This window comes from Actinomyces sp. Marseille-P3109, assembly GCF_900323545.1.
Classification (GTDB): Bacteria; Actinomycetota; Actinomycetes; order Actinomycetales; family Actinomycetaceae; genus Actinomyces.
In genome coordinates this window covers 1,267,020-1,382,362 of record NZ_OOHN01000008.1, presented here as the reverse complement: position 1 = coordinate 1,382,362, position 115,343 = coordinate 1,267,020, and the positions used below count along the sequence as shown (strand labels likewise).

Below are 115,343 nucleotides of genomic sequence, written 5' to 3'. Positions count from 1 at the left end.
GCCGGTGAAGACCTGGGGGCCACGAGCCAGCAGCTCGCCGACCTCACCGGGCGCCACCTCGCGCTCGACGTTCTCGGGGTCCACCAGCCGCACCTGCGTGGAGGGGTAGGGCACCCCCAGGGTGCCGGGCCTGCGTGCCGGCGAGATCGGGTTGCCCAGGATGATGGGGGAGGACTCGGTCATGCCGTAGCCCTCGATGATGGTGCCGCCGGTGGCCTCCTCCCAGGCCTGGGCAACGGCCAGCGGGTTGGGGGCCGCCCCGCACACGGCGATCTTGCAGGAGGACAGGTCGGCGCCCGTGGCCCGAGCCCGGGTCACCAGGCGGTCGAACATGACCGGCACCCCGGGGAAGAAGGTGGCCGGGCGCCGCTTCCAGGCGGACAGCACCAGGTCCGTCCCGAACTTGGGCAGCACCACCTGGGTGGCGGCCAGCCCCACCGCGCACAGCAGCGACAGGGACATGCCGAAGGCGTGGAAGAAGGGCAGGACGGCGTAGAAGGTCTCCTTGCCCACGCTCGTGGTGCGCGAGGCCCAGGCCAGCGACATCTCGGCGTTGGAGCGCAGGTTCTCGTGGGTGAGGCACACCGCCTTGGGCGTGCCCGTCGTCCCGCCGGTGTACAGCAGCGCGGCCGTGTCGGAGACGCCCGGCAGAGGGAATCCCGTGGCCAGGGGCGCGGCCGAGGCGGCCAGGTCGTCCCACGAGCGCACGCCGGCCGGAACCTTGCCGCGCAGCTCGTGGCGCTGGGTGCGGGCGGCGGCCACCGGCAGCCTCAGGGCCAGACGACTGCGCAGCGGCAGGTGACGGGACAGGTCCACCGAGTACACGCTCAGGCCTCCCAGGCCCGCCGCCTCCAGGGAGCCCACCGCCGCCACGAGGCGCTCAAGGCTCTTCTCCCAGGCGATGATGACGCGCCCGCGGTGGATGTGGAACTGCTCGCGCAGCTGGGCGGCCGGCGCCAGCGGGTTGTGCTCGGCGATGATCGCCCCGATGCGCCAGGCCGCGTAGGCCAGGACCACGTGCTGAGGACAGTTGGGCAGGATGAGACCGACGACGTCTCCTCGCCCGACCCCCAGCCCCCGCAGCGCCTCGGCTGCCCGGGCCACCTGGGTCTCCAGCTGGGAGTAGGTGGTGGTGGCACCCAGGAAGTCCAGGGCAACCCGGTCCGGGAAGTCCTGGGCGGCGTCGCGCAGCATGCAGGACAGGGGCTCGCTCACCTCGGCAACCGTGTCGGGGACCCCTGCGGCCCGGTAGACGGCGGTGAGAACCGTGTCCCGTGAGACGTCCGGGCCGGTCGCCGTCGCGGCGTCGCCGCCCTGACCAGGCTCGCCGCTGCGGCCGACGAGGTCGTCGGCCTCCTGGGATGCCGACGTGCGTGGAGCACTCATGGGTCTTCCCCCCTTGTCTGCCGTAAGCCCTCCCCTGCCGGGAGGGTCCCGCCCGCCGCGGGTGTCGCACGGCGCGACGGCGAGAGGTCAGGAGCAACCGTAACCTACGGTGGCGTAACCTGCGTGGTCACTGCCTCCGGCGGTCGTGTGCGATCGCGCTCACCGGATCTTGGCGCGAGCCTCAAGGCCATGCGGCAGAGGAAGACGGCTGAGCACCCGAAGGCGGCGCGTGGGCCGGGTCATCGCCACGTACAGATCACCCGGGCTGTGATCCCCGATCCGAGCCGGATCCACGAGCACGACGACGTCGAACTCCAGGCCCTTGGACAGGACCGGACTGACCACCAGCAGTCGCGAGCGCAGCACGTCCCCGCCCGGAGCCTCCATCGCCGCGGTCAGGGCCGGGTCCTGGCGCAGCAGCGCCTCGGTGCGGCGAGGCGAGGGGGAGATGACCGCGATGCGCCCGACGCCGGCGCCCACCTCCTGGTCAAGACGGGCTGCCTCCTGGGTCACGGCCTCGCGCAGAGCCCGGCCCCAGGCGCCGGAGTCACCGGCGGCCGAGCCATCCGGTGCCCGCGCCGCCGTGGCCTGCTCTCTCGCCACCTCAGTGATCTCAGTGATGTCGAGGCAGTCGGGCAGGTCGCGCACCGAGCGCACCGGGTAGACCGGCGGGTGACCCAGCTGCGTCACCGTCTCCTCGGCCACCTCCATGATCGTGGCCGGTGTGCGGTAGCAGACGCTCAGCGCCTCCTCACGCAGCGGTGTCGACCCGCCGCGCGAGCGCCCCGACTGCCTGCCCCGGCGGGAGCGCGAACGGGCCCGATGGCGGGACTGGGACCGGGAGCGTCCACCATCCTCAGCCGGCGCAGTCCCCAGAGCGGAGAGCACCTCGCCCCAGCTGTCCGGAGCGTGGGGCCCGGAGTACTGGGCCAGGTCACCCACCACCGTGAAGGATCGCACCGGGCAGCGGCGCGCCAGCGCCCGCCAGGCCATGGTGCCGAGCTCCTGGGCCTCGTCGACGACGACGTGCCCGTAGGTCCACGTCCGATCCGCCCGCGCCCGCTCGGCCAGGGTGAGGGTGGGGCCGCCCTGGGAGACCCGGTCGGCGAGCATCTCGGCACTGACCATTCCGTCACCCAGGTCCTGGGACTCGATCGCCTGGGCCGCGTAGGCAACCAGGTCCTCACGGCGCCGGGCCTCCAGCCGGGCGCGCCGCGCCTGGGCGTCCTCACTGGGGCCCAGCAGCTCGGCCAGCTCGTCAATGAGCGGGATGTCCGCTGCCGTCAGAGCGGCTCCCGGATCCCGGCGCAGTAACGCGCGCTCCTGCTCGCTCAAGGACGGCGCCACCTGCTCCAGGAGGGCGGGACGGCTCCACAGGCGCTCCAGCAGCCCCTCGGGCGTCGTCGGCATCCAGCACAGGTTGATCTCCCGGCGGGCGTCGCGGGCGGTGCGAATGTCCTCACGGATCCAGGCGCGCGTGTCGGCGTCCGAGGCGTCCTGGTTCGTGGCCGCCGCGTACTGGTCGGTCAAACGCTCCAGCAGCCACAGCACGAAGGCCTCCCGGGCCAGGTTGTGGGGCTTGCCGCCCCGGCGGGCCCGCGAGGCCGCCTCACGCACATCGCCGGGCTCCAGAGACAGGCGCACCCCCTGGACCTCGATCTCGCGCGGGGACTCGGGGACCCGCTGCAGGCCCCGCACCGCGCGCTCGAGGGCCTTGATCCACAGGGGGTGCCCCTTGATCTCGGCGATGCGGGCGTCCTCCTGAGCCGTGGCCCGCACACCCGGAATCAGATCACCGATCGTCGTGGAGACCACGCCCGTCTCGCCCAGGGAGGGCAGTACCTGCTCCACGTAGCGCAGGAAGGTCCGCGACGGCCCCACCAGCAGCACGCCGGAGCGCTCCAGGCGCTCGCGCTCGGAGTAGAACAGGTAGGCCACCCGGTGCAGCGCCACCGCCGTCTTGCCCGTTCCCGGGCCACCCTGGACCACGAGCACGCCCCGGCCCGATGAGGTGACGATTCGGTCCTGCTCGGCCTGGATCGTGGCCACGATGTCGCCCATCCGGCCGTCGCGGGCCGTGGACATCGCGGCGATGAGGGCCCCCTCGCCCTGGAGCTCCCCAGCGGCCACGGTGGCCCCCGATGAGCTCACCGCAGCCTCGTCGGCCTCCAGGGCGGTGAGGTCCAGGACCTCGTCCTCCACCCCGAGCACCTGCCGGGCCCGGGTGTCGATGTGCCGACGGCGCACCAGCCCCATGGGCTGGGAGGCCGTGGCCTGGTAGAAGGCCCGGGCCAGGGGAGCGCGCCAGTCCAGGATCACCTCACGGTGCTGAGCGTCCTGCAGTCCGATACGACCCACGTAGTGGCGCCGACCCCCGTCGGTCACCGGCGACGAGCTGCCCGCGCCCCGACCCGATCCGGGGAAGGACATCGAGGCGGCTACGGCTGTGGAGGCCGCAGATACCGTGTCTGCGGGTCGCGCCGTACCGTCCGAGTCGCCGGGCGCGCGACTCATGTCCATCCTCCCGAAGACCAGGCGGTCCTCAACTCCCTCCAGGGAGGAGACCAGTGACGAGTAGTGCACGGCGTAGGCGTCGCGCTCACCGCGCGACTGGTGGGTGCCGCTGACGCCCTGGGCCTCGGTGCGCGCCAGGGATCGGCGGGCCTGGGCCAGCTGCCGGTCCAGCTCGCTGTAGGCGAGGTCGACGACCTGCTGCTCACCGCGCAGCTCGCGCTCGCGGACGCTGCCCGCATCGTCTCCCGCATCATCCTCTGCCCGCTGGTGTGCCTGGGACTGCGGCGGGGGAGAGGGGATCGTCTGACTCACAAAGCCTCGCATCGATTCGGGTTCTGGTCGGCTGCCGCGTGCTGGCAGGTGCTGACACTGACTGACACTGACGGGTACTGGGGTCGGTGATGGCTTCAGTACGGTCGACCCATTATTCTCCTGCTGAGGCCTCGGTGGGGACGCCGAGGGCGAACACGTCACCCCAACCCGGTGCGGGCGGGAACATCGACAATCCAGAAGGTGTTGGCAGGAGTGCTGAGGACGCTAGCGGCCGTTCCCAGGTACTAGCCCGTACGAATCCTGGTAAAACGCCGAACCGCGTACTGGGCCCACGTCGCAAGACCGGGCCACGACCGAGTTGAGCATCGAACTGAGACCATTGCACGACACCTACACGACCCCTCCCGGCGCCGTCGGCCTCACCTGTCCCCGCAACAGGGCGGCAGGCGCGCAACGGGATAGGGCCGATCAGACCAGACAGGAGGAGACGGGCTCGTGAGACCACTGTTCACCATCCAGCACCCCGCGGATCAGCCGATCTCCCCGAGGGTCCTCATCCACCACTTCGAGGGCGCCATGGATGCCGGAAACGCCGGCGCCCTGGCCGTCGACCAGCTGCTCATGACGCTGCCCAGCGAGCGTCTGGCCACCTTCGACATCGATGCCCTTGTGGACTACCGCGCCCGGCGTCCCACGATGACCTTCGTCCACAACACCTACTCCTCGGTGGTCATGCCCGAGCTGGTCCTGGACCTCCTCCATGACGACGACGGCGAGGACCTCCTGCTGCTCCACGGCAGTGAGCCGGACTACCGCTGGGACGAGTTCGTCGGGGCCGTGGCGCACCTGTCGGTCTCCATGGGCGTGAGCCAGGCGATCGGCATGAGCGGCATCCCCATGGCCGTGCCCCACACCCGTCCGACCTACGTGCACCAGCACGGCAGCCAGCCGGACCTGCTGCCCACTCAGCCCGAGCTCTTCGGCCACGTCGAGCTGCCCGGCTCGATGTCGGCCTACCTCGAGCTGCGGCTGGGCGAGCTGGGCCTGGACTCGCGGGGGGTCTCGGCCGCGATCCCGCACTACGTCGCCCGTGACGAGTTCCCGCAGGGCGCCTCGGCGCTGCTGACTGCCGTCGTGCAGGCCACGGGCCTGGCGCTTCCGGTGGGGGACCTGGAGGCGGCCGCCAACATCAACCGCGCCGAGATCAACGCCGAGGCCGCCCAGCAGCCGGAGGTCAGCGCCGTCGTCTCCGCCCTGGAGGCCCAGTACGACGCCATGGCTCCCCGGATCGCCACCGGCGAGGTCGACACCGCCGCGCCCGTCTTCGACCTTCCCAGCGCTGATGAGATCGGTGCCCGCCTGGAGGCCTTTCTGGAGGCCAACGACTCCGGCGACCTGGGGACCCAGGGCTGGAACTCCGGCCGCGGGGGCTGAGCGGGCGGATGGCTCGGCCGCCTGGCGCCTCTAGCTGGTCTGGCCGCTCTCCGGGCGCGGTACCGCGGCGTCATCGGGGGACCAGGTGCGCACCGGCAGCGGCAGGCGGCGCACCGCGCGCTCGATCTCCTCGTACTCCCCGGCCGTGAAAGGCTCCCGGCGGGCCACCAGCACCAGGTTGCCCCGGCGCCTGCCGCGCACCGCGGCCGGATCGGCGACGATCACCAGACCGGAGGCATCACCCTGAAGCGCCTCGGCGAGCGCCTCGATCTCGGCTCCTGCCTGGGCGCGAGGCGTGGAGGGGGTGTTGATCAGCAGGACGCCACCGGGTGTCAGCGCCTCCAGGCACGCGGTGAGGAACTCCCGGCTCCGGCAGGCGGCCGGCACGCTGCCGCCATTGAACACGTCCCGCACGACGACGTCCCACTGACCGGGCCGCAGCCCTGAGACCACCTCGGCCGCGTCACCGACCCGGATGCGCAGCCTGGGGGAGCGGGGCAGGTCGAACCAGGTACGTACCTGATGCGCCAGGATCTCGTCGATCTCGACGGCGAGCTGCTGGGATCCGGGGCGCGTCACGTCCCAGGCCCTGGCCAGGGCACAGCCCGCCCCGCCCAGGTGGAGCGCCTTGACGGGGCTGCTCTCACCGCGCTGCGCAGCCAGCACCGCATCCATCTGCTGGTGGTACTCGAAGTCCAGGTGGGCCGGATCACGCAGGTCCAGGAAGGATGACTCCGCGCCGTCCAGGAGCAGGAGAACACCGGTGTCGCGCGCCATGAGCTCGGCCGTGGCGAAGGACGTCCGCACCTGCCCGGTGGGCAGGCCGCTGAGCACCGGGGCATCGCGGGCCCTGCGTTTACGTGTCACAGGGTCACGGTAGCCTGGGAGGCACTGAGAGAGGCATAGCCGATCTCAGCCGGCCGTTGTCGGGCAGGACGTCGCCGTGCGTCCAGCAGGTCGGAGACGCCGGGATGCCGGCGGGAGAGCCCCGAGGAGGTGGAGATGAGCAGGGCGCCTCGTTCCCAGGCGGCGCGCCGCTCCTGGGGGGATGACGACTCCGCCGTGCCCATCATCCACGTCGACATGGACGCCTTCTTCGCCTCGGTCGAGCTCCTCGAGCACCCTGAGCTGGTCGGTCGTCCCGTCATCGTCGGTGGTAGAGACGGCCGGGGAGTCGTCTCGGCGGCCTCCTACGAGGCCCGTGCTTTCGGCGTCTCCTCGGCGATGTCCATGGCCGAGGCCTCCCGGCGCTGTCCCCAGGCGGTCGTGCTTCCTGTGCGCCACGGCCGTTACTCCCAGGTCTCGGCCCAGGTGATGTCCGTCCTGGCGGAGATCACCCCCGTCCTGGAGAAGGTGAGCATCGATGAGGCCTTCCTGGACGTGACCGGGGCCCGGCGCCGGATGGGCTCCCCGGTGACGATCGGCAGGTGGATCCGTTCGGAGATCCGCCGGCGCGTGGGTGTGCCGGCCTCGGTGGGAATCGCCTCCACCAAGTTCGTCGCCAAGCTGGCCTCGTCCCACGCCAAGCCCGACGGCCTGCTCCTCGTCCCGGCCCACACCACCCAGGACTTCCTCAACCTGCTGCCGGTCGGGGCGCTGTGGGGCGTGGGCGCCAGGACCCAGGAGGTCCTCACCCGGTGGGGCATCAACGACGTACGCACCCTGGCGGCCACCGACGTGCGCCACCTGGAGAAGATCCTCGGCCGGGCCGCCGGGCGCCACCTGCACGAGCTGTCGCACGGTATCGATCCCCGCAGGGTGGAGCCGGTGCGCGAGGAGAAGTCGGTGGGCACTGAGACGACCTTCTTCGACACCGTCACTGACAGGGAGCACGCCCGGCGGGTCCTGCTGGACCAGACCCACCAGTGCGCCGCCCGCCTGCGGGCGGGGGACCTGCGGTGCCGCGTCGTCGTCCTCAAGGCCAGAGGGGCCGACTTCACCACCGTCACCCGCTCGCGCACCCTGGCGGTTCCCACCGACCTCGCCCGCGACATCTGGGAGATCGTCGCCGCGCTCTTCTCCGCTCTGCCTTCGCCGGCAGGTGGCTTCCGGCTCCTGGGCGTGCGGGTCGAAGGGCTCCTGCGCCCCGACGACGGCGTCCAGCTCCTCCTGGACGAGGATCCCCGGCGCGGTGCCTCGGAGCGCGCCGCCGACGCCGTGCGCCGCAGATGGGGTAGTAACGCGCTGGCACCGGCCAGCCTCCTGGGAGACGGTGGCGGATCCGCCCGGGAAGCTCACCGTGAGGCTGAGGGGTAGTGAGTGCGACCGGTCAGCTCCCGAACGACTCGGTCGGTCCCAGCAGGCCCCGGCCAATCCGAGCCAATGCGGCCCACGAGTTTCTTCTGAGCCCCCACAACGCCTATCCTGGCAACCACGGCGCAGATCCCCGGCCCCGCCCGGAAGCAAGGAGCATGATGGCACTGTCAGAGCGAGAGCAGCAGGTCCTGCGGGACCTGGAGTCGCAGCTCCACGCGGACGACCCCGACCTGGCGCAGACGCTTCAGCGCGAGGAGCGTCGGCTCTCGCGTCCCTCCCCCCGCCATATCGGCGGAGGAGTGGCCCTGGTCCTCATCGGGCTGGCACTGCTGATCGCCGGGGTCTCGGTGCGCCACAACCTCGTGTCCATCCTGCTGGGTGTGGCGGGCTTCCTGGTGGCTGTCGGAGGGGTTGCCCTCGCCCTGACCCGGGTCGAGGCCTCCGGCTCGCGCGGGTCCGCAGCCGGCGCTGGCAGGCCTGGCCGGGACGGGAGGGGAAAGAAGAAGCGTTCCTCCTTCATGGACCGTCAGTCCGAGCGTTGGGAGCGGCGCCGCGACTCCGAGGACTGATCTCCTTCAGCCGCCCGCCCGTCTGTCCCTCGTCCTCCCCTTCCCAGCAGACGGCCTCGTCAAGCCGGATCCCCACTTCCCTCCACCTCCACCTTCCACCACTCTCTCGACAGGTCCTGGCCCCGGCGCTCACCAGCCCGGGACAGGACCTGAGTTCGTGCGGGCTTGAGCAGCACCCCGGTAGGGCGCAGAAGGGCTTCGCGGGTCTTCCCGCAGATCTCCGCTGGAGTCTCCTGGAGCCGTCAACCTGCGTGCAGGCCGAGTGGAGCCTGCTTTTTTCCTGTGGATCCACCACGCCGAGGAGGTCGTGGTGAACACCTCCCCCCACTCGTCCTCCACTCCCCTCCACCACGCCTGAGGCTGCTGGGAATTCCCGTCATTTCAACGAAGACTGGTGCTGGTGCCGGACTGTGGTCGGGTTGCTGATGCGCAGTTGTGATGCGCTCGCAGGTGAGGGGTGGGAGAAAAGGGAGGGAAGTGGAGTAGGGTGGGGTGCACGGGATCGCCGAGGGGAAGGAGGTGGCTCATGTTCCTGGGGACGCATGCACCCAAGCTGGACGAGAAGGGCCGTCTCATCCTCCCGGCGAAGTTCCGTGAGGAGCTTGCGGGCGGAGTGGTCCTGACCCGAGGTCAGGAGCACTGCCTGTACGCCTTCACCGCCGCCGAGTTCGAGCGCATGTACGCCCAGCTGCGCGAGGCCCCCCTCGCCCAGAAGCAGGCGCGCGACTACGTGCGCGTCATGCTCTCGGGGGCGGACTCCCAGATCCCGGACAAGCAGGGGCGCATCACGCTCCCTGCGCCTCTGAGGGCCTACGCGGGCCTGAAGAAGGACCTGGCCGTGATCGGGGCCGGGGCCCGGGTGGAGATCTGGGACGCCGAGGCCTGGAGCACCTACCTGACCGCCCAGGAACAGGTCTTCGCCGACACGGCCGAGGAGATCATCCCCGGCTTCTTCTGAGCGGGTCTCTCACCCGACCCCCACTAGAACTGAATACCGCGGACCGCACGTAGGCGCCATCACGGCGCTGGTGAGCCATCTCGTGAGGTCTCCGCCCGATGCCGCGTCCGACGCCTCTTCCCCGGCGCCGGAACCACGGGAGGAGTCCTGGCGAGATGGCCACCGCCCGGCCCGCGTACCGATGTCGAGGACGAGCGTCCGCCCCGTCATGGACCACGGGCGGCGACTTCTCGAAGGCTCTCGAGCCACCCAGAACCAGACATGTCAACCAGACAGGCCCAGGACGCAGTGCCGGGCAGGCTCCAGGAAGGAGGACGCCGCATGGCCAGTCCCCAGACGCAGTCGGCCGCTGCTGACGCCGCCGGCAGGCACGAGCCGGTACTCCTTCAGCGCTGCCTGGACCTGCTCGCCCCCGCTGTGGAGAGCGTTGCTGAGAGTATCAGTGGGGGAACCGCAGCGACGCCGGTCATGATCGACTGCACCCTGGGCATGGGGGGTCACACCGAGGCCGCGCTCGAGCGCTTCCCGGCTCTGCGCGTCGTGGGTATCGACCGCGACCCCGAGGCGATCGCGCTGGCCTCGGCGCGCCTGGAGCGCTTCGGTGACCGCTTCACCGCGGTCCAGTCCACCTACGACGCCGTGAACCGGGCGGCCCGCGAGCACTCCACCAACGCCGAGGGGACGGTGGACGCCATCCTCATGGACCTGGGAGTCTCCTCCCTCCAGCTCGATGAGGCCTCGCGGGGCTTCTCCTACGCCCGTCCCGCGCCCCTCGACATGCGCATGGACCAGGGCTCGGGGCGCACCGCCCAGGACCTGCTGGAGACCTCCAGCGCCACCGAGCTCACCCACATCCTGCGCACCTACGGCGAGGAGCGCTTCGCCTCGCGCATCGCCTCCGCCGTCGTGCGTCGCCGCGAGGCCGGTGAGCCGGTCACCAGCACGCAGGAGCTGGCCGAGCTCGTCCGCCAGGCCGTTCCGGCAGCGGCGCGGCGCAGCGGCGGACACCCCGCCAAACGGACCTTCCAGGCGCTGCGCGTCGCCGTCAACGCCGAGCTCGACGTCCTGGAGCGGACTGTGCCGCGGGCACTCAACAGCCTGCGGGTCGGAGGACGCCTCGTGGTGGAGTCCTACCAGTCGCTGGAGGACCGCATCGTCAAGCGGGCCCTGGCCCACGGGGCCACCTCCCGGGCCCCGCAGGACCTGCCGGTCGTGCCCGAGGCGGACCGCCCCTACCTCCAGCTGCTCACCAGCGGCGCGGAGAAGGCCGATGCCCGCGAGCTCGACCACAACCCCCGCTCCGCCCCGGTCCGGCTGCGCGCAGCCGTGCGTCTGCGCCCGGCCGACCAGGCCCCGGCACCGGAAGCGGCCCATACCGGACGACGTAGCCAGTCGCCTCACCGGCGGACGCGCCAGAACCCGTAGTCCTCCATCAGCACCCATCCTCCATCAGTTCAGATCAGTTCAACGACACCACAGGGAAGGAACATCGATGAGCGCCACCGCCACTGCTCGAGTCACCCGCCCGATCACGACGCGGCGCACCGCCCAGGCAAGTGGTTCCACCGGCACCCAGGGACGCACCGAGGCCGGTTCCGTCTCACGTCCCCAGCTGCGCGTCATCAGCGGCGCCTCCCGGGCGACGTCGTCCTCTCTGCCCTTCCTCACGCTCATCATCATGGTGCTGGCCGGCGCTCTCGTCGCCTCCATGCTCCTCAACGCCAAGATGGCTGATACCGCCTACCGGATGAAGGAGAAGCAGGTCCAGCTCAACGTCGCCGAGGACCACGTCGAGACTCTGCGCACCCAGGTCCAGGAGGCCTCGGCGCCCGACGCCCTGGCCGTCCGCGCCAAGGACCTGGGCATGGTTCCCGCGGCCGCCCCCGGAGTCATCGACGTCGAGAAGGGCCAGCTCACCGAGGGCACCCCCGCCCAGGCCCCCAAGGCTGGGAAGTAGGCGCTGGTGAACCCCTCGCGTCGTCAGATGCTCCGGGCCGGAGGGCTGCTGATGTTCACGGCCCTGGCCGGACGCACCGTCTACGTCCAGGCGGTCGAAGGGCCGGAGCTGGCCGCCAAGGCCAAGGCCGAGCGCACGGTCTCCTGGGTCAACCGGGCCCCCCGGGGAGACATCACCGGAAGAGACGGCACGGTCCTGGCCTCGTCGGCGGTCAGCTACGACGTCGGCGTCAACCAGCCCGTCATCGCCCAGTACGAGCACACCGAGATGCGGCCCAACGAGTCCACCGGAGTCAACGAGAAGGTCGTCGTCGGCTACGGGGCGGCGGCGGTCGCCGCTCAGCTCGCCCCGATCCTCGACGTCGATCCCCTCGAGCTCGGGGCCAAGCTCGTGGGCGAGCGGACCTACGAGGTCATCGCTCAGGAGGTCGCCCCCGACACCTGGCGCAAGATCAAGGCCCTGGACATCCCCGGGGTCGAGCCCGACCAGCGCACCCGACGCACCTACCCGGCCGGGACCGTGGCCGGCAACGTCCTGGGCTTCACCCATGAGGGCGAGCACAACCGCGAGCTCATCGGGGCCGCAGGGCTGGAGCTCACCCAGAACAAGGTCCTCGCCGGCGTCGACGGCAGGGGCAGCGAGGAGATCGGACGCAGCGGCGTCATCATCCCCACCGGCGAGCAGGAGGACAAGCCCGCCAGGCGGGGCGCCACGGTGCGCACCACCCTCAACCCGGACCTGCAGTCCATCGCTCAGGAGACCATCGACCGCACGGTCGCCGCCCAGCACGCCGACTGGGGCATCGTCATGGCCATGGAGCCGAGCACGGGCAAGGTCGTCGTCCTGGCCGACTCCAACTCCGTCGACCCCTCCAACCCGTCGGCGACCTCGGAGGAGAACCGCACCGCCCGCAGCGTCCAGGCCATCTTCGAGCCCGGAAGCGTCGGCAAGGTCGTCACCTTCGCCACCGCCCTGGAGGAGGGTGCGGTCAAGCCCGAGGACACGTGGACCATCCCCTACACCTGGACCTCGGCCAGCGGACAGACCTTCAAGGACGCCCACGAGCACGACACCCAGACGCTGAACACCGCCGGGGTCCTGGCCGAGTCCTCCAACGTCGGCACCGTCCAGATCGGGGAGAAGGTCTCCGACGACGTCCGCTACGACTACATGAAGCGCTTCGGCTGGGGTCAGGCCACGGGCATCGAGATGCCCGCCGAGTCCGACGGGATCATCTACCCGCCCAGCTCCTGGGACGACCGCACCCGCTACACCACGATGTTCGGTCAGGGCGTGGCCGGAACCACCCTCCAGTCCCTCCAGGTGCTGGCCACCGTCGCCAACAAGGGCGTGCGCGTGGCCCCGCGCATCATCGACGCCTGGATCGACGCCGACGGCAAGGAGACCCCCCAGACCCGCCCCGAGGGGGTGCGGGTGATCTCCGAGTCCACCGCCAAGACCCTCACCGAGATGCTCGTGGGCGTCACCCAGGAGGGCGGCACCGCCGAGTCCGCCTCCATCAACGGCTATCTGGTGGCAGGCAAGACCGGAACCACCGAGATCCTCACCGACGACTCCACCGTGGCCTCCTTCGTCGGCTTCCTGCCGGCACGCGACCCGGTCCTGGCCATCGCCGTCATCGTCCACCGGCCCGAGGGCATCTTCGGAGGCACCGTCGCCGCCCCCGTCTTCCGGGAGGTGGCGCTGGCCGCCATGCAGGCGCTCAACATCGCCCCGGACCCGAACGTCGTGGCCGCCCAGGCCGCGCGCAACGGAGCCGGTGGGGAGCGGGACGCGAGCCAGTGAGGTCCCCCATGAGATAGACGATCGTGACCACCAGCACCCCGGCGAAGTGACCCGTAGGGGTTCTTGTGGAAGATCGACAGTCGAAGGTCGCGATAGATTGAGGAACTATGAGCAACCACGCCTACGAGTCGGCCGCCGCCCTACGGCCGGGCTCCAATGGTCCCATCCCCGTCAGCACTCTGTGTGAGCGCTTCTCCCTGGTTCCCGCCTCAGCTGACGACGCCACCGTCCTGAAGGACCTGAGCATCCTGGGGGTCAGTGTCGACTCCGGTGACACCGCCCCGGGCGAGATCTTCGTGGGTCTGCCCGGCTTCACCGTCCACGGTGCCCGCTTCGCCGCCGAGGCCGTCGCCTCCGGTGCCGTCGTCGTCCTGACCGATGCCGACGGCGCCCGGATCGTCCATGAGACCGCCCCCGGCACCCCGGTCCTCATCTGCGAGGACCCCCGCGCCGTCGTCGGCCACCTGAGCGCCGAGGTCTACCACCACCCCGCACGCGGCCTCATCACCACCGCCGTCACCGGCACCAACGGCAAGACGACCACCTCCTACTTCCTCGACGCGATCCTGTCGGCCCACGTGGGCTCCTGCATGGTGGCCGGGACCGTCGAGCTGCGTGTGGGGGAGCGCTCCGTGGAGTCCCCGCGCACCACCGTCGAGGCCCCCGTCCTGCAGCGGATGATGGCCCTGGCCGTGGAGGACAGGGTCGGCGCCGCCTCCCTGGAGGCCTCCAGCCACGCCATCGTCCTGCACCGGCTCGACGGCGTCGTCTTCGACGTCGCCGGCTTCACCAACCTCCAGCGTGACCACCTCGACTTCCACAAGACCATGGAGGGGTACTTGGAGGCCAAGGCACAGCTGTTCACCCCCGAGCACGCCCGCCGCGGCGTTGTCTGCGTCGACGACCAGTGGGGCGCCGCTCTCGCCGCCGAGGCCCCCATCGAGATCGACCGCGTGCGCGCCTATCCCGGGGACGCCCCCGCGGACTGGTGGGTCAGCGACGCCGCCGTCTCCCTGACCGACTCCGCCACCACCTTCACCCTCCACGGGCCCGACGGCGAACAGATCGAGGCCTCCTGCCCCCTGCCCGGACTCGTCAACGTCCAGAACGCCGCCCTGGCCCTGGTGATGGCCATCCGCGCAGGCGTGCCCGCCGCCACGGCCACTGCCGCCCTGGCCGGGGCCCACAACATCCCGGGCCGTATGCAGCGCATCAGCCAGCGCGACGGCCGACGCGGCCTGTGCATCGTCGACTTCGCCCACACCCCCGACGCCATGGAGCTGGCCCTCAAGGCCGTGCGTCCCATCACCCCGGGCCGCCTCATCGTGGTCTTCGGCTCCGACGGCGATCGTGACCAGGGCAAGCGACCCATGCTGGGGGAGGTGTGCGCTCGTCTGGCGGATGTCCTGGTCGTCACCGACGAGAACCCCCGCAGTGAGTCCCCCCAGCTCATCCGCAACGCCATCCTGGACGGGGTGCGCACCGTGCGCCCGGACCTGGAGAACGTCGAGGAGGTCACCACCTGGCGCGGCGACGCCGTGCGCCGCGGCGTCGAGCTGTGCGGCCCCGACGACACCGTCATCGTCACCGGCAAGGGCCACGAGCCCTTCCTGGAGACGGCCGGGGACTTCATCCGTTACAACGACGCACCCGTCATGGCCGAGGCCGTCGAGGAGAAATGGGGACGGGGATGAACCTCAGCCTGAGTCAGATAGCAGTCGCCGTCGGCGGCAGACTCATCGGCCCGGACGCAACCGTGACCGGCCCCGTCGTGACCGACTCCCGCCTGGCCGCCACGAACTCCCTGTTCGTCGCCGTCCACGGCGAACGCACCGACGGCCACGCCCACCTGGGCTCCGCGGGCGCTCTGGGTGCCGTCGGCGCCATCGTCTCCGACCTCGCCACCGCCCTGGCCGGACTGAGCCCCGATGAGGGTGCGGGCCAGGCCGACGCTGTTGACTCAACGGCCGCGCAGTCCGAGGCGGACAGACTGTCCAGGACCGGGGACCTGCCCATGGGACTCGTCCTCGTGGAGGACACCGTCGTCGCCCTGGGTGCGCTGGCCCGCACCCACCTGGCCGGCCTGCGCCAGGCCGCCGCGGATCGAGGGCAGCGCCTCACCGTGGTCGCGATGACCGGCTCGGTGGGCAAGACCACCACCAAGGACCTCACCCGCCAGCTCCTGGCCGCCTCCGGACCCACGGTCGCCCCCAGGGCCAGCTTCAACAACGAGATCGGCCTGCCGCTGACCGTCCTCGAGGCCGACGAGCGCACCCGCTACCTCGTCCTGGAGATGGGCGCCTCAGGCCCCGGACACATCGCCTACCTCACCGACATCGCGCCCCTGGACGCGGCCGGGGTCCTCATGATCGGCCACGCCCACTTGGGCGGATTCGGCTCCGTCGAGGGCGTCGCAGCCGCCAAGGCGGAGATCATCGCCGGCCTGCTGCCCGGCGGCACCGCCATCCTCAACGCCGACGACTCCCGCGCCGCCGCCATGGCCGGACTCGCCCCCGCGCAGGTTCTCACCTTCTCCGCCCACGGCAATCGGGCCGACCTGTGGGCCGAGGACATCGTCCTGGACGAGGCCGCCCGCGCGGCCTTCGACCTCCACCTGCCCGGATTGGATAGGCCCCGGCGCGTCCGGCTCGCCGTGGCCGGCGCTCACAACGTGGCCAACGCCCTGGCCGCCGCCGGCCTGGCCCTGGCCGCTGGCCTGGCCCCCGAGCTCATCGCCGAGCGCCTCGGCTCGGTGCGCATCGAGAGCCCCCACCGCATGGACGTGCTGGAGCTCAGTGGTGATCTTCTCCTCATCGACGACTCCTACAACGCCAACATCGACTCCATGACGGCGGCGCTCGCCGCTCTGCCGGCTCTGGCCGGGAGCCGACGTCGCGTCGTCGTGGTTTCCGAGATGCTCGAGCTGGGGGAGTCCTCCGCCGCCGATCACGCCCGCACCGGCGAGCTAGTGGCCCAGGCCGGAGCGGCTATGCTCATCGGCATCGGCTCCACCCAGGAGGCACTCGATGCAGCCAGGGCGCGAGGGGTCGAGGTCGTCGGCTTCGACGATGCCGCGACCGCCATCTCCCAGATCGACGCCCTCCTGTCCGACGGCGACGCCGTCCTGGTCAAGGGCTCCAACGGATCAGGCGCCTGGCGCCTAGCCGACCACCTCAAGGAGGTTCGTCCCCGATGACCGCCATCCTCATCTCCGGCGTGGTCGGACTAGTGGGCACCCTGCTGGGAACCCCGCTGCTCATCCGCTACCTCCACGCCAAGGAGTACGGGCAGTTCATCCGCCAGGACGGCCCCCAGGGCCACTTCACCAAGCGCGGCACGCCCACCATGGGCGGCCTCGTCATCATCATCTCCACCGTCCTGGGCTACAGCCTGGCCAACCTCACCCAGCTGCGCACGCCGCGCGCCTCCGGGGTCCTGCTGCTCTTCCTCATCGTCGGGCTCGGGCTCATCGGCTTCCTGGACGACTTCGAGAAGATCTCCAAGCAGCGCTCACTGGGGCTGAGGGCTTGGCAGAAGATCGTGGGGCAGGCGCTCATCGGTATCGGCTTCTCGGCGGCGGCCCTGCACTTCGCCGACCGCAACGGACTCACCCCCGGCTCCACCCGGATCTCCTTCGCCCGGGACTCGGCCATCGACCTGGCCTTCGCCGGAAGCGTCGTCGGGCTCATCCTGTTCATCCTGTGGGCGAACTTCCTCATCACGGCCTGGTCCAACGCCGTCAACCTCACCGACGGCCTCGACGGTCTGGCCGCCGGCGCCTCGGCCATGGTGTTCGGCGCCTACACCCTCATCGGCGTGTGGCAGACCAACCAGTCCTGCAACTACGGCCACGAGACCATGGTTCCCACCACCTGCTACCTGGTCAGGGACCCACGAGACCTGGCGATGATCGCCGCCGCCCTCATGGGGGCCTGCTTCGGGTTCCTGTGGTGGAACGCCTCGCCGGCCAAGATCTTCATGGGCGACACCGGCTCCCTGGCCCTGGGCGGGGCCGTCGCGGGGCTGTCGATCCTGACCCGTACCGAGTTCCTCGCCGTCATCCTGGGCGGGCTCTTCCTGGCCGAGGTCATGAGCGACATCATCCAGATCGTCTCCTTCAAGTCGACTGGCCGACGCGTCTTCCGCATGGCTCCACTGCATCACCACTTCGAACTGGGAGGATGGACCGAGGTCAACGTGGTGATCCGTTTCTGGATCATCGCCGGCCTGTGCGTCATCGCGGGACTGGGACTGTTCTACGCCGAGTACCTGCGCCAGCTCATCTTCGGATGAACCGGGACGCCCGGGCCTGACAGGCCTGACGAACCATTGATGCAGATTCCCCTCTCCGGCGAGCCGGTGAGGAACAGTGAAGAACCAGGAGCGTGAACCCGCACCGTGACCAGCCTGACTGAAGTCCCCGGTGAGCCGACCAGCAGCACCGGCCCGGCGAGCGCGCCCGGTTCCGCCGTCGCCGGTCCTGCCGGGGCCCTGCGCGACCAGCTCGACGGCGCACACGTGGCCGTCGTCGGACTGGGGCGTACCGGGCGGGCAGTCGTTGACGCCTTGGCCACCCTGGGGGCCCGCATCCACGTCTTCGACAGCCGCGAGGCCTCCATCGAGGCGCTGCACGCCTCCGCGCACGCCGCGATGGTCACCTCGGTGGTCTCTGCCACCGCGGCCGACGGCGAGGAGACAGCGGCGGCCCTGGCGGACTCCCCGGCGCGTCTGCTCGTCGTCTCACCCGGGGTCCCGGCTACCGGTCCGGTCCTGCGCACCGCAGAGGCGGCCGGCATCGAGACCTGGAGTGAGGTCGAGCTGGCCTGGAGGCTCCAGCAGGACTCCTCCCGTATCAACGTCCCCTGGCTCACGCTCACCGGCACGGACGGCAAGACCACCACGGTCGGCATGCTCTCGGCCATCCTCGGGGCCCAGGGGCTCACGGCACCGGCTGTCGGCAACATCGGAACCCCCGTGATCGAGGCGGTGCTGGCCGGCAGCGCGGACGCTCTGGCCGTGGAGCTGTCCAGCTTCCAGCTCCACACTACCCGGACCCTCTCGCCCCTGGCCTCCGCCTGCCTCAACCTGGCCGCCGACCACCTGGACTGGCACGGGGGCCTGGAGGCCTACGCCGCGGACAAGGCCCGCGTCTACGACTGCACCCGGCTCGCCGCCGTCTACAACCTCGCCGACGCCGCCACCGAGGATATGGTCCGCCGGGCCGACGTCGTCGAGGGCTGCCGGGCCGTCGGCTTCACCCTGGCCACACCGGGGCTCGGGCAGGTCGGCATGGTTGAGGACCTGCTGGTGGACCGTGCCTTTCACGCCGAGCGCCGCTCCAGCGGCATCGAGCTCGCCACCACCGCCGACCTGGCGCATCTGGCCCCCGGAGGGCGCGCCGAGAACCTGCCCGCCCACTTGCTCGCCGACGCCCTGGCAGCAGCAGCCCTGGCCCGGGCCGCCGGGGCCGACCCCGAGGCCGTTGCAGCCGGACTGCGCGCCTACAGTCCCGGCGCCCACCGGATCGTCACCGTCGCCGAGGCTGGTGGCGTCACCTGGGTTGACGACTCCAAGGCCACCAACCCGCACTCCGCCGAGGCTGCGCTGACCTCCCTGCCACAGGGAACCGGCGTCTGGATCTGCGGCGGAGACACCAAGGGAGCCCATTTCTTCGACCTGGTTCGCACGGCACGGCCCCACCTGCGCGGCGTCGTCGTCGTCGGCAAGGACCAGCGCGACATCCTGGCCGCCCTGGAGCAGGAGGCCCCAGGGCTGCCGGTGACCCGCGTTGGCGACGGGACCGCCGAGCAAGTCAGTACCGCGGCGGTGGAGGCCGCCGGCGCCATGGCCCGCAGCGGTGACACCGTCATGCTGGCCCCGGCCTGCGCCTCCTGGGACCAGTTCACCTCCTACGCCCAGCGCGGCGACCTGTTCGCCGCCGCCGCCCAGGCCTACGCCGCCGGCCACGAGGATCGAGCGGGGGGCGTCTCAGGCCCTGCGGACGCCCCCGGTGTCCAGGAGCAGCCGTGAAGACCGGGCCCACCTCGGCCACCGCTCCCCGCTCGTCGAAATCCGCCTCATCCGGTTCCTCGACGTCGTCCGGACGCGCCTCCGGCAGGCCCGCCGCCGGAGGCGGGGCCAAGCCGTCAACCGGACGGTCCGGAGACCGGGCCAAGCAGCCCAGGCAGGCGAGGAAGCGGGACACGCACCCTCAGCGGCGCGAGCAGCCGGCACAACAGTCCGGCTCGCGCTCCGCGCAGGCTCCGAAGTCATCGCGCCCACCGGGACGGCGGACAGCCGCAGCCGGAGCCTCCCAGGCCGCAGGCAGGATCACTCGGCTACGCTCGGCCTGGGGGGAGCGCCTGGCGCGCTGGGGCGAGCGCCTGTCCCGTCCGTGGGATGGCGCCGGCACCTCACCGCAGGGGCGTCGCGGTGACCGCCCCGGTCCCGCCCGGGACTCCGAGCAGGCGACTCTGACCTACTACTGCCTCCTCATCTCCACCCTGGTGCTGGAGACCTTCGGACTCATCATGGTCTTCTCCGTGCAGTCGGTGACCGTTGCCGCCAACGGGGGCAACGCCTTCACCGACTTCGCCAAGTACCTCATCTTCGCGGTGGTGGGAACCTTGGGCATGGTCGGGATCTCCCGCATGCCCCTGTCCTGGTTCCCCCGGGTCTCCTGGGTGGTCCTGGGACTGACGATCGCGATGCAGTGCCTGGTCTTCACCCCCATCGGAGTCAACGTCTACGGAAACCGCAACTGGATCCAGGTGCCCGGGGTGGGGACGGCTCAGCCGTCGGAGTTCATCAAGGTTGCCCTCGCCCTCGTGCTGGGCACACTGGTGACCTGGTACACCGCCAAGCGCCGGGACCGGACCGTGGCAGCGGGCTGGGCCGGTGTCGTCATCGCGATCCTGACCGTCTTCGGCGGTCAGGACCTGGGGACCGTCATCGTCCTGGTCCTCATCGTCGCCGGTGCCCTGTGGGTGGGAGGCCTGAGGAAGCGATGGTTCGCTCTCCTGGGCGCGCTCGGCATGCTTCTGTTCGCAGGAGCCTCCATGCTCAGTGCCAACCGGCGCGCCCGCATCATCGCCTGGATCCATCCCGAGGGCGCAGACCCCACGGGCGTGGGATACCAGCCCAAGCACGGGATGTGGGCGCTGGGAACCGGCGGCTGGTTCGGTGTGGGACCGGGCTCATCGCGCCAGAAGTGGGGCTACCTCACCCAGGCCGACTCCGACTACATCTTCGCCGTGCTCGGTGAGGAGTTCGGACTGGTGGGAACCCTGGTCGTCATCGCCCTGTTCGCCGCCATCGGAGGCTGCTGCCTGCGCATCATGAGACGCCACACCTCCACCTACGTTGTCGCCACGACCTCGGCCATCGGCGCGTGGATCGTGGGGCAGGCGATCATCAACATGTGCGTCGTCACCGGCGCCCTGCCGGTGCTGGGCGTTCCGCTTCCCCTCGTCAGCCGTGGAGGAACCGCTCTGGTCTCGGTCCTTCTGGCCATCGGGGTGCTTCTCGCCTTCGCCCGCCACGAGCCCGGCGCGCAGGAGGCACTGTCCACGAGCCCCGGGGCGCTGCGTCGTTCCCTGGCAGTCATTGTCCCAAGGAGGAACCGTGCCCGAGACAAGTGAGAGCGCAGGCTCGCCCCAGGAGGCGCAGCCCAGCAAGCCGGTGAGGCCCCAGCCCTTGCGGGTGCTGCTGGCCGGCGGCGGAACCGCCGGCCATGTCAACCCGTTGCTGGCCACGGCCGCCGCGCTGCAGGACCCGGCCCTGGGCGGTGACCCCGACACGCGGATCCTCGTCCTGGGGACGTCCGAGGGGCTGGAGCAGCGCCTGGTCCCCGAGGCCGGTTTCGAGCTGGCCCTCGTTCCCCGCGTTCCGCTTCCCCGGCGCCCCAGCGGGGACCTGCTGCGTCTGCCGCACCGGCTGGGCAAGGCGATCAGTGCGGCCACCGAGGCCATTGAGACGGTCGGAGCCGACGTCGTCGTCGGCTTCGGCGGCTACGTCTCCACCCCCGCCTACCTCGCCGCGAGGAAGGCCGGTGTACCGGTGGTCATCCACGAGCAGAACGCCCGCCCCGGCCTGGCCAACCGGCTGGGCGCCTCCTGGGCCCACGCGGTCGCCCTGACCTTCGCCTCCACCCGTCTCAAGGCCTCCAAGGGACGCACCGAGGTCACCGGGCTGCCCCTGCGCCCGGCCATCGCGACCCTGGTGACGCAACGGGCCACCACCGAGGGCGCCCAGCGCGCCCGCGTCGAGGGCGCCCAGGCCCTGGGACTCGACCCCACGATGCCCACGCTTCTGGTGACGGGCGGGTCTCTGGGGGCTCAGCACCTCAACGAGGTCCTCAGCGAGTCGCTCGGCTCGCTGCCCACCGGCCTGCAGGTGCTGCACCTGACCGGGAAGGACAAGGACGCGCCCGTGCGCGCCGCCGTGGAGACGGCGGTGGCCGCCGGTGCGCCCGAGGACCTGAGCGAGCGCTATCACGTGCTGGACTACCTGACCACCATGGAGCAGGCCTACGCCTGCGCCGACGGGGTCCTGTGCCGTTCCGGTGCCGGCACGGTCGCGGAGATCACGGCCCTGGGGCTGCCGGCGCTCTACGTCCCCCTGCCCATCGGCAACGGCGAGCAGCGCCTCAACGCCGCCGATGTCCTGGCCTCGGGAGGCGGGCGCATGGTGCTCGACGCCAACCTCGAGCCCTCCGACATCCTCGATTTCACGGTGCTCATCTCCGATCCGGAGCGCCAGGCCGCCATGGCCCGGGCGGCGGCCTCCATCGGCGTCCAGGACGCCGCCGCCCGGCTGGCCGCCCTCATCCAGCAGTGCGCCTCCACGAACAACACACCCACCGACGAGGAGACCGCGGCATGACCGGCACCACCGCCACCCCCGCAACGACACCATCATCCCTGCCCGGCTCTTCTCAGACCGGGTCCCAGCAGGACGGTGCTCCCGGCCGCGCACTGACAGGCAGGTCGTTCCACCTCATCGGCATCGGGGGAGCGGGCATGAGCGTCGTCGCCCAGCTGCTGGCGGCCCGCGGTGCCCGGGTCTCGGGCTCCGACGCCCACGGCGGTCCCGCCTTTGACCACCTGGCCGACCTGGGTATAACGACTCATCTGGGTCACGACGCCGTACACCTGCCTGAAGACTCCACCGTCGTGGTCTCCACTGCGATCAAGGAGACCAACCCTGAGCTTGCCGAGGCTCGCCGGCGGGACCAGGAGGTCATCCACCGCTCCCAGGCCCTCGCTCTGGCGGCTCAGGGGCTGGACTTCGTCGCCGTGGCCGGTGCGCATGGCAAGACGACGACCTCTGGCATGCTCGCGGAGGCCCTCACGCAGGCCGGCGCCGCGCCATCGTTCGCCATCGGCGGGATCGTGCGGGCCCTGGGCACCGGCGCCCACCTGGGAAGCGGTCCGGCCCTGGTGGCCGAGGCCGACGAGTCCGACCGCTCCTTCCTCAACTACTCGCCCCGCGTGGAGATCGTCACCAACATCGAGCCCGACCACCTCGACAGCTACGGAACCGCCGAGGCCTTCGAGGCCGCCTTCGTGGACTTCGCACACCGCCTGGTCCCTGGTGGCCTGCTGATCGCCTGCGCCCAGGATCCCGGCTCGCTGCGCCTGGCCCGGTCGGCCGCCGCCGAGGGCCTGCGCGTGGTCACCTACTCCTTCGGCGGCCCCGATACCCTCCCCGGTGGGACCCTGGTGGGGGAGGGGCACGTCCAGCTGGAGATCAAGGAGCGAGGCGCCGCCTCCACCCGTGCGCTGCTGACCCTCACCAGGGTGACGGACCATGAGCCGACCGGCGCCGCGGAGGAGAGCCGGAACCCGGTCGAGCTGGTGCTGGCCGTGCCCGGAGACCATGTCGCCCTCGACGCCGCCGGAGCCTGGGCCGCGGGCATCGAGCTCGGCGTCGAGCCGGCCGCGATGGCTCTCGCCCTGGGAGCCTTCGGAGGCACCGGGCGGCGCTTCGAGGACCGGGGTCAGGCCGACGGCGTGCGCGTCATCGATGACTACGCCCACCACCCCACGGAGATCGAGGCGCTGCTCCATACCGCTCGCGAGGTCGCCCAAGAGCGCGGCGGCCGTGTTCTGGTGCTCTTCCAGCCGCATCTGTTCTCCCGCACCCGGGCCTTCGCCGACCGCTTCGGGCAGGCACTGTCCCTGGCCGACGGCGTCGTCGTCACAGACGTCTACCCCGCCAGGGAGACCCAGGCGGACTTCCCCGACATCACCGGAGACACGGTGGCCCAGCGGGTTCCCGGTGACAGAGCCACCTTCGTCGCCGAGCGCCAGGACGCTGCGCACGCGGTGGCCGCGCTGGCTCGTCCCGGAGACCTGCTGCTGACAGTCGGGGCCGGTGACGTCACCGAGCTCGCTACCACGGTCCTGGCCGATCTGACGGCCCGCGAGGGCGGTGCGGCGGGCTCCGGCCAGGAGCGAGGCGGACGGGCATGAGGAAGCCCTCGGCGCCCCGGCCCGAGCCGTCCAGCCGGTCTCAGGGAACCCCGGCGTCCATCCCTCCGCGCCGCTCCGGTGCCCGACGTGCGCGCTCCGCTGGCGGCTCGGGGCGCACACCGCGCTCCGAGCGCAGCGGGACCGGGCAGCACGGCACGAGGCAGTCCCCGTCGAGCCCGCAGAGCGAGAAGGCGGCCGAGCGGCAGTCCACCACCGGCACAGCCAGGCGACCCCGGGTTCCTGGCGCCGGCGCGACCACCAGGACAGCCCGGGACACGGCCCAGGACACTGCGAGGGGTACCTCCCCCTCTGCTGGCGGCTCGCGCTCGGTGTCCTCCAGGCAGCGGCACAGCGGTGGCTCACCCAAGGGACTCGAGGCGGCGGAGACGTCCTCCAGCCTAGAGAGTGCGTCGAGCACCGAGTCGAGTACTGAGTCGAGCACGGAACTGACCGTGTTCGGCCGTCGCCAGATGGCACTGCCCAGGGGGAACGACCGAGTCGTCTCCACTGGGCTCGCCGACCGCCTCAAGGAGCGCCGACATGCCCTGCGGCGCCTGCGCCTGCGCCGGATGGTGGCAGCCGTCGCCGTCGTGTTCGCCGTCGCCGTCGTGACCTGGGCGCTGGTCTTCTCGCCTCTGCTGGCCCTGCAGCGTCAGAGGATCTCCGTGGTCGGATCGGACGGCAGTGTCTCAGACCAGCAGGTCCGTGAGGTCCTGGCCTCTTACGAGGGCGACTCGCTCCTGCGGCTCGACACGGGCCGGCTCTCCACCCAGGTGAGAGACAATCTGGTCCGAGTCCGCCAGGCACAGGTGACCCGTGCCTGGCCCCGAGGACTGCGGGTGCAGCTGACGATGCGGGTACCGGTGGCAACCGTCCAGGGACCGGACGGCTACCAGGTCCTCGACAACGAGGCCGTCGTCCTCGAGCGGGTCCCCGAGGCTCCGTCAGGCCTGGTGAGCATCGTGCCCGACTCCGCCGACGGCGGGGCAGGTGAATCTCAGGCGATCTCCGCCAAGCAGGTCGCCGCCGTCACCCAGGTGGTGGGATCCCTGACGCCGGAGACCCTGGAGCAGGTCACCAGCGGAAGCGCCACCGAAGCCGGGCAGGTCACCCTCACTCTGAGTAACGGTGCCAGCGTGGTCTGGGGCGATACGCAGGACAACGCGCTCAAGGCGCGGGTCTTGGCGACCCTCATGACCACCAGCGCCTCCATCTACGACGTCTCCTCGCCCCACCGCCCCACGACGCGCTCCACCGGCGACCACCCTTCGGCGTCCTCGACGTCGTCACCAACATCCTGAACGGCGTTGACCGATCAACCTCACTCACCTCTGCTCACCCGTCGCTATGGGCGAGTCCGGTGGTCCGTACCTCTGTCAGCGCGGGCTGGTGCGGTTTCCTCGGGGGTCGCGTAACCGATGCTCAGGTCTATTGCAGACAAGTCGCAGAGTTATAGCAGGAAATCCGCAGGCAACTGCACACGAACACGCCGGGCTTCAATGCGTCTCGACGTCCGTGAAGTCTCATAGCGTTGAGCCAGTCATTCAAGGAATGACATAAGTATAGACCTTAACTTGAGGTTGAGGTTTGAGGGAGCCCTCGACAAGGGCTCATGACGAAACTCGCGGAGGGGACGCCAGTGGTCGAGAGCATGGCTGTGGACGACGCACAGCACTACCAGGCAGAGATCAAGGTCGTCGGGGTCGGCGGCGGTGGCGTCAACGCCGTCAACCGCATGATCGAGGCCGACCTGCGTGGCGTCGAGTTCATCGCCGTGAACACCGACGCCCAGGCGCTGCTCATGTCCGACGCGGACGTCAAGCTCGATGTCGGGCGCGACCTGACCCGGGGGCTGGGCGCGGGCGCCGATCCGGCCATCGGCCGCAAGGCCGCAGAGGACCACGAGTCGGAGATCCGCGAGGCCCTCGATGGGTCGGACATGGTCTTCGTCACCGCCGGTGAGGGTGGTGGCACCGGTACCGGAGCCGCCCCCGTGGTCGCCCGCCTGGCCAAGAGCATCGGGGCGCTGACCATCGGTGTGGTGACACGCCCCTTCTCCTTCGAGGGGCGTCGCCGCTCGGCCCAGGCCGAGGACGGCGTCCAGGCGCTGCGCGAGGAAGTCGACACCCTCATCGTCATCCCCAATGACCGCCTCCTGCAGATCGCCGACAAGAACATCTCCGTCGTGGACGCCTTCAAGCAGGCGGACCAGGTTCTTCTTCAGGGTGTTCAGGGCATCACCGAGCTCATCACCACCCCCGGCCTCATCAACGTCGACTTCAACGACGTCAAGTCCGTCATGCAGGGCGCCGGCAGCGCCCTCATGGGTATCGGCTCGGCCACCGGCGAGGGGCGTGCGATCACGGCCACCGAGGAGGCCATCGCGTCCCCGTTGCTGGAGACCTCGATCGACGGCGCCCACGGCGTGCTGCTCTTCTTCCAGGGCGGCTCCGACCTGGGCCTGTTCGAGATGAACGAGGCCGCCAACCTCGTGCGCGAGGCCGTACACCCCGAGGCGAACATCATCGTCGGAAACGTCGTCGACGGCGCCCTGGGCGACGAGGTCCGGGTGACGGTCATCGCTGCCGGCTTCGACTCCGAACCGGTGGTGGGCGGCCTGTCCGACCCGGTGACCCGCCTGTCGAGGGCCGCCGTCCCGCCGGTTCCCTCCTCCCCGGTCGAGGACCTGCCCCCCGCTCCGGCTCCTCGCGGCGGCGCCCATGCCGCGCAGAACCCGGTGACCCGCCCCGTCCCGCTGGCACCAGCGCCGTCATCGCCGGCAGCCGCCGCCCACCTGTCCGAGGTCAGTGCGGCCGAGGCCCTCTCATCGGGGAGCATGCCCGCCTACGTGGACGAGTCCTACAACTCGTACGGCTCCGTGCCCGCCCAGCAGCCGGTCTCCGAGCTTGAGGTCCCGCAGGTCATCGGGGTCGACGCCGACGACGACGGGATCGACCTGCCGGACTTCCTGCGCTGAGCGCGGCGGTCGGGAGCGGCCTGGGATACGGCGACGCCTCAGGGACAACGAGCCAGTGATGCATGAGACGAGTGCCGGCCAGGCAGCAGACCTGATCGAGGTGGATCTGGGCCCGGGGGCCCGCGGGTACTTCACCGCCCGCGGCCTGCGGGCCCGTCCCGTTGTCCATGGAGAAGGTGCTGATGCGGCAGTGCGGGGGAGTGATGAGGAGACCGGTGTCTACAGCGGTTGGAACCTCGCCCTCCACGTCGGCGACGACCCGCAGCGCGTCCGTGCGCACCGTCATCGGCTCGAGGAGCTGCTCGGGCTCGAGCCGGGTCGGCACCTGGCCTGGATGGATCAGGTTCACTCCAGCGTCGTCGCCGCCGCTCGGGTTGAGCAGACTCCCACGGCCGACGCGCTCGTCCTGGATGCCCGGGCGGCCGGAGCTCCTGCCGGCTGCTGCGTCCTCGTAGCCGACTGCGTTCCCCTCCTGCTGGCCTCCCAGGACGGTTCGCTGACGGCGGCCGTCCACGCCGGCCGCCGCGGCATGCTCGATGGTGTCGTTCCCGCCACGATCGAGGCCCTCCGGTGCGCGGGTGCGCTCCCCGCCGACCTGTGGGCAGCCGTCGGACCCTCGATCTGCGGCTCCTGCTACGAGGTCCCGGATCACATGCGCACGCTGTCCGCGCAACGCGAACCTGCCTGCGCCTCGCGCACATCGTGGGGCACGCCCGGTCTCGACGTGGCCGCCGGCGTCATCGCCCAGCTCGAACGAGCGGGAGTGGGGCGCATCAGCGCCAGTCAGTGGTGCACCTACGAGGACCCTCGCTTCTACTCCTTCCGCCGGGACGGGACGACCGGGAGGCTTGCGGGCGTTGTGGTCCCTCGATGACGCTCAGGTGACTGAATACTTCCTGAGCGTGACCTACCTGGAACCTGGGGTTGATGACACGCCGGGTTGAGGTCCCCGTGCGGTGTCGCGGGGCCGGATACCGTCGCAGCACATCCGGAACGCAGGGGACCGGACGAACCAAGGAGCGATAGATGGGCGCGCTGCGCAGTATGACCAGTTTCCTCGGCTACTCGGAGCCGGAGGAGGAGACCTACCAGGACAGCTATGAGGCTGCCGACACCGGTTACGCCGTGCAGGAGCACGAGCAGGACTTCGTCGACGAGGGCTATGAGGACTTCGCCGCCCCGGTGACTCCCGAGCCCGCAGCCGTCACCCCGGACCTCCGTCGTATCGTCACGGTGCACCCCTCGACCTACAACGAGGCCCGGATCATCGGCGAGTCGTTCCGTGACGGTGTGCCCGTCATCATCAACCTCACCGGCATGAGCGAGTCCGACGCGCGTCGCATGGTCGACTTCTCCGCCGGCCTGGTCTTCGGTCTGCATGGAGCCATCGAGCGGGTCACGCCGCGTGTGTTCCTGCTGACCCCCGCCAGCGTCGAGATCGACGGCGGCGAGGTCGCCGAGGCCCACGGCCGGTTCTTCAACCAGAGCTGAGCTGGCTGACACGTGACTCTTGTCTCTTCACTTGCCTGGATTCTGTCGAGCATTCTGAGCCTGTACTTCCTCATCCTCCTGGTCAGGGTCGTGCTCGACTGGGTTCAGGTCTTCGCCCGCCAGTGGCGCCCCCGTGGGCTGGTCCTGGTGCTGGCCAACCTTGTGTATGCACTGACGGACCCGCCTCTGCGACTGATCCGTCGGAGAGTTCCCATGGCACGCCTGGGAGGGGTCGGCATCGACCTGAGCTTCCTCGTCCTGGTCTTCGGGATCTGGATTCTCCAGTGGTTCCTCCGCTTCCTTCATTGAATGGGTGTGAAGTCGTGAATGAACCGCTAGAGTGCTGTCCTCACGTCAGCGTGAGATAGCGCGCTTGATGTGGCCTGAACCTCGAGTTCAGGTACTCTGTCCGCATGAGTGACCGGATGCCCGGTGCTCGTGACCTTATCCGTAACGACACCGAGGTGACGACCCATGACGCTGCTGACAGCAGACGACGTCCTCAACAAGAAGTTCCAGGCGACCAAGTTCCGCGAGGGCTACGAGCAGGACGAGGTCGACGAGTTCCTCGACGAGGTAGTCGAGGCAATGCGTCAGCTGGAGGCTGAGAACGCCGACCTCAAGGCCAAGCTCGAGGCCGCCAACCGCCGGGTGGCACAGCTCGGCGAGGGAGCTGCCATCTCCGCCGCCCCCGCATCCCCTGTCTCGCCGGTTCAGGCCGAGCCCGCCGTGTCCGTTCCATCTGTCCCCTCCGGCGAGTCCGGTGGCCAGGGCCCAGCAGCCGCTTCCGGCATGCTCGAGCTCGCCCAGCGTCTCCACGACGAGCACGTCGCCAACGGCAAGGCCGAGGGCGAGCGCATCGTCACCGAGGCCCGCTCCACCGGTGAGCAGATCGTGCGTGAGGCCGAGGACCAGCGCAACCGGACTCTGGCCCAGCTGGAGAAGGAGCGTTCCGCCCTCGAGCAGAAGATCGACGAGCTGCGGCGCTTCGAGTCCGACTACCGCACTCGCCTCAAGAGCTACCTGCAGAACCTGCTGGCCAACGTCGAGGACGGCGGCGAGAGCTCCATCTCCGGACTGTGACTTCCGGGGCTGTGATCGCCTTGCGACGCCACTCCGTGAGCATCTCAGGGACTGGTCCACGGAGCACCATCGCGTTGGTTCCCAACCACCAGGGGTACACCGGCTCCTCTGACTTTCTCTGACATGGCCTTCTACGAAGGGCGGCGACCCGCACGGGTCGTCGCCCTTCGTTCGGCACGGTCACGCCACCCGTTACTTGTCCTCCTGAGCGCAATGCGAGAAAGCCTCATGCCAGATCACGTGGACCCGGTCTCCTCTCCGGAGGAAACCGCAGACAACATCGTTTCACCGCCTGCAGACAGCCCGTCCAGCACCATGGAGAAGGCCTTGGGAGCGCAGGGCGGCCAGGACGTGAGCGGTCGTCGAGCCAGGCGCCTCCCGGTCGCCGTGCTGTGGGCGGTGGCGGTCGTCATCGTCGTCGTCGACCAGGTCACCAAGCAGTGGGCACTCTCCGCCCTGGCCGATGGAAGGCACACGGCCCTGCTCGGCCGGGCACTGGGGCTCGTGCTGGTGCGTAATCCCGGGGCCGCCTTCTCCTTCGCCACCGGGCAGACGTGGATCTTCGCCGTCATCGCCTCGTGCGTGGTGCTCGTCATCATTCGTGTCTCCCGGCGTCTGGCCTCCCGCTCGTGGGCGGTGGCCCTGGGGCTGGTGCTCGGCGGTGCGGTCGGCAACCTCATCGACCGTCTCCTGCGTGAGCCCGGGTTCCTGCGGGGGCACGTCATCGACTTCATCGACTACGGCGGCTACTTCGTGGGCAACGTCGCAGACATCGCGATCGTTCTCGCCGCCGGGGGCATCATCGTCCTGTCCCTGGGGGGCTGGGAGGTCGATGGGACGCGTGCCGGTTCGGACGACGCCCACGCCCCTGCCGGGGGCGAGGAGCCGACACGGAAGACGACGACAAAGGCCTCGAGGGCCTCACGAGCCCGGCGGCGCGCCGGCGGCGCTGAGCAGTCCTTGCCGGTCACACCCGGGGACCTGCAATGAGCCTGCGCCTCCTGCCCGTCCCCGACGGATGCAACGGTGACCGGGTTGACGCCGCACTGGCCCGCATGACCGGGCTCTCCCGAAGCCGGGTCGGTGAGCTGTGCGAGGCCGGTGATGTACGCAGGAACGGTGAGGTCCTCGCCAAGTCCGCTCGTCTGCACGCCGGCGACCTCCTCGAGGTCGACATGCCCGCACCCCGTCCCGCTGAGCCTGTCCCCACCCCGGTCGATGGTATGGAGCTGCTCTACGAGGATGAGGACATCGTCGTCGTCGACAAGCCGGCCGGTGTCGCCGCCCACCCCTCCATGGGCTGGGAAGGCCCCGACGTCCTGGGCGCCCTCAAGGCGATGCGGGTCCGGGTGGCGACCTCCGGGGCGGCCGAGCGCCAGGGCATCGTCTCGCGCCTGGACGTGGGCACCTCGGGCGTCATGATCGTGGCCAAGGGGGAGCGGGCCTACTCGGTCCTCAAGCGAGCCTTCCGGGAGCACGCCGTGGACAAGGTCTACCACGCCTTGGTCCAGGGTCATCTCGATCCCTCCCGCGGCACGATCGACGCCCCCATCGGCCGTCACCCCAGCCGGGAGTGGAAGATGGCCATCATCGAGGGTGGACGCGAGTCCATCACCCACTACGACGTCATCGAGGCGATGCCCGGGGCCTGCCTGGCCGAGGTCCATCTGGAGACCGGCCGCACCCACCAGATCCGTGTCCACATGGCGGCGGTCGGCCACCCCTGTGTCGGAGACGCCACCTATGGCGCCGACCCGGCCATGACAGCGCGCACCGGGTTGGTCCGCCAGTGGCTCCATGCGCGTGAGCTCGGCGTCACCCACCCCATCACCGGTGAGCGCATGGTCTTCACCTCCGCCTACCCCGCCGACCTCGTCCACGCCCTCGACGTCCTCCGCCTCCCGTGATCGGCATCATGACAGAGTCACCTGACGACTTGAGCTCCCGGCCCACGGCGCGGGTGTCCGCCGAAGGGGCCGCCTGGCCGTGCGCCGGATCGCCCGTGGCGCGGGCCTGGGGGCGCGCGTCGTCGCCGCCCTCGAGGAAGCCGTCCTGAGGTACCTTGGCGATCCCAGCGTGGAGGTGGTTCTCTCCGCTCAGGAGCAGGCCATGGGCTTCTACGAGCGCTGCGGATACCGGGTCCTGAACGGCCGCCGCTACCTCGACGCAGGCATCTGGCACCAGGACATGGCCCGCACCGTTAGCACCGTCAGCGCCGCGGACAGTGCTGGCAGCGCCACCTGTGGCCGGCCACTGAGGGCCGAGCCACGCGCAGGCAAAGAGACGAACACATAGAAGCAGAAGCGAGAGGAGACGCTGATGCGTATCGTCGTCATCGGTGCCGGAGGCATAGGCGGCTGGCTCGGTGCCCGGCTGGCAGCGAGCGGTCAGCAGATCGGGTTCCTCGTTCACGGAGGCACCCTGGAGGCACTGCGCTTGGAAGGACTGACGCTGCTCGACGGCTCCGGCGGCGAACCCGGTACCGTGACCGCCCGCATCGAGCAGCCGCTGGCCAGTGATGATCCGGACAGGCTCGTCGACGCCCTGGACGGTCGCCCGGACCTGGTCCTCGTGACCACCAAGGTCGACGCGCTGCCCGCGTTGGCGCCTGCGCTCAGGCGGCTGACCGGCCCCGGCACCGGTGTGGTCTCCACTCAGAACGGGATCAGCGCTCCCGGACTGCTCGCCGACGCCGTCGGAGAGGAGCACGTCCTGCCCGGAGTCGCCCGCGTCTACTCCGCCGTCGTCTCACGCGGTACTGTCCGCACCATCGGCAGCGTCGGCTCCCTGGCCCTGGGGGAGTGGGGCGGCGGCGCCTCCGCTCGCGCCACTGCCGCTGTCGAGGCCCTGGAGGCCGCCGGCATCCGCGCATGGGTCCCCGACTCCATCTGGGCAGAGCTGTGGCGCAAGGTCTCCTTCGTCGTCGTCCAGGGTGCTCTCGGCGCCGCCACCGACGCCTCCATCGGCGTGCTGCGCACGGATCTGCGGGACGCCTTCACCCAGGCCGCAGGAGAGGTCGTCGACGTCGCAGCAGCCCTCGGCCACCACCTGGCTACGGCCCGGGCCCCTGACCCGGTCGCCGCCGTGCTCGCCATGGCCGATGCCCAGCCGGCTGGCGCCACCACCTCGATGCAGCGCGATATCGCCGCCGGCCTGCCCAGCGAGTTCGACGCTCAGCTCGGTGCCCTGTGCCGAGCCGGAGACGAGGCGGGCGTGCCCACGCCCGTGCTCGACCTCGCCCACGCCGTCCTGGCCCCGCGCGAGGCCGCCGCCCGCTCCCGGGCCTGACGACGCCCCGCTGCCGAGCGCCATGCGCCCCGACCTCTTCCACGCGCGGCGGATTTCTCACACGCGGTTCCTCAGCCAGGCCGGGAATGTCCAGCTGGCACAATGGTTTTCGGTCGACACAGCCGCTGGCCGCCTCCCATGGACGAGGGGCCGCACGGGCCTAGGATGGGGCCATGGCGGAGATGAGCAGTCAGGAAGTTTCGGCCCCCAAGGACGACTTCGTCCACCTCCACGTCCACACCGACTACTCGATGCTGGACGGCGCCGGAAAGATCAAGGACTACGTGGCCGAGGCCAAGCGCCTGGGCCAGCCCGCCCTGGCGATCACCGACCACGGCTACATGTTCGGTGCCTACGAGTTCTACTCGGCCGCCAAGGCCGTCGGTATCAAGCCGATCATCGGGGTGGAGGCCTACATGACCCCGGGCACCTCCCGCTTCGACAAGACCCGTGTCTTCTGGGGCGAGGAGTCCCAGAGGAGCGACGACGTCTCCGCCCGCGGCTCCTACACGCACATGACCCTGCTGTCGCGCAACGACGAGGGGCTGCACAACCTCATGCGCATGGACTCCTTCGCCTCCCTGGAAGGTCAGTGGGGCAAGGCCCCGCGCATCGACCGAGAGCTGCTCTCCCGCTACGGATCCGGCCTCATCGGTACCACCGGCTGCCCGTCGTCGGAGGTTCAGACCCGACTGCGCCTGGGCCAGTGGGACGAGGCCCTGCGAGCCGCCGGGGAGCTCCAGGACATCTTCGGCAAGGAGTTCTTCTACGTCGAGCTCATGGACCACGGCCTGGAGATCGAGCGGCGCGTCACCAAGGACCTGCTGCGCCTGGCTCAGCAGATCGGCGCCCCGCTGCTGGCCACCAACGACTCCCACTACGTGCGTCCCGAGGACCGCACCATCCAGGACGCGATGCTGTGCATCAACTCCGGCTCGGTGCTCTCCGACCCCGACCGCTTCAGGTTCGACGGCGACACCTACTACCTGCGCCCCGGCGCCGAGATGCGCCGCCTCTTCTCCGAGATGCCCCAGGCCTGCGACAACACCCTGCTCGTGGCCGAGCAGTGCAACGTGCGCTTCCGCACCGTGGACGAGGGTGCCTCCTTCATGCCGGCCTTCCCCGTCCCCGAGGGCGAGACCGACGAGTCGTGGTTCATCAAGGAGTGCTGGCGCGGCATGGACCACCGCTTCAACGGAGACATCCCCGAGGACTGCCGCAAGCAGGCCGAGTACGAGATCAGCGTCATCACCCAGATGGGCTTCCCCGGCTACTTCCTCGTGGTGGCCGACTACATCAACTGGGCCAAGGCCCATGGCATCCGGGTGGGGCCGGGACGCGGCTCGGGCGCCGGGTCCATGGTGGCCTACGCGATGGGCATCACCGAGCTCAACCCGCTGCGCCACGGGCTCATCTTCGAACGCTTCCTCAACCCCGAGCGCATCTCCATGCCCGACATCGACGTCGACTTCGACGAGCGTCGGCGCGACGAGGTCATCGAGTACGTGCGTGAGAAGTACGGCGCCGACCGCATCAGCCAGGTCGTCACCTACGGCGTCATCAAGGCCAAGCAGTCCCTGAAGGACTCCAGCCGCGTCATGGGCTACCCCTACGCCGTCGGCGACCGCCTCACCAAGGCCATGCCCCCCTCGGTCCAGGGCAAGGACATCTCCATCAAGGGCATCTTCAACCCCGACGACGAGCGCTACGGGGAGGCCGAGGAGTTCCGCAAGCTGCATGCCGAGGACCCCGACGCCCAGAAGATCGTTGAGCTGGCCAAGGGGCTGGAGGGCATGACCCGCCAGTGGGGCGTCCACGCCTGCGCCGTCATCATGTCCTCGGCGGCGCTGACCGACATCATCCCCATGATGCAGCGTCTCCAGGACGGCGCCGTCATCACCCAGTTCGACTACCCCACCTGCGAGCACCTGGGCCTGCTCAAGATGGACTTCCTGGGGCTGCGCAACCTCACGGTCATCTCCGACGCCCTGGACAACATCGTCGCCAACGGCAAGCCCGCCCTGGACATCGACCATGTCGAGCTCGACGACCGCGGCACCTACGAGCTGCTCTCACGCGGCGAGACCCTGGGCGTCTTCCAGCTCGATGGCGGTGGGATGCGCACGCTGCTGCGCCTGATGAAACCCGACAACTTCGAGGACATCTCCGCCGTCGGCGCCCTCTACCGTCCCGGCCCCATGGGTGCGGAGTCGCACACCAACTACGCGCTGCGCAAGAACGGCCTGCAGGAGGTCGTTCCGATCCACCCCGAGCTCAAGGAGGCCCTCGAGCCGATCCTGGGAACCACCCACGGCCTCATCGTCTACCAGGAGCAGGTGATGAAGATCGCCACCGACCTGGCGGGCTTCTCCATGGGTAAGGCCGATGCGCTGCGCAAGGCCATGGGGAAGAAGAAGATGGACATCCTGGCCAAGATGTTCGTCGATTTCGAGGCCGGCATGGTCCAAGCCGGTTTCTCCAAGGAGAGCGTCAAGACCCTGTGGGACGTCGTGGTCCCCTTCGCCAAGTACGCCTTCAACAAGGCCCACTCGGCAGCCTACGGCGTTGTCTCCTACTGGACCGCCTATCTCAAGGCGCACTACCCCACCGAGTACATGGCGGCCCTGCTCACCAGCCAGAAGGACAACAAGGACAAGCTGGCCGTCTACCTGGGGGAGTGCCGTCACATGGGCATCACCGTGCTGCCCCCGGACGTCAACGCCTCACGGGCCCAGTTCTCCGCCGTCAATGAGGACGTGCGCTTCGGACTGTCCGCGGTGCGCAACGTGGGAATGAACGTCGTCGAGGCAATCGTGACGACCCGCGAGGACAAGGGGGAGTTCACCTCCTTCGAGGACTTCCTCGACAAGGTCCCCGCCGTCGTGTGCAACAAGCGCACCATCGACTCCCTCATCAAGGCCGGTGCCTTCGACTCGCTGGGACACACCCGGCGCTCCCTGCAGACCTGCCACGAGGACTTCGTCGACGAGGTCATCGGTGTCAAGCGCAACGAGGCAGCCGGCCAGTTCGACCTGTTCGCCTCCCTGACAGGCGGCTCCGACGGCGACGGCGCCTCCCCCTTCGGCAACGGCCCGGTCTTCTCCTCCGACGTCCCCGACCTTCCCGAGTGGGACAAGAAGGACAAGCTCGCCTACGAGCGCGACATGCTGGGGCTCTACGTCTCCGACCACCCCCTCATGGGCCTGGAGGGACTGCTCGGCAAGCTCGCAGACAAGGAGATCTCCGAGCTCCACGAGAACGACGAGCTGCCCGACGGCGCCATGGTCACCATCGCCGGCCTCATCACCTCACTGACCCGCAAGACCACCAAGCAGGGCAACCTGTGGGCCATCGCCCAGATCGAGGACCTGGCCGGGAGCATCGAGGTGCTCTTCTTCCCCCAGACCTATCAGACCGTCTCCACCATGCTCGCCCCCGACACCGTGGTGACGGTACGCGGGCGCCTCAACCGGCGCGACGGCCAGGTGGCTCTCTACGCCCAGGAGATGACGATCCCGGACATCTCCAGCGCCGCCCATGAGGCGGTCCTCATCACGCTGCCCACCAACCGCTGCACCGGGCCACTGGTGGAGCAGTTCAAGGACGTGCTCACCAAGCACCCGGGAGGATCCACGGTACGCCTGACGCTGACCAGTCCGGGGCGCGAGGTGCGCACTCAGCTGGACGCCTCGTTGCGGGTGGAGGCCTCACCGGCCTTCTACTCCGACATCAAGGCTCTGCTGGGGCCGGGCTGCCTGCGCCACTGATACGGCACTGACTGTGCGCCTGCCGTGGCGATAACCCCCGATGCAGCCGAACTCACACAATCTGGTTCGAGCATCGAGGGGGCGCGGTGGTCGTGATCGGACCGTGCCCTGAACGAGGCCCGACAAGTAGCAGGTCAGAGGCGTTCTGAGCCTACTCACAGGTTGGCCGATGCGAACTTTGGGGCGTCATTGCATCGTCCTCAGGGAGCCCTTTTAAGCCTGCTCACAGGTGGCAGCCCCTCGGCGTCTTGATACGCTCGTGATGTCCCTAGCAGTCATTGACTGTATTGTCTATGAGGTTATTTGATGAGTGACGAGGACCTGAACCCTCCAACGATGACGCGCAGACCGGAGCCGGAGGCTTTCCTACACGAAGAGGATCTGTCCCAGGCGGCAACCGCCACACCGGCCTTTCAGACGTCTCGGGCAACGGTGAAGCGGCGGCAGCGCCACCTGCTTGAGCGCCTGAGAAGATCGGTGTCCCGCCAGCCCCATGACACGGGTGAGGGAATGGACAAGGTGGTCTTCGGCGTCGCCGCGACCGCCACCCTTGCTTTCGTGGCATGGGGCTTCATCGATCGGCACGGGCTGGGGCGAGTCTCCAAGTGGGCCTTGAGCAGGACGATCAGCAACTTCGGGTGGCTGTTCGTCCTGTCGTCAACCCTGTTCGTCGTCTTCGTCATCTTCGTGGCCGCCTCCCGGTTCGGCAAGATCCCGCTGGGCGGGGACGCCGAGGAGCCCGAGTACAGCACCAGCTCATGGGTCTCCATGATGTTCGCGACCGGGATGGGTATCGGCCTGATTTTTTACGGAGTCGGTGAGCCGCTGTACTTCTACATGTCGCCTCCACCGGGCACTGTCGATCCGCAGACGGCGAAGGCCGCCAGCACCGCGATGGGAACCGCTTTGTTCCACTGGACCATCTACCCGTGGGCGATGTACGCCCTCGTGGGGCTCGGCATGGCTTACGGAACCTACCGCCTGGGACGGTCCCAGCTCTTCTCCGCGATGTTCACCTCCCTGTTCGGGCGCCAAGCCATCGATGGCATCGGAGGGCGCATCATCAACATCCTGGCGATTGTGGCCACCCTGTTCGGATCCGCCTGCTCCCTGGGTCTGGGGGCGCTGCAGATCGGTGGCGGGATGGAGTCGACCAACCTCGTCGACAAGTCGAGCTCCGGGATGCTGGTCGTGATCATCGCGGTCCTGACCGCCTGCTTCGTCGCCTCCGCCATCTCCGGCATCGAGAAGGGCATCCAGTGGCTGTCGAACATCAATATGGTGCTGGCCGTGCTCCTGGCGATCATCGTCTTCGTCGGTGGGCCCACACTGTTCATCCTCAATATCATTCCCTCGGCGATCGGTGACTTCATCGATGAGCTGCCCGCCATGGCCTCGCGCACCGCGGCGGTCGGAAACAAGGACATGTCCGACTGGCTGTCCTCCTGGACGATCTTCTACTGGGCCTGGTGGATCTCCTGGACCCCCTTCGTGGGCATGTTCATCGCCCGGATCTCGCGTGGCCGCACCATCCGTCAGTTTGTCAGCGGTGTCATGTTCGTCCCCTCGGTCGTCTCCCTCATCTGGTTCGCCATCTTCGGTGGTGGCGCCATCGGGCTCCAGGAACGCGCCGAGCAGGCCGGTAGGACGGCGGACGCCCTGGCCCACCTCAAGGGCGACGGCACCCCCGACCTGGATTTCGACACCATCCTGTTCGACCTGCTCAACGCCATGCCCGTGCACAGAGTGGTCCTCATCGTGCTCATGGTCCTGGCGGTCGTGCTGGTAGCGATCTTCTTCGTCACCGGTGCCGACTCCGCCTCCATCGTCATGGGGGGTCTGTCGGAAAGAGGGGCGATCGAGCCGAGCCGTTTCACGGTCGTCTTCTGGGGCGTGGCCACCGGCGCGGTGGCCTCGGCCATGCTGCTCGCCGGAGGTGATGATCCCGAGGAGGTGCTCACCGGCCTGCGCGACATCACGATCGTCTCGTCCCTGCCGTTCGTCATCGTCATGCTGCTGCTGTGCGTCTCGCTCTACAAGGATCTCAACAATGATCCGATGCTGCTGCGGCACTCGCTGGCCAACCAGGTCCTGATCGACTCGGTGACCACCGCGGTCACCACCGTCAGCGAGCGTCACGAGGTGGAGACCATCGAGCTGCACACCACGCTGTCCGCCGTCAGCGGCAGCGACATCGGCGACGACATCGATACGGCACCTGGCGACGATCAGGCGCGATAGCCGCCGTCGACGCCTGCCGGTGTCTGTCCGATCCTCCTGGGGTCCGGGGTCACTCCTCGGACCCCAGCTGCTCAACGACGGCGCAGAGCCGGCCGGTGGGGTGATCGACGACCACCACGTCGCCGTCGGAGAGATGGTGCCCGCGACGTGTCTCCGTGGACCCGTTGACCGTGACGTCGCCGGACTGGATGGCGATGCGTGCCTCTGCGCCGTCCTCCACCAGGCCGGCCAGCTTGAGGAACTGGCCGAGCTTGATGCTTCCAGACACTGAGACGGCCGAGTACCGGGATGCGTCTTGAGGTGTTGCGTACGTCATAGGTTGATCCTTGCAGAAAAGAGACAGAAAGCGCACATCGGTCCAGGTAGCACCTAGGACAAGTTTGTAAGGGCGCCATGGTTGAGAGAAGGGTCTCTCGGAAGTAAGCGGATATAACGGATGCTAAACGCGATTTATCACGGTAGGGTAACGGCGTTCTGATAACACTACGGAGACGGAGACACCATGAAGCGTCGAATCGTCGCCCAGATGGCGATACTCGCTCTATCGCTGTCGGCGCCTGTTTTGGCTGTGACTCATGCGCCAGAAGCGGCTGCTGCGGACGGCAACACCATCCATGTCTCAGCCGAGGGAGGGGCGGACTCGGGAGACGGAACCGCTGCCAAGCCCTTCCAGACCATCGGAGCCGCTCTCAAGGCAGCCGGCAACGGCGACACCATTGAGCTGGCTAACGGCACGTACCGCGAGGGTGAGCTCGCTGTGGACAAGGGCGTGACCATCAAGGCCGCCGAGGGCGCCAAGCCGGTACTCACTGGCGCCGAGGTCCCCACCAACTGGAGTGCAGGAGGTGACGGGAAGTGGTCCACCGGCCAGGACATGGTCCGCTTCTGCACGGTCTGCACCATCAATGCCGACCCCGCCAAGGAGGGGCTGGCCGCGCACCCCGAGCAGGTGTTCGTCGACGGCAAGCCCCTGACCCAGGTGCTCAGCCGTGAGGAGGTCACCGAGTCCACCTTCTTCGTCGATGACCCCGACCCGGTCACTCTCAAGAGCCCCAACAACAACCAGGCCGGTTACAACGTCAAGCCCCACCGGGGCACGTCCTACGTCGTCGGCGTCGACCCCAGCCAGCACCAGGTCGAGGTCGTCCAGCACTCCCGAGCCCTGTCCTTCAACACCGACAACATCGCCCTGTCCGGGCTGACGGTGGAGAAGTACTCCGCAGTCCAGCGCTGGGACTACCAGGACCCGGAGATCGGCACGATCTCCGGTGGCGGAACGGTTGTGGCCGCGCACGGCAGCCCCCGCATCGAGAACTCGACCTTCCGGTACTCCTCGACCGCCGGTGCGCTGCAGGTCATCGACTCCACCAACGCCGCGGTGACGAACAACCTGTTCGAGAACAACGGCTCCAACGCCTTCGGGATCAACGACTCCAGCGGTGCCAAGGTGGAGGGTAACCTGTGGAGGAACAACAACACCTCCGGCTTCATCACGAAGGACTGCGGCGCCTACTGCACTCTGGCCGACACCAAGATCACCCACTCGAAGAACATCCGCTTCGCCAACAACACCGTGGACTACTCGGCCACCGGCGTGGACATCTCAGACCCCACGGCCTACGACCAGAACCGCGGCGCGGGCATCTGGTTCGACGAGGGCGTGATGGACTCCGAGATCGTCGGTAACTACTTCGTCAACGTCCCGGTGGCCATCTTCAACGAGGTCTCCTCCAACAACCTCATTGCCTCCAACATCGTGGCCGGCGCCGGCGTGGGCATCCACATCTCCGGCTCCAACGACACCCGGGTGTGGAACAACACCGTCTCCCACGCGCTCACCAGCCTGTGGATCCAGGAGGACACCCGCTCTGACGGCTGCAACGCCCGCAATGCCCAGGGCGTGTGCACTCGGGTGCAGAAGTGGAGCGCCGAGCACGGAATGAGCTGGGACACCACCAACACCACCGTCATGAACAACATCTTCTCCTCCGAGCAGACCACCCCCAAGCCCGGGGACGAGTGGCGGTACTCGGCCATGGTCCAGGTCCTTGGCGGGGCCAACGATGATGGCTCCGGCGCGGTCTACGCCAACGAGATGGTCTCCACCATCGACTACGACGCCTACTACCGCCACGAGAACCCCGCGACCCTGTCGACCACGGTCCTGTGGAACTGGGGCGCCGACCGTTCGACCCAGTCGGTCAACGCCGAGAAGCTCGCCGACTTCACGGCCGACTCGAACGTGAAGGCCGCCGGCAAGGAGTCCAACGGACTGGACCTGCACGGCTCCCCGGAGAACAACCCGTTCTTCGTCAAGGAGTCCGCCAACCCGATGGACAAGACCTCCGACTTCCATCTCAAGGAGGGCAGTCCCGCCTCCGGCACCGGCCACGCGCTGCCGGAGGACATCGCCAAGACCCTCGGTGTGAGCGCCAACGTCGCCGTGGACCGTGGCGCGCTGGTCAACGTGGCCTGGGGCGGCGGCGCCACTCCCGGTGCCGGTGACAACGCCGGCGACAACGCTGGAAACGCCGGCAACAACAACGGGGGCAACGCCAACAACGGTGGAAACGCCGGCAACGCGGGCAACAACGGTGGAAACGGCGCCAGCCAGCCCTCCTCCAGCGCTGCGCCCCAGGACGGCAGCGGCTCCACCGGAGCCAGCACTGACGCCACCGGGGTGACGGGCAGCGGCTCCACCGGAGCCGGCACTGACGCCACCGGGGCGGCGGGCAGCGGCTCCGAGAGCACCAACCCCTCCAGCTCCAAGGCGGGTGCCGGCCAGAAGAACTCCAGTGTCGCCAAGCCCGGCACCGGTGCGGAGGCCGGCCAGGGACAGCAGGCTGCTGCAGCGGCGGCCGCCGGCGGAGGTCGGCTTCCGCTGACCGGCGCGAGCATGACCGCCATCGCGATGGCGGTTGCCGCCATCGCGGCGGGAGGCGGAATCACCCTGGTGCGTCGTCGCATGGCCGGCTGACCAGCGCCGACCTCGGGGCGCAGCGGCATGATCTTGTGAACGGGTCCGGACATCCCGGATCATCGCACTGTGCCACAGCCGCTTGCCATCGTCGTCGGTGACCGTTTTCCCGTGGGGGAAAGGATGTACCGGCTCACCCCGAGGCTGGCCCAGTCCACCAGCGCAGCACGCTCCGTCCTCATCGACGTCGCTCAGCACCGTGAAGTCATCACTTACGGAGAGCTCAGTGACGCGATCGGACGGAGCGTGCTGCCGCGTCATATGGGGCCCCTCCTCAGCATGATCGACCACGACTGCGCAGCTCGGGACGAGCCCGGCCTGGCGGCGCTCGTGGTCTCGGCGGCCACGGGCGAGGTAGGTACCAGTGATGACAGCTGGGCGGCGCCCCAGAGGCTCGCCTGCTGGGAGCGATGGGGCGGAGCTCCGCGCTAGTTCCGCGCTAGCCCCGCACCAGCCCTGTGCTTGCCCCGCGCGGGCACGGTGTGACAGAAGTCGGACCGAATGTTCTCATTATCTGGGACGTCGGTTGGGCGAGGGGACGGTCGTGGTTTGATACGCTCGACCATCCAGAGCGGCCGAGAGACCTGGTTCGATGACGCCGCAGCAACCCGGTGCGCGGGTGCTTCAGCCAGGATCGATGGAGACGACGTGCGAGACAACGAGCCCACCCCCTCAGGCGGGGGCCATGGCGGGCAGGCAGACAGCGCCGGTGCGGAAGCAACCCGGCCACTGCCAACCGTCAGTCTGGAGCTCTTCCCCCCGCGCCCGGGCAAGGCAGCCTCGGCCACCTGGGGGCGCATCGACAAGCTCCTGGCCACCGGCCCCGACTTCGTGTCAGTGACCTACCGGCCCACCTTCGTCACCGATCCAGCGCCGGAAGCCCACCAGGAGGAGCGCGGCACGGGTCGCATAGGGGCGGTGCGGCCACAGCGGGATGAGACCCCACGAGTACGAGTGGTCCAGGAGGAGACCAACCCCTCCGAGGGGGTGCTCGCTCACGTGCTCGAGTCCAGCACCATCCCCCTCATGGCCCACCTGACCTGCATCGGATACTGCAAGCAGGAGGCCGTCGACATCGTCACCCGTTTCCTGCGCATGGGGGTGCGACGCTTCCTGGCCCTGCGCGGCGACCCTCCTGCCGGTACTCGGGCCGACGACGTCGCCGGGGAGCTGCGCCACGCCGACGACCTCGTTCGGGTCATCCGGGAGGTCGAGGCCGACTTCTTCGGCGACGGCAAGCGCCACGTCACCATCGCGGTCGCCGCCTACCCGGCCACGAACGACCACATCAAGGCCATCGAGGTGCTGGCCGCCAAGCAGGCGGCCGGGGCTGATCTGGCCATCACCCAGGTCTTCTACGACCCGGCCGACTACGTGGCCCTGACCAATGCCGCCTCCTACGCGGGCGTGACCATCCCCATCCTGCCCGGGGTCATTCCGCTGACCGACCTGCGCCGGCTCACCCGCCTCGAGGCGCTCACCGGGGTCCGGGTGCCGGAGAGCCTGCACTCCTCGTTGGGCTCGGCCAGCGGTGCGACCCTCGTGGAACGAGGCATCGGCGCCACGCTGGACCTGGCCACGGCGCTGCTGCGCGCCGGGGCGCCCGGACTGCACCTGTACACCTTCAACCGGACCCGTCCGGCCCTCGATGTCATCAGCCACCTGCGTCTGGGCGGCATCCTGGCCGGAGCCGCCCCCGACCGCGAGGTGCGCGACGCTGTGGACCGCGGCTACCTCCAGGCGACGCCCGGCCGCGGTCCGTCCTTCCTGCGCTGCGGCTCCCCGGCGCAGCAGCCCTGTCCCATCACTCCGTCCAGCCCCACACCACCATCATCAAGGAGAACGCATGAGCGCAACCCCTGAGCCGGCCACCACCGCCTCACCGGCGGAGATCGCCCTGACCGAGTCGCAGGTCCCCGCGGTCGGTCTGCCGGGCGCCACTATCCTGGGCTACCCCCGTATCGGTAGGGACCGCGAGCTCAAGCGCGCCGTCGAGTCCTTCTGGAAGGGCAACCTGGACGTCGACGAGCTCCGTCACGCCGCCTCGGAGCTGCGTGCGGCGACCCGCACGCGCCTGGCCGACCTGGGCCTGACCCAGTCCTCCTCGGTTCCCGCGGACTTCACCCTTTACGACCAGGTCCTCCAGGTCACGGCCACCCTGGGTGCCGCCCCGGCCCGCTTCCGTGACCTGCTGGACGCCGACGGCGCCCTCGACGTGGAGGGCTACTTCACGCTGGCTCGCGGCGAGGGCGCGCGCCCCGCCCTGGAGATGACCAAGTGGCTCGACTCCAACTACCACTACCTGGTCCCCGAGATCGACGCCTCCACCCCCATCGGCTACGTGGACGCCGCCATCGCCGACCAGGTCCGTGAGGCCAAGGAGACCGGGGTGGAGGTCCGCCCCGTCGTCGTGGGACCGGTGAGCTACCTGCTCATGGCCAAGCCCTCCGACGAGGCGGCCGAGGGCTTCCACCCCCTGGACCGGCTCGGAGACGTCCTGCACGCCTACGGCCACCTGCTCATGGACCTGCACAAGGCCGGCGCCACCTGGGTCCAGCTCGACGAACCGGCTCTGGTCTCCGACTCCTGGAACATCGATCGCGGGCGCATCCTCGACGCCGTGCGCGACGCCTACACCTGGCTGGGCGCCATCGTGGAGCGCCCCCAGATCCTCGTGGCCGGCACCTACGGCTCCCTGGGCGACGCCCTGCCCGTGCTCGGGCAGGCCCCGATCGAGGCCGTGGGCCTCGACCTCGTGGCCGGCTCCCTGCCCGAGGCCGGTGACCTGGCCGCTCTCGAGGGCAAGGCCGTCGTCGCCGGCGTCGTCTCGGGACGCAACATCTGGCGCACCGACTTGGACAAGGCAATGAGCACGCTCGAGCGGTTGCGCGAGAGCCTGCCCGAGGGCACCCCCATCACTGTGGCGACCTCCACCTCCCTGCAGCACGTGCCCCACGACGTCGAGCGCGAGACCGCCATCGACCCGCAGATCCGCTCCTGGCTCGCCTTCGCCGACCAGAAGGTCGGCGAGGTCATCACCCTGGCCAGGGGGCTCGCCCAGGGCCGCGAGGCCATCGCCGCAGAACTCGCCCAGGACGCCGACCTGCGCCATCAGCGCGCCGCCCACCCCGGGGTGCACCGCGACGAGGTGCGCGCCGCCGTCGATGCCATCACGGAGGGCGACCGCACTCGCGCCCCCTATGCCGAGCGCAAGACCGCCCAGGACGAGCGCCTCGGCCTGCCTGAGCTGCCCACCACCACCATCGGCTCCTTCCCGCAGACCGCCGAGATCCGCAAGGCCCGCGCCGCCTGGCGCAGGGGAGAGATCGACGAGGCCGCCTACGACGCCGCCATGCGCACCGAGATCGCCAGCGTCGTCGCCCTCCAGGAGCGCCTCGGCCTGGACGTGCTGGTGCACGGCGAGGCCGAGCGCAACGACATGGTCCAGTACTTCGCCGAGCTTCTCGACGGCTTCGTGACCACCGAGCACGGCTGGGTCCAGTCCTACGGATCGCGCTGCACCCGCCCCTCCATCCTGTGGGGCGACGTCGCCCGCCCCGAGCCCATGACGGTGACCTGGTCGGCCTACGCCCAGTCACTGACCGACAAGCCCCTCAAGGGCATGCTCACCGGTCCGGTGACGATCATGGCCTGGTCCTTCGTGCGCGACGACATCCCGCGAGCCCAGGTCGCCGACCAGCTGGGCCTGGCCCTGCGCGAGGAGGTCGCAGACCTCGAGGCCGCCGGCATCGGTGTCATCCAGGTCGACGAGCCCGCCATCCGCGAGACACTGCCGCTGCGTCGAGCCGACCGCCCCGCCTACCTGGAATGGTCCGTCGGTTCCTTCCGCCTGGCCACCGGAGGGGCGGCCCCCGCCACCCAGGTCCACACCCACCTGTGCTACTCCGAGTTCGACGTCGTCATCGACGCGGTGGACCACCTCGACGCCGACGTCACCTCCATTGAGGCATCCCGCTCACGCATGGACATCCTGCCCGCCGTGGCCGAGCACGGCTTCGAGCGCCAGCTCGGCCCGGGCGTGTGGGACATCCACTCCCCGCGCGTGCCCAGCCAGGCCGAGTGCACCGACCTGCTCCAGCGGGCCGTGGACGCCCTGGGCGCCGAGAAGGTGTGGGTCAACCCCGACTGCGGCCTCAAGACCCGCGCCTACGCCGAGACCGAGGCCAGCCTGGCCAGTCTCGTGGGTGCCGCCCGCGCCGTGCGCGAGACCCTGTGAGCGCCTGGCGCGAGATCGCCCGACAACGCAGCAGCATCACCGCGCTGCGGTCATACCGTCGACCTGATCGGCGGACCGACGTGTGAGGCGGCCTGGGAGAGGACATCTCTCCCAGGCCGCTGCGCGTACGGCCGGTAGGCTTGCACGCATGCTCACCCGCACTGATCTGCGCAGCTCCCGACTCGGCCCCCGCGAGCTGGCACAGGCGCTTCCCCGGGCCGTACTCGACGTGACCGCCGCTCAGGCGGCAGTGCTCCCCCTGATCGAGGACGTCCGCTCCCGCGGCGCCGCCGCCCTGCGCGACGCCGCCGAGCGCTTCGACGGCGTACGCCCCGGTCACCTGCGCGTACCCGCCCAGGCCATCGACCAGGCCCTGAGCGACCTGGACCCGGCGGTGCGCGAGGCCCTCGAGCTGTCCATCGCCCACAACCGCGCCGGGCACGCCGCCCAGGTGCCCACCGAGCGCACCACTGAGGTGGTTCCCGGGGGCGCCGTCACCCAGCGCTGGATCCCGGTCAGGCGTGTCGGGCTCTACGTCCCCGGGGGACTGGCCGTCTACCCCTCCAGCGTGGTCATGAACGCGGTGGCCGCTCAGGTCGCCGGCGTCGAGCAGATCGCCCTGGCCAGTCCGCCTCAGGCCGAGTTCGGCGGCCTGCCCCACCCCACGATCCTGGCGGCCTGCGCCCTGCTGGGCCTGACCGAGGTCTACGCCGTGGGAGGCGCCCAGGCCATCGCGATGCTCGCCTACGGGGCCCACTCCCAGGATGACACCGACCGCGCCGACGCCGGGGGAGAGGCCCTGTGCCAGCCAGTTGATGTCATCACCGGCCCGGGCAACGTCTACGTGGTCGCCGCCAAGCGCGCGGTCATGGGGGCTGTGGGTATCGACGCCGAGGCCGGTCCCACCGAGATCGCCGTCCTGGCCGACGCCGGCGCCGACCCCGAGTACGTGGCCGCCGACCTGCTCTCCCAGGCCGAGCACGATCCCAACGCGGGCAGCGTCCTCATCACCGACTCCCCGGAGCTGGCCGACGCCGTCGATGCCGCGCTCGAGCGCAGGCTCAGCGCGACCCGGCACCGTGAGCGAGCCTCCAGCGCCCTGAACGGCCCGCAGTCGGGGACCGTCCTGGTGCGCGACCTCACCCAGGGCATCGAGGTCGCCAACGCCTACGCCGCCGAGCACCTGGAGATCCACACCGCCGACGCCCCGGGCGTCGCCCGTCGTATCCACAATGCCGGCGCCGTCTTCGTGGGCCCCTACAGCCCGGTGCCCCTGGGGGACTACCTGGCCGGTTCCAATCACGTCCTGCCCACTGGTGGCACCGCCCGCTTCGCCGCCGGACTCAGTGTCATGGCCTTCCTCAAACCGGTCCAGCTCATCGAGTACGACGCTCAGGCCCTGAAGGCCATGACACCTGCGCTGGAGGTCCTGGCCACGTGCGAGGACCTGCCCGCCCACGGTGAGGCCGCCCGCGCCCGACAGGGGTGAAAAATCCATCCACGGAGGTCGCTGAGATCAATCTGTGATCTTCTGTGACCTTCTTGCCAGTCCGTCAAGGAGGAGGCGCCGGTTCCGAGGCGCCTCCTCCTTGAGGTTTCAATCGTTGCTATTCCGCCATTCAAGGTTCTTGTGAGGCTTCCTCCAATAACCTGTTGATCGGATAGTTGATCGACACAGTGTTGCGAGGCGTTATTCTATTGTTATATTTGGTTCCGGCGCACGGTGTGCCGTGCCCGACGGGCTGAGTTCCCACATCCCGTCACCCCCGGGCACGCCGCACCGAGGCGTTGGCGCCGGCTGGCTCTGCCCGCTGCACCCGGCGATGCCGGTCGGTGTCGGCCCTACCCCTTGGATCCCAGATGGATGGCCTCATGCACTACTCCCCATTCGCCGCCGGGACCGGATTGTTCGTCGTGTGGTACGTCGCTCCGGCAGGCTCCCCTCCCGCTCTCATCGCCCGCTTCCTCATCGATTGCGCCGGGCTGGTCTTCGTCGCCATCCTGACCTTCTTCCTGCTGACCAACTTCTATGGCGCGGCGCGCGGCCTGCTTCCGCGCTCGCGGCGAACCGTGGGGAGTCATGCCCACCGACGCGGCGGCATGATGAGCCTGCGAGCCTGATGAGTACCCAGGCCCCGTTGACACGCATGGACCTCGGTCCCTCGAGCCCCCTGGGCATCCTCGACCGCATCGGTTGGTGGGGAGCCCTGGCAATGATCGCTGTCGCCCTCGTCTACACGCTCTTCATGCTGCTGGCCTCCCGAGGGGCTCCCAGGCACGGCGGACCCTCCTACCCGGACGCCCCTCTTCTCATCGTCATCCTCATGCCGTGCCTCAACGAGGCCGAGGTGATCGGTGCCAGCGTCAGGCGCCTGACCTCGATCCCCGACCCGGGACTGCGCATCATGGTGATCGACGACGGCTCCGACGACGACACCGCGCAGGTGGCTGCCCAGGCCGGGGACGAGCGCGTCGAGGTAGTTCGCCGTCGTCCCCCGCACGCCCGCCTGGGAAAGGGGGAGGCCCTCAACGACGCGCTGTCGATCGTGAGGTCCCGGTGCACCTCGGTGTCCTCCTCCAGGGTCGTCGTCGGGGTCATGGACGCCGACGGCCGGCTCGATCCCCACGCCATCGGCGAGGTCCGCAAGGCCTTCGCCCCCCAGGAGGTCGGCGCCGTCCAGATGGGCGTGCGCATCAACAACCGCTTCGGCTCCCTGCTCGCCCGCATGCAGGACATGGAGTTCGTCATCTTCACCGAGGTCTTCCAACGGGGAAGGCGCCGAGTGCGCAGCGTCGGCATGGGCGGCAACGCCCAGTTCGTCCGCCTCAGCGCGCTCGACGCCCTGGGCCCCAGGCCCTGGACCCGGTCCCTGACCGAGGACTTCGACCTGGGGATCCGGCTCAATGCCACCAGCTGGACCAACGAGTTCTGGCCCACCGCCTCCGTCCACCAGCAGGGCGTGACCAACATGCGCCGTCTCATGCGTCAACGCACCCGCTGGTTTCAGGGAAACCTCCAGGCGCTGCACCTTCTGCGCTCCGTCGCCCGGGAGCAGAGGGGCCTGGGACGAGCCGACACGCTCTGGCAGATCCTCACGCCCTACCTGCTTCTGACCGGGTCCCTGCTGACACTGTCCTTCCTCATCACGATGGTGACCGCCGGCGTGGCCGCGGTCCTGAGGTGGGAGCAGTCGTGGGCCTGGCTCGTGGGCGCCTACGTCATCGCCTTCGGGCCGGCGCTCGTCTATGCCTGGATCTACTGGCGCATCGAGCGCAACCAGGGCCTGAACCTGCTCAAGGCCGTGGGCTACTCCCACCTGTTCGTCCTCTACGGGCTTCTCCCCAGCATCTACGGCTGGCGAGCCGTCGCCAGGGAGCTGACCGGACGAACCGGGTGGGCCAAGACCGCCCGCGAGGCGGAGCCCGCGCAGGCCACCTACCCGACAACGCACCCGGCAACCTGACCGACGAGGAGATGAGATGACAGCCACCCCCGGCACTCAGCACGCAGGAGTTCTTGACGGTCCCCGTCGCAACAGGATCCTGCGCCGCTCACTACTGGCCGGCTGCGTCCTGGCACTGATCCTAGGAGTCACCGTGTACTGCCACGCCAGAGAGACCGACGCCCAGGCCTGCTCCCAGTGGGAGATCATCTTCGACGGCTACGGCGAGGCCTCCTGCACCGACGGCCTGCTGCGTCTGAAGCCGACGTCGGCCAACTCCCAGGACAAGACCCATGCCGGACTGGCCAAGTCCACCACCGTCGAGGTCGAGGCCGGAGGCGTCCAGACCATCCACACCACGATGACCACCGTCAGGCAGCTCCGCGAGGACGGCAGTCCCAACGCCTGGGAGGTCGCCTGGCTTCTGTGGAACTACTCCGACAACAACCACTTCTACGCCCTGGCCCTCAAGCCCAATGGCTGGGAGGTCTCCAAGCAGGACACCGCCTACGACGGCGCCCAGCGCTTCCTGTCCTCCGGCAACTCGCCCGCCTACCCGCCCGGAACGAGTCACGACGTCACCGTGACTATTGACACGACCAACCCCGCATCGATCACCTTCGTCATCACCGTCGACGGACAGGAGCTCGGCACGGTGACCGACACCGAGTCCCCTTATCGGTCCGGTGCCGTGGCGGCCTACTGCGAGGACTCCGACGTCACCTTCACCCCCATCACCGAGGACCAGTGACCGCCTCGCAGCGGCCGGCTGCGCCAGATCCCGAATCCATCGCCCTCAGGATCTGCAGAGATTCCTACACCTGAGCAGGAGAACCCATGACAACAGCCCCCACACAGCCGAGCCAGTCCCTGCAGGTCATGCTCGTCTACGGCACCCGCCCGGAGGCCATCAAGCTCGCCCCCCTGGTGGCGGCGATGCGTGACGACGAGCGCTTCAACCCCGTCGTCATCGTCACCGGACAGCACCGCGAGATGCTCGACCAGGTCCACGAGTTCTTCGGCATCGTCCCCGACGACGACCTCGACATCCATGCCCCGGGACAGACCCTCACCCAGATCACCAACCGCTCTTTGCGCGGGGTGGGTCGGGCGATCGAGGCTCACCGGCCCGACGCCGTCGTGGTCCAGGGCGACACCACCTCCGCCTTCGCCGCCGCGCTCGCGGCCTTCTACCACGAGGTCCCGGTCCTGCACGTCGAGGCCGGCCTGCGCACCGGAGACATCTCCTCACCGTTCCCCGAGGAGGCCAACCGGCGCCTCATCAGCCAGGTGACCACGCTGCACCTGTGCCCCACCGCCACCAGCCGGGACAACCTGCTGGGTGAGCGCACAGACCCGCAGCGCGTGCGCGTCACCGGCAACACGGTGATCGACGCCCTCCTGGTCGCCGTCGACCGCCGGGTCCCTCCACCGGACGAGAACCTGGCAGCAGCGCTGGAGGACGGCTCCCGACGGGTCGTGCTCGTGACCGCCCACCGCCGCGAGTCCTGGGGGGAGCCGATGCGGGCGATCGGACGCGCCGTCGCCCGCCTGGCCGAGCAGCACCCCGAGGTGCTCTTCGTGCTGCCGGTCCACCGCAACCCCAAGGTCCGCGAGGCCCTCCTGCCGCAGATCGAGGGCCACGGCAACGTCATCTGGTGCGACCCGCTTGAGTACGGCGCCTTCTGCGCACTCATCGACCGCTCCGACGTCGTCCTGACTGACTCCGGAGGCGTCCAGGAGGAGGCCCCGGCACTGTCCAAGCCGGTCCTGGTCATGCGGGACAACACCGAGCGTCCCGAGGCCGTCGCCTTCGGGGTGGCCGAGCTGGTCGGAACCGATGAGGACCGCATCGTCGAGAGGGTCTCCGCCCTGCTGACCGATGAGGCGGCGTACACGGCCATGGCTCAGGCCGCCAACCCCTACGGCGACGGACACGCCTGCAAACGCATTCTGGCCGCCACCGCCGCCCTGTTCGGGCGCGGTGTTCCCCTTCCCGAGTTCGAGCCCGTTCCCACCTCATCCAAGGAGGACTCATGATCGTCCCAATCATCCCGTCCGCCCGACGCCGCCGCTGCGCGCTGGCCGCCATCGCGTTGTGCCTGGGCACCTCCATAGCATCCGTCGGTCCTGCTCAGGCCGCTCCCGCCGCCGGCGGGCAGGCCCCGATCGCGGCGGTGGCCGCCGCGGCCCAGGGCAAGGGTGCCAATGGAGCCAACGACGCCGACCCGGCCAAGAAGGCCCTGCCGGCTCCGCCCGAGCCCGCCGCCGCGGCCAAGAAGGAGCTGCCCCTCAAGGGAGACAAGCAGGCCGACGTGGACCTGAACAAGGCCGCTCCCGCGGCGGGGCAGGTCCAGCTGCGCGACCTGACCCAGAACGCCCCGGAGGTGCCGGCCAGCGCCGTCAGCTTCTCCAACCAGGATGCGGGACCGGCCTCGACACTGGTCCTGTTCGACACGACCGGCGACTACGCCAAGCTGGGGGAGTACTACGCCCTGAGCATGGGCACTCTGGCCAGCCACTCGGGAGCCGTGACGACCCTTCCCGTCAAGGACTACGTGGCCGGCCTGGCCGGACGCTTCTCGAACGTGGTCTACGTCGGCTCCACCTACGACGAGCCCCTTCCCCGGGCCTTCATCGACGACACCCTCACCGGCAACATCCCGGTGATGTGGTCCGGCTTCAACATCTGGCAGCTGACCAAGTCCGACGCCGACCGCGCCGCCTTCACCCAGCGCTACGGCTGGGATCCCGCCACTTCCTACATCGACTCCACCGACCGGGTCACCAAGATCAGCTACAACGGAGCCTCCCTGAAGCGCAACGAGCTCAACACCGGTGGGATCGTCGCCCCGCACATCACCCGTGAGCAGGACGTCAAGGTCCTGGGGCGGGCGGAGTGCTCCAAGCCCGACGGCGCCGCCACCGCCTGCGCCTCCGTGGCCCAGTCCGGGACCAGTTCCTTCCCCTGGGCCGTCAGCTCCTCGGGCCTGACCTTCATCGGCGAGATCCCGCTGACCTATCTCGGGGAGCAGGACCGCTACATCGCCGCCGCGGACATCCTCCTGGATGTCCTCCAGCCCAGCGCCCAGCAGTACCGGCAGGCCGCCGTGCGCCTGGAGGACATCACACCGGACAGCGACCCCGAGGAGCTCCAGGCGATTGTCAACTACCTCCACAGCGAGAACGTGCCCTTCCAGATGGCGGTTGTGCCGATCTACACCGACCCCAAGGGCACCGAGAACAACGGCGCCCCCAAGGAGATCACCCTCGAGGACTCCCCGGAGCTGGTAGCCGTCCTGCAGGACGCCGTGGGCAAGGGCGGAACGATCATCCAGCACGGCACCACCCACCAGTTCGGCACCCTGGACAACCCCTACAACGCCGTCTCCGCGGACGACTTCGAGTTCATCCGCTCATGGTGCTCGGCCACGAACGACACGAAGGCGCCGGCCATTGACTGCCAGGACAACTCCTTCGTCCAGATCGGCGGCGCGCTGCCGGGCACCTCCAGGCAGTGGGCCTCCGCGCGCGTCGATCAGGGCCGACAGATCTTCGGCAAGGTCGGACTGCCCACACCGGAGATCTTCGAGACTCCGCACTACTCGGCCACCCGTGAGTCCTACGAGGGCATTGGTGAGCGCTACCAGGTGCGCTATGAGCGTGAGCTGCTCTACGCCGGGACGATCACCAGTACCCAGGCCGGTCCTCACGACTACTACGGCCAGTTCTTCCCCTACGCGGTCAACGACCCCTACGGGACCCACGTGCTGCCGGAGAACCTGGGCAACTACGAGCCCAACGAGATCAACCAGCACCCGCCGCGCCTGGCCCAGGAGGTCGTGGACGCCGCCAAGCTCAACCTCGTGAACACCCACGCCACCGCCAGCTTCTTCTTCCACCCCTACTACCCGCTGCCCGAGTTGAAGAAGATCGTCGCCGGGATTAAGGCCGAGGGGTACACCTTCGTCCCGGCCTCAGCGCTAAAGTGACGATGGCGGTGACCGCGACACCGAACCGCAAAGGCTCCACCCTGTGGAACCGTCCGGTCAGAAGGGTTCTCAAGAGACAGGAATAACGTCCCATGACTCTTGAGACGAACCGCAGAAGGGCGCTGGCGCTCCTGGGCGCCGGGGTTCTGGGAACGTCAGTGTCCTCCTGTGGTCACGGGCGCGTGGGCACCCCACCAGCCACGGGCGACGGGGCAACAACCACCCACCTGAGCCTCCACCTCACCGATGCCGAGGGCAACGCGCTCAGCCTCGAGGCGCTGCGACGCATCCAGTCCAACGGCAAGGGCGAGGTCGGCTACGACGACGCCCTGCTGGACGCCACGACCCTCGAGGCCATCGCCATCGGGCCGCTCTACCAGGACGAGGACGGCGCCATCGGCATCGACGTACCCACGGGGCGCGCCTGCACCCTGACGATGTCGTGGCCCACCAGTCACGGCTACTCGGCTCTGATGGCGGACCTGCCGGCCTCCGGTGAGCACGACCTCCTGGAGGTGGCGGCCAGGACCCTCCACAACCGCCAGGCCGAGCGCTACCAGCAGGCCGCCGCGCAGGGCATCAAGGGCGCCGACGAAGCGGCGACGCTGCGGGCCTCCGCCCAGCAGTTCTTGGACGCCTGCACCACGGCTCAGTCCTGGGCGGACCGGGGCCGCCTGGCGAACTCGGCCCTGGAGTCGGCCTCCGGGGCCCAGATTGCCTTGGACCGGGCGCTGGTGGCTCAGGCCCCGCAGGACGCCATCATCGGGGTGACGTTCACCCGCGTACCCACCACCGCGGAGATCACCGCCGCCCTGGCCCCGGGCGGACCGGGAGGCGGCAAGCGGAAGGTCTCGGCCCGCCTGGTGATCGGCGATCCCCACGATGCCCAGGAGATGGCCGGCTGGCGCACCGCGGTGGACTCGCTCCACGCACAGGGAGGCCTGGCCCTGGCCCAGATCTGCGACTCTCTTGACATGGCCGCCCTGGACGACACGGCCTGGGACACGCGGGTCGACACCCTCATCAGGGCGCTTCCCGATGTCGACACCTGGGAGATCGGCAACGAGATCGGCGGGGACTGGCTGGGTGCAGGAGCGGTGGCCAAGGCCCAGCGCGCAGCCAAGGCCGTGCGTGAGCGCACCAGCGCCACGACGGTCCTGACCCTCTACTACCAGCTCGGGCAGGCCGACCCCGCGTTCTCCCTGTTCAGCTACGTCACCAAGGAGGTCACGCGGCCGATCAAGGACCTGGTCGACGTCGTCGGACTGTCCGTCTACCCCCAGCTCCACCCGCTGGGTACAGCCGCCGACCGGGTGCTGTCCACCCTGGACGCCGCCTTCCTGACCTCGCGGATCGCCGTCACCGAGCTGGGCTACGGTGGCCAGGACCTGAACAGCGGCCCATGGTGGTTCGGATCGGCCTCCGACCCGGTCGTGGCCCGCACCGCCGTCGCCGAGCATGTCACCGGTGCGGCGCTGGGGCGGGCCGATGCCTGGGGAGCGCCCTTCTGGTGGTACTACCTCGAGGACCAGATCGGAACCCCCGGCGGTCAGGTGGCTCCGGCGCTGGCAGCCGCCTCCAACGGGTTCTGATGCGACGAGGCCGGATGAGGGGCCGTGGGTACTCGCCCGTCCCTACCGCTGGGCCAGCACGAAGGGATGGACCGACGCCGCGCCCGCCCGGCGCAGCAGGGACGCCGCCACAGTGAGCGTCCAGCCGGAATCGCTCCAGTCATCCACCAGGACCACCGCGGCGCCGCGCAGAGCCTCGAGCGCCTGCGTCTGCCACGCCTCGAGCGTCAGGCTGCGAGCCACCTCCGCCAGGCGGAACGCCGACCCCACGTCGTGGCGTGGCAGCTCCATGCTGGTGAGCCCCACGATCCCCAGCGGCCTGGCCCCGAGCCGGTTCGCCACGGCGCGACCCAGCTGGCGGACCAGACGGGGCCGAGCACGGGAGTCCACGATGACGACGGCGATGCGCCGCTCCGGGGCGCCGGCGCCTTCGGCGGCTCCGGAGCCGGGTTCAGAGCCGGCCTGGGAGTCGGTGTCGGACCGCCTGCCGTCTCGGATGGTCTCTCCGAGCCGGTCCACCACCTCCAGCACCAGCGCTCTCAAGGAGTCGGGAACCTCACCGTCCTGACCGGAGGCCACCAGCTCCCGCAGCGCGCCAGCGGCGCCCAGCCCGTCCAGACGACCCACGGCCAACCCGGTCCCCGCCTGCTCGTCGGCACCGATACGACCCTTGTACCGTCCCAGTCCCAGACGATCCATCCCGGTGGGCCACTGACGGCGCGGCCGCAACTCGACCCCGGCGCGGCTGAGCGCATGGTGAGCGGCACCGACCTGCTCCACACCGGGAGCCTCGGGCAGGACCAGGCCTCCGCACAGGTCGCAGGCCCCGCAGCGCCATCCCTGCCGAAGGTGCGGATCGTCGAGGCAGGATCTCAGGAACGCCATCCGACAGGGCGGGGGCGCCCCCGAGGAGTCGGGCACTTGCCCGAGCCGCTCATAGGAAACCATCGCCTCCTGCTCCCTCCGACGGGCGGCATCCACTCGTGCATAGCGCTCGGCGTCGTAGGACCAGGGCTCGCCGGTGGACTCCCAGCCGCCACGAACCCGGCGGACGGCGCCGTCGACGTCAAGGACCTTGAGCATGGACTCCAACCGGTTGCGCCGCAACGACGTGACCGTCTCCAGCGCCGCCGTCGACATCGGTCCGGCTCCCGCGGCCCGTTGCTCCTCCAGCCCCTCCAGGACCGCACGGACCTCCGCCTCGGGAGGGAAGCCCTGCGATCCGAACCACTCCCAGATGGCGCGGTCCTCAGCACCCGGGAGCAGAACCACCTCGGCCCGGTCCACGCCTCGACCGGCACGCCCCACCTGCTGGTAGTAGCTCACGGGTGAGGACGGTGCGCCCACGTGCACCACGAAGGCCAGGTCCGGCTTGTCGAAGCCCATCCCCAGGGCCGAGGTGGCCACCAGCGCCCTGACCCGGTTGGCCTTGAGATCCTCCTCCAGACTCTCCCGCTCGGCGGCGTCCGTCCGCCCCGTGTAGGCGGCCACCTCCACGCCGGTCCCGAGCAGGTACTCGGCGACCTCCAGCGCCGCCGAGACGGTCAGGCAGTAGACGATGCCGCTGCCGGGGGCGCTCCTGAGGTAAGCGGTCAGCCAGGCCAGGCGGGTGGCGGCGTCCGGCAGGGCCTTGACCCCCAGGTGAAGGGAGCTGCGTTCCAGGGGACCGCGCAGGACCAGGACTCCCAGGTCGCCGCTCCCGGCCGGGTGAGCCCCGAGCTGCTCGGCGACGTCGGCACTCACCCGGGCATTGGCGGTCGCCGTCGTCGCCAGGACCGGGGTGTGCGTCGGCAGTCCGGACAAGAGGGTGCGAATGCGCCGGTAGTCCGGGCGGAAGTCGTGCCCCCAGTCCGAGATGCAGTGGGCCTCATCGACGACGACCAGTCCGGCGCTGTCGGCCAGGTGCGGCAGGACCTCGTCCCGGAAGGTCGGGTTGTTGAGCCGTTCGGGAGACACCAGAAGGACATCCACCTCACCGGCGCGCACCTGGGCCTCGATCTCATCCCACTGGGTGACATTGGCCGAGTTCATGGTGACGGCCCGGATCCCGGCGCGCTCGGCGGCGGCGATCTGGTCCCGCATCAAGGCCAGAAGCGGTGAGATGATGACGCTCGCACCGGTGTTGCCGAGCCTGTCACCCGCATCGGGGGAGGGCTGCGGGGCACCCGGCTGCCAGCCGCCCCAACCCTCACGCAGCAGCACAGTCGCCACGAAGTACACGGCTGACTTGCCCCATCCCGTGCGCTGGACCACCAGGGCCCGGCGACGGTCCACGACGAGAGCCTTGATCGCCTGCCACTGGTCCTCGCGCAGACGCGCATCGCTCCGGCCCACGAGCTCGCGCAGGACGGCCTCGGCACGCTCACGAACGGGGGAACCGAGATGCTCGGAGTGCTCAGTGCCTGTGATCGCCATGGGCCCACGGTAACGCGGGTGATCCAAGCGGTCAGGCCTTGGTTACCCTTGGCCCATGGACCTCCTCATCATCGCCGTCCTGGGCATTTTGGCCATCGCGGCGGCCTCCCAGCTCAGTGACCGTATCGGTGTCGCTCCGGCGCTGATCCTTCTGGTGGGCGGCACTGTGGTCGGTTTCCTGCCCTTCATCCCGGCGGTCGAGCTGGATCCCCAGGTGGTCCTCGAAGGCATCCTGCCCCCGCTGCTGTACTCGACGGCGGTGAGCATCTCCACCATCAACTTCCGTCGAGAGCTCGTCCCGGTGGCGGTGCTGGCCATCCTGCTGGTGGCCCTGTCCGCTGCGGTCATCGGTGCGGTGCTCACCCTCCTGGTGCCTGGGCTCTCCCTGGCATGGGCGATCGCCATGGGGGCGATCCTCAGCCCCACCGACGCCGTGGCCATCTCCATCGCCCGCCGGCTGGGAGTCTCACAGCGCATCATCACCGTCCTGGAGGGAGAGGGGCTGCTCAACGACGCCACCGCCCTGGTGATCCTGTCTTCGGCCGTCTCGGCGGCCACCTCGGGCAAGGCCAGCGTCGGAGGCGTGCTGGGCGGTTTCGCCCTGGCGGTTCTCGTCGCCCTGGGTGTGGGGTGGCTCGTCGGCGAGGTGAGCCTGCGGATCCGCTCCCACGTCACCGACCCCACCGTGGACACGGTCCTGTCCTTCACCGTTCCCTTCCTCGCGGCGATCCCGGCCGAGCACATGCACGGGTCGGGCCTGGTGGCCGCCGTCGTCGCCGGGCTCATCACCGGTCACCGCGGCCCCCGGATGCTGCCTCCGGCCCACCGGGTGGCCTCACGCACCAACTGGCACACCGCGGAGCTCACCCTGGAGGGACTCATCTTCCTGGTGATGGGGCTGGAGTTCTTCGGCGTCGTGGAGAGGGTGGACAACTCGGACCTCGGGGTTCGACGAGCGGTGGCAGTCGCCGTCATCGCCGGGCTTGTCACCGTTGTCATCCGGGCTCTCGTCGTTGCGCCGATGCTCAAGCTCCTCAGCCACCGAACCGCCAGGTGGGCCGTCCACTGGGAGGAGAACGAGGAGGCCATCCACCAGTTCCAGAACCGCTGCTCGGCCATCGTACGCGGTGAGGCCGAGATGCCCCAGGTCCCCTGGGATCGACGCCGCCTCTCCCGGGTCCAGCGCAAGCTCCGGCGCGAGCCCAGTCACGAGAGCATTGCGCGGCGCGCCCGCAGGCTCTCCAGTCGGGTCCGACGCCGAGGCGCTGACCTGGACTACTTCGCGGCCAAACCTCTGCGCTCCCGTGAGGGGGCCGTCATCGTCTGGGCGGGCATGCGCGGCGCCGTCACCCTGGCAGCGGCCCAGACACTGCCGACCACGGCGCCTCACCGCCCCTTCCTCCTCATGGTGGCCATGCTCGTGGCCGCCGGCTCGCTGACGATCCAGGGCCTGACACTTCCGGCGCTGGTGCGTGTCGTCAGGCCCGCGATGGCCGGTCCCGCCGACGACGAGGAGAAGACAGCCGTCGTCTCGCTGCTGGTCAACGCCGCCCGGGACGCCGTGACCGAGGACCAGGAGCTTCCCAGCCGCAGCGTCCACGACGTCGTCAGTACCGCACCCGGGGACCCTCCCACCTCCGGAGCGACGGCGGAGATGGATAAGTCCCCGAGCCCCGCTCAGAGCGGTGATAACCTCAGTCCTACGCCAGAACAGCACATCCTGCTTCGACGCGAGAGGAGCGATGTCCTTCTCTCCCCGGCCGCTGTGGCCCGGGCCTGGACCGACCCCACCTGGCGGCACGACGAGCTCGCCCCGGTGCGAGAACACGCCCTGGACATGATCCGGGCTCAGCGCGAGGCCCTCCTGGACGCGGGCGACGAGGGCCTGTACTCGGCCGACTCCCTGGAGCACGCCCTGGACCGCCTCGACTTCCAGGAGATCATGCTGACCAGCGAACCGCACTGATGATCTGAGCGGTTCCCGCCTTCCAGTGGTGTCCCGTCTGGTGACGGATCCCGACCATGCCTGGAGACGGGGCCGTAGACTCCGACCCGTGAGCGCGAACCTGCCCCTGAGACCTGACCTGGAGGGCGAGGCGCCCTACGGCGCCCCGGAGATCGACGTCCCCGTGCGGCTGAACGTCAACGAGAATCCCTACCCGCCCTCGACGGCCGTCGTCGAGTCGATCGCCGCTGCCGTGGCCCAGGCCGCCCAGGGCCTCAACCGCTACCCGGAGCGCGACTTCCCACGGCTGCGGGCAGCGCTCGCGGACTACCTCGAGGCGGAGTCCGCAGTGTGCCTGCCCCCTGAGCAGATCTGGGCGGCCAACGGCTCCAACGAGGTCATGCTCCATGTCCTGCAGGCCTTCGGCGGTCCCGGACGCACCTGCCTGACCTTCACACCCACGTACTCGATGTACCCCGAGTATGCTCGCAACACCCTGACCGACTACGTCGCACGCCCGCGCCGTGACGACTTCACGCTCGACATCGAGGCCGCGGCCGCGGAGATCGAGGACCTGCGGCCGGCCGTCGTCATCCTGGCCAGCCCCAACAACCCCACCGGAGCAGCCCTGCCGCTGGAGGACGTCAGCCGGATCCTTGAGGCGGCCCGAGGCCACGGCCCCCTGCTCGGAGCCGAGATCGGCTCATCGGCCCGGGCCAGCGACTGCGTCGTCGTCATCGACGAGGCCTACGCCGAGTTTCGCCGTCCCGGCGTGCCCAGTGCCCTGGAGCTGTTGGGTGAGGACAACCCGCACCTGGCCGTCACCCGCACCATGTCCAAGGCCTTCGGGGCCGCCGGCCTGCGGCTGGGCTACCTGGCCGCCCACCGCGCCCTGGTCGACGCCCTGCGCGTCGTGCGCCTGCCCTACCACCTGTCCACGGTCACCCAGGCCGCCGCTCTGGCGGCCCTGTCCCACCGCGACGAGCTCATGGCTCAGGTCGCCTCCCTACGCGACGAGCGCGACGCCCTGGTGACCTGGCTGCGCGACCAGGGACTGACCGCGCACGAGTCGGACGCCAACTTCGTCCTGTTCGGCCCGTTCCCGGACCGCGACGCCGTCTGGCAGGGTCTGCTTGACGCCGGGGTCCTCATCCGGGTCGTCGGCCCCGAGGGGTTCCTGCGGGCCAGCATCGGCACACCCGAGGAGATGGGCCGACTGCGCGGCGCCCTGGCCGCAGCCACCGGGAGATGAGGCCGGCGCCTGGCGCGGACGGCGCTCCGGGCCGGTAGGGTTGCTACCGGTTGGGATACCTGAGAACCAGTACCGCTGAAAAGCACGAACACACGATGCTGAGGAAGCACACATGAGCCGCACCGCGCGTATCGAGCGAACCACGAGCGAGTCCAGCGTCGTCGTCGAGATCAACCTCGACGGCACCGGCCAGACCGACATCTCCACCACCGTCCCCTTCTACGACCACATGCTCACCGCCCTGGGGCGCCACTCACTCATCGACCTGACGGTGCGCGCCACGGGCGACACCGACATCGATGTGCACCACACGGTGGAGGACACCGCCATCTGCATCGGACAGGCCCTGTGCGTGGCACTGGGGGACAAGCGCGGTATCCGCCGCTTCGGCGAGGCCAGCGTCCCCCTGGACGAGGCCCTGGCCCACGTCGTCGTCGACATCTCCGGGCGCCCTTACCTGGTGCATGAGGGCGAGTCGGAGGCCTTCGTCCACCACCTCATCGGCGGGCACTTCACCGGCTCAATGGTGCGCCACGTCCTGGAGGCCGTCGCCTACCACGCCGGCATCTGCCTGCATGTGCGCGTCCTGTCCGGACGCGACCCCCACCACATCGCCGAGGCCGAGTTCAAGGCCCTGGCTCGTGCCCTGCGCGCCGCCGTGGAGGACGACCCCCGCGTCGAGACCATCCCGTCCACGAAGGGAAGCCTGTGATGGACCACAACCACCAGCCCGGCGAGAACGGCGACGACAGCCAGGACCACCAGCGCGACCTGGATGCCGAGTTCGCCGCCCTCATGGACGACGTCGATATCCCTGATGACCTCTCGGCAGTCGACAGCCTCGAGGCGCCGGAAGGCCCTCATCACGGGCGGGCCTCAGCGGATGCGGCGGATTCCTCGACCGTCCCGGTCACCGGACAGGACGAGACGACGCCCGCGGTGATCGACCCCGACGACGTCCCCCACAACACCTACCACCCCCTCAACGGCGGGGAAGAGCCCTCAGACGAAGCCGTCCGGCTCACTGACTCCCAGGAGGCGGAGATCGCGGCCGCGGCAGACTCGCTGAGCTCCTTCAGCCCCGGCGAGTCCGAGGAGCAGGCACCCAAGGCGGTCAAGGTCGCCGTTGTCATGACGCCACTGAACCGGGCCGACGCTCTGGCAGGGATGTGCTCGCTCATGGACCTGGACTGCACCGTGGTGCCCTCCTCCAGCGGTGCCTTCGCGGTCAAGCAGTTCGTCTCGGCCCACGCGGACTGGGATGTCGCCGAGCTCCTCGGAGGATCCGACTCCGAGCCCGCAGAGGCCGCCGAGCTGGCCGCTCAGCTCTCCCGCCTATCGCGAGCCGGCGCGATCCTCATGACCGCCGACCTGGCGACCGACGTCGGCATCGAGTCCGGACTGTCCGGGACGATCACCGCCCGTCACTTCACCAACGGGCAGCCCGGGGAGGAGGCATCGGCGGGACTCCTCCTGGCCTCCATGGACCAGGTCGTCGAGGACGTGCTCCTGGGTGCCATTGACGCCGACGACGTCCCTGGCGCCATGAGGTCCTCCGAGATCAAGGCGCCCCGGGCGATGCGCTGGTTCGGGAGGGGACTGCGCCGCCCCCCGCAGTGATGTCGCTCACGTCTCACGTCACGGTGTGACGCCACGATGACGTCACCGTTCGCGCCCGGCCCCGCAGCGTGGGCGGCCCCGGCCTCTAGCTGGCGTACGAGCTGGTGCGCTGCCCGCCCTTGAGGTCCGAGGCGATGCAGGAGAAGCCCCGCTCCCCGGCGCTCCAGCCGGCCTCGCCGGGGCCCAGCACCGATGTGCTCGGGTTCGCCGCCCCGTACTGCTGCGCCGCCTGCGAGGTGCAGGTCGCCTGTACGTTGGGGTCGGAGGCCAAGTCGTCATCGCTGGAGCCAGAAGTGCTCTCCGCCAGGGTCCCCACCTGGTAGACCTCCCAGGAGTGGGGCTCACTGCAGTCCACCTTCCTGGCGGTGGTCTGCCCTGACACGGAGGTGGTGCCGGCCAGGCAGGTTCCCACCGGGTGCGGTGGGGTGGAGGCGACGTCCTGACCCGACGGTGAGGACTGGGCCGACGTTCCGGTGGATGAGCCCGCTCTGGCCGTGGTGAGGGCGGGAGCCAGCCATGCCCCTGCTATCCAGCCTGCGCCCAGCCCGATGACGAGGCCGACGATCGCGCCCACAGCCCCGGCACGCAGACTGATCTGGCGACGCTCGCGGGTAGTGAGTCTGAGAGACTGGCCGGCGCCCACCTGTACCGATCCGCTCGGTGAGGCGTTCAGCGAATCGGGTGACGACATCGGCATCGGCGACTGGTCGTAGCGCTCCAGGTAGCCGGAGACCGCCGACGGCGCGGACTGCGCCGAGCGGGCTGAATCGGCCGATGATCCGGACAGTGCGCTGGAGGCGCCGGACAGGTACCCACTGGGCGGGCCGTCTGGGCTGCCCGGGCTCGCCGACCCGGCCGACCGGGCTGAGACGCCGCGGTTGGACAGCGGCACCAGACCTGCCTCGACCAGCTGCAAGGAGGTCACCGGGCCGCCGATGGCCAGGTTGCCGGTCCCCAGCTGCTCACGAACCTGTTCCAGGGCGCCGGTGAGCTCGGCGCCGTTGCGGTAGCGGTCCCGTGGTTCTGGAGCCATGGCCTTGCTCAGCAGCGGCAGCAGGATCTCGGGAACGTTCGGGTCGCTGAGGTTCAAGGGCTCGTCGAGGGAACGGACGATCGCCGGCAGGCTGCGCTGCACGCCGTCGGGACCGCGTCTGGGGCCGCGACCCGTCAGAAGAGCGAAGAGCACCGCACCCATGGACCACACGTCGCCCTCCGGACCGGGACTGGCCAGCATGAAGGCCTCTGGCGCAGCGAAGTCGGGGGTGAGGCACTCCAGGGTGACCGTGGGGTCCTGTCCCGCACGTTGGACGGAGGCGATGCCGAAGTCAGACAGGCGCGGCGAGCCGTAGGAGTCCAGAAGGATGTTGGCGGGTTTGACGTCCCGGTGCATGACACCGGCCGCGTGGGCCGCTCCCAGTGCCGAGGCCGCCGCCTCCGCCAGCGCCACGGCGTCCGAGGCGGGGGTCGGGCCGCGTGAGACGAGGTCGTACAGGCTGCCTCCTGCGCACAGCTCCATGACCAGGTAGGGACGCTGGTCGAGCAGCTTGCCGGTGTCGACCAGGGACACCACGTGGGGGTGCCCCGAGATCCGGGAGGCCGCCTGTACCTCGCGCATGAATCGCCGCTCATTGCGCGGATCATCCAGAGGACGGGAGTCGACCTTGACGGCGACCGGACGTTCCAGGGAGTCCTGCACGCCGGCATAGACCGTGGCGAAGCCCCCACGTCCCAGGACCGAGGTGATCCGGACCCCGGGGATGGAGAACGGTGCCGCACTGTGCGCGCCAGCGGACCCGCGCGGCCCTGAGCCCGCCGAAACCGGCGGCTGACTGGCGGAGTGCGGTACTGAGGGCGACGGTGGGTGCGGCTCGCCGGAAGAGGACTGCATGCTCACAGGTGAATCCTCGCCCATGTTGGAGGTTTGCGAAAGAAAACCGGGCGCTTGTGTCAGGACCGGCCCTCAGGAATGGCACCGCTGATCGGCGTGTCGGGGCCGGCTCGAAGGGCCCACGGCCTGCTGGAACTGTCGCACAAACGTTGTCAGTCTCGGATCCTTGCATGTCAGCGGTTGTTTCATAGTGTGGAGAACGCCCCGGACCGATCTACTGGGACGGTAGGGTATGTCACATGCAAGCGCCCTGCGTCACCGTCCTGTCCTACGGATCCGGCAACGTCCGTTCGGCTGTGCGTGCCCTGGAACGCGTGGGTGCGCAGGTGACACTGACCCACGACCCCGGGAGGGTGGCCGAGGCCGACGGCCTGGTCGTCCCCGGCGTGGGGGCCTTCGGTGCGGTGATGGACCAGCTGCGGGCGGTCGATGCGCCCCGTCTCATCGAGCAGCGCCTCGCCGGAGGCCGGCCGGTCCTGGGAATCTGCGTGGGCATGCAGGTCATGTTCGACCGCTCCGAGGAGCACGGGTCCGCCGAGGAGGGGCTGGGACAGTGGCCCGGCACCGTCAGGAGGCTGCAGGCCGACATCGTCCCGCACATGGGGTGGAGCCAGGTCCGTCCTCCGCGGGACTCCGTGCTGTTCGACGGCGTCGCCGAGGAGCGCTTCTACTTCGTCCACTCCTACGCGGCGACCGAGGACCCGGCCGAGCTGCTCGGTCCCGGTCCGACCCGGCTGCCCCGGGCCACCTGGGCGACCCACGGGCAGGACTTCATCGCCGCCGTGGAGAACGGCGCCCTGTGCGCCACCCAGTTCCATCCTGAGAAGTCCGGTGACGCGGGGGCGCAGCTCCTGCGCAACTGGTTGACGACCCTCTGAGCCCGCCCGAATCCACCCGAGCCAACCACAGACCACCCCAGGAGAACCGTATGCTCACCCTGCTTCCCGCCGTCGACGTCGCTGACGGCAAGGCTGTCCGCCTCCTCAAGGGGGAGGTCGGCTCCGAGACGGACTACGGCAGCCCCGTCGACGCCGCCCGCGACTGGGTGCGGGCCGGGGCCGAGTGGATCCACCTGGTGGACCTCGATGCCGCCTTCGGACGTGGCTCCAACTCCGAGCTGCTCTCGCGCATCGTCGGTGAGGTCGGCATCAAGGTGGAGCTCTCCGGGGGTATTCGCGACGACGCCTCGCTGGCCCGGGCACTGGCGGCAGGCGCCGCCCGGGTCAACCTGGGCACGGCCGCCCTGGAGGACCCCGAGTGGACCGAACGGGTGATCGCCGAGCACGGCGACAGGATCGCCGTCGGCCTCGACGTACGCGGCACCACCCTGGCGGCCCGTGGTTGGACCAAGGAGGGCGGAGACCTGTGGGAGACCCTTGAACGGCTCAACGCCGCCGGGTGCGCGCGCTACGTCGTCACCGATGTCACCCGCGACGGCACCCTGAGCGGCCCCAACACCACGCTGCTCACCGAGGTCTGCCAGCGCACCGCGGCGCCGGTGGTCGCCTCGGGCGGTATCGCCCACCTCGACGACCTGACCGCCCTGCGACGCCTGACCCCGCTGGGGCTGGAGGGGGCCATCGTCGGCAAGGCGCTCTACAACGGCAACTTCACCCTCCAGGAGGCGCTGGCCGTGGCCGGAGATGAGGAGGTGCGTCAACCGTCGAAGGTGCACGTCTGACTGAATGCCTGACCGCGCCCAACCGCGCCGTGCGATCTACCGGTGTCCGGGACGCTTCGGTCGCTGCCAGTGCTTGATGACGCCACGCAGCGCGGTGGCGAAGACAACGCCAGTGGCCGCCAGGTAGGGGCCGTAGTGCTGCCGGGTGATCGGCCCGAGCGGCTTGCCCAGCGCCTTGACGACGGCAGTGGAAACCGCCATACGAGCGGCCCGCTCCCCGGCCGCGTGGATGACGACCGCGGGCAGAGGCAGGTCACGGCTTCCGGACTCGGCGGCGAAGAGCTTCACCGGGATCCCGGTGAGCGCCTGCTTCCAGTACCCCGACGGGCCCCGGCTCAGGTAACGGGAGGTGGCAGTCCTCATCGCCGGCGTGGTCCACGGTGCAGGCGGGCGGTGCCCGGCCCGGGCGAGCAGGTGGGTGATCGCCACCCCGGTGACTGACCCCGCCACGACCAGCGCCGCGCGGCGCCACATCCGCTCAGGATGGGTCAGTCCCAGCCACACCTGGCTCATCTCCGCCATGATTGGGAAGGAGACAGCCTCGGCCATGCCCCAGACGAACATGACGGCGTCTCCTCGGCGGCCTTCCATCCCGGTGCGCAGCACGGTGAAGACGTCTGAGACCGGCTCTGGTCTGCGGGGGCGCTGGAGCATCTCCACGATCTGCGCACGAGCCTGCTCGCTGACGCCCTCGACGTCGTCGCTGGGGGCGATCGGTTCCCCTACGCGGACCTCGACGGGGGAGTAGTGGGGCAGGCCCCCCTTCTTAGGCATCATCTCGCGGGTCCCCACCAGCGCGACTGGAAGCACGGGAATGCCGAAGTCACGCGCGAGCCGGGCGGCTCCCGAGTGAAAACGGCTCATCTCGCCATCCGTGGAACGGGTGCCCTCGGGGAAGATGAGAACGCTCATGGACTCTGCCACCCGGTTGGCCAGTGTTCCCCGCAGCTCCTCGTAGGCGCCTTCGCCGTCACGTCGCACCGGGTAGGCGCCCAGCAGGCCCCTGGCCACCATGCGACGCGAGCGACGGGTGAACCAGTAGTCCTGAGCGGCGACCGTGACCACCCGCATCAGGGTGGGGGAGGCGCTCATCATGGCGATCGTGTCCGCATGGGAGCCGTGGTTGGCGACGACGACGTAGGGGCCGTCTGCCTCGAACTCGCCCTCAACCCGCACGCCCCCGAACGGGGCGATGATGACGGACCAGAAGCGCTGACGCAGCACCGCCCGCCAGGTGACCTTCTGTGGTACTTGCACGATTGATCGCAGTCGGTGTCCGGCTGAGGCGATCTCGGTGGGACCTGGCACTGAGGGCGTCTGAGGAGGCATGTCAGCTGTCTTTCTGTGGAGGTGCGGGCGATGGAAGGAGAGGGACAGGGGTCGTCGGAGCGGGACGTGGAGGTGGGGCAGGTGGCGGGTACAGCGGGAGCAGCGGAGGAGACGTGGTGCGCTCACCCGAGGACAGCGGCCAGGGGCAGGACCAGGAGCAGGGAGTCGATGCGGTCCAGGAGCCCTCCGAACCCGGGCAGCCAGGCACCGGCGTCCTTGACGCCTGCGGTGCGCTTGACAAGGGACTCCAGAAGATCGCCCAGGACCCCGCCCAGACCGACGGCGATCACCAGGCCAGGCGTGATGTGACCCAGCAGGGTAAGAATGAGCGCCGCTCCGACGACAGCTCCCACCAGCCCACCGAGTGTCTTGTTCGGCGACAAGGGGGACAACGGGCGGCGCGCCCACGCCATCGGGCGCAGGAAGGTGCCGCCGGCCCACGCGGCCACGTCGGCTGCCGCAGCCGCGAAGGCGATGAGGAAGGCGTCGTGCCACAGGACTACGAGGTGCGCCAAGGACCAGGGGATCCAGATCGAGGAGAAGCCGGCCACCGTCGCCCGCCTCAGACCGTGTTCGACGTCGCCGGCCAGGACCGCGGGCACGGCGCACACGAGCACCATGAGCGGGGCGAGCGCCATGAGGCCCGGGCGCAGCCAGGCGGCCAGCGGATAGGCCACCGCCAGTAACGCCAGCATCGTGGTCTCCATCCTGGGCAGCCGAGTGAGTCGGGAGAGCTCACGAACCGCCTGGAGCCCGAGGGCGGTGGCGAGCAGTGCCGTCGTCCCCCGTCCGACCCAGATCGGAATGCCGACCGCCGGGATGATGATGGCCCAGGTGGTCCAGCGGCGGCGCAGCTCCGCCTTGCGGGACAGGGCCACACCGATGCCGGCCAGGAGCAGGATGGTGACAGCCGTGGCCGCGAGGAACACGGCTCGACCGGTGAGGACCCACCCCACCCCGGGAACGGTCACGGTCCACGAGCGGCTGCCGCCCACGAGCCAGTCGATCACTCCGCCGGTCGCCTCATGACCTGCCCAGGCGCTGATCCCGGTGCTCATGACCGGGCTCCCGGGACGGCTTCGTCCTCAGGGGCGCTGCGGCCGATGCGGTTGATGTCCTGCGGCGGCGGTGGGGCCATGGCGTCGGCCATGGCCGGACCGGTGCGTCCGGCGAGCGCCTTGGCGGTGCGCGTCAGCCGGAGACAGGCCGTCAGCACGGAGCCCACGATGATGACCCAGGCGACGATCGCCAGGTACTGGGGCAGGGCTGCCGCCACGACCGCCGCCAGGCACCGTTCGGTCTTGCCGAACGGCCCGCCGTTGAGCCTGGTGGCGCCCGCACCTGCAGCGGCCAGGGAGATGAAGGTCGGCAGCGTCGCCGCTGCCAGGGCGATGAGGGTGAGGTGAACCGTGGTGGAGGAGGAGCCCGTACGCAGGGCGAGCCCCACCAGGCCGGCCATGATGAGGAGGTCGGATACCCGGTCCCCGATCTCGTTGAGGACGAATCCGAAGGGCCGCGACACGCCGCGGGCTCGGGCCACGGCTCCGTCCAGGTTCGCTCCGCCGAGCCTGGCTGCCAGCAGGATGAAGGCCAGTGGCCACCACCCCATGACCAGGGCCCCGCACCCCAGCGCCGCAGCGATGACGCCGACGGCGGTCCACACGTCGGGGGAGACGCCACGACGCACCGAGGTCTGGATGATGAATCCCAGGCGGCGGGTGTACCAGTACTTCAACGAGTAGAGCGACAGCACCGCTACAGGCTATCTTCGAAGACGCATGATTGGTTCGGAATGCCCCGGGTAGTAATACCCCTGCGCCCGGACGCGCTACCGTGAGCGCTATGAGCAGGTCTGCTGATAACCAGGTGTCGAACCCCCGGCTCGAGGATGCGCGAGGTCTCGGCCCCGAGGCGCCCCAGGTGGCCGCAGCCATGGCTGCCCGGGCCAAGCTGGAGCGTCTTCTCGCCGCCCCCTCACCCTTTGCCGGCGACGACGGGGCGATCCGCCCGGAGGTCGGTGCAGCACTGGAGGCCACCGACCTACCCCGCCACGAGTACATCGACCGGTTGTGGGGGGCCCTTGTGAACGGACGGCTGATCGTTCCTGTTGCCGCTCACGCCCTGCCCGGCCACCTGGAGAGGAGTGAGCCGCGGTCCATGAGCCTGTCGCGCGGTGGCGCACCGGAGGTTCCGGCTCACGAGGTGCACACCGCCGACGCCTGCCAGGACGCGGCGACTCTGGCGGTGAGCCTGCCCGACGGGCACATCGCCCTGCCGGTGTTCACCAGCGCCGAGGCCATGGGCCGGTGGCGCGCTGACGTGCGCCCCGTGCCGGTCTCGCCTGAGCGGGCGGCACAGGTGGCCTGCCTGTCCACCGACCAGCTGTGGGTGCTGGACCCGGGCAGTCGGGACCTGCGCCTGCCTCGGCCCGCCGTCGTGGCTGTGGCCGGGGGAGAGGAGTGGGTACCGTCGTGGCGCAACGAGCCGGTTCAGGCCGAGGTGCGCGCCCAGCTCGAGGAGGTCGACGGCGTCACCGGTGTGGCCTTCGGACCCGGCGAGGGCGCCGAGCTGCGGGTCTTCATCCGCATCGATGCCGCAAACGGTCGCTCCGGCGTGGCCCGGAGCCTGGAGGGCTGCCAGCACGTCATGGTCAACCCGGCCTGGGGTGACCTCATCGACACCGTGGAGCTGTGCCCGCTACCGGCCTGATCCGGTTCTGCTCGCAGCCTTCGCGGGCAGGACCGCAACGATGTCAGGAGCGCCCCAGAATCGTCGCGCTCCACCGAATGACCTGGCCGTAGTGGTCCTCCAGGGGACCGGCCACCTGGTCGAAGCGGGCGACGACCTCGCGCAGGGCCTGCGCATCCTGCTTTCGTCCATCGTCCTGCGCGATCCGGGCGGCCGCCTCGGCGATCGCGCGGACCTGGGCGAGGTCCCGCGTTGAGACCATCACCCGGCCGGGACCTGGGTCCCTCGTGGTGCTCCAGTCCGTACCCGCCTGTCGGGAGGAGGAGTCGCCGTCGGCCTCGCCGTGCGGGTCCGAGGCCCTCACACTGTTCCATTCCATGGGTTCGGAGCGTAAGGCATCTCATTTGACCAGACCACCAAGGAAAACGTGTGTTGAAATAGTGCTGATGACCCCGATGCCGACCACTGCTTCTCAACATCGGCCGGACCCCGCGAAAACGCCCGAGAACCGGCCGGAGACCGCCGACGACGTGGCGAACACCACCATGGTGCGGGAAGCTGCGGCCGAAGGTGTCCACGGCCTCGAGACGAGTCATGAGCCCCTGGTGAGCTGCCACGATCTCAGCGTGGGGTACGGCGGTGAGCCGGTCTGCGCCCCGGCGACCTTCGATCTGATCGCAGGTCAGGTCCTGGCGCTGGTCGGGGTCAACGGGGCCGGCAAGTCGACGATCCTGCGCACTTGCTGCGGGCTGTTGCAGCCGCTGAAGGGACAGGTCAGGGTGCTCGGGCACGTTCCGGACCCGCGCTCGGGCATGCAGCGCGCCGTGCTCGCCACCGACCTGGGGCAGGAGTCCTTCTTCCCCACGCTGACCGTCGCCGAGCACCTGCAGCTGGTGTGCTTCGGTCACGGCGTCGTCGATGCTGATGAGGCTGTCGCCGAGCTGCTGGAGGACCTGGATCTGACCCGGCTCGCGGGGCACCTGCCCGAGGAGCTCTCCTCGGGCCAGCGGCGCCGGCTGGCGCTGGCATCGGTCCTGGTCCGCCCGCGCAGAGTCCTGGTCCTCGACGAGCCTGAGCAGCGCCTGGACCGGGTGACCCGGCTGCTCCTGGCGGATCGCCTCGTCGAGGAGCGCGAGTCCGGTGGGGGAGTGCTCATGGTCTCTCACGACCCCGAGATCGTGGAGGAGGCAGCCACCCACGTGCTCCTCGTCGGTCGCGACACCCGGATGCTGAGTGTGGACGAGGGGGTCCGCGCCATCGAGGAGGGTCTCCAGTGACGCTCCGGGGCTCCTCGGGGACGCAGGCCGCCTCGACCGAGCCGGAGACGGAGCCCTTTCCCGACGGCGCCGACCTGAGGAGGTGGACCGCCAGGCGCACTCGACGGCATCGTCGCGGCGTGTGGGCGCTCGTCGGAGACATCTACTCCGGGCTCCTGACGACAGCCGTCGTCGGGATGATCCTGGCCCCCTACCTGCGTCGGTTGGTCATCACTCGTTCCTCCGCGCCGAGCGAGGGCACCGGTCTGCCGGGACCGCTCGATCTGGACCCGGGCTGGCTGCTGCTGGCCCTCATGCTGCTGCTCCTCGCGCTCGGCCTCGGGCCGCTCCACCGACTCGGACCGCTCTTCCTGCGCCCCCATGAGGCGGCCTGGTGGCTGCCGATGCCCGGGGACCGAGGCGGCCTCCTGGTGCCGGTGGCCCGAACCGAGTACTTCATCGCGGCCGCCATCGGGGCCATGACGGGCGTGCTGCCGGCGCTCCTGGCCGGCGGTGGGTGGGTGTCCTCAGCCGTGTGGCCGGCCCTGTTCGCGGCGGTGCTCTGCCTGGTGCTCTCCGGGCTCATCACGGCGCAGATCAAGAGCGCCGGCGTATCCCGCCTACGGGGGACGCTGATTCTGACCGGGGCAGCCATCTGCGTGACCGGCGCCGTCCTCCCTTTCCCACGCTCTGCGCTCGCGCATGCCGCGGTCACGGCCCTGGCCGGGGTACTGGGCACTGTCAGCGTGCTGCGGTGGAGACGGGTACGGCTCAGTCTGGGACAGCTGCATGACGCCGCGCTTCTCGACGTTGTCGCCCGATCCTTCGGCGCCCATGTCTCCCTGCTCTCCCTCGACACCAGGGCCATGGGGCGCCTGCTCTCGCCGCCACCCTCCCGACCCGGCTGCCCCGCCCCGCTTCGATGGGCCCGGTTCGCCAGCCGGATGCCCCGGCCTGTCAGGGTCGTGGTGTGCGTGGCTCAGGCGGACTGGATGCTGCTGCGTCGTCAGCCCCGGCGCCTGCTTCAGCTGGGGGCCGGCCTGGCCGTCGCGGTTCTGCCCTTCCTGTCCGAGTCCGTGAGCGGTCCGCTGCGCGCGTTCACCTACCTGACCGGCGGCTGGATCGCGACCCTGGCCGTTGCCGAGCCCGCCCGACAGGCCTGGTTCGACGGTGTTCCCGACGCCTCCTGGCCGGCGCCGCCCTCGACGGTCCGGACGGGGCACCTGCTTGTGCCGGCAGTCCTCATGGGCGCGTGGTCCGTGCTGAGCCTGGTGCCCGCCATGGTGGCCCTCGGTACCGCGGCGGCGTGGAAGGATCTCGGGATCGTGGCCGCCCTGGCTCTTGTGAGCGGCTGGGCCTGGGCCGGGGTGGCGCTGCGCTCCGGTTACCGGACGATGCCCGACTTCGACGCCGGACTCGTCACCTCGCCCATGGGGTCCCTGCCCCCGGGGCTGGTGCAGATGCTCACGGCGGGTCCTGACGCGGCGCTCGTCGGGGCGTCGGCGACGGCACTCGTCGCCTGCTCCATTATCGTGCCGACGACGACGGTGCTCTGGATCGAGGCCGCTGCCACCGCCGTCGTCGTCCTGTGGGGGATCCGGACCAATCGATGGGCCTCCTGACGCCCCGATCCGCCTCATACGTGGGAGGACTCACGTCGGTAGTGTGGGAAGCGCCTGGGAATCGCACCGACGTACTGGTAGCATTCCACACTGACCAACCGGGGTTCGCCCCGGTGCGCAAGCGGAGCGATCCCACCTAGGTTCCTTTACGGGAATCGGGTTCATGCAAGGGCACTGGGCCCTTCACGGTTACCTCTCGGCCACGGCCGAGCGGCATCCGTGCTCGATTCGAGGCCTCCGACCTGCGTGGCAGGGACGGGGGCCTCTCCTCGTTCCGCAACCATCCGTGACTCAGAGTGAGGAACCGACATCAGCGAGCCCCGTATCAACGAACGGATCCGCGTTCCCGAAGTGCGTCTCGTCGGCCCCAGCGGCGAGCAGGTCGGTGTCGTCCGCGTGGAGGACGCCCTGCGTCTGGCTGAGGAGGCCGATCTCGACCTTGTCGAGGTGGCCCCCGACGCTCGCCCTCCGGTGTGCAAGCTCATGGACTACGGCAAGTTCAAGTACGAGTCGGCCATGAAGGCGCGCGACGCGCGACGCAACCAGGCAAACACCCAGCTCAAGGAGATCCAGTTCCGCCCCAAGATCGATGAGCACGACTACGCCACCAAGCGCGGTCACGTCGAGCGATTCCTCAAGGGCGGGGACAAGGTCAAGTGCATCGTCCGCTTCCGTGGCCGTGAGCAGTCCCGGCCCGAGCTCGGGATCAGGCTTCTCCAGGGCCTGGCCGAGGAGATGGCCGAGCTGGGCACCATTGAGTCCCACCCCCGCCAGGACGGCCGCAACATGGTCATGGTCCTGGCCCCGGTCCGCAAGAAGGCCGAGGTCAAGTCCGATCAGCGCCGTCGCCGCGAGGAGGCCCGTGCCGCCCGTCGTGCCGAGAAGCACGCGGGCCGGGCACCCAAGGGCGCCAAGGCTTCAAGCGAGGAGCCTGTCGGCGAGAACGCCTGAGAGCGCCCACCGGTGCTCCCGACACTCACCTGACACCCAACGACCCACCCCCTCGCCACCGTGAGCGGGGTCCGCAGTCCCGGCGACTAACCGTCCGCCAGGGACCGAGAAGAGGAAATTACTCATGCCGAAGAACAAGACGCACTCCGGTGCCAAGAAGCGCTTCCGGGTCACCGGCAGCGGCAAGCTCATGCGCGAGCAGGCCAACAAGCGCCACCTGCTGGAGGTCAAGTCCTCCCGCCGCAAGCGCAAGCTGTCCCAGGACCAGCCGGTCGCCCCGGCCGACGTCCGCCAGGTCAAGAAGCTGCTCGGTCGCTGACCGCCCAACCCACCAAGGAGTCTCACCATGGCACGTGTGAAGCGGGCTGTTAACGCCCAGAAGAAGCGTCGTTCCGTTCTCGAGAAGGCCTCGGGCTACCGCGGTCAGCGCTCGCGCCTCTACCGCAAGGCCAAGGAGCAGGTCACTCACTCCGGCGTCTACGCGTTCCGCGACCGTCGCGCCCGCAAGGGCGACTTCCGTCGCCTGTGGATCCAGCGCATCAACGCCGCCGCCCGCGCCGAGGGCCTGACCTACAACCGCTTCATCCAGGGGCTTGGCCTGGCCGGCGTGGAGATCGACCGCCGCATGCTCGCGGAGCTGGCCGTCAATGAGCCCGAGGGCTTCAAGGCCCTCGTGGAGGTCGCCCGCAAGGCCCTCCCCGAGGACGTCAACGCCCCCAAGGCCTGACATGCGCCAGCGAGGCGGAATCTCGCTTCGCGGCTGATGCATGATCGTCGAATCCTCGCCACTGACCTCTGAACAGGTCTGTGGTGAGGATTCGACGTTCTCACCCGTCACTCACGTAGGCTGCTCGCATGAGTCCTCACTCCTTGCCAGACGCTGACGAGATCCTCGACGACGTTGCCGAGAGGTCTGCTGCTCGCGGGCCGCGGCGCCGCACCGTCAGTGAGGGGCCGGCCGCCGGCCACGAGGTGCTGACCAACCTGGGCTCGGCCCGCGTCTCACGCGTGGCCGGCCTGTCCCGCCGCAACGTCAGGAACAAGCACCGCCGCTTCCTCGTCGAAGGCCCCCAGGGCGTACGCGAGGCGGTCCGCCACGCCTCCGACCGTGTCCTTGACGTCTACCTCACCGAATCCGCCGTCGAGCGCCATACTGATATCTGGGAGGAGACGGTCGCTGCGGAGCTCTACGTCCACGTCACCAGTGAGCAGGTCATGGACGCCATGAGCGCCGACGCCCAGGGCGTCCTCGCCGTCGTCGCCACTGAGGAGGCCACCGGCTCCGAGGCGCTGGCAGCGGCGCTGGAGGGGGCCAGGCTCGTTGCTGTTCTCACTCAGGCCCAGGACCCCGGAAACGCCGGCACCATCATCCGAGCCGCCGACGCCGCTGGAGCCGACGCTGTCGTCCTCGTGCGGGGCAGCGTGGACCCCACCGCCCCGAAGGTCGTGCGCTCCACGGCCGGAAGCCTCTTCCACCTGCCCGTCGTCACCGGGGTGGCCCTCGACGACGCCGTCGCCGCTCTCCACGAGGCCGGACTCACCGTGCTGGCGGCCGACGGACGCGGGGACTTCGACCTCTTCGATGCCGAGTCTCTCCTGGAGGCACCCAGCGCCTGGCTGCTCGGCAACGAGGCCCACGGACTTCCCTCCGAGGCGCTGAGCCGCGCCGACGCCGTCGTCTCCATCCCGATCTACGGCAAGGCGGAGTCTCTCAACGTCGCGGCCGCGGCGGCCGTGTGCCTCTACGCCAGCGCCCGAGCGCAGGCCTGAGGCACGGTGCTCCGGCGCGTACCGGCCTTCAGAGCAGCTTGCAGATCGCCTCGGCCGCTTGGCCCGGACCGTCCAGCCCCTTCATGAGATCGGCCATGCGCCGGGCGCGCGAGCGCATGACGTCGTCGGCCAGCGTCTCACGCACCAGCGCGGCCCAGTCGGCCTTGCGCGCCTCCTTCTGGGACACGAGCCGGGCCGAGCCGAAGGTCACACAGCGCTGGACGTTGAAGCGCTGCTCGAACTGCAACGGGATCCCGATGAAAGGCCATCCCTGCGCGCAGCTGTTCTGCACCGTGCCCTCGCCACCGTGCGTGATCGCCAGGTCCACGGCGTTCCCCAGCTGGTGCGCCGGGATCCAGTCCGTGACATGAACATTGAGGGGTAGCGTGTCCAAGTCCTCGTCCTTGATGTGGGAACGCACCGGTGCCAGCACCTGGCAGTCGGCACGTCCCAGGCCCCGGAGCACGTCGAGGACGAGGTCGCGGTTCCCCGACGAGCCCACTGCGAAGTACACCAGTGGCTTCGGGCCGGAGGCCAGGTCGGCGACGATCTCGGGAACCTCTCCGGGCAGATGGGCGTACACCGGTCCCACCACCCGGTGGCCCTCGGGCATCTCCAGCCACCGGGGCAGCAGGTGCGGAGCGCTGGCGATGAGGTTCAGGTCAGCGGTCAGCCCGGCGAACAGCCCTTGGGGCAGCGAGACGCCGTTGGCTTCGGCCACCTGGTGGAAGGCGCGCGACAGAGGCGCCCGGGTTCCGGCAATGTGGAGCAGGTGGGCGGCCGCGTCGTCGACCAGGCACTCCTCAGGGGTCGTGCGCGGCAGGAAGCCGGTGGCGCCCACCTTGCGCGCAGCCTCCAGGTGCGCCAACGAGTAGGCGAAGGGCCGTACGAAAACCAGTGGCACGCACTCAGCCCGCGCCGAAATAAACTGGCTGGGAGTTACTCCGATGACGACGGCGTCCGGGCGTAGGCAGCGCAGCAGCACCCGTTCGCTCGTGACCCGCTGGGCGAGCATCTGGGCCGTGAAGGGGTGGCTCAGGCTGCGTCCCTGGTCAAAGGCCAGCGCCTGCCGGCCCTCCTCGTCGCTCAGGTACGGTGTCAGGAGACGGAACTCGAAGCCCGCGGCCTTGATGTACTCCGAGTTGCGCCGCGAGAAGCCCGCAAACACGCACTCCACGTCCGAGGGCATGCGCCGGGCCACCTCAATGGCGCGAGTCACCTCGGCAAAGTTGAACGTCTCCGGCGCGAAGAGAACTCGGGACGTATTTTTGCGCACGGCCACCGCGCGTCCAGTGGCGCCTTCAGGCATGATCAACTCCCCTTCTAGGAGCGAGGCGGCCCTGTGTGTGGGGTAGTCCTCGACAATCCTCTTATTGCACACCGTGTGCAACTGGAGGAGAGGTTACCACGTTTAATCTTACACGAATGCCATTCTTACGTTGAGGTTGGAATGCCAGAAAAAATATACGCGAGGTGGATAAGGTGGATAGGAATGGGCGAGCTGGGCTGAGAGCCGGCCCCGGCCGGCTCTCAGCAGTCGTCCTCAGCGGCCGCCCGACTGATCGCATTGCTCGCTTCCTGGGCGATGACGTGACCGAGAGAGGGGACTGACGCCGGGTCCTGAGGCGGCATCTCCTCACTGCCCTGCTGCGCCTGGGACACCAGGCTCTCCAGTGCCTGGGCGGACATGTTCGTGATGGTCTCCTGGCTGATCTCGGGATGATCCAGCCAGGCCAGGCACAGGGCGATCATTGTGCTGATCCACACCTCGGCCGCGAACATAGCGCGCTCATCGGGCTCCGCGACTCCCAAGAACATGAGGACGAGGCGCTCGTAGCGCTCGAAGCTCGTGGCCAGTGCGGCCGCGATCTCCGGGTCCTGGTCAAGGCCTCCTGTGTGCAGGGCCCGGAAGCTGTCGGGCCGGGCCCTCACATAGCCTGCAAAGGTGGAGATCGCCCCTTTCAGTGTCGGCTCGATCTGCTGCTCCACCAGACCGTGAAGGTGAAGGATCTCGTGCTCCACGATGGCTCGGGCGAAAGCGGTCTTGGAGGGGAAGTAGTGATAGAAGAGCGTTCGCGATACGCCGGCCCGCTTGATGATCTCGTTGACGTGAGTGCGGTCGAGGGTTCCTTCCGCGAACAGCTGGACACCGACTCTCACTAGCTCCTCCCGGCGCTGCTCTGGCTGGAGTCGGCGGCGCGGATCGGCTGTATTCGCGGGGCTCATGCGGATGAGACTACGACCGGACGGTCGACTTGCGCAGTTAGGCACTCTGTACGGCGTGTGACCATGATCCCACAGGGACGTTTTTCTGAGACTCAGTTGACCTTTCGGTCACAGGCGGTGCTAGTCTCCCTGACGAAAGGCCGGAACTACGGCAACCTGTGACCCGCGAGCGATCCTGTCCGTGAGCGATCCGGCGTCTCGAGGTGAGCAGGGACTCTTGGGCAGGTCTTCTCAAGAGCCGAGCCGTCACGAGCGAGGAGGAATGCGGTGCGCATGTGGATGTGTTGCTGTCGATGAGACAGATATCGCTCCCATATCCACGTTGAGACGAGGTACTCGTGACCGCATCCGCACCCTCTCCTGATCAGGCAGCCGAAGACCACGCGGCAGGCCCCCAGCGCGACGTCGAGGACGATGTCCTGGTGCGTGTCAGTCACGTCACCAAGTACTACGGACGTTTCAAGGCGCTCGACGACGTCTCGCTCACCATCCACCGCGGCGAGGTGGTGGCCGTCATCGGAGCCTCCGGCTCGGGCAAGTCGACCCTGTGCCGCACCGTCAACCGCCTGGAACCGATCCAGGAGGGCGAGATCGAGATCGACGGTATCCCGCTGCCCCAGGAGGGCAAGGCGCTTGCGCAGCTGCGCGCCGAGGTGGGGATGGTCTTCCAGTCCTTCAACCTCTTCCCGCACCGAACCGTGCTGGACAACATCACCCTGGCACCCGTCAAGGTGCGCGGCATCCCTCGAGAGCGGGCCGAGGCCCGCGCCCGTGAGCTGCTGGCCCGCGTCGGGCTGGAGGATCAGGCCGGCAAGCGACCCTCGCAGCTCTCCGGAGGACAGCAGCAGCGGGTCGCCATCGCCCGCGCCCTGGCCATGGATCCCAAGGTCATGCTCTTCGACGAGCCCACCAGCGCCCTGGACCCGGAGATGATCAACGAGGTTCTCGACGTCATCAAGGATCTGGCGAGCTCCGGGATGACCATGCTCGTCGTCACCCACGAAATGGGCTTCGCCCGCTCCGCCGCCGACCGCGTCGTCTTCATGGATGGCGGCCAGATCGTCGAGTCCGGCAACCCCGCCGAGTTCTTCTCCTCACCGCGCACCGAGCGCGCCCGCGACTTCCTGTCCAAGGTGCTCAGCCACTGAGCACCGAACCGCACCTTCTCCCGGGTGCGACCGCCACAGCAGGCCCTGAGCCTGGGACGGTTCCGTCCCCGTCCGAACGAAAGGAACACCATGACCACCTTCTCCCGTCGCAGCCTTCTGGTCACCACCGGTGCCGTCTCCCTGGCCGGCGTGCTGGCGGCCTGCGCCGACACGGGCGCAGACGGCAAGGCCGTGGCCTCGGCGTCGGCCTCCGACGCCATGTACGACAAGGCCATCAACTCCGGGCCGGTGGCCGCCGACGACGTCGTAGCAGCCTCCAGCTGGGCCGCCGCCGTCAAGAAGGCGGGCAAGCTCGTCACCGGTGGGACCAAGACCTCCGAGGTATTCTCCTGGGAGGACTCCAAGACGAAGAAGATCTCCGGCTTCGACGCGGCCATCGCGCAGGCGCTGGCCCGCTACATCGTTGGTGGTGAAGACGCCCGCTCCCTCCTTGAGGTCCAGCAGGTCACGTCCGACACACGCGAGACCGTCCTGACTAATGGCACGGTCAACGCAGTCATCGCCACGTACACGATTACCCCGGAGCGAGCCGAGAAGATCGACTTCGCCGGCCCGTACTACGCCTCCAGTCAGGCCATCCTCGTCAAGGCCGACAACAAGGACATCACCGGTGTTGACAGCCTGACCGGGGACGTCGCCGTCCAGTCCAACTCCTCGTCCGCCTCCGCCCTGAAGAAGCACGCTCCCAACGCGACCGCCAAGCCCTTCGACACCCAGGCCAAGTGCGTCGCCGCCGTTGAGAGCGGGCAGGTCAAGGCCTACGTCGTGGACCAGTCACTGCTCAAGAGCGAGGTCCTGTCCAACGACAAGGTCAAGATCGTCGGTGACACCTTTGCCGAGGACCCCTACGGCATCGGACTTCCCAAGGACTCCGGTGCCCAGGCCTTCGTCAACACCTTCCTGCAGACGATCGAGGCGGATGGTACATGGAAGAGGATCTGGGACGCGACGATCGGTAAGTCGCTCGGCGGTGACGCGCCTCAGCCACCGGCCATCGGCTCGGTTCCGGGATCATCAGCCGCAGGCGCGGTGGGTACTGACGGGGCCGGCGGCGCTGAGCAGACTGCAGCCCCTGAGGAAGGCGCCGAGCAGGCGCCCGACCAGGGCGGCGAGGAGGCCCCGCAGGAGTCCTGAACCAAGTTCGTAGCCCGTGAGGTTCATCGCGTCGTCGGTCCCGGGGAGGGGCCCGCGCCCGGGCTGACGACGCGATGGCCAGCGGCGTTCAGGCCATGGTGACGACCCGCATCTTTCAAGGAGGCGACCGTGAGTGCCATTACCGACAATCTCGCTGATATCGGTTCAGGGCTGCTCGCCACACTGGTGATCTCTGTTCTGTCCTACCTGGGCGGGCTGGTCCTGGGATCGCTCATGGCCATCTTCCGGGTCGGTCCCATCCCTCCGCTGCGGGCCCTGGGTGCCGCGTGGGTAACGGTGGCCTGCAACATCCCCAACCTGTGCCTCATGGTGCTTGTCGGCCTGGCGCTTCCCCACGCCGGTATCACCATCCCACTTTTCTGGTCGGTGATCGTCGCACTGATCTTCTCCTCGTCCGGATTCGTGTGCGAGACGGTGCGCAGCGGGATCAACTCGGTGTCCAAAGGACAGATCGAGGCCGCCCGAGCACTGGGCATGCCCTTCGGGCTCATTATCCGCGGCATCGTCCTGCCCCAGGCTCTGGCCCGCACGATCCAGCCGCTGGTCAACATCTTCATCGCCTGCCTCATCGGTTCCTCGCTCGCCGCGGCGGTCGGCGTCGTCGAGCTGACTGCCGTCACGCAGCGGATCAACCAGGATCGGGCTGCGGGAGTCATCACCTTCCTCACCTCAGGTCTGACCTACCTGGCGATCGCCTTTGCCGCAACGAGGCTTGGCGGTCTTCTTGAACGACGCCTCGAGTTCATGGGGAAGGAGCGAGCATGAGCTCAGACATCATGACGATGCCAGATCCCCGTCCGCGCCGACAGCGGGGGAAGAGCTCCGGAGCGACGGATGCGGCGCTGCTCTTCGATGAGCCGGGCCCGCGGGGGCGTCTTCTGATCGCTATCGGATCGGTCGTCGCGGTCATCGCAATCGTGGCCTCGACTGGTGCGGTCCTCTACCGACTGGACCTCGCCGGACAGCTCGACTATCCCGAGTGGCGCTACTTCCTGGGACACTCGGTCGTCAGTCAGCTCGTGGAGGCCGCTGGTACCACCCTGTCCCTGGGGGCCGTTGCAGCGGTGCTCACCTTCCCGTTGGGAATCGCTCTGGGGTGGCTCCGCCTGCTGAACAACCGCCCCATCAGATGGCTGGTCGGTCTGTGGATCGATGCCATGCGAGCTGTGCCGATGCTGCTGCTCGTCTACTTCTTCCTCCTGGTGGTTCCTCGCTTTGTGACGGTCTCAGACTTCTGGAAGCTGGCGCTGCCGATCGTCATGTGCACCTCGGCGACGACGGCGGAGGTCTTCCGCTCCGGCGTCCGGGCGCTGGACCGAGGACAGACGGAGGCCGCTGTGGCACTGGGGATGAGCGGGTCTCTCACGATGCGCCTCATCCTGGCGCCACAGGCCTTGCGCCTCATGCTTCCGACCCTCATCACTCAGATGGTCACCATCATCAAGGGGACGACACTGGCGTACGTGCTCGCCTACCCCGAGCTCATGTATCGCGGTTCCACCGTGATCGGCCAGGCGAAGATCGACGCCCATTTGTCTGTCTTCTTCCAGACCTACGTCATCATCGCAGTGGCCTACATCATCGTGAACTGGGCCCTGGGGGCGCTGGCGAGGTACATCGAGTCGCGTACCCGCTGAGGGACGTCGTCGTCAGCGCCCCAAGGCATGACGTCGATCAGTTGAACCTCGAGGTGTCGGTTGCGCACACGCGCAGGCGATGACCGTCAGGATCGGCTGCCACAAAGGTGTAACCGAACTCGAGGGTGGTTGGTTCAAGGACCATGGAAATGCCCAGGGCCTTCCATTGCGCGTAAAGTCGGTCGACGACGTCGGCCGACTCAACGTTACTCAGGCTCAGCTCGCCGCCACCAATGTACGGCTCGGCGGCAGGCTCGATCTGGTCCGCCGCCTGCAGCCCGAGTGTCATGCCGTCGGACAGGGAGAAGACGCTGAAGCCCGGATAGGTCTCGACCGGACCGGAGCCCAGGATCTTACGGTAGAAGCCGGTGCTCGCCTTGACGTCGGAGACATAGAGGATGACGCTGTTAGGGGTGAAGACTGGTTCGGTACGCATGATGCTCCCTTTCTCTGCTGCTGTCGTGCGTTGACGGCAGGAGGCTAGAGACGATTGATGACACCTTCTGTCATGTAGGTGCGAAGATGAGAACATGCGTGCTGACCGTCTGCTGTCCCTGCTCTGGTTGCTCCGTGCGCACGGCGGGATGCCCGCCCCCGAGCTGGCGCAGAGACTGGAGGTCTCACGGCGCACCGTGCTGCGGGATGTTGAGGCGCTGTCCGCTGCGGGAGTACCGGTGTGGTGTGAGCGGGGGCCTTGCGGGGGAGTGAGGATCGATCCCGGCTTTCGCATCGACGTGACAGGTCTGAACCATGAGGAGAGCCGAGCGCTTTTCGCTGGTCTCACTACGTGGGGCGCTGTTCCTCTGGGACTGGGTGAGGCTCTCACCTCAGCGGTGCGTAAGCTGCTCGCCGCAGTCCCCAGCGGCCAGCGGGAAGGATCCGTCGATATAGCCTCACGCATCGTCATTGATCCCCAGGGATGGCTGCCTCTACCAGATCGTGAACGTACCGGTCCTGTGTTCCGAACAGTTCAGAAGGCAGTCTTCACACGTCACCAGTTGCGGATGGTCTACCGGCGCAAGTCGAGAACGGCGGTGCAGAGTGTTGTTGAGCCGCACGGTTTGATCGCTGCCGGCCGTAGCTGGTACCTGTGCGCCTCGCACGACGGCGACATCCGCTTCACCAGGCTGTCCCGTATCGAGGAGGCTGAGGTACTCACTGAGGAGTGTCCCGATGACTCCGGCTTCGACATGACCGCTGCGTGGCAGAAACGACGTGAGGAGTTCCTCGAGACGTTCGAGGCCGTCACAGCCACTGTCTGGGTGCGGGATGAGCGCTGGAGTGACGTGCAGGAGTGGACGCTGCGCGCAACGATGACTGACGTGGACGACTCGCCTCCTGATGAGGACGAATGGACCTGTCTCCAGTTGGAGTTCATGGACCACCTGCACGCCATGACGATTCTGCTCCGGCTCGGTTCGGATGCCTGCGTCATCACCCCCAAGCGCCTGCGCCAGGACCTCATCGACTACCTGGGCCTCATGCTTGCGCAGTACCGGGCTGACGGGGCCCGATGCCCTAACGTTGAGGCAGGGGGCCGTATCCCCTCGTGAGATGAAGGAGGCGCTCCATGTCCAACGCCGAGCAGCAGGGCGGTTCCGTCTCGCGGCGTCGAGCCCACACCGACGCCAGGCTTTCCGAGGCCGTGCGTGAGCAGCTGGGAGCCCACGGGTACCAGGCGCTGACGATCGAGGGCGTATCCAGGCAGTCGGGGGTTGCCAAGACAACGATCTACCGGCGCTGGCAGTCGAAGGCGGAAATGGTGTTCGATCTGGTCATTCACCGCCGTGATGAAGAAGGGCTCGCCGACTCCGGCTCTCTGACCGGAGACATTCAGGCCCTCGCCGGACGGGTGGTCGACCTCATCGCCGCCGAACCCGGTAAGAGCACGCTTCCAGGACTGCTGGCCGACATGGCAGGTGATCCCGACCTGACTGCAAGGCTGCAGCAGAGTGTCGTCGCCGCCGTGCGCGCAGACATCGAGGTCATGGTCGATCGCGCGATCTCCCGAGGGGAGGTGCGGGCGGGTGCCGACGTCGACGGGCTGTATGCGGCGCTGCTCGGTGTGCCGTACGTGCATGTCCACCTTCTCGGTCGGGTGCGACCCGACCTGCTCCGAGAAGAGCTTTCGGAGGTCCTTCTGACGCTTCTGGGAGCCGCTCGGAGAGGCTGAGCCCTGGGGGAGGATCTGCCTATGGTGATCCTCTTCCTGTTGCGCTACGCTACGTATCGTAGCGCAACAGGAAGAGGAGGGCGTCATGGTCGCACAGAACACGATGCGGGCGGTGCAGTTCCGCTCCTACGGTGCTCCGGAGGTACTCGAGATGGGGTCGGCAGAGATCCCGAGTCCCGGCCCCAAGGAGGTCGTTGTCGAAGTCGCCGCCTTCAGCGTCAACGCCGTCGACCTTCTGACCAGGAGGGGGAAGATGCGCCTGTTCGACGGGATGGGGTTCCCGAAAGGTACGGGCGTGGATTTCGCCGGGCTCGTGCACGCGGTCGGGGATCAGGTCGGGAGACCGGTGCCGGGGAGCCGAGTCTGGGGCTACCTGGGGATGAGGCCTCCCGGCCGTACGGCTGCTGGAGCGCAGTACGTGCGAGTCCGGTTCGACCGCCTCGCCCCTGCTCCTGATGGGGTCCCGCTCACGGAGGCCGCGGCTCTGCCTCTCGCGGGCTTGACGGCCGTGCAGGCGCTCCGCCCCCTCGAGCTCCGTCGAGGGAATCGAGTGCTGGTAGTGGGGGGAAACGGTGGCGTTGGCTCCACGGTGGTTCAGGTAGCCCGCATCATGGGAGCGGATGTGGATGCCGTGGTCGGTGTCCGTGGTGGCGTGGCCGCTGCTGCTGGCGCGCAGCGGGTCTTCGACTACCACGATCTGGAACCCTCGGACATGCCCGGTCGCTACGACGCTGTTGTCGACACTGCAGGTTCTGACGCGTCTGCGTATCGAGGGCTCCTCGGACCCGGAGGGCGCATGGCGGCCATTGCCCCCGGAGCCTTCTGGGACATCGTCAAGTCCATGCTCTCGCCGGGGCCGATGATCCGTATGGTGTCAGGAAAACCGAGCGTGAAGGACCTGATGTGGCTCGCTGCGCGGGTGGACTCCGGGGAGCTCAAGCCACTGATCGCCGCGACCTATCCGCTTGACCGGGTCGCGGATGCTCACCGCGACGCCGAGAGCCTGTCGGCGGCGGGAAAGCGCGTCGTCCTGGTGCAGTGACGCCGGTGAGGCCGGCTGCTACGCCCCGTTGTCGGCCGCAACCGAAGAAGCTTGAAGGAGGGCGGGCAGGAGCCTGTCCAGGGCCTGGAGGTCGGCGGGGGAGAGGCGCTTGCGCAGGTCGGTGTCGAGTTTCTTGGCGGCATCGGTGGCGAGCCGCAGTAGCTGACGTCCGTCGTCGGTGATCTCGACGACCTGTACCCGACGGTCGGTCCGACTGCGCGTCCTGCGCACAGCGCCGATGCTGGCGAGCTGGTCGACCAGTGACACCACCAGGCTCGGGGCGACACCGAGCCGTGCGGCGATCTCTCGTTGAGAACTTGCTTGGTCGGCGTCGACGACGGCGAGCAGTCCCACCTGCTTGTGGGTGAGGCCGGTGTGCTGGATGAGCAGTGAGAACGATCGGGTGATCTGGGCTCCTGTGATGCCGAGCTGGAAGCACGTCGAGGACAGGATCGCGTGACCGTCTTCTCTTCCCATGACGTCAACGGTACACTGTGGAATGATTCAGTTCTGAATGATGTGAGGGAGTGGTCCCCATGCCATGGTGGCTCTCGCTGCTGAATTCGTCTCTGGGAATCATCTCAGCGGGGTTCGGTGTCGTCGCGGTGATCCGTCCGCAGACGCCAGCCCCTCCCGGGTGCGGCGAGCCCGGAAGGCGTTTCTATCCGGCGATGTACGCGGCCCGGAGCGTCCCGCTCGGACTGCTGGTCGCCGTCGTCGTCTGGCTAGCACCTGCCCAGCAGTCGACCGTGCTCGTCCTTGCTGCCGCGGCGGCCGCTCAGCTCGGAGACGTCGCTATCGGCGTGGTGCACCGCATACCGGGAATGGTGGTGTTTCCTCTTGCTGTTGCCGTCCTCCACCTGGCTGGTGCGGCCTATCTGATGTGAGGGCATAGAGGGGGTGGGCGCACGCGATGCTTCCGGAGGATCGTTCGCAGGGATTGTCATCATGGCTGTCAATAGGGAAAGGTTGGTGGCTGCGGGTGCCCCCATGCGGCGGGCATAGGCGTTGCGGAGTCGTTGAGATGTGAGTGAGGGTCGCCAGATCCTCGGGGCGTCCGTCGCACGGTGGACGGCGAGTCTGACGACCACGGCCTGGAAGTGTGTCGGGGCGGGTGGTTGACGGGATCCGTGCGGGCTGCGGGATGCTCGCCTGCGTTCTCAGCGCGGGACAGGTCGCGGACTGCCCCATGATGATCCCAGTGCTGGAGGCGATCCTCCTGGCGCACCACGGGCCGGGCAGGCCCCGCCTGCGACCGCGGCGGGTGCTGACCGACAAGGCCTACTCCTCGCGGGCCAACCGGGCCTGGCTGTGCTCCCACCGCATCCGTACCCACGATCCCGGTCCGGGCCGACCAGGCCGTCCACCGTCGGGCCAGGGGCTCACGCGGTGGGCGCCCACCGGTCTTCGACGCCGCTGTCTACAAGGACCATGATGCCGTGGAACGCGGCTTCAGCAGTATGAGATAAATGGTTCACAAGTAGTATTCTCATCAATTTTAGCGGTCGCCTGAATGTGGTAGGAGATGAGAAAGCAGCAACTTGACAACCAACACGGGATTTACCCACGCCACCGTCATGCTCAACGGCTGCAAAATAGTGCAGATAGCGATGAGAAATGAGGTCAACATAAACGCTGTTGGACAGCGATATACACCGGTGGTGAATGTGGTGGCAACCGCAGCAAGTAAGATCCCTACATAAGAAGTGATGGCTGTAACCCACGGCATCTCCGGCAGTGCGGCCGCAAGTACGAGCATGTGTACGTGTCCGGCGAAAAAACCAAAGGCTGACCATCTTGACCGCCTACTTTCATGAAAACGTCGTGAGCATGATGGAGTCGCATTTACGACAACACCCCCGAAAAGATCAAAACCAACCACCGCCATGACGATCGTAGCGAAGCTGGATGCCTCTCCCAGAACACAAACAACAGTGGCAAAAATGATACCAAAAACTCCAGCCCCATAACCCAGAATGCGTTCGGTTCGTGTTGCTCCCGGTGCAATCATTACAGCATCGACAGTTTTTATAGTTGTGCGGCATCTCTGCATGATAAACAACTTCATTCAATGACATAAAAAGACGCAATAAGCAGTGATCTGGTTAGTTTTGTTTGTGAGGGCGTGCGTGCTCAGCAGTGAGGCTACCTTGAACAGATCGGCTGCTACCGAAGTGGCAATCGCAACCATGATCATGAGACAGAAGTCAGATATATAGAGACTTATTCGCAGCGTCTGTAGAAGGTGTTGAGGTTAGCGTCAATATCGACGCCTGCCGGATCTTATAAATCAGCCTCCAGCACTTCTTGAGATCTCAATCCTGATGTACGTTTCAGTGATCTGAAGTCGACGTGGACCGCACTGCGGACTGGCCCTCATCACCTGAGAAGGAAGAGATGGTCTTGAGAAATAGGTGAGAGTATCGCGACGGGTTCACCAGTGTTGATGATCTCGAAATCTTCGCCCGCCTGGACGCGATGTAGAATCGCAGCGTTGTTGTTACGCAGTTCCCGGTGCATAATGGTTCACATGTCTATCACCTCGTAGCAACTGGAGCACTCCTGTTTCTTTGTCAGGACGGCAGGTCCCGGCGGGTGTAGGCGACCAGGCCGATCGCGGTTCCGAGGAGGCCGACCGAGGTCTGGACGGCCAAGGGCCTCCAGTCAGGTGAGCCGACGACGTCGAGATGGTGCCCGAGCACGCTGAGGTCCTTGGCCCAGTCCTTGAGCTCGACGAGCCCTCCGAAGAACTGGGCGAAGGCGCTCCACGTCACCACAACCCAGGACAAGCCGACCAGTCGTGGCGCCAGGCCCACGAGAGCCGCCGCTATCCCGACGGCCGCCACCATGCCCGGCATCTGGCTCACCGTGAACACGAAGGCCCGCGCCACGGCGTGGTCGTCCGTGAGCTGGACGGCTGTTGTCGCCGCCAGAACTGCCGCCGAGACGAGCAGCAGGATGGCCGACTCGATCATCGCGCCGAGAACCTGTGAGAGGAACAAACGGCTGCGGCTGACTCCGGTAGCAAGCTCGACCTCCACCAGGCCCGCGTGCTCCAGGCCCGCCAACCGATTCATCCTGTGCACTGCCGCCACGGCCACAAGCAGCACCGTTACCACCGTCAGCAGGGACATGAACTGCTCCACTGCGGACCCCGAGGCCATCTTGCCGACATAGGACGCCGTCGGAGAGTCCGGGGCGAGGAGATCGTTGACGCTTCCCGACACCGAGCCGTACAGGGCCGCAAGCCCCGTCGAGGCCAGAGCCCAGCCCAGGACGCCGCGCCGGGAGAGGCGAGCGAGCAGATCCATGTGACCGAGCAGCCTCCACCTGCGTCGAGAGGAGCTGCGGTCGGGCAGGTAGCTGTCCAGGTACTCGCGGTGCGCGGCCAACGCCGCCGCCACGATGGCCAGGACGAGGGCAATGACGCCGCACACCGCCAGCACCGCGAATCGGTCATCGGAGTAGGGCCGCACGAGGTCGCGCCACCCCAGGGGGGAGAGCCACCTCAGCCAGTCGGAACTGCTGCCCTCGGCGACCTGGTCGGCGGCCACCCGCACACCGAAGGCGAGTGCGAGCACGATCATGGACAGGCTCCGAGCTTGGCCGACCTGCCGTCCCAGCTGGGAGGCCACCGCCGCAAGGGCGGAGAACGCCCATCCGGTCACGCAGATCGTCCCGGCCAGTGCCCAGGCGCCGGGGACGGTCAGCTCCTCAACACCCCTGGTCTGCCAGGTCAGAATGCCTCCGACTCCCGCAGACAGGCCGCCGACAACCGCCCACACCACCATCATCGGCACAAGAAAAGGGACCGCCCGGCCAGCACCCGTGGAGCGCAGAACCTCGATGAGTCCCTCGTCCTCGTCGCCTCGCAGCACCCGGCACGTCAGCAGGATCGCCATGAGAGCGGTGCACACCAGCAGGAAGGTGCCCGTCTCCCACTGCAGGAGCTGACCGAGCCGGCCAGGAGTGGGGACATAGCCGTAGAGCAGGCGTGTTCCCGGAGACTTCCGCATCTGCTCGATGAGCACAGTCCGGGTCTCCAGCGAGGGGTAGACGCTCTCGTAGCTCGGCGCGGTGACACTGGTCAGCAGCCACAAAGGCAGGACCCAGGCCACGATCTGAACCCGGAAACGCATGAGCAGGATCCGCAGGTAGGTGCCCCAGCCGGCCAAGGCGGCGATACCGGTTCTCGTAACCGGCAGCATCGCGCCCGCTGCTGTGCTCGGTGCGCCGTTCATCAGGCCTCCTCGTAGTGACGCAGGAAGAGGTCCTCCAGGCTGGCCGGCTCGCAGGTGACGTCTCGGACCCGGTGCTCACCGACCAGGCCCAGCACCGCCGGCACCTGCTCTGCTGCGACCTCAAGGCTCATACGCCCGCCGTCCTCGACGACGTCGAGATCCATGGTCCTCAGCACCCGCGAGATCTCACCCATCGCCTCGGAGGCCCCGCCCAGCTCGATACGGGTGCGTGACAGCCTTCGCAGAGTTCCCAGGTCGCCGTGCTCGACGACGCGGCCGTCCTTGATGATCGTCACCGCGCTGCACAGGCTCTGGACCTCGGCCAGGATGTGGCTGGAGAGCAGAACCGTGCGCCCCTCTCCAGCCACCCGGGCGATCTCCTCGGTGAAGACCCTCTCCATGAGCGGGTCCAGGCCACTGGTGGGCTCATCGAGCACGAGCAGGCGCGTCGGTGCGGCCAGGGCCGCCACGAGCGCCACCTTCTGACGGTTCCCCTTGGAGTAGGTCCGTACCCGCTTGCTGGGATCGAGATCGAACCGCTCGATGAGATCGGCCTCCCGTGTGGTATCGCGCAATCCACGCAGTCCCGCCAGGGCGTCGAGCACTTGTCCGCCGGTCAGCCCCGGCCACAGTGCCACGTCACCGGGGACGTAGGAGATCTGCCGGTTGATGACTGAGGCCTCCTGCCACGGATCGCGGCCCAGGACGCTCACGTTTCCGCCATCGGGCCTGTAGAGCCCCAGCAGGGTGCGGATCGTCGTGGACTTGCCCGCTCCATTGGGGCCGAGGAAGCCATGGACGCTGCCCGCCTCCACCTCCAGGTCCAGGTGATCGAGCGCCCTGAAGCGTCCGAAGTGCTTGACCAGGCCCCGAACACGCACCGGCGGATGAGAACCGGCTTCGATATCGAGGGCCTTGATGGACGCGGATTCGGTAGTGGATGTCATAGCACTGGCTCCTCTCCCGCCGAGCGACGGATGGTTGCGGCGAAGTCCGGATCGGCGAGCATGAGCTCCATGAGCTCAGCCACAAAGGCCTGCTGAGCCGGATGGGGGTAGCTGGAGGTGGCCAGCACGTGGGTGAGCCGCCACATGGCGCGCCCCAGGGCACCAGAGGGCAGGTCGTTCAGGACAGCCAGGGCATGCTCCTTGTGGCGGCACGCGAGCCCCCAGCTGTTCTGTGCTAGCCGGTGGGCCTCGGCGAGACCCTCGCTCTCGGGCAAGGTGGCAAGACGGGTGAAGTCCGCGACCTGCTGGGCGGACAGTTCCCGATCGTCCTCATCCAGCCCCTCGATGAAGGGGATCGCACTGTCGGGCACCATGCCCAGCGAAGCGAGCACCACCATCATCTGGCGCTCAGCCCGCAGGCCGCGCACGCTGCCGCCCAGCCGGGTGATCCTGGTCTCGATGTCGTCATAGAAACGCGTCAGGGCGTTGGGAGCGGGAGACAGACCCTCGCCGCGCTCCACCCGGGCGATGAGCTCATCGACTCGGGATGCCTGCTCGGCCAGGCTGCGCCGCTGCGCCTCGATCGTGCCCCGGGTCGCCCGCAGGTCGCGCAGCACCGCCTCGCGGCGGGAGTCCTGATCGGTGCCGATCGTGTCCGAGGCGAGCATGTCGGCCACCTGTGTCAGCGACAGGCCGCCGTCAGCCAGCCACCGGATACGCATCAGACGGGCCACGTGCTCGACGCCGTACTCGCGCCGACCGCGCACCGTGGGCGGAATCTCCAGCAGACCCAGGTGATGGTAGTGACGCACCGCCCTCGGCGTGGTTCCGGCGATCCGGGCGAGTTCTTTGACGTGCATGAACCCATCTCAGCAGGTGACGTAACGTCACCGTCAAGCCCCGTCGTCAACAACCGGATCGGTTGGGGGAGCCGGCATCTCGCCACCCGGCGGCGAGACGATTTACGCCCTTGCGACGGCGCAGACTACCCTTGAGGACGGAGAACCACGGACACACCTGGTGGAAGGCACCGCATATGACTGACGCTCCCGGCGCGCTCTCGCCCCTGGACGAGGCCGGCATCAGCACCGCCGTCGAGGAGGCCCTGGCCGCCTTCGCCGCAGCCGGCAGCCTCGCCGAGCTCAAGGAGGCCCGCCTGGCCCACACCGGCGACGCCTCGCCCCTGACTCTGGCCAACCGGCTCATCGGCACCCTGGACAAGGCGGACAAGCCCACCGCCGGCAGGCTCCTGGGCGGCGCTCGTGGGCGCATCAACAATGCCCTGGCCGCCAGGCAGGAGGCCCTCGAGGCCGCCGCCGAGGAGGAGATGCTGCGCACCGAGGCCGTCGACGTCACCGTCCCCACCTCGCGGGCCGTATCCGGCGCGCGCCACCCCCTGGATGTCCTCGTTGACGAGGTCAGCGACTTCTTCACCTCCATGGGCTGGACCATCGCCGAGGGGCCGGAGGTGGAGCACGAGTGGTTCGACTTCGACGCCCTCAACTTCGACGCAGACCACCCCGCCCGCCAGATGCAGGACACCTTCTACGTCGACGGCGCCAGCGTCGGGGCCGCCGAGGGGCAGACGGCCAATCTCGTGCTGCGCACCCACACCTCCCCGGTCCAGGCCCGCGTCATGCTCGATCGGCAGCCACCGATCTACGTGGCCTGCCCCGGCAAGGTCTTCCGCTCCGACGAGCTCGACGCCACCCACACCCCCGTCTTCCACCAGGTCGAGGGCCTGGCCGTGGACAAGGGCCTGACCATGGCGCACCTCAAGGGCGTCCTCGACCACTTCGCCAAGGCCATGTTCGGCCCTGAGGCGCGCACCCGCCTGCGCCCCTCCTTCTTCCCCTTCACCGAGCCCAGCGCCGAGATGGACCTGTGGTTCCCCTTCAAGAAGGGCGGCGCCGGCTGGATCGAGTGGGGAGGCTGCGGCATGGTCAACCCCAACGTGCTCACCGCCTGCGGCATCGACCCCGAGGTCTACACGGGCTTCGCCTTCGGCATGGGACTGGAGCGCACCCTCATGCTGCGCCACGGAATCGCCGACATGCACGACATCGTCGAGGGCGACATCCGCTTCTCCCAGCAGTTCGGCACCACCGGAAAGGGAAACTGACATGCCCTACGTCCCCATCGAATGGCTGCGCGAGCACGTCGACGTCCCCGCCGGTCTGAGCGCCGAGCAGCTCGCCGCCGACCTCGTCCGGGTGGGGCTGGAGGAGGAGCGCATCGTTCCCCCGGCCGTCACCGGCCCGCTCGTTGTCGGCAAGGTCCTCACCCGTGAGGCCAAGGAGCAGACCAACGGCAAGGTCATCAACTACTGCCGCGTCGACGTCGGCCCCGAGCACAACGACGCCCCCGGCACCGGCAAGGAGCCCTCCGAGCTGCCCAGCCGCGGCATCGTCTGCGGCGCCCACAACTTCGACGTCGGTGACTCCGTTGTGGTCTGCCTGCCCGGCGCCGTCCTGCCCGGCGACTTCCGCATCGCAGCGCGCAAGACCTACGGCCACGTCTCCGACGGCATGATCTGCTCCGCCCGCGAGCTGGGCATCGGCGAGGATCACTCCGGCATCATCGTGCTCGAGCAGTGGCTGGCCGAGCACGGCCATGACGGCGAGGAGCCTCCCGCCCCCGGAACCGATGCCATCGGCATCCTCGGTCTGGGGGAGGAGGTCCTGGAGATCAACGTGACCCCGGACCGCGGCTACTGCTTCTCCATGCGCGGCGTTGCCCGCGAGTACTCCCACTCCACCGGCGCCCGTTTCACCGACCCCGCCGACGCCACCGACACGGGGCTCTACCCCAACGGGTTGGCGCCCGCCGGTGACGGCGGCTTCGACGTCGTTGTCCCCGAGGACCCCCGCCCCATCCACGGGCGCCCCGGCTGCGACCGCTACGTCGCCCGCCTCGTGCGCGGCATCGACCCGTCCGCCCCGTCCCCGACCTGGATGCAGGACCGTCTCACCGCCGCCGGCATGCGGCCCATCTCCCTGGCCGTCGACGTCACCAACTACGTCATGCTCGACCTGGGCCAGCCGCTGCACGCCTTCGACGCCGGCAAGCTCGCCGCCCCCATCGTCGTGCGACGCGCTCAGGAGGGCGAGCGTCTCACCTTCCTCGACGACGTCACTCGCACCCTCGACCCCGAGGACCTGGTCATCTCCGACTCCCCGGAGGGAGAGGGCTCGCGAGCGCTGGTCCTGGCGGGAGTCTTCGGCGGCGCCCTCAGCGAGGTTGACGTCGACACCCGCGACGTCCTCATCGAGGCCGCCCACTTCGACCCCGTCTCCGTGGCCCGCTCCTCCCGGCGCCACAAGCTGCCCACCGAGTCATCCAAGCGCAACGAGCGCGGCGTGGACACCGAGCTGGCGCCCATCGCCGCCCAGCGCGCCGTCGACCTGCTCGTCGAGTACGGCGGTGGTACCGCCGAGCCCGTGGCCACCGACGTCAATCGCACCAGGCCCCCTGAGCCCATCATCATGCGCTCGGACGCTGCCGAGCGCCTCACCGGTGTCGCCTACGGCACCGACCGCGTCACCGAGCTTCTCACCACCATCGGCTGCGCCGTGGAACGCAGCGGCTCCGCCGAGGACGGGACCCCGCTTCTGACCGTCACGCCGCCGACCTGGCGGCCGGACCTCACCGGGCCCGCCCATCTGGTCGAGGAGATCGCCCGCCTCGACGGCTACGACGCCATCCCGGTCATCGTGCCCACGGCCCCCGCCGGAACGGGGCTGAGCGCCGACCAGAGGGCCCGCCGCGACGTCGTGCGCGCCCTGGCCGACGCCGGACTCACCCAGGTCCTGTCCTACCCCTTCATCGGTGATGTCCACGACCTGCTCGAGATCCCCGATGCCGACCCCCGCCGCCAGAAGGTCCGCCTGGCCAACCCGCTGGCCGAGGACGCCCCCTACCTGCGCACCAGTGTCCTGGACTCCCTGGTGGAGGTCGCCCGGCGCAACATCTCCCGCGGCCTGACCGACGTGGCCGTCTTCGAGGTCGGGTCGGTCACCCATCCGGCAGGCACCGTCCCCGCGCCGATCCCCGGAACCGATCAGCGCCCCACCGACGCCGAGCAAGCTGCCCTCCGGGCCGGCATTCCCGCCCAGCCCACTCACGTCGGCGCTGTCATGGCCGGTGAGCACGAGCGCACCGGGGTCCTCGGGGCCGGCCGCCCCTGGGACTGGGCTGACGCTATCGAGGTGGTCCGCACGGTGGCCGCCGCGCTCGGGGTAGAGGTCGTGGTCTCCGCCCCCGAGCAGCCCTACGCCCCCTGGCACCCCGGTCGCACCGCGGAGATCCGCCTGCCCGGACGTCGCCGGGGCAAGGAGGTCGAGCCCGGGACGCTCGTCGCCCACGCCGGTGAGCTCCACCCGCGAGTGGCGCGCGCGCTCGGACTGCCCGAGCGCGCCTGCGCCGTCGAGATCGACCTCGACCCGTTGCTGGAGGCCGCACGCAACATTGGAGCGTTCCAGGTCAAGGCCGTCTCCACCTTCCCCGCCGCCAAGGAGGACATCGCCCTCGTCGTCGACGAGACCGTCACCGCCGCCCAGGTCGAGGACCTGGTCAGGCAGGCGGCGGGGGACCTGGCCGAGGAGGTCCGCCTCTTCGACGTCTTCCGCGGCTCTCAGCTCGGCGAGGGCAAGAAGTCACTGGCCGTCTCCCTGGTGCTGCGAGCCCCCGATCGCACGCTGACCGCCGAGGAGACCGCAGGCGTGCGCAAACGCGTGGTCAAGCGGGCCGCCAAGGTCCTGGGGGCCGAGCTGCGCAGCTGACCGCTCTCAAGGTCTGCCGATAGCCATGGTGTGACGCACACCATGGCTATCGGTGTCTCTTCGGTACCTTTGTCGGGCACCGGCTCCCAGACAGCGGGTGTGGTCTCCGCAATACTAGTCGCTATGAAGATCCTGCTTACCTCTTCCTCCCGGCACGGGTCCACCGACGAGGTGGCCGCGGTCATCGCTGAGCGGCTCCAAGCCGCGCAGATCGATGTTGAGACCAGGCGCCCCGAGGATGTCGATAGCGTTGACGGCTATGACGCCTTCATCCTGGGCAGTGCCGTCTACATGACCAAGTGGACTCCGGAGGCGGTCGACTTCACCAAGCGCTTCCACGACGCCCTCAAGGCCAGGCCCGTGTGGGCCTTCTCCGTGGGGCTCTCCGGCCTGCCGCAAGGAAAGGTCGCCGACCCGATGCGCATCGGTCCGGTCCTGCTGGCGATAGACCCGGAGGACCACATGACCTTCGCGGGCCGCTTCGACCCCTCCAGGCTCAGCCTGCGCGAGCGTTCCATCGCCAAGCTGGGGGGCGCCACCGAAGGCGACTACCGTGACTGGGACGAGGTGCGTCAGTGGGCCGATGCCATTGCCACATCCCTCTACGACGACACGCTCACCGCGCGCCGGGAGCACGGCTAACCGCCGCAGAGGAGAAGGGGAACGGCGGAGGAGAAAAATCACAGCAACCACTGGTGACTGTATTTCTATGCAGTTGGATGTATGGTTGCTGCATGACCTGGACAGTTGCTGTTGCTGGAGCCACCGGATATGCGGGCGGCGAGGTCCTGCGCCTGCTCGCCGCCCATCCCGAGCTGCGGATCGGCGCGCTCACCGCCGCCTCGTCCGCCGGAAGCCGTCTGGGTGACCACCACCCGCATCTGCTGTCCCTGGCCGACCGAATCGTCCAACCGACCGAGGCGGAGGTCCTCGCCGAGCACGACGTCGTCGTCCTGGCCCTGCCGCATGGAGCATCCGGCGCCATCACGGCGGCCCTCGAGAAGCTCGGATCCGCTGACGGCCCCACGCCTGTCCTCATCGACTGTGGGGCCGACCACCGCCTGACCAGCCAGCAGGCCTGGGAGACCTTCTACAGATCCGACTACGCCGGAGCCTGGACCTACGGAATGCCCGAGCTCCTGCACGCCGGTGAGACGTGCGCGCGTGCTCAGCGCACCGAGCTCGCCGCCACCAGGCGTATCGCCGTCCCCGGCTGCAACGTCACCGCCGTCACCCTGGCCCTCCAGCCCGGGATCGCAGCAGGACTCATCGCCGCCTCCCGGTTGACCGCGGTCCTGGCGGTCGGCTACTCCGGGGCAGGCAAGGCGCTCAAGCCCCATCTCACCGCCGCTGAGGCGCTGGGGTCGGCCCAGCCCTACGCGGTCGGCGGCACCCACCGCCACATCCCCGAGATCATCCAGAACCTGGAGATGGCCGGTGCCGCCGCCGGGTCGACGCGCCTGTCCTTCACCCCGGTCCTGGTCCCCATGAGCCGCGGCATTCTCGCCACCGTCACCGCCCCCATGACCTCGGCCCTGCGCGAGGCCGTGGACCCGGATGCCATGTTGCGGGCCGCCTGGGAGGACGCCTACGGGGCAGCCGGTCGCGGGGAGAGCCTCATCCACCTCCTACCGGAAGGCACATGGCCCACGACGGGCGCCGTCCTGGGCAGCGGGACCGCCACCGTCCAGGTCGCCATCGACCGTGGTGCGGATGCCGTGGTCGCCATGTGCGCCATCGACAACCTCGGCAAAGGCACCGCCAGCGCCGCCGTGCAGTCCCTCAACCTGGCCCTCGGCCTGGAGGAGAACACCGCCATCACCACCCAAGGAGTCGCACCGTGAGCGTGACCGCAGCCCGAGGCTTCCGGGCCTCCGGCGTACGCGCCGGCCTCAAGGCCTCCGGCAAGCCCGACCTCGCCCTCGTCGTCAACGACGGCCCGCTCGATACCGCCGCCGGAGTGTTCACCTCCAATCGCGTCGTCGCCGCACCGGTCGTCTGGTCACGCCGGCTCCTGGCCGGTCAGGAGGGTGGCCAGCCGGGCCACGCCCGCGCCGTCGTCCTCAACTCCGGCAGCGCCAACGCCTGCACTGGAGACCAAGGCATGCGCGACACCGAGGCCACCGCAGCCCGTGCCGCGGGGCTGCTGGGGACCGAGCCGGGCCAGGTCCTGGTCTGCTCCACCGGGGTCATCGGGGAGCGCATCGACATGCCCGTCCTCCTGGAGGGGATCGACGTCGCAGTCCTCGCCCTGGCCGGCACGCCCCGGGCCGGGGCCGACGCAGCCACCGCCATCATGACGACCGACACCGTCTCCAAGGAGGACGTCCTCACGGTCGGTACTGGCGAGAAGAGCTGGACCATCGGCGGCATGATCAAGGGCGTGGGCATGCTGGCCCCCAGCATGGCCACCATGCTCGCCGTCGTCACCACCGACGCCGTCCTCACCCCTCGGGAGGCGCAGGACGCCCTGGCATCTGTCGCGGCACGAACCGTCAACCGGATCAACTCCGACGGCTGCATGTCCACCAACGACACGGTTCTCCTGCTGGCCTCCGGAGCCTCCGGCGTCACACCCTCCCGAGCCGAGTTCGACGAGGCTCTGAACGAGGTGATGGGCAGGCTCGGACGGCGCCTCGTGGCCGATGCCGAGGGCGCCACCCACGACATCGCCATCACCGTCTCCGGCGCCGTCAGCGAGGCTGCCGCCGAGGCCGCGGCCCGCACGGTGAGCTCCTCCAACCTCCTCAAGTGCGCCGTCGCCGGAGCCGACCCCAACTGGGGACGCGTCCTGTCCCAGCTGGGAACCGTCTCCGAGGAGGTCTGCCCCTTCAACCCCGACGAGGTCGACGTGACCATCAACGGCGTCACGATCTTCCGCCACGGCGCCCCCGACCAGGACCGGGACACCGTGGACATGAGTCCGCGCGAGACCCGCATCGATATCGCCCTGTCAGCGGGCCAGGCCGAGGCCACCGTGTGGACCAACGACCTCACCCACGGATACGTCACCATCAACGCGGACTACACGACATGAACCGGACACCTCTCGACCCACAGACCAAGGCATCCGTCCTGCTGGAGGCCGTGCCGTGGCTGCGCACCTACAAGGGCGCCACCATGGTCATCAAGTACGGCGGCAACGCCATGGAGAACGACGACCTCAAACGCGCCTTCGCCCAGGACATCCTCTTCCTCCACCAGGTCGGGGTGCGCCCCGTCGTCGTCCACGGCGGTGGTCCCCAGATCAACGCCATGCTCAAACGACTGGGCATCAGCTCGGAGTTCCGCGGCGGCCTGCGCGTGACGACGCCCGAGGTCATGGACGTGGTCCGCATGGTCCTCACCGGCTCCGTGCAGCGCGAGCTCGTCTCCCTGCTCAACACCGACGGCTCCGCCGCCGTCGGTATCAGCGGTGAGGACGGCGGACTCCTGCGGGCCCGTCAGCGCCTGGCCACAGTGGACGGGCAAAGCGTCGACGTGGGCCTGGTCGGTGACGTCGTCGACGTCAGTCCGCAGCCCATCATCGACCTGCTCGACCAGGGCCGCATCCCCGTCATCTCCTCGGTCGCCCCGCTGGTGACGGACTCCGAGACCGTCCTGAACGTCAACGCCGACACAGCCGCCGCCGCGATCGCCGTGGCGCTCAAAGCCCGCACCCTACTCGTGCTCACCGACGTCGAGGGGCTCTACGCCGCCTGGCCCGACCGCGGCTCGCTGGTGCCCTTCATCAGCGCAGCCGCGCTCGAGGAGCTCCTGCCCACGCTCGAGTCCGGGATGATCCCCAAGATGGAGGCCTGCCTGCGGGCCGTCTACGGGGGAGTCGCGCAGGCCCACGTCGTCGACGGACGTCAGGCCCACAGCATGCTCCTGGAGATCGTCACCGACCAGGGCGTCGGCACCGTCATTCACCCCGGCGACGCCCCGATACCACCACTGAACGGAGGCAAGAGCCTATGACCACCCTGGCAGGATCCTCCTCGGGAGCGCAGGCTCCTACCACCACCGACAGCGCCGGCAGCACTGGTAGCACAGCCAATGCCGGCTGGTTGGCCCGTTACACCGAGGCCGTCATGAACACCTTCGGCACCCCCAGCCGGGTCCTGGTCCGTGGCCAGGGCGCCCAGGTCTGGGACGCCGACGGCAAGGAGTACACCGACCTCCTGGCCGGGATCGCTGTCAACTGCCTGGGCCACGCCCACCCCGCGATCGTCGAAGCCGTCACCGACCAGCTCGGCACCCTCGGCCACGTCTCGAACTTCTTCACCACCCCCGCCCAGGTCCGCCTCGCCGAGGAGCTCATCGCCCTCGCCTTCCCCGGCCGGAACGCCGGTGGCTCCCGCGTCTTCCTGGCCAACTCCGGGACCGAGGCCAATGAGGCCGCTTTCAAGATCGCCCGCCGGCACGGCGGCGGCAGCCGCCCTCGGGTGCTGGCTCTCCAGGACGCCTTCCACGGGCGGACCATGGGCGCCCTGGCCCTGACCCACAAGGCCGCCTACCGCGAGCCCTTCGAGCCGCTGCCCGGTGGGGTCGAGTTCATCCCGGCCGGCGACGTCGACGCACTGCGCAGTGCGCTGGGGCCCGACGTGGCGGCACTCATTGTTGAGCCCATCCAGGGTGAGGCCGGGGTCCGCGAGCTGCCCGCCGGGTACCTGGAGGCCGCCCGCGAGCTGACCGAGGCCGTCGGCGCCCTGCTCATCATCGATGAGGTCCAGTCCGGCATGGGACGTTCAGGCGCCTGGATGGCCCACCACCTGCTGGCCCCCGGGGTCGTCCCCGACGTCGTCACCCTCGCCAAGGGACTGGGCGGCGGCATTCCCATCGGCGCAGTCGTCGCCACCGGTGAGGCAGCGGCCGCCCTGGGACCCGGTCAGCACGGCACCACCTTCGGCGGCAACCCGGTGGCCTGCGCCGCCGCCCTGGCCGTCATCGACACGATCCGCGGTCAGGACCTGCTCGCGCGGGTCGAGCGGCTCGGCTCGGCCTGGGCCCAGGAGCTGGCGGCCGTCGACGGAGTCGACCAGGTGCGTGGTCGAGGCCTGCTGATCGGCGTCGGGCTGGCCGAGGGCCTCCCACCCGCCGGCGAGATCGCCGCCGCCTTGGCTGAACGCGGTTTCATCGTCAACGCGCCGCGTCCCGACACGATCCGTCTGGCACCGCCCTTCATCCTGTCCGACGACGACGCCCGGGCCTTCACCACCGCCTTGTCCGAGGCCCTCTCCCGAGCACTGTCCGAGGAAGTGAGCTCATGAGTGCCACCATCGAGGCCTCCCAACGCGACCGTGCGGCCGCGTCCCCACTGACCCCCGGGACCAAGACCGCCAGGCACGCCAGCATCATCCAGATCCTCTCCCGTGAGCGCATCCGCTCCCAGGCCCAGCTGCGCAAGGCCCTGGCTCAACGCGGCATCAGCACCACCCAGGCCACGCTCTCACGGGACCTGGTGGAGCTGCGGGCCACGAAGATCCGAGCCCCGGGCGGAGAGCTCATCTACTCGATGCCTGAGGCCGGGGCACCCGGACAGGTCCGTGCAGCCTTCACCGGGGCGGAGGAGACGGACGACTCCCTGCGCGCCCATACGACCCCGCGCCTGGCCCGCTGGTGCGCCGAGCTGCTCGTCACCGCCGAGTGGGCCGGCCCCCAGGTGGTCCTGCGTACCCCGGCCGGAGCCGCTCAGCTGCTCGCCGGAGCCGTCGACGACGCGATGATGCCCGGGGTCCTGGGCTGCATCGCCGGGGACGACACCGTCCTGGTCATCACCCGCAGCGGCCAGGTCGCCGCGGATGTGGCCGGGCATCTACTCGCGCTGGCCGATCCCTCAGCCCGAACCTGACTTCTCCCCACAACCTTTGGCACCTCAAGTCACCTCGGCACTGGCTCGCCAGTGTCACCACGAAGAGAAGAGAGATCCCATGAGCACCCACAAGGACCGTGTCGTCCTGGCTTACTCCGGAGGCCTGGACACGTCTGTCGCCATCGGCTGGATCGGCGAGGCCACCGGCCGAGAGGTCGTTGCCGTCGCCGTCAATGTCGGCCAGGGCGGCGAGGACCTTGAGGTGATCCGTCAGCGAGCTCTCGACTGCGGTGCCGTCGAGGCCTATGTGGCCGACGCACGAGATGAGTTCGCCAACGACTACTGCATGCCCGCCCTCAAGGCCAATGCCCTCTACGAGGGAACCTATCCGCTCGTCTCCGCGCTCTCCCGCCCCGTCATCGCCCGCCACCTGGTCAAGGCCGCCCGCGAGTTCGGCGCCCGCACTGTGGCGCACGGCTGCACCGGCAAGGGCAATGACCAGGTCCGCTTTGAGGTCTCGATCACCTCGATGGCCCCTGACATGGACTGCATCTCCCCGGTGCGCGACCTGGCGCTGACCCGCGACGTCGCCATCGACTACGCCGAGAAGCACAACCTGCCGATCGAGACCACCAAGCACAACCCGTTCTCCATCGACCAGAACGTCTGGGGGCGTGCCATCGAGACCGGCTTCCTGGAGGATCTGTGGAACGCCCCCACCAAGGACGTCTACGTCTACACCGATGACCCCGCCTACCCACCCCTGCCTGATGAGGTGACCATCACCTTCAAGGAGGGTATCCCGGTGGCTATCGACGGCCGTGATGTCACCCCGCTGGAGGCCATCCAGGAGCTCAACCGCAGGGCCGGGGCGCAGGGCGTGGGACGCATCGACACGGTGGAGGACCGGCTCGTGGGCATCAAGTCCCGCGAGATCTACGAGGCCCCTGGGGCAGTGACCCTCATCGAGGCGCATCAGGCGCTCGAGGCCGTCACCCTGGAGCGCATGCAGCGCCGCTACAAGCGGAGTATGGAGCAGACCTGGGCCGAGCTCGTCTACGAGGCGCAGTGGTACTCCCCGCTCAAGCGCTCCATGGATGCCTTCATCGAGGACACCCAGCGCTACGTCAGCGGCGACATCCGCATGGTCCTGCACGGCGGCCGGGCGACTGTCACGGGGCGCCGCTCCGAGACCAGCCTGTACGACTTCAACCTGGCCACCTACGACAGCGGAGACACCTTCGACCAGTCCTCCTCGCGAGGATTCATCGAGATCTACGGCATGCAGTCCAAGCTCGCCGCCGCCCGCGACGTGCGCGTCGGCAACGGCCAGGGATTCTGACCGAGTTGCGGCCAAGGGCCCACCGCCCCGTCATCGGTCGCCCGGGTAGCGCCCACTGCGGCCTGACGAACCGCGACGAGCCGGTTGCCTCCGCGATTGAGAGCGGAGGCGACCGGCTCGTTCGCGCCGGCCCTGCTGAGCCGATGGACTTGTTCGGTTGCTGGCCGGGAGGCGCCCACCTCGGTGCTCCCGGCGTTCCGGGTGTAGTCGGTTACTCGGCCTCCTGTGCCTCGTTCTTGTCCCTCCGGGGCTGGCGGCGCAGCCAGCGGGAGTCGTCGTTGGCGTAGGCGTAGTAGCCGCCGATAAGCAGACCGCCACCCACGAAGTTGCCCAGCAGCGCCACGGCCACGTTGCCCAGCGCCGGCAGGACGTCGATCCCGTGCGTCAGGCCGACGACGGTGAACAGGACCGTGTTGGCCACCGAGTGCTCGAAGCCGAGGAGGGCGAAGACGAACACGGCGATGATCATCGAGAAGATCTTGGACCAGTCCTCATGGATGAAACCGTTGTAGATGAGGAGCATCGCCAGGTTGATCATGAAGTTGCACAGGATCGCCCGCACGAAGAGATCCGCAACCCCCGAGGCCGATGACAGATAACCAAGCTTGGCCTCCACCGAGTGCAGGGCCTGCTCTCCGGTGGGTCCTTCCACGAGGGTGGAGAAGTGGTACATGACGGCGAAGACGAGCCCGCCCACGAAATTGCCGGACAGGCACATGACCAGCACTCTCAGGGTTCTCCACGCCGTGATGCGCTTGTAGTAGTAGCCGATGACCACCACCATCATGTTGCTGGTGAGCAGCTCGGACTTCGTGTAGTAGATGAAGACGAGGGCTGGGCCGAAGGCCAGGGCCCCGAGGATCTTTCCGACCCCTGCCAAGGAGGCCTCCCCGACGTGAAGACCGTCGAAGATGCCGACGATGGCGTAGTTCACGATGTAGAAGACCGCCACGATCATGCCGGCCATCGCCGCGCGCATGAGATAGCGGTGGGCGATCGCCCCGGTCATCCTGGTCTTGGTCTCCAGCGCCTCGAGTACGGTGGAGATGAACTGTTTGCCTGGGAAAAGGGCGTCTTGTTCGGCGGGCATGGCTCATCATGGCATGGCGGGCGAGCCCCAGGGCAGGCCCTTCTTCCTTCCCGTCGGTTGGTGTCCTCCGGCCCGCTCCCGCTCCTGTGCCTTCCTTCGGAAGCGTGGGGTGTTGTTGCCTGCGATCCGCCACGGGGCCCTTCCGGACTGATCATTGAGGTACCTGTGCGGGCAGATGAGCCATGATGGGGCCATGAGCCAGTTCTCCAGCCAGCCCGCTAAGCCGTCCGCCGCCCAGCCCATTCCCTCAGACTCGCAGCAGAACTCGGGCCCCGCCGGTGTCAGCCTGTGGGGTGGGCGGTTCTCCGGGGGGCCTGCTGACGCGCTTGCCGCACTGTCGGTGAGCACCCACTTCGACTGGCGCCTGGCCCGATACGACATCGCCGGCTCCCGAGCCCACGCCCGCGCCCTGTCGCAGGCCGGCCTGCTGGACCCAGGCCAGCTGTCCGGCATGCTGGATGCCCTGGACCGTCTCGAGGCGGACGTCGTCGCCGGCATCTTCGTCCCCGAGGTCTCCGACGAGGATGTTCACACGGCCCTGGAACGCGGTCTCATCGAGCGCGCCGGCGACGACCTGGGTGGGCGCCTGCGCGCCGGACGCAGCCGCAACGACCAGATCGCCACCCTCATCCGCATGTACCTGCGTGACCAGGCGCGCCACGTCGCCGGCCTCGTTCTCGACGTCGTCGACGCCCTCATCGACCAGGCCGCCCAGGCCGCCGACGCCATCATGCCCGGACGCACCCACATGCAGCACGCCCAGCCGGTCCTCGTCGCCCACCAGCTGCTCGCCCACGCCTGGCCGCTCATGCGCGACGTGGAGCGCCTCGAGGACTGGGACGCGCGCGCCGCCGTGAGCCCCTACGGTTCCGGCGCACTGGCCGGCAACACACTCGGCATGGACCCCGACGCCGTGGCCGCCGACCTCGGTTTCGAGGCGGCCGTGGAGAACTCCATCGATGGCACCGCCGCCCGCGACGTTGTCGCCGAGCTGAGCTTCGTCCTCGCGATGGTCGCGGTGGACGTCTCGCGCCTGAGCGAGGAGATCATCATCTGGAACACCAAGGAGTTCGACTTCGTCACCCTCGACGACTCCTACTCCACGGGCTCATCCATCATGCCGCAAAAGAAGAACCCGGACGTGGCCGAGCTCGCCCGCGGCAAGGCCGGACGCCTCATCGGCGACCTGACCGGGCTGCTTGCCACTCTCAAGGCCCTGCCCCTGGCCTACAACCGGGACCTGCAGGAGGACAAGGAGCCTGTCTTCGACGCCGTCGACACCCTGGCCATCCTCCTGCCGGCTGTCAGCGGCATGGTGTCCACCATGACCCTCCACTACGAGCGCATGGCCGCTTTGGCTCCTCAGGGGTTCTCCCTGGCCACCGATATCGCGGAGTGGCTGGTCAAGAACGGCGTGCCCTTCCGCCACGCCCACGAGATCTCCGGCGCCTGCGTGCGCGAGTGCGAGAGGCGCGGCATCGAGCTGTGGGACCTGTCCGACGACGACTTCACCGCGATCGACGAACGACTCACTCCGAGCGTGCGGGAGGTCCTCTCAGCCGAGGGCTCGGTGGCCGCTCGCACCGGGCATGGCGGTACCGCGCCGCTACGCGTCGTCGAGCAGCTCGCCCGGGCCATCGCCCGCAGCGCTGAGCTGCGAGTCTTCGCGTGGGAGGGCTCCCTGCTGGACGGCCCCGCGGGTCCTCAGTGGCCCGAGTCCACTGGGGCCGATGATGAGTGGGCTGAGGTGGAGCAGGACTGAGCCTGCTCGCGAGGGCGATGTCATGGGGGATCCCGCGACGGAACTGAGCCCCGAGGCCGCCTTGCTCCTGAGCCGTGACAGCCTGGAGGTGGCCCCGGCCCTGCTGGGTGCCGTCATCTCCGTCGCCGGCTCGCAAGGACGTGTTGCGATCCGGCTGACCGAGGTGGAGGCCTACCGAGGCGAGGAGGACCCGGGCTCCCACGCCTTCCGGGGCCGAACGGCCCGCAACGCCTCCATGTTCGAGGCCGGCGGGTGCATCTACGTCTACTTCACCTACGGCATGCATCACTGCCTCAACATCGTCAGTGGACCGGCGGGAGTCTCACGCGCCGTGCTCCTGCGCGCGGGAGAGGTGGTGAACGGGACCGAACTGGCCAGAGAGCGTCGCCCCGCCGCGCGCACTGACCGCGACCTGGCCCGCGGTCCGGCACGATTGTGCTCGGCGCTCGGGCTGGACCGCTCCGACGACGGCGCACTGCTGGGCGGTCCCGGCTCACGTATCAGCCTGACCCTGCCGGAGCCGCGGCGGGCGCCGGATCCAGCACGCATTCGCAGTGGGCCGCGCACCGGTGTCGCCGGCCCCGGGGGAGACGGTAAGGCCTTTCCATGGCGCTTCTGGCTCGACGGCGACCCCACTGTCTCGCCCTACAGGCCCGCTGTCACCAGGCGACGTCCTCAGGGCTGAACCTCGCAGAACCTCTTGCTGACGGGTGTCCGCTTGCCTGGGGCCCTCGCACCAGTTAATAATAGGTGCGCAGATAATCGTCGTAGAGACTATTGTGATCGCGGGATCGCTGAGGAAGGGCAAGCAATGTGGTCGACCAAGTGTGAACGGACGGCGGATCTCCCGGTGGAAGTCCTGTGGGAGACCTGGATCAAGGTGCTCTCCGGTGAGATCGAGCTCCCGCAGGGAGACCGCTACGAGCCACGCGAGCCAGTGGGGCCCGGTGCATCGATCACGATGACACCGGCCGGGCAGGACAGCGTTGAGATCGTGGTGACGCGATGGGAGCCGCCTCATGTCCAGGCGGACCGGGTCTCCTATGGGGGAGTGGAACTGACCTTCACACACTCCTTCATGCCCACAGAGACACAGGGGAAGAGCGTCGTTGTCACCCGCCTCGACATCGACGGCCCCGGTGCCGACGATGCCGGCCCGGCGATCGGTCCGAGAATCGCCGAGGACTTTCCGCAGGCCATCGACTCACTCATCGAGGCTGCTAGGGTCGATATGTGAAGACACGGTTCCAGGGGCCGGAGGCGAGTCCCGGTTTCCTCATGTGGAGGACCGCGCTGGCCTGGCAGCGCGACATCGCGGCTGCTCTGGAGCCCGTCGCGCTGACGCACTCGCAGTTCGTCCTCCTGTCCTGCACGCAGTGGCTCGAGGAGCAGGGAGACGGTGCCAGCCAGGTCATGATTGCGGCCCAGGCGGGAATGGATGTGAAAACCGCCAGTCAGGTGCTGCGCAGGCTGGAGCAGGCCGGCCTTGTCTCGCGCCAGCAGGATCCCAAGGACGCCCGCGCCCGGATCGTGACAACGACGGCGGCAGGGCGAGATGTCGGGGCCCGGGCAACGCGTCTTGTGGAGGACGCCGATGAGGTGTACTTCGCCACCATGCCCCACCTGCGCGACGCGCTGCTGCGCGACGCCGGTGCCGTGGTGCGCAGACCAGCAGCGCACCACGGCGAGGCAACCGATGCATCCGTCGGCCAGAGCGCGAGTCCCAAGACCCCCGGTGACACGGCCGGTCCGACCATGGTGGCTGCTCCGTGAGGATGACTCAGTGACCAATGACTATTGGAACCACAACGTCGCCTTCCACCGCCGCGTCGTGAGGGACGCGGCGCTGCGTGGTGGGAGCGCGCTCGATGTCGGATGCGGTGACGGGCTCCTGCTCGAGCGCCTGGCGACAGTGTGCCGCTGCGTCGTCGGACTTGAACCCGACGAGCAGGCGGTTGCTCGAGCGCGTGGTCGTCTGAAGCAGATCCCGCAGGCCGAGGTCCTCCTCGACGACGTCATGGATCCCGACCTGCCTCAGCGCATCGGCACCTTCGAGACGGTCAGCTGCGTGGCCACGCTGCACCACCTCCCGCTGGAACCTGCCCTGGTGAGGCTGAGAGAGCTGGTGGCACCTGGCGGGCGACTCATCGTCGTCGGCCTGGCCGCCAACAAGAGCCTGTGGGACTGGTTGCTGTCCGCACTGGCTGTTCTACCTCTGCGCGTGGTCGGTTCCCTGCGCCGGGAGACGCGCGACATCGGTGTGGTCACGCGTTCTCCACGAGAATCGTTCACCGAGATCCGTGCGGCGGCATCCCGGATCCTTCCCACGGCCAGGGCTCGACGGCGCTTCTACTACCGTTACACCCTCATCTGGGACCGCCCGATGGAGGCCTTGTGAACGATTCCCCGCATCCGGCCCCCGACTCCGCGGGCATGCCGATCCCTCTGCGCACTCTGTACGAGCTGCTGCGGGCCGAGCTCGGTGAGATCGATCCCTGGCCCGCCGAGTCCGACCTCGAGTACGTCTGCGGGGCCGTCCTCGTCCAGAACACCACATGGGGCAGTGCTCTGCGCTCCCTGGATGCGCTGAGAGACGCCACGGCCTTCGACGCTGACCGGATGCTCTCGCTTGACGAGGCGTGCCTCATCGACCTGATCCGCCCCAGCGGATTCATGAAGGCCAAGGCTCGCGCGCTGCGCGCCTACGCGACCTGGCTCACGGGCCCGGAAGGACGAGTGGCACCTGCTCTCGGTGATGACGCCCTGCGCGCAGAGCTGATGAAGCTCCCCGGGTTCGGCCCGGAGACGACCGACGTCGTCGCCCTCATGGTCCACGACCGGCCCCGGTTCATCTTCGACACCTACGCCAGGCGCCTGCTCCGCCAAGCCGGACATGACGTGGGGCGCGGATACGAGACGTCTCGGCGCGCCCACGAGGAGGCAGTGGTCGCCAGCGGGCTCGACGTCGACCAGCTCAAGGACTTCCACGGACTGATCATCACCGCCGGCCAACGCGCTCGTGCAGCGGGTGGGTGGGCGGTCTACGGTCCCACGATCGGCGTGGGGTCCATGAACCGGTAACCGTGCATGTGCTGTAGGCGAAGAGCAGACGGCCCGTGTGACAACGGTGCCGGTCTGACGCGACCGTATCGTGGAAGCCGGGCCGGGGCATGGCAGACTATCCGCGCCGGAGGTATCGGCCGGCCCCGAGCGCGACGCGCCGGGACAACGCGTGCAGGACGCGCGACGACTCACGGAAGGCGACTGGACAGTGACGGACATCCTGGACGAACTGCAGTGGCGCGGGCTCATCGCCCAGCACACCGACATCGACGCGCTGCGCGCGGCGTTGACCGACGGGACCGTCACCTTCTATTGCGGATTCGACCCCACGGCTCCCAGTCTTCACCACGGTCACCTCGTGGCCGTCAAGGTCATGCGTCATCTGCAGCTCGCCGGACACCACCCCCTCGCACTGGTGGGGGGCGCAACCGGGCTCATCGGCGACCCACGCGCCAAGGGCGAGCGCAGCCTCAACACGAAGGATGTCGTCGCCGGCTGGGCGGCGAGCCTGCAGGAGCAGCTCGAGAACCTTCTCGACTTCAGCGGGGACAACCCGGCTCGCATCGTTAACAACCTGGACTGGACCCAGGCGATGAGTGCCATCGACTTCCTGCGGGACCTGGGCAAGCACTTCCGCATGGGCACAATGCTGTCCAAGGACATCGTCGCGCGCCGCCTGGCCAGCGAGGAGGGCATCTCCTACACCGAGTTCAGCTACCAGGTCCTCCAGGCCAACGACTACCTCGAGCTCTACCGGCGCTACGGCTGCACCCTGGAGGTGGGTGGCAACGACCAGTGGGGCAATCTCGTGGGCGGGATGGACCTCATCCACAAGGTTGAGGGCGCCTCGGTCCACGTCATGACCAACCCGCTCATCACCAAGGCCGACGGCACCAAGTTCGGCAAGTCCGAGGGCGGGGCGATCTGGCTCAACCCCGAGATGCTCAGCCCCTACGCCTTCTACCAGTTCTGGCTACAGGTCGACGACGCCGACGTGGTGCGCTTCCTCAAGGTCTTCACCTTCCTGGAGCGGGACGAGATCGAGCGTCTCGAGGTTGCGACCGTCAAGAACCCGAAGGCCCGAGAGGCGCAGCGCGCCCTGGCTCACGAAGTGACCACCTGGGTCCACGGGGCCGAGGCCACAGCCCAGGCTGAGGCGGCAACAGCCGCCCTGTGGGGGCGTGGCGATCTCGCCGACATTGACGAGGCGACGATCCTGGCTGCCACGGCCGACCTTGCCTCTGGAGACGTGACGATCGGCGAGACCACGATCGTGGACCTGCTTGTCAGCACGGGGCTGGAGCGGGGCCGTAACGCGGCTCGGAAGACCATTGCCGGCGGAGGCGCCTACCTCAACAACGTCAAGGTAGAGGATGAGACCAAGGTGATCGGCTCCGAGCATCTGCTGGCCGGAGGAGTGGTCCTGGTGCGCAAGGGACGGCGTAACCTGGCCATTGGGCACTCGGCGTAGATCCTTTTCGAGAATCGTCCCGGTCTCGACCGAATTGACGCGGTGACGGTGTCTTGTGGGCACCGTCACCGCGCTACAGTTTGACGACCTGGGGCCGTGTGCGTAATGTTCTCTCCGGCCCGAAACGGGGAGGACAAGTCCTCAGACCGACCGGGAACTGAGAACTGAAGAGAACCGAATGAGAGACGAGGGTCACCGACCAATCGTTTGACTCAGACAGAATGGTTCGGTAAAGTATCTCAGGCGCTTCTGAGAAGGAAGCGGAAGACGAAAGTCTTTCGAAGATTTTTCAGTGGGTGTGTTGTTTGAGAACTCGATAGTGTGTCATGTTTTTTATGCCATGGGTCCTGGGGGGCTGCGCGTTTTGTGTGGTTTTTTGGGGCTTGTTTTGTTTTGGTTTGCCTGGCTTCTGTTGTGGGGGTTGGGTGGGGCCATGTGGTCTGGTTTTCTGGGCTTTTTCTGATTGGAACCTTTGTGGTTTTGTTGGTTTTGTTTGGAGAGTTTGATCCTGGCTCAGGACGAACGCTGGCGGCGTGCTTAACACATGCAAGTCGAACGGTGAAGCGCCTTCCTTTGTGGTGGGTGTGGATGAGTGGCGAACGGGTGAGTAACACGTGAGTAACCTGCCCCCTTCTTCTGGATAACCGCATGAAAGTGTGGCTAATACGGGATATTCTGGGTCTGTCGCATGGTGGGCCTGGGAAAGATTGCGCCTTTTGGGTGTTTTTGGTGGGGGATGGGCTCGCGGCCTATCAGCTTGTTGGTGGGGTGATGGCCTACCAAGGCGGTGACGGGTAGCCGGCCTGAGAGGGTGGACGGTCACACTGGGACTGAGACACGGCCCAGACTCCTACGGGAGGCAGCAGTGGGGAATATTGCACAATGGGCGCAAGCCTGATGCAGCGACGCCGCGTGAGGGATGGAGGCCTTCGGGTTGTGAACCTCTTTCGCCAGTGAAGCAGGCCTGCTCCTGTGTGGGTGGGTTGACGGTAGCTGGATAAGAAGCGCCGGCTAACTACGTGCCAGCAGCCGCGGTAATACGTAGGGCGCGAGCGTTGTCCGGAATTATTGGGCGTAAAGAGCTCGTAGGCGGCTGGTCGCGTCTGTCGTGAAATCCTCTGGCTTAACTGGGGGCTTGCGGTGGGTACGGGCCGGCTTGAGTGCGGTAGGGGAGGCTGGAACTCCTGGTGTAGCGGTGGAATGCGCAGATATCAGGAAGAACACCGGTGGCGAAGGCGGGTCTCTGGGCCGTTACTGACGCTGAGGAGCGAAAGCGTGGGGAGCGAACAGGATTAGATACCCTGGTAGTCCACGCCGTAAACGTTGGGCACTAGGTGTGGGGGGCCTTTTCCGGGTTTTCCGCGCCGTAGCTAACGCATTAAGTGCCCCGCCTGGGGAGTACGGCCGCAAGGCTAAAACTCAAAGGAATTGACGGGGGCCCGCACAAGCGGCGGAGCATGCGGATTAATTCGATGCAACGCGAAGAACCTTACCAAGGCTTGACATGTGCCGGATGGCTCCGGAGACGGGGTTTCCTCTCCTTTGTGGGGGGCTGGTTCACAGGTGGTGCATGGTTGTCGTCAGCTCGTGTCGTGAGATGTTGGGTTAAGTCCCGCAACGAGCGCAACCCTTGTCTCGTGTTGCCAGCACGTTGTGGTGGGGACTCGCGGGAGACTGCCGGGGTCAACTCGGAGGAAGGTGGGGATGACGTCAAATCATCATGCCCCTTATGTCTTGGGCTTCACGCATGCTACAATGGCCGGTACAGAGGGCTGCGATGCCGTGAGGTGGAGCGAATCCCTTAAAGCCGGTCTCAGTTCGGATCGGTGTCTGCAACTCGACACCGTGAAGTTGGAGTCGCTAGTAATCGCAGATCAGCAACGCTGCGGTGAATACGTTCTCGGGCCTTGTACACACCGCCCGTCACGTCATGAAAGTCGGCAACACCCGAAGCCCGTGGCCCTACGGGGAGCGGTCGAAGGTGGGGCTGGTGATTGGGACGAAGTCGTAACAAGGTAGCCGTACCGGAAGGTGCGGCTGGATCACCTCCTTTCTAAGGATAGGTTTGTGTGGGGCGGTTTGCCTCCTCCTTCTTTTTTGGTTGTTTGTTTTGTCTGGGCCAGTGTGGTCTGGGCCGGCCTGGAGGGGGTGTCTCGCACGGAAGCTGCGGCTGGCTGGCCTTGCGCTGTTGTGTGGGGTTGGTTGGTTGTGGTGTTGTGTGGTGTAGGAAACACGCCTGCTTGTGGTGGGCTGCTGCGGCTGTTGTGGTCGTGGTGGTCTGTTGTGGTGGGTGCCCCTGGTGTGCGCGGTTGTGTGCGTGTGTGGGGGTGGCATGCTGTCGGGGTTCTGGGGCAGTGCGCCCTGGTTGCCTGGCCTGTGCTTCTGCTGCCTGTTGGTGGTGGGGTGTGGGTGTGGGTGGGTTGGTTGTGAACTGTATAGTGGACGCGAGCATCTTACTGTAAGATTTCTGTGACATTTCTTTTGTTTTGTCGTGTGTTGTGTTGTTTGTTTTTTTGAGCGTTCGGTGGATGCCTTGGCATCAGGGGCCGATGAAGGACGTGGTGGCCTGCGATATTCCTCGGGGAGCCGGCTGGCGGGCTGTGATCCGAGGGTTTCCGAATGGGGGGACCCGGCACGAGTTATGTCGTGTCACCTGCATCTGAATTGTATAGGGTGTGGGGGGTGACGCGGGGAAGTGAAACATCTTAGTACCCGTAGGAGAAGATATTCCGTGAGTAGTGGCGAGCGAAAGCGGATGATGGTGAAACCGTGTGCGTGTGATACTCGGCAGGGGTTGCGTGTGCGGGGTTGTGGGGCTGTCCTGTTGGTCTTCTGCCGGAGACCGGGCGCGTGTGCTGATCTGTAGCTGAATCGTCTGGGAAGGCGTGGCGTAGTGGGTGATACCCCCGTAGGCGGAACTGGTTGGTGCGTGTCTGGGGTGGTGCCCGAGTAGCACGGGGCTCGTGGAATCCTGTGTGAATCTGCCAAGACCACTTGGCTGCCTGAATACCTCCTGATGACCGATAGTGGATAGTACCGTGAGGGAATGGTGAAAAGTACCCCGGGAGGGGAGTGAAATAGTACCTGAAACCGGGCGCTTGCAAGCCGTCAGAGCCTCCCATGCTTGTTGTGTGTGGGGGTGGTGGCGTGCCTTTTGAAGAATGAGCCTGCGAGTCAGTGGCGTGTCGCGAGGTTAACCCGTGTGGGGTAGCCGTAGCGAGAGCGAGTCCGAACAGGGCGAGTGTAGTGGCGCGTTCTGGACCCGAAGCGGGGTGATCTACCCATGGCCAGGTTGAAGCACGTGTAAGAGCGTGTGGAGGACCGAACCCACCTAGGTTGAAAACTGGGGGGATGAGCTGTGGGTAGGGGTGAAAGGCCAATCAAACTCCGTGATAGCTGGTTCTCCCCGAAATGCATTTAGGTGCAGCGTCGCGTGTTGCCCGGCGGAGGTAGAGCTACTGGGTGGCTGATGGGCCCCACAGGGTTACTGACGTCAACCAAACTCCGAATGCCGTGCGGGTTGTAGCGTGGCAGTGAGACTGCGGGGGATAAGCTCCGTGGTCGAGAGGGAAACAGCCCAGATCGCCGGCTAAGGCCCCTAAGCGTGTGCTAAGTGGGAAAGGATGTGCGGTCGCGCAGACAACCAGGAGGTTGGCTTAGAAGCAGCCATCCTTGAAAGAGTGCGTAATAGCTCACTGGTCAAGTGATCGTGCGCCGACAATGTAGCGGGGCTCAAGCACACCGCCGAAGCCGCGGACCCACAGCGTTTGTTCCCTTCATCGTCCCACGTTGCTGGGGTGGTGGCAGGGGCTGTGGGTGGTAGGGGAGCGTCCTGCACCGGGGGAAGCCTGTGGGTGACTGCTGGTGGACGGTGCGGGAGTGAGAATGCAGGCATGAGTAGCGATACTAGGGTGAGAAGCCCTAGCGCCGAATGACCAAGGGTTCCAGGGCCAGGCTAGTCCGCCCTGGGTGAGTCGGGACCTAAGGCGAGGCCGACAGGCGTAGTCGATGGATGACGGGTTGATATTCCCGTACCGGCGAAGCACCGCCCATGCTGACGCGCGGGTGCTAACCCACGCCGTGCTGCCATATCGGCCCTCAGCTCAGGTCTTCGGGCCTGGTGGGGGTTGTGGTGGTGGGGTCTGGGGACCCTCCGTGCAGGTAGGCAAGCGTGTTAACAGGGGTGACGCACAGTGGTAGCCCGGCGGACCTGATGGCTTGGTCCGTTCAAGCGCGCAGCCCGTTGCCCAGGTAAATCCGGGGGACTGTCTTGGATGACGGGGGTGAGGCGTGATGGTGACCCCACGCTGGTGGGGGATAACAGGGTGATCCTGGGGTGCCGAGAAAAGCCTCGACGCGATGGTGCCAGCCGCCCGTACCCTAAACCGACACAGGTGGTCGGGCAGAGTATGCCTAGGCGCACGAGTGAATCATGGTTAAGGAACTCGGCAAAATGCCCCCGTAACTTCGGGAGAAGGGGGGCCTGATCCCTGAAACAGCTGGCCTGTTAGGGGGGAGGGTCGCAGAGACCAGGGGGAAGCGACTGTTTACTAAAAACACAGGTCCGTGCGAAGCCGTAAGGCGATGTATACGGACTGACGCCTGCCCGGTGCTGGAAGGTTAAGAGGAACCATTAACCCTCGGGTGACGTGGTGAATTTAAGCCCCAGTAAACGGCGGTGGTAACTATAACCATCCTAAGGTAGCGAAATTCCTTGTCGGGTAAGTTCCGACCTGCACGAATGGCGTAACGACTTCCCCGCTGTCTCAACCATGAGCTCGGCGAAATTGCAGTACGAGTAAAGATGCTCGTTTCGCGCAGAAGGACGGAAAGACCCCGGGACCTTTACTACAGCTTGGTATTGGCGCCCGCTATAGCTTGTGCAGGATAGGTGGGAGACGTTGAAGCCGTTACGCCAGTAGCGGTGGAGTCGTCCTTGAAATACCACTCTGGTTATGGCGTGCGCCTGAACCTGGGCCCGTGATCCGGGTTAGGGACAGTGCCTGGTGGGTAGTTTAACTGGGGCGGTTGCCTCCTAAAGTGTAACGGAGGCGCTCAAAGGTTCCCTCAGCCTGGTCGGCAACCAGGTGTTGAGTGCAAGTGCACAAGGGAGCTTGACTGTGAGACCGACGGGTCGAGCAGGTACGAAAGTAGGAACTAGTGATCCGGCGATCCCGTGTGGGTGGGTCGTCGCTCAACGGATAAAAGGTACCCCGGGGATAACAGGCTGATCCTGCCCAAGAGTCCATATCGACGGCATGGTTTGGCACCTCGATGTCGGCTCGTCGCATCCTGGGGCTGGAGCAGGTCCCAAGGGTTGGGCTGTTCGCCCATTAAAGCGGTACGCGAGCTGGGTTTAGAACGTCGTGAGACAGTTCGGTCCCTATCCTCTGCGCGCGCAGGAGACTTGAGAAGGCCTGTCCCTAGTACGAGAGGACCGGGACGGACGAACCTCTGGTGTGCCAGTTGTCCCGCCCGGGGCACGGCTGGTTGGCTACGTTCGGGACGGGTAACCGCTGAAAGCATCTAAGCGGGAAACCATCTTCAAGACAAGGTCTCCGCAGGAAGGACTCGTCCTTCCTGGTAGGCCCCCAGCAGACTACTGGGTTGATAGGCCAGAGGTGGAAGACCGGTAACGGTTGGAGCTGACTGGTACTAATAGGCCAACACAAACAACACCCCCCACCCGCCACAACACGGTGCGTGGGACGAGGGGAACAACGGTAAGCACGAAAGCGTCCACTATACGGTCCACACCCAACCCACCACCAACCACACACACACGCACGCGCGTGAGCGTGAGCGTGTGGGGTGCGGGGGCAACCACCACACAAGTGAATCAACGCACCGCACTACCCACCCAGACGTCTCGGTGGTCACAGCGACAGGGACACGCCCGGACCCATCCCGAACCCGGAAGCTAAGCCTGACAGCGCCGATGGTACTGCACCCGCCAGGGTGCGGGAGAGTAGGACACCACCGAGCACACACCACCGCGTAGGGCCTTTGAGATCCACCCCGGACCTCAAAGGCCCTACGCCGCGTACCGGGCCCGACAAATCTGTCCACCCACGCGCGCCACGCACCACACCTGTTGCCCCGGGTGCAGCTACGCCATCCGGCGGTGGGCCGGGTAGGCTCCTCCCAGGCAATCAGGACATGAGGGAACTGACGGCAGTCCCGGAGCGAAAGAAGGACCATGGCGTATCAGGACCGTCGGCACGGCGCGGACCACGGCGACTCATCCAGGCGTCGCCGGGACGGCGACCGTCACGGCTTCGGCCGACGCAAGCGCTTCGACGGGGATGATGACCGCTCTCGTCATAGCCGTCACTCCG

The 115,343-nt window shown here is 68.4% G+C and carries 95 protein-coding genes, 3 rRNA genes and 1 riboswitch (1 of these 99 only partly in view); of the genes, 78 read left to right on the top strand and 20 right to left on the bottom strand.

Going from position 1 to position 115,343, the window contains the following annotated elements; all coding sequences use genetic code 11:
* Positions 1 to 1,386, bottom strand: the 5' portion of a protein-coding gene (locus BQ8008_RS06245) for an AMP-binding protein (protein WP_234415260.1). The gene continues 546 nt to the left of window position 1, outside the view; the window shows 1,386 of its 1,932 coding nt (coding positions 1-1,386); its start codon is at positions 1,384 to 1,386; its stop codon lies off the left edge, out of view.
* Positions 1,387 to 1,545: 159 nt separating this feature from the next.
* Complete coding sequence (locus BQ8008_RS06240; RefSeq protein ID WP_108833260.1) at positions 1,546 to 4,224, bottom strand: HelD family protein; 2,679 nt, start codon at positions 4,222 to 4,224, stop codon at positions 1,546 to 1,548.
* Between the two features lie 444 nt (positions 4,225 to 4,668).
* Here BQ8008_RS06240 and BQ8008_RS06235 point away from each other — a divergent pair, with 444 nt between their 5' ends.
* Positions 4,669 to 5,607 (top strand): PAC2 family protein, encoded by a 939-nt coding sequence (locus BQ8008_RS06235; protein ID WP_108833259.1) that lies wholly within the window; start codon positions 4,669 to 4,671, stop codon positions 5,605 to 5,607.
* Between the two features lie 30 nt (positions 5,608 to 5,637).
* Here BQ8008_RS06235 and BQ8008_RS06230 read toward each other — a convergent pair whose 3' ends face one another.
* Positions 5,638 to 6,414, bottom strand: coding sequence for a spermidine synthase (locus tag BQ8008_RS06230; RefSeq protein WP_108834736.1), 777 nt, complete (start codon positions 6,412 to 6,414; stop codon positions 5,638 to 5,640).
* Between the two features lie 195 nt (positions 6,415 to 6,609).
* On the opposite strand from BQ8008_RS06230, the gene dinB reads away from it, so the two are divergent.
* The 13 genes from dinB (at position 6,610) to murC (ending at position 23,628) form a co-directional block, all read left to right on the top strand.
* The gene (gene dinB, locus BQ8008_RS06225; RefSeq protein WP_108833258.1) at positions 6,610 to 7,863 is read left to right on the top strand and encodes a DNA polymerase IV; all 1,254 of its coding nucleotides are present in this window, start codon (positions 6,610 to 6,612) and stop codon (positions 7,861 to 7,863) included.
* A gap of 158 nt (positions 7,864 to 8,021) precedes the next feature.
* Entirely contained in the window at positions 8,022 to 8,432 is a 411-nt protein-coding gene (locus BQ8008_RS06220) for a DUF3040 domain-containing protein (RefSeq protein WP_108833257.1), read from the top strand.
* 526 nt (positions 8,433 to 8,958) lie between these two features.
* A complete protein-coding gene (gene mraZ, locus BQ8008_RS06215) occupies positions 8,959 to 9,390 on the top strand; it encodes a division/cell wall cluster transcriptional repressor MraZ (protein WP_108833256.1) in 432 nt (143 codons plus the stop codon).
* Positions 9,391 to 9,711: 321 nt separating this feature from the next.
* The gene (gene rsmH, locus BQ8008_RS06210; protein WP_108833255.1) at positions 9,712 to 10,815 is read left to right on the top strand and encodes a 16S rRNA (cytosine(1402)-N(4))-methyltransferase RsmH; all 1,104 of its coding nucleotides are present in this window, start codon (positions 9,712 to 9,714) and stop codon (positions 10,813 to 10,815) included.
* Positions 10,816 to 10,882: 67 nt separating this feature from the next.
* Entirely contained in the window at positions 10,883 to 11,347 is a 465-nt protein-coding gene (locus BQ8008_RS06205) for a hypothetical protein (RefSeq protein WP_108833254.1), read from the top strand.
* A 6-nt stretch (positions 11,348 to 11,353) separates the two neighbouring features.
* Positions 11,354 to 13,153 (top strand): peptidoglycan D,D-transpeptidase FtsI family protein, encoded by a 1,800-nt coding sequence (locus tag BQ8008_RS06200; RefSeq protein ID WP_108833253.1) that lies wholly within the window; start codon positions 11,354 to 11,356, stop codon positions 13,151 to 13,153.
* Between the two features lie 107 nt (positions 13,154 to 13,260).
* On the top strand, positions 13,261 to 14,847 hold the full coding sequence (locus tag BQ8008_RS06195) for a UDP-N-acetylmuramoyl-L-alanyl-D-glutamate--2,6-diaminopimelate ligase (protein WP_108833252.1): 1,587 nt from the start codon (positions 13,261 to 13,263) through the stop codon (positions 14,845 to 14,847).
* Entirely contained in the window at positions 14,832 to 16,349 is a 1,518-nt protein-coding gene (locus BQ8008_RS06190; RefSeq protein WP_108833251.1) for a UDP-N-acetylmuramoyl-tripeptide--D-alanyl-D-alanine ligase, read from the top strand. Before BQ8008_RS06195 ends, BQ8008_RS06190 begins: the two co-directional genes overlap by 16 nt.
* On the top strand, positions 16,346 to 17,446 hold the full coding sequence (gene mraY / locus BQ8008_RS06185; RefSeq protein WP_108833250.1) for a phospho-N-acetylmuramoyl-pentapeptide-transferase: 1,101 nt from the start codon (positions 16,346 to 16,348) through the stop codon (positions 17,444 to 17,446). The genes BQ8008_RS06190 and mraY overlap by 4 nt, the downstream gene beginning before the upstream one ends.
* 105 nt (positions 17,447 to 17,551) lie before the next feature.
* Positions 17,552 to 19,183 (top strand): UDP-N-acetylmuramoyl-L-alanine--D-glutamate ligase, encoded by a 1,632-nt coding sequence (murD, locus tag BQ8008_RS06180; RefSeq protein WP_234415259.1) that lies wholly within the window; start codon positions 17,552 to 17,554, stop codon positions 19,181 to 19,183.
* Entirely contained in the window at positions 19,180 to 20,793 is a 1,614-nt protein-coding gene (locus BQ8008_RS06175; protein WP_108833249.1) for a peptidoglycan glycosyltransferase FtsW, read from the top strand. The genes murD and BQ8008_RS06175 overlap by 4 nt, the downstream gene beginning before the upstream one ends.
* A complete protein-coding gene (locus BQ8008_RS06170) occupies positions 20,777 to 22,036 on the top strand; it encodes a UDP-N-acetylglucosamine--N-acetylmuramyl-(pentapeptide) pyrophosphoryl-undecaprenol N-acetylglucosamine transferase (protein ID WP_108833248.1) in 1,260 nt (419 codons plus the stop codon). Before BQ8008_RS06175 ends, BQ8008_RS06170 begins: the two co-directional genes overlap by 17 nt.
* Positions 22,033 to 23,628 (top strand): UDP-N-acetylmuramate--L-alanine ligase, encoded by a 1,596-nt coding sequence (murC, locus tag BQ8008_RS06165; RefSeq protein WP_108833247.1) that lies wholly within the window; start codon positions 22,033 to 22,035, stop codon positions 23,626 to 23,628. Before BQ8008_RS06170 ends, murC begins: the two co-directional genes overlap by 4 nt.
* A 40-nt stretch (positions 23,629 to 23,668) precedes the next feature.
* Here murC and BQ8008_RS13320 read toward each other — a convergent pair whose 3' ends face one another.
* Positions 23,669 to 24,070 carry a hypothetical protein gene (locus BQ8008_RS13320; RefSeq protein WP_159086775.1) on the bottom strand — a complete coding sequence of 134 codons (402 nt, stop codon included), beginning with the start codon at positions 24,068 to 24,070 and terminating at the stop codon, positions 23,669 to 23,671.
* A 10-nt stretch (positions 24,071 to 24,080) separates the two neighbouring features.
* Here BQ8008_RS13320 and BQ8008_RS06160 point away from each other — a divergent pair, with 10 nt between their 5' ends.
* The 12 genes from BQ8008_RS06160 to BQ8008_RS06105 all read left to right on the top strand — a co-directional run bounded on the left by BQ8008_RS06160 (position 24,081) and on the right by BQ8008_RS06105 (position 38,475).
* Positions 24,081 to 24,929 (top strand): cell division protein FtsQ/DivIB, encoded by an 849-nt coding sequence (locus BQ8008_RS06160; RefSeq protein WP_234415258.1) that lies wholly within the window; start codon positions 24,081 to 24,083, stop codon positions 24,927 to 24,929.
* 311 nt (positions 24,930 to 25,240) lie between these two features.
* A complete protein-coding gene (gene ftsZ / locus BQ8008_RS06155; protein WP_199907946.1) occupies positions 25,241 to 26,605 on the top strand; it encodes a cell division protein FtsZ in 1,365 nt (454 codons plus the stop codon).
* Between the two features lie 58 nt (positions 26,606 to 26,663).
* Positions 26,664 to 27,479: a polyphenol oxidase family protein gene (locus BQ8008_RS06150; protein ID WP_108833246.1), complete on the top strand. Its 816-nt coding sequence runs from the start codon at positions 26,664 to 26,666 to the stop codon at positions 27,477 to 27,479.
* Between the two features lie 152 nt (positions 27,480 to 27,631).
* Positions 27,632 to 28,096, top strand: a complete 465-nt coding sequence (locus BQ8008_RS06145) for a cell division protein SepF (protein ID WP_108833245.1) — start codon at positions 27,632 to 27,634, stop codon at positions 28,094 to 28,096.
* A gap of 12 nt (positions 28,097 to 28,108) precedes the next feature.
* Positions 28,109 to 28,405 carry a YggT family protein gene (locus BQ8008_RS06140; RefSeq protein ID WP_108833244.1) on the top strand — a complete coding sequence of 99 codons (297 nt, stop codon included), beginning with the start codon at positions 28,109 to 28,111 and terminating at the stop codon, positions 28,403 to 28,405.
* A 165-nt stretch (positions 28,406 to 28,570) separates the two neighbouring features.
* Entirely contained in the window at positions 28,571 to 29,179 is a 609-nt protein-coding gene (locus BQ8008_RS06135) for a DivIVA domain-containing protein (protein WP_108833243.1), read from the top strand.
* A 228-nt stretch (positions 29,180 to 29,407) separates the two neighbouring features.
* Complete coding sequence (gene lspA, locus BQ8008_RS06130) at positions 29,408 to 30,169, top strand: signal peptidase II (protein WP_108833242.1); 762 nt, start codon at positions 29,408 to 29,410, stop codon at positions 30,167 to 30,169.
* The gene (locus BQ8008_RS06125) at positions 30,166 to 31,086 is read left to right on the top strand and encodes an RluA family pseudouridine synthase (protein ID WP_108833241.1); all 921 of its coding nucleotides are present in this window, start codon (positions 30,166 to 30,168) and stop codon (positions 31,084 to 31,086) included. Before lspA ends, BQ8008_RS06125 begins: the two co-directional genes overlap by 4 nt.
* A gap of 73 nt (positions 31,087 to 31,159) precedes the next feature.
* Positions 31,160 to 31,474, top strand: coding sequence for a GNAT family N-acetyltransferase (locus BQ8008_RS06120; RefSeq protein WP_108833240.1), 315 nt, complete (start codon positions 31,160 to 31,162; stop codon positions 31,472 to 31,474).
* Between the two features lie 24 nt (positions 31,475 to 31,498).
* Positions 31,499 to 32,467 carry a ketopantoate reductase family protein gene (locus BQ8008_RS06115; protein ID WP_108833239.1) on the top strand — a complete coding sequence of 323 codons (969 nt, stop codon included), beginning with the start codon at positions 31,499 to 31,501 and terminating at the stop codon, positions 32,465 to 32,467.
* 173 nt (positions 32,468 to 32,640) lie between these two features.
* On the top strand, positions 32,641 to 36,234 hold the full coding sequence (dnaE, locus tag BQ8008_RS06110; RefSeq protein WP_108833238.1) for a DNA polymerase III subunit alpha: 3,594 nt from the start codon (positions 32,641 to 32,643) through the stop codon (positions 36,232 to 36,234).
* A 306-nt stretch (positions 36,235 to 36,540) separates the two neighbouring features.
* Positions 36,541 to 38,475 (top strand): BCCT family transporter, encoded by a 1,935-nt coding sequence (locus BQ8008_RS06105; protein ID WP_108833237.1) that lies wholly within the window; start codon positions 36,541 to 36,543, stop codon positions 38,473 to 38,475.
* A 49-nt stretch (positions 38,476 to 38,524) separates the two neighbouring features.
* Here the strand turns inward: BQ8008_RS06105 and BQ8008_RS06100 are convergent, their stop codons facing one another.
* A complete protein-coding gene (locus tag BQ8008_RS06100) occupies positions 38,525 to 38,791 on the bottom strand; it encodes an RNA-binding S4 domain-containing protein (RefSeq protein ID WP_108833236.1) in 267 nt (88 codons plus the stop codon).
* 186 nt (positions 38,792 to 38,977) lie between these two features.
* On the opposite strand from BQ8008_RS06100, the gene BQ8008_RS06095 reads away from it, so the two are divergent.
* The 11 genes from BQ8008_RS06095 to BQ8008_RS06045 all read left to right on the top strand — a co-directional run bounded on the left by BQ8008_RS06095 (position 38,978) and on the right by BQ8008_RS06045 (position 54,716).
* Positions 38,978 to 41,452 (top strand): right-handed parallel beta-helix repeat-containing protein, encoded by a 2,475-nt coding sequence (locus BQ8008_RS06095; RefSeq protein ID WP_108833235.1) that lies wholly within the window; start codon positions 38,978 to 38,980, stop codon positions 41,450 to 41,452.
* 69 nt (positions 41,453 to 41,521) lie between these two features.
* Positions 41,522 to 41,884 carry a hypothetical protein gene (locus BQ8008_RS06090; protein WP_108833234.1) on the top strand — a complete coding sequence of 121 codons (363 nt, stop codon included), beginning with the start codon at positions 41,522 to 41,524 and terminating at the stop codon, positions 41,882 to 41,884.
* 127 nt (positions 41,885 to 42,011) lie between these two features.
* Positions 42,012 to 42,096, top strand: a riboswitch (SAM riboswitch).
* Between the two features lie 4 nt (positions 42,097 to 42,100).
* Positions 42,101 to 43,315 carry a methylenetetrahydrofolate reductase gene (locus BQ8008_RS06085; protein WP_234415256.1) on the top strand — a complete coding sequence of 405 codons (1,215 nt, stop codon included), beginning with the start codon at positions 42,101 to 42,103 and terminating at the stop codon, positions 43,313 to 43,315.
* Positions 43,299 to 45,689 carry a 5-methyltetrahydropteroyltriglutamate--homocysteine S-methyltransferase gene (gene metE / locus BQ8008_RS06080; RefSeq protein WP_108833233.1) on the top strand — a complete coding sequence of 797 codons (2,391 nt, stop codon included), beginning with the start codon at positions 43,299 to 43,301 and terminating at the stop codon, positions 45,687 to 45,689. The genes BQ8008_RS06085 and metE overlap by 17 nt, the downstream gene beginning before the upstream one ends.
* Before the next feature lie 148 nt (positions 45,690 to 45,837).
* Complete coding sequence (gene hisD, locus BQ8008_RS06075; RefSeq protein ID WP_108833232.1) at positions 45,838 to 47,178, top strand: histidinol dehydrogenase; 1,341 nt, start codon at positions 45,838 to 45,840, stop codon at positions 47,176 to 47,178.
* Positions 47,179 to 47,561: 383 nt separating this feature from the next.
* Positions 47,562 to 47,810, top strand: a complete 249-nt coding sequence (locus tag BQ8008_RS06070; protein ID WP_234415255.1) for a hypothetical protein — start codon at positions 47,562 to 47,564, stop codon at positions 47,808 to 47,810.
* On the top strand, positions 47,810 to 49,153 hold the full coding sequence (locus tag BQ8008_RS06065; RefSeq protein WP_108833230.1) for a glycosyltransferase family 2 protein: 1,344 nt from the start codon (positions 47,810 to 47,812) through the stop codon (positions 49,151 to 49,153). The genes BQ8008_RS06070 and BQ8008_RS06065 overlap by 1 nt, the downstream gene beginning before the upstream one ends.
* Before the next feature lie 16 nt (positions 49,154 to 49,169).
* Positions 49,170 to 49,883, top strand: coding sequence for a hypothetical protein (locus BQ8008_RS06060; protein ID WP_108833229.1), 714 nt, complete (start codon positions 49,170 to 49,172; stop codon positions 49,881 to 49,883).
* Positions 49,884 to 49,969: 86 nt separating this feature from the next.
* Entirely contained in the window at positions 49,970 to 51,172 is a 1,203-nt protein-coding gene (gene wecB / locus BQ8008_RS06055) for a non-hydrolyzing UDP-N-acetylglucosamine 2-epimerase (RefSeq protein WP_108833228.1), read from the top strand.
* The gene (locus BQ8008_RS06050) at positions 51,169 to 53,124 is read left to right on the top strand and encodes a DUF2334 domain-containing protein (protein WP_108833227.1); all 1,956 of its coding nucleotides are present in this window, start codon (positions 51,169 to 51,171) and stop codon (positions 53,122 to 53,124) included. The genes wecB and BQ8008_RS06050 overlap by 4 nt, the downstream gene beginning before the upstream one ends.
* A gap of 92 nt (positions 53,125 to 53,216) precedes the next feature.
* Positions 53,217 to 54,716 (top strand): Tat pathway signal sequence, encoded by a 1,500-nt coding sequence (locus BQ8008_RS06045; protein WP_108833226.1) that lies wholly within the window; start codon positions 53,217 to 53,219, stop codon positions 54,714 to 54,716.
* Positions 54,717 to 54,758: 42 nt separating this feature from the next.
* Here the strand turns inward: BQ8008_RS06045 and BQ8008_RS06040 are convergent, their stop codons facing one another.
* Positions 54,759 to 57,110 (bottom strand): RecQ family ATP-dependent DNA helicase, encoded by a 2,352-nt coding sequence (locus BQ8008_RS06040; protein ID WP_108833225.1) that lies wholly within the window; start codon positions 57,108 to 57,110, stop codon positions 54,759 to 54,761.
* A gap of 55 nt (positions 57,111 to 57,165) precedes the next feature.
* On the opposite strand from BQ8008_RS06040, the gene BQ8008_RS06035 reads away from it, so the two are divergent.
* From BQ8008_RS06035 to BQ8008_RS06020, 4 genes are all read left to right on the top strand, one after another.
* Positions 57,166 to 59,076, top strand: coding sequence for a cation:proton antiporter (locus tag BQ8008_RS06035; RefSeq protein WP_108833224.1), 1,911 nt, complete (start codon positions 57,166 to 57,168; stop codon positions 59,074 to 59,076).
* A gap of 88 nt (positions 59,077 to 59,164) precedes the next feature.
* A complete protein-coding gene (locus BQ8008_RS06030; RefSeq protein ID WP_108833223.1) occupies positions 59,165 to 60,307 on the top strand; it encodes a histidinol-phosphate transaminase in 1,143 nt (380 codons plus the stop codon).
* Positions 60,308 to 60,419: 112 nt separating this feature from the next.
* Positions 60,420 to 61,019: an imidazoleglycerol-phosphate dehydratase HisB gene (gene hisB / locus BQ8008_RS06025; RefSeq protein ID WP_108833222.1), complete on the top strand. Its 600-nt coding sequence runs from the start codon at positions 60,420 to 60,422 to the stop codon at positions 61,017 to 61,019.
* The gene (locus BQ8008_RS06020) at positions 61,019 to 61,927 is read left to right on the top strand and encodes a hypothetical protein (RefSeq protein ID WP_199907945.1); all 909 of its coding nucleotides are present in this window, start codon (positions 61,019 to 61,021) and stop codon (positions 61,925 to 61,927) included. The genes hisB and BQ8008_RS06020 overlap by 1 nt, the downstream gene beginning before the upstream one ends.
* A gap of 85 nt (positions 61,928 to 62,012) precedes the next feature.
* Here the strand turns inward: BQ8008_RS06020 and BQ8008_RS06015 are convergent, their stop codons facing one another.
* A complete protein-coding gene (locus BQ8008_RS06015; RefSeq protein WP_108834728.1) occupies positions 62,013 to 63,815 on the bottom strand; it encodes a serine/threonine-protein kinase in 1,803 nt (600 codons plus the stop codon).
* A 239-nt stretch (positions 63,816 to 64,054) separates the two neighbouring features.
* Between BQ8008_RS06015 and hisH the strand changes: the two genes are divergently transcribed.
* Together hisH and priA are read left to right on the top strand one after the other, a co-directional pair.
* Positions 64,055 to 64,693 carry an imidazole glycerol phosphate synthase subunit HisH gene (gene hisH, locus BQ8008_RS06010; protein WP_108833220.1) on the top strand — a complete coding sequence of 213 codons (639 nt, stop codon included), beginning with the start codon at positions 64,055 to 64,057 and terminating at the stop codon, positions 64,691 to 64,693.
* A gap of 50 nt (positions 64,694 to 64,743) precedes the next feature.
* On the top strand, positions 64,744 to 65,496 hold the full coding sequence (gene priA, locus BQ8008_RS06005; RefSeq protein ID WP_108833219.1) for a bifunctional 1-(5-phosphoribosyl)-5-((5-phosphoribosylamino)methylideneamino)imidazole-4-carboxamide isomerase/phosphoribosylanthranilate isomerase PriA: 753 nt from the start codon (positions 64,744 to 64,746) through the stop codon (positions 65,494 to 65,496).
* Positions 65,497 to 65,532: 36 nt separating this feature from the next.
* Here priA and BQ8008_RS06000 read toward each other — a convergent pair whose 3' ends face one another.
* The 3 genes from BQ8008_RS06000 to BQ8008_RS05990 form a co-directional block, all read right to left on the bottom strand.
* Positions 65,533 to 66,825, bottom strand: coding sequence for a lysophospholipid acyltransferase family protein (locus BQ8008_RS06000; RefSeq protein WP_108833218.1), 1,293 nt, complete (start codon positions 66,823 to 66,825; stop codon positions 65,533 to 65,535).
* 122 nt (positions 66,826 to 66,947) lie between these two features.
* Positions 66,948 to 67,883 carry a phosphatidate cytidylyltransferase gene (locus BQ8008_RS05995; protein ID WP_108833217.1) on the bottom strand — a complete coding sequence of 312 codons (936 nt, stop codon included), beginning with the start codon at positions 67,881 to 67,883 and terminating at the stop codon, positions 66,948 to 66,950.
* The gene (locus BQ8008_RS05990; protein ID WP_108833216.1) at positions 67,880 to 68,578 is read right to left on the bottom strand and encodes a CDP-alcohol phosphatidyltransferase family protein; all 699 of its coding nucleotides are present in this window, start codon (positions 68,576 to 68,578) and stop codon (positions 67,880 to 67,882) included. Before BQ8008_RS05990 ends, BQ8008_RS05995 begins: the two co-directional genes overlap by 4 nt.
* 179 nt (positions 68,579 to 68,757) lie before the next feature.
* Here BQ8008_RS05990 and BQ8008_RS05985 point away from each other — a divergent pair, with 179 nt between their 5' ends.
* The gene (locus tag BQ8008_RS05985; RefSeq protein WP_199908027.1) at positions 68,758 to 69,534 is read left to right on the top strand and encodes an SseB family protein; all 777 of its coding nucleotides are present in this window, start codon (positions 68,758 to 68,760) and stop codon (positions 69,532 to 69,534) included.
* A gap of 43 nt (positions 69,535 to 69,577) precedes the next feature.
* Here BQ8008_RS05985 and BQ8008_RS05980 read toward each other — a convergent pair whose 3' ends face one another.
* Entirely contained in the window at positions 69,578 to 69,892 is a 315-nt protein-coding gene (locus BQ8008_RS05980; RefSeq protein WP_108833215.1) for a hypothetical protein, read from the bottom strand.
* Between the two features lie 67 nt (positions 69,893 to 69,959).
* Between BQ8008_RS05980 and BQ8008_RS05975 the strand changes: the two genes are divergently transcribed.
* From BQ8008_RS05975 to BQ8008_RS05950, 6 genes are all read left to right on the top strand, one after another.
* The gene (locus BQ8008_RS05975; RefSeq protein ID WP_108833214.1) at positions 69,960 to 70,790 is read left to right on the top strand and encodes an ABC transporter ATP-binding protein; all 831 of its coding nucleotides are present in this window, start codon (positions 69,960 to 69,962) and stop codon (positions 70,788 to 70,790) included.
* Positions 70,787 to 72,391, top strand: coding sequence for a DUF6297 family protein (locus BQ8008_RS05970; RefSeq protein WP_108833213.1), 1,605 nt, complete (start codon positions 70,787 to 70,789; stop codon positions 72,389 to 72,391). The genes BQ8008_RS05975 and BQ8008_RS05970 overlap by 4 nt, the downstream gene beginning before the upstream one ends.
* 309 nt (positions 72,392 to 72,700) lie before the next feature.
* Positions 72,701 to 73,342, top strand: coding sequence for a translation initiation factor IF-3 (gene infC / locus BQ8008_RS05965; protein WP_108833212.1), 642 nt, complete (start codon positions 72,701 to 72,703; stop codon positions 73,340 to 73,342).
* A gap of 124 nt (positions 73,343 to 73,466) precedes the next feature.
* Entirely contained in the window at positions 73,467 to 73,661 is a 195-nt protein-coding gene (gene rpmI, locus BQ8008_RS05960; RefSeq protein ID WP_003780493.1) for a 50S ribosomal protein L35, read from the top strand.
* Positions 73,662 to 73,688: 27 nt separating this feature from the next.
* Entirely contained in the window at positions 73,689 to 74,069 is a 381-nt protein-coding gene (gene rplT, locus BQ8008_RS05955; RefSeq protein ID WP_003780489.1) for a 50S ribosomal protein L20, read from the top strand.
* Between the two features lie 128 nt (positions 74,070 to 74,197).
* Positions 74,198 to 75,112: a TrmH family RNA methyltransferase gene (locus tag BQ8008_RS05950; protein WP_199907944.1), complete on the top strand. Its 915-nt coding sequence runs from the start codon at positions 74,198 to 74,200 to the stop codon at positions 75,110 to 75,112.
* A gap of 28 nt (positions 75,113 to 75,140) precedes the next feature.
* On the opposite strand, the gene BQ8008_RS05945 is transcribed toward BQ8008_RS05950, so the two are convergent.
* Together BQ8008_RS05945 and BQ8008_RS05940 are read right to left on the bottom strand one after the other, a co-directional pair.
* Complete coding sequence (locus tag BQ8008_RS05945) at positions 75,141 to 76,421, bottom strand: glycosyltransferase (RefSeq protein WP_108833211.1); 1,281 nt, start codon at positions 76,419 to 76,421, stop codon at positions 75,141 to 75,143.
* Positions 76,422 to 76,642: 221 nt separating this feature from the next.
* A complete protein-coding gene (locus tag BQ8008_RS05940; RefSeq protein WP_234415253.1) occupies positions 76,643 to 77,338 on the bottom strand; it encodes a TetR/AcrR family transcriptional regulator in 696 nt (231 codons plus the stop codon).
* Positions 77,339 to 77,676: 338 nt separating this feature from the next.
* Between BQ8008_RS05940 and BQ8008_RS05935 the strand changes: the two genes are divergently transcribed.
* From BQ8008_RS05935 to BQ8008_RS05920, 4 genes are all read left to right on the top strand, one after another.
* A complete protein-coding gene (locus BQ8008_RS05935) occupies positions 77,677 to 78,486 on the top strand; it encodes an amino acid ABC transporter ATP-binding protein (protein WP_325048122.1) in 810 nt (269 codons plus the stop codon).
* Positions 78,487 to 78,576: 90 nt separating this feature from the next.
* Complete coding sequence (locus BQ8008_RS05930; protein ID WP_108833210.1) at positions 78,577 to 79,641, top strand: glutamate ABC transporter substrate-binding protein; 1,065 nt, start codon at positions 78,577 to 78,579, stop codon at positions 79,639 to 79,641.
* 129 nt (positions 79,642 to 79,770) lie between these two features.
* A complete protein-coding gene (locus BQ8008_RS05925) occupies positions 79,771 to 80,427 on the top strand; it encodes an amino acid ABC transporter permease (RefSeq protein ID WP_009402373.1) in 657 nt (218 codons plus the stop codon).
* Positions 80,424 to 81,299 (top strand): amino acid ABC transporter permease, encoded by an 876-nt coding sequence (locus tag BQ8008_RS05920; protein WP_108833209.1) that lies wholly within the window; start codon positions 80,424 to 80,426, stop codon positions 81,297 to 81,299. The genes BQ8008_RS05925 and BQ8008_RS05920 overlap by 4 nt, the downstream gene beginning before the upstream one ends.
* A gap of 37 nt (positions 81,300 to 81,336) precedes the next feature.
* On the opposite strand, the gene BQ8008_RS05915 is transcribed toward BQ8008_RS05920, so the two are convergent.
* On the bottom strand, positions 81,337 to 81,735 hold the full coding sequence (locus BQ8008_RS05915; RefSeq protein ID WP_108833208.1) for a VOC family protein: 399 nt from the start codon (positions 81,733 to 81,735) through the stop codon (positions 81,337 to 81,339).
* Between the two features lie 94 nt (positions 81,736 to 81,829).
* Between BQ8008_RS05915 and BQ8008_RS05910 the strand changes: the two genes are divergently transcribed.
* From BQ8008_RS05910 to BQ8008_RS05900, 3 genes are all read left to right on the top strand, one after another.
* On the top strand, positions 81,830 to 82,852 hold the full coding sequence (locus BQ8008_RS05910) for a helix-turn-helix transcriptional regulator (protein ID WP_108833207.1): 1,023 nt from the start codon (positions 81,830 to 81,832) through the stop codon (positions 82,850 to 82,852).
* 17 nt (positions 82,853 to 82,869) lie between these two features.
* Positions 82,870 to 83,472 (top strand): TetR/AcrR family transcriptional regulator, encoded by a 603-nt coding sequence (locus BQ8008_RS05905; protein ID WP_108833206.1) that lies wholly within the window; start codon positions 82,870 to 82,872, stop codon positions 83,470 to 83,472.
* An 85-nt stretch (positions 83,473 to 83,557) separates the two neighbouring features.
* Positions 83,558 to 84,514 (top strand): NADP-dependent oxidoreductase, encoded by a 957-nt coding sequence (locus tag BQ8008_RS05900; protein ID WP_108833205.1) that lies wholly within the window; start codon positions 83,558 to 83,560, stop codon positions 84,512 to 84,514.
* Between the two features lie 18 nt (positions 84,515 to 84,532).
* Here the strand turns inward: BQ8008_RS05900 and BQ8008_RS05895 are convergent, their stop codons facing one another.
* A complete protein-coding gene (locus BQ8008_RS05895) occupies positions 84,533 to 84,991 on the bottom strand; it encodes a MarR family winged helix-turn-helix transcriptional regulator (protein ID WP_108833204.1) in 459 nt (152 codons plus the stop codon).
* Between the two features lie 50 nt (positions 84,992 to 85,041).
* Here BQ8008_RS05895 and BQ8008_RS05890 point away from each other — a divergent pair, with 50 nt between their 5' ends.
* A complete protein-coding gene (locus BQ8008_RS05890) occupies positions 85,042 to 85,401 on the top strand; it encodes a hypothetical protein (RefSeq protein ID WP_199907943.1) in 360 nt (119 codons plus the stop codon).
* Between the two features lie 257 nt (positions 85,402 to 85,658).
* Positions 85,659 to 85,949, top strand: a complete 291-nt coding sequence (locus BQ8008_RS05885) for a transposase (protein WP_267896235.1) — start codon at positions 85,659 to 85,661, stop codon at positions 85,947 to 85,949.
* A 63-nt stretch (positions 85,950 to 86,012) separates the two neighbouring features.
* On the opposite strand, the gene BQ8008_RS05880 is transcribed toward BQ8008_RS05885, so the two are convergent.
* From BQ8008_RS05880 to BQ8008_RS05860, 4 genes are all read right to left on the bottom strand, one after another.
* On the bottom strand, positions 86,013 to 86,582 hold the full coding sequence (locus BQ8008_RS05880; RefSeq protein ID WP_199907942.1) for a hypothetical protein: 570 nt from the start codon (positions 86,580 to 86,582) through the stop codon (positions 86,013 to 86,015).
* A gap of 505 nt (positions 86,583 to 87,087) precedes the next feature.
* Positions 87,088 to 88,755: an ABC transporter permease gene (locus BQ8008_RS05870; RefSeq protein ID WP_108833201.1), complete on the bottom strand. Its 1,668-nt coding sequence runs from the start codon at positions 88,753 to 88,755 to the stop codon at positions 87,088 to 87,090.
* Positions 88,755 to 89,702, bottom strand: a complete 948-nt coding sequence (locus BQ8008_RS05865; RefSeq protein WP_108833200.1) for an ABC transporter ATP-binding protein — start codon at positions 89,700 to 89,702, stop codon at positions 88,755 to 88,757. The genes BQ8008_RS05870 and BQ8008_RS05865 overlap by 1 nt, the downstream gene beginning before the upstream one ends.
* Positions 89,699 to 90,562, bottom strand: coding sequence for a MerR family transcriptional regulator (locus tag BQ8008_RS05860; RefSeq protein WP_108833199.1), 864 nt, complete (start codon positions 90,560 to 90,562; stop codon positions 89,699 to 89,701). The genes BQ8008_RS05865 and BQ8008_RS05860 overlap by 4 nt, the downstream gene beginning before the upstream one ends.
* A gap of 176 nt (positions 90,563 to 90,738) precedes the next feature.
* Between BQ8008_RS05860 and pheS the strand changes: the two genes are divergently transcribed.
* The 9 genes from pheS (at position 90,739) to BQ8008_RS05815 (ending at position 101,619) form a co-directional block, all read left to right on the top strand.
* Complete coding sequence (gene pheS, locus BQ8008_RS05855) at positions 90,739 to 91,824, top strand: phenylalanine--tRNA ligase subunit alpha (protein ID WP_108833198.1); 1,086 nt, start codon at positions 90,739 to 90,741, stop codon at positions 91,822 to 91,824.
* Position 91,825: 1 nt separating this feature from the next.
* Positions 91,826 to 94,483 carry a phenylalanine--tRNA ligase subunit beta gene (gene pheT / locus BQ8008_RS05850; protein ID WP_108833197.1) on the top strand — a complete coding sequence of 886 codons (2,658 nt, stop codon included), beginning with the start codon at positions 91,826 to 91,828 and terminating at the stop codon, positions 94,481 to 94,483.
* A 123-nt stretch (positions 94,484 to 94,606) separates the two neighbouring features.
* Complete coding sequence (locus BQ8008_RS05845; RefSeq protein WP_108833196.1) at positions 94,607 to 95,125, top strand: flavodoxin domain-containing protein; 519 nt, start codon at positions 94,607 to 94,609, stop codon at positions 95,123 to 95,125.
* 92 nt (positions 95,126 to 95,217) lie between these two features.
* Positions 95,218 to 96,327 (top strand): N-acetyl-gamma-glutamyl-phosphate reductase, encoded by a 1,110-nt coding sequence (gene argC, locus BQ8008_RS05840; protein WP_108833195.1) that lies wholly within the window; start codon positions 95,218 to 95,220, stop codon positions 96,325 to 96,327.
* Positions 96,324 to 97,520 (top strand): bifunctional glutamate N-acetyltransferase/amino-acid acetyltransferase ArgJ, encoded by a 1,197-nt coding sequence (argJ, locus tag BQ8008_RS05835; RefSeq protein WP_108833194.1) that lies wholly within the window; start codon positions 96,324 to 96,326, stop codon positions 97,518 to 97,520. Before argC ends, argJ begins: the two co-directional genes overlap by 4 nt.
* Positions 97,517 to 98,443, top strand: coding sequence for an acetylglutamate kinase (gene argB, locus BQ8008_RS05830; RefSeq protein ID WP_108833193.1), 927 nt, complete (start codon positions 97,517 to 97,519; stop codon positions 98,441 to 98,443). Before argJ ends, argB begins: the two co-directional genes overlap by 4 nt.
* The gene (locus tag BQ8008_RS05825) at positions 98,440 to 99,735 is read left to right on the top strand and encodes an acetylornithine transaminase (RefSeq protein ID WP_108833192.1); all 1,296 of its coding nucleotides are present in this window, start codon (positions 98,440 to 98,442) and stop codon (positions 99,733 to 99,735) included. The genes argB and BQ8008_RS05825 overlap by 4 nt, the downstream gene beginning before the upstream one ends.
* The gene (locus BQ8008_RS05820; RefSeq protein WP_108833191.1) at positions 99,732 to 100,316 is read left to right on the top strand and encodes an arginine repressor; all 585 of its coding nucleotides are present in this window, start codon (positions 99,732 to 99,734) and stop codon (positions 100,314 to 100,316) included. The genes BQ8008_RS05825 and BQ8008_RS05820 overlap by 4 nt, the downstream gene beginning before the upstream one ends.
* A gap of 79 nt (positions 100,317 to 100,395) precedes the next feature.
* Positions 100,396 to 101,619, top strand: coding sequence for an argininosuccinate synthase (locus BQ8008_RS05815; protein ID WP_108833190.1), 1,224 nt, complete (start codon positions 100,396 to 100,398; stop codon positions 101,617 to 101,619).
* Positions 101,620 to 101,830: 211 nt separating this feature from the next.
* On the opposite strand, the gene BQ8008_RS05810 is transcribed toward BQ8008_RS05815, so the two are convergent.
* Entirely contained in the window at positions 101,831 to 102,709 is an 879-nt protein-coding gene (locus tag BQ8008_RS05810; RefSeq protein ID WP_108833189.1) for a formate/nitrite transporter family protein, read from the bottom strand.
* A 175-nt stretch (positions 102,710 to 102,884) separates the two neighbouring features.
* Here BQ8008_RS05810 and argH point away from each other — a divergent pair, with 175 nt between their 5' ends.
* The 10 genes from argH to rrf all read left to right on the top strand — a co-directional run bounded on the left by argH (position 102,885) and on the right by rrf (position 114,990).
* Positions 102,885 to 104,471 carry an argininosuccinate lyase gene (gene argH / locus BQ8008_RS05805; protein WP_199907941.1) on the top strand — a complete coding sequence of 529 codons (1,587 nt, stop codon included), beginning with the start codon at positions 102,885 to 102,887 and terminating at the stop codon, positions 104,469 to 104,471.
* A 22-nt stretch (positions 104,472 to 104,493) separates the two neighbouring features.
* On the top strand, positions 104,494 to 105,156 hold the full coding sequence (locus tag BQ8008_RS05800; RefSeq protein ID WP_108833188.1) for a DNA-3-methyladenine glycosylase: 663 nt from the start codon (positions 104,494 to 104,496) through the stop codon (positions 105,154 to 105,156).
* 126 nt (positions 105,157 to 105,282) lie between these two features.
* Positions 105,283 to 105,708 (top strand): hypothetical protein, encoded by a 426-nt coding sequence (locus BQ8008_RS05795; RefSeq protein WP_108833187.1) that lies wholly within the window; start codon positions 105,283 to 105,285, stop codon positions 105,706 to 105,708.
* Entirely contained in the window at positions 105,705 to 106,244 is a 540-nt protein-coding gene (locus BQ8008_RS05790; RefSeq protein WP_108833186.1) for a MarR family winged helix-turn-helix transcriptional regulator, read from the top strand. The genes BQ8008_RS05795 and BQ8008_RS05790 overlap by 4 nt, the downstream gene beginning before the upstream one ends.
* 10 nt (positions 106,245 to 106,254) lie before the next feature.
* Complete coding sequence (locus BQ8008_RS05785; RefSeq protein WP_108833185.1) at positions 106,255 to 106,869, top strand: class I SAM-dependent methyltransferase; 615 nt, start codon at positions 106,255 to 106,257, stop codon at positions 106,867 to 106,869.
* On the top strand, positions 106,866 to 107,552 hold the full coding sequence (locus tag BQ8008_RS05780; protein WP_234415251.1) for an endonuclease III domain-containing protein: 687 nt from the start codon (positions 106,866 to 106,868) through the stop codon (positions 107,550 to 107,552). The genes BQ8008_RS05785 and BQ8008_RS05780 overlap by 4 nt, the downstream gene beginning before the upstream one ends.
* Before the next feature lie 190 nt (positions 107,553 to 107,742).
* Positions 107,743 to 109,005 (top strand): tyrosine--tRNA ligase, encoded by a 1,263-nt coding sequence (gene tyrS / locus BQ8008_RS05775; RefSeq protein ID WP_108833184.1) that lies wholly within the window; start codon positions 107,743 to 107,745, stop codon positions 109,003 to 109,005.
* Between the two features lie 490 nt (positions 109,006 to 109,495).
* A 16S ribosomal RNA gene (locus BQ8008_RS05770) occupies positions 109,496 to 111,058 on the top strand.
* Positions 111,059 to 111,506: 448 nt separating this feature from the next.
* Positions 111,507 to 114,683: ribosomal RNA gene (locus BQ8008_RS05765) — 23S ribosomal RNA — on the top strand.
* A gap of 190 nt (positions 114,684 to 114,873) precedes the next feature.
* Positions 114,874 to 114,990 (top strand): 5S ribosomal RNA (rrf, locus tag BQ8008_RS05760).
* Together the 16S, 23S and 5S rRNA genes form the textbook arrangement of a ribosomal RNA operon.
* Positions 114,991 to 115,343: the final 353 nt, after the last annotated feature.

Bases quoted from the DNA above. Each gene is read 5' to 3' on its own strand.
- BQ8008_RS06125 (WP_108833241.1), top strand. From the start codon at position 30,166: ATGAGCCTGCGCCTCCTGCCCGTCCCCGACGGATGCAACGGTGACCGG.
- mraY (WP_108833250.1), top strand. From the start codon at position 16,346: ATGACCGCCATCCTCATCTCCGGCGTGGTCGGACTAGTGGGCACCCTG.
- BQ8008_RS06135 (WP_108833243.1), top strand. From the start codon at position 28,571: ATGACGCTGCTGACAGCAGACGACGTCCTCAACAAGAAGTTCCAGGCG.
- hisB (WP_108833222.1), top strand. From the start codon at position 60,420: ATGAGCCGCACCGCGCGTATCGAGCGAACCACGAGCGAGTCCAGCGTC.
- BQ8008_RS05825 (WP_108833192.1), top strand. From the start codon at position 98,440: ATGACCACCCTGGCAGGATCCTCCTCGGGAGCGCAGGCTCCTACCACC.
- argH (WP_199907941.1), top strand. From the start codon at position 102,885: ATGAGCCATGATGGGGCCATGAGCCAGTTCTCCAGCCAGCCCGCTAAG.
- BQ8008_RS06065 (WP_108833230.1), top strand. From the start codon at position 47,810: ATGAGTACCCAGGCCCCGTTGACACGCATGGACCTCGGTCCCTCGAGC.
- BQ8008_RS05915 (WP_108833208.1), bottom strand. From the start codon at position 81,735: ATGCGTACCGAACCAGTCTTCACCCCTAACAGCGTCATCCTCTATGTC.
- BQ8008_RS06020 (WP_199907945.1), top strand. From the start codon at position 61,019: ATGGACCACAACCACCAGCCCGGCGAGAACGGCGACGACAGCCAGGAC.
- BQ8008_RS06205 (WP_108833254.1), top strand. From the start codon at position 10,883: ATGAGCGCCACCGCCACTGCTCGAGTCACCCGCCCGATCACGACGCGG.
- argB (WP_108833193.1), top strand. From the start codon at position 97,517: ATGAACCGGACACCTCTCGACCCACAGACCAAGGCATCCGTCCTGCTG.
- BQ8008_RS05800 (WP_108833188.1), top strand. From the start codon at position 104,494: ATGGGGGATCCCGCGACGGAACTGAGCCCCGAGGCCGCCTTGCTCCTG.
- BQ8008_RS06190 (WP_108833251.1), top strand. From the start codon at position 14,832: ATGGGGACGGGGATGAACCTCAGCCTGAGTCAGATAGCAGTCGCCGTC.
- BQ8008_RS05860 (WP_108833199.1), bottom strand. From the start codon at position 90,562: ATGCACGTCAAAGAACTCGCCCGGATCGCCGGAACCACGCCGAGGGCG.
- BQ8008_RS06195 (WP_108833252.1), top strand. From the start codon at position 13,261: ATGAGCAACCACGCCTACGAGTCGGCCGCCGCCCTACGGCCGGGCTCC.
- BQ8008_RS06095 (WP_108833235.1), top strand. From the start codon at position 38,978: ATGAAGCGTCGAATCGTCGCCCAGATGGCGATACTCGCTCTATCGCTG.
- BQ8008_RS05980 (WP_108833215.1), bottom strand. From the start codon at position 69,892: ATGGAATGGAACAGTGTGAGGGCCTCGGACCCGCACGGCGAGGCCGAC.
- BQ8008_RS05820 (WP_108833191.1), top strand. From the start codon at position 99,732: ATGAGTGCCACCATCGAGGCCTCCCAACGCGACCGTGCGGCCGCGTCC.
- BQ8008_RS05810 (WP_108833189.1), bottom strand. From the start codon at position 102,709: ATGCCCGCCGAACAAGACGCCCTTTTCCCAGGCAAACAGTTCATCTCC.
- wecB (WP_108833228.1), top strand. From the start codon at position 49,970: ATGACAACAGCCCCCACACAGCCGAGCCAGTCCCTGCAGGTCATGCTC.
- hisH (WP_108833220.1), top strand. From the start codon at position 64,055: ATGCAAGCGCCCTGCGTCACCGTCCTGTCCTACGGATCCGGCAACGTC.
- rsmH (WP_108833255.1), top strand. From the start codon at position 9,712: ATGGCCAGTCCCCAGACGCAGTCGGCCGCTGCTGACGCCGCCGGCAGG.
- BQ8008_RS05940 (WP_234415253.1), bottom strand. From the start codon at position 77,338: ATGAGCCCCGCGAATACAGCCGATCCGCGCCGCCGACTCCAGCCAGAG.
- hisD (WP_108833232.1), top strand. From the start codon at position 45,838: ATGCTCACCCGCACTGATCTGCGCAGCTCCCGACTCGGCCCCCGCGAG.
- BQ8008_RS05975 (WP_108833214.1), top strand. From the start codon at position 69,960: ATGACCCCGATGCCGACCACTGCTTCTCAACATCGGCCGGACCCCGCG.
- ftsZ (WP_199907946.1), top strand. From the start codon at position 25,241: ATGACGAAACTCGCGGAGGGGACGCCAGTGGTCGAGAGCATGGCTGTG.
- pheS (WP_108833198.1), top strand. From the start codon at position 90,739: ATGACTGACGCTCCCGGCGCGCTCTCGCCCCTGGACGAGGCCGGCATC.
- BQ8008_RS06015 (WP_108834728.1), bottom strand. From the start codon at position 63,815: ATGCAGTCCTCTTCCGGCGAGCCGCACCCACCGTCGCCCTCAGTACCG.
- BQ8008_RS06100 (WP_108833236.1), bottom strand. From the start codon at position 38,791: ATGACGTACGCAACACCTCAAGACGCATCCCGGTACTCGGCCGTCTCA.
- priA (WP_108833219.1), top strand. From the start codon at position 64,744: ATGCTCACCCTGCTTCCCGCCGTCGACGTCGCTGACGGCAAGGCTGTC.
- BQ8008_RS06070 (WP_234415255.1), top strand. From the start codon at position 47,562: ATGCACTACTCCCCATTCGCCGCCGGGACCGGATTGTTCGTCGTGTGG.
- BQ8008_RS06145 (WP_108833245.1), top strand. From the start codon at position 27,632: ATGGGCGCGCTGCGCAGTATGACCAGTTTCCTCGGCTACTCGGAGCCG.
- pheT (WP_108833197.1), top strand. From the start codon at position 91,826: ATGCCCTACGTCCCCATCGAATGGCTGCGCGAGCACGTCGACGTCCCC.
- BQ8008_RS05795 (WP_108833187.1), top strand. From the start codon at position 105,283: ATGTGGTCGACCAAGTGTGAACGGACGGCGGATCTCCCGGTGGAAGTC.
- BQ8008_RS06040 (WP_108833225.1), bottom strand. From the start codon at position 57,110: ATGGCGATCACAGGCACTGAGCACTCCGAGCATCTCGGTTCCCCCGTT.
- BQ8008_RS05895 (WP_108833204.1), bottom strand. From the start codon at position 84,991: ATGGGAAGAGAAGACGGTCACGCGATCCTGTCCTCGACGTGCTTCCAG.
- BQ8008_RS05885 (WP_267896235.1), top strand. From the start codon at position 85,659: ATGCTCGCCTGCGTTCTCAGCGCGGGACAGGTCGCGGACTGCCCCATG.
- mraZ (WP_108833256.1), top strand. From the start codon at position 8,959: ATGTTCCTGGGGACGCATGCACCCAAGCTGGACGAGAAGGGCCGTCTC.
- dinB (WP_108833258.1), top strand. From the start codon at position 6,610: ATGAGCAGGGCGCCTCGTTCCCAGGCGGCGCGCCGCTCCTGGGGGGAT.
- BQ8008_RS06105 (WP_108833237.1), top strand. From the start codon at position 36,541: ATGAGTGACGAGGACCTGAACCCTCCAACGATGACGCGCAGACCGGAG.
- BQ8008_RS05985 (WP_199908027.1), top strand. From the start codon at position 68,758: ATGGCTGCCCGGGCCAAGCTGGAGCGTCTTCTCGCCGCCCCCTCACCC.
- dnaE (WP_108833238.1), top strand. From the start codon at position 32,641: ATGGCGGAGATGAGCAGTCAGGAAGTTTCGGCCCCCAAGGACGACTTC.
- BQ8008_RS05930 (WP_108833210.1), top strand. From the start codon at position 78,577: ATGACCACCTTCTCCCGTCGCAGCCTTCTGGTCACCACCGGTGCCGTC.
- BQ8008_RS05880 (WP_199907942.1), bottom strand. From the start codon at position 86,582: ATGAAGTTGTTTATCATGCAGAGATGCCGCACAACTATAAAAACTGTC.
- lspA (WP_108833242.1), top strand. From the start codon at position 29,408: ATGCCAGATCACGTGGACCCGGTCTCCTCTCCGGAGGAAACCGCAGAC.
- BQ8008_RS05865 (WP_108833200.1), bottom strand. From the start codon at position 89,702: ATGACATCCACTACCGAATCCGCGTCCATCAAGGCCCTCGATATCGAA.
- BQ8008_RS05870 (WP_108833201.1), bottom strand. From the start codon at position 88,755: ATGAACGGCGCACCGAGCACAGCAGCGGGCGCGATGCTGCCGGTTACG.
- BQ8008_RS06220 (WP_108833257.1), top strand. From the start codon at position 8,022: ATGGCACTGTCAGAGCGAGAGCAGCAGGTCCTGCGGGACCTGGAGTCG.
- BQ8008_RS05905 (WP_108833206.1), top strand. From the start codon at position 82,870: ATGTCCAACGCCGAGCAGCAGGGCGGTTCCGTCTCGCGGCGTCGAGCC.
- BQ8008_RS06115 (WP_108833239.1), top strand. From the start codon at position 31,499: ATGCGTATCGTCGTCATCGGTGCCGGAGGCATAGGCGGCTGGCTCGGT.
- BQ8008_RS05910 (WP_108833207.1), top strand. From the start codon at position 81,830: ATGCGTGCTGACCGTCTGCTGTCCCTGCTCTGGTTGCTCCGTGCGCAC.
- BQ8008_RS06035 (WP_108833224.1), top strand. From the start codon at position 57,166: ATGGACCTCCTCATCATCGCCGTCCTGGGCATTTTGGCCATCGCGGCG.
- BQ8008_RS05920 (WP_108833209.1), top strand. From the start codon at position 80,424: ATGAGCTCAGACATCATGACGATGCCAGATCCCCGTCCGCGCCGACAG.
- metE (WP_108833233.1), top strand. From the start codon at position 43,299: ATGAGCGCAACCCCTGAGCCGGCCACCACCGCCTCACCGGCGGAGATC.
- BQ8008_RS05950 (WP_199907944.1), top strand. From the start codon at position 74,198: ATGAGTCCTCACTCCTTGCCAGACGCTGACGAGATCCTCGACGACGTT.
- BQ8008_RS06240 (WP_108833260.1), bottom strand. From the start codon at position 4,224: ATGCGAGGCTTTGTGAGTCAGACGATCCCCTCTCCCCCGCCGCAGTCC.
- rplT (WP_003780489.1), top strand. From the start codon at position 73,689: ATGGCACGTGTGAAGCGGGCTGTTAACGCCCAGAAGAAGCGTCGTTCC.
- BQ8008_RS06050 (WP_108833227.1), top strand. From the start codon at position 51,169: ATGATCGTCCCAATCATCCCGTCCGCCCGACGCCGCCGCTGCGCGCTG.
- BQ8008_RS06060 (WP_108833229.1), top strand. From the start codon at position 49,170: ATGACAGCCACCCCCGGCACTCAGCACGCAGGAGTTCTTGACGGTCCC.
- BQ8008_RS05995 (WP_108833217.1), bottom strand. From the start codon at position 67,883: ATGAGCACCGGGATCAGCGCCTGGGCAGGTCATGAGGCGACCGGCGGA.
- murC (WP_108833247.1), top strand. From the start codon at position 22,033: ATGACCGGCACCACCGCCACCCCCGCAACGACACCATCATCCCTGCCC.
- BQ8008_RS06150 (WP_108833246.1), top strand. From the start codon at position 26,664: ATGCATGAGACGAGTGCCGGCCAGGCAGCAGACCTGATCGAGGTGGAT.
- BQ8008_RS05945 (WP_108833211.1), bottom strand. From the start codon at position 76,421: ATGCCTGAAGGCGCCACTGGACGCGCGGTGGCCGTGCGCAAAAATACG.
- BQ8008_RS05815 (WP_108833190.1), top strand. From the start codon at position 100,396: ATGAGCACCCACAAGGACCGTGTCGTCCTGGCTTACTCCGGAGGCCTG.
- BQ8008_RS06045 (WP_108833226.1), top strand. From the start codon at position 53,217: ATGACTCTTGAGACGAACCGCAGAAGGGCGCTGGCGCTCCTGGGCGCC.
- rpmI (WP_003780493.1), top strand. From the start codon at position 73,467: ATGCCGAAGAACAAGACGCACTCCGGTGCCAAGAAGCGCTTCCGGGTC.
- argC (WP_108833195.1), top strand. From the start codon at position 95,218: ATGACCTGGACAGTTGCTGTTGCTGGAGCCACCGGATATGCGGGCGGC.
- BQ8008_RS05900 (WP_108833205.1), top strand. From the start codon at position 83,558: ATGGTCGCACAGAACACGATGCGGGCGGTGCAGTTCCGCTCCTACGGT.
- BQ8008_RS06000 (WP_108833218.1), bottom strand. From the start codon at position 66,825: ATGCCTCCTCAGACGCCCTCAGTGCCAGGTCCCACCGAGATCGCCTCA.
- BQ8008_RS05845 (WP_108833196.1), top strand. From the start codon at position 94,607: ATGAAGATCCTGCTTACCTCTTCCTCCCGGCACGGGTCCACCGACGAG.